Consider the following 114952-nt stretch of genomic DNA (forward strand, 5'->3'; position numbering starts at 1 on the left):
ACGGATGGACATGGCTAGACTCCCTCGAAGAACTCGATTTTGTCGCCCTCGGCGAGGGTGACGTAGGCCTTCTTGAATCCTGCGACCTTGCCGATGGTCCGCCCGTGGCGGAGCCGACGAGAAGGACGCCTGCGGACGATGTTCACAGCCTCGACATGAACGCCGAAGGCGGCCTCAACGGCACGCTTGACCTCGATCTTGTTGGCGCCAGGGGCGACCACAAAGGAGACCTGGTTGAGGTACTCCTTGGCGAGGTTGGCCTTCTCGGTGATGACGGGCCGAATGATGATTTTGGTGTAGTCCATACTACTTCAACCTCTCCTGAACGGAAACGGCCGCGTTCTCAAGCATGACCAGCTTGGGATAGAGCAACACATCGTAGGCGTTGATCTTATCAGCCGGGAGGAGCTTGATTCCGGGCACGTTACGCGCTGAAAGAAGCAGGTTATTATCTGCTTCCTTGAAAACAATCAAGGCCTTTTCCAAGCCAAGGTTCTTGACGATCTCGGCGAACGACTTGGTCTTGATCTCCGGCATGTCGATGCCCTTGAGGACCATGAGGTTGTCCTCAAGCAGCCTGGAGGTCAGCGCCATTTTGAGCGCCAGACGCCGGACCTTCCGGTTCACCTTGAACTCGTAGCTGCGGGGCTGGGGGCCGAAGATGATCGCGCCGCCGCGCCACACAGGGGAGCGGTTGGAGCCAGCCCGGGCGTGGCCGGTGCCCTTCTGCTTCCAGGGCTTCTTGCCGCCGCCGGAGACAAAGGCACGGGTCTTGACCGAGTGGGTCCCGGCACGCTTGGCGGCCAGCTGAGCACGCACAACGAAGTGCAGGATCTCGGGGCGGACCTCCACCTCAAAGATCTCCGGGGACAGTTCGAGGCTGCCCACTTCCTTCTTCATCTGGTCGAATATGGTGACAGTTGCCATAATTTGTTCCCTCTACCCGGCCTTGCGGATCATCACCAAGCCGTTTTTGCAGCCGGGCACCTGGCCCTTGACCACGATGATGTTCTCCTCGGGGCGGACATCAACGATCTCGACGCTGGGCAGGGTGACGCGCTCGTCCCCCATGTGTCCGGCCATCTTCTTGCCCTTGAACACGCGCGAGGGTTCGGTGTTGGTGCCAACGGAACCTGCGGAGCGGTGAACCTTCTCCGCGCCGTGGGTGGCCTTCAGACCGCGGAAATTGTACCGCTTCATGACGCCCTGAAAGCCCTTGCCCTTGGAGGTGCCGGTGACCTTGACCTTCTCGCCGGGCTGAAAGATGTCCACAGTGATGTCCTGGCCGACTTCGTAGCCGTCCACGGCGTCAAGGGGGAATTCCTTCAGGTGGCGGTAGAAGCCCTTGCCGGCCTTGGACTGGTGGCCCTTTTCCGGCTTGTTCACCTTGCGTTCGGGGATGGCGTCGAAACCGACCTGCAGGGCGTTGTACCCTTCCTTGTCCGAGGTCTTGACCTGGAGCACAGGGCAGGGACCGGCGGAAATGAGGGTGACGGGCACAACCGTGCCGTCATCCGCGAAAATCCTGGTCATGCCAAGTTTGCGTCCGAGGAGTCCGAGAGTTTTTGCCATGTCTCGCACCTCCCTACAGCTTGATCTCAACGTCAACACCGGCAGGCAAGGAAAGCTTGCCAAGGGCGTCGACGGTCTGCTGGGTGGGCTCCAGGATATCGAGCAGGCGCTTGTGGATGCGCATCTCGAACTGCTCGCGGGACTTCTTGTCCACGTGAACGGAACGCTGGACTGTGGTCTTGTGGAAGTTGGTGGGCAAAGGCACAGGACCAGCGATGGCCGCTCCGGTGTTCCGGGCGGTATCGACGATTTCCGTCACCGCCTTGTCCAGGATGCGGTAATCGTAGGCCTTGAGCTTGATCCGAATACGGTCGCTCGTCATCGCAGCCATAAACTCTCCTTCGTTTCCGGGGGCTTGTAGGCCCCTCGCCAGTGGCGCCCATGCGCCCTCGGCTCTGCGGAAATGCTGGGGGTTAACTGGTTCTCGACATATGGGCCCGGGGACAGCCCCCGGAAATTTTTCTTGACGCGGAACGTTGCCATACGCGCTCCGCTTCTCGCCTGTCAAGGGGAAAAGCGGAGCGCGGCACGGAACACGCTATTTCTTCTTCATGATCTCTTCGGCAATGCTGCCCGGCACCTGCTCGTAGTGGTCGAACTGCATGGTGAAGGTGGCGCGGCCCTGGGTGCGCGAACGCAGGTCCGTGGCGTAGCCGAACATGTTGGACAGGGGCACCTGGGAGCGGATGACCTGGGAGGAGACGCGCGCCTCCAGGTTGCTCACGCGGCCACGACGGCCGTTCAAGTCGCCCATGACATCGCCGAGGTACTCCTCGGGAGTGACGACCTCGACGCTCATGATGGGCTCAAGCAGAACGGGGCCGGCCTTCTGGCAGGCTTCCTTGATGGCCATGGAACCGGCGACGTAGAAGGCCTGCTCGCTGGAGTCCACCTCATGGTAGGAGCCGAACACGAGCCGGACCTTGATGTCCACGGCGGGGAATCCGGCCTGGATGCCATTCTTGAGGGCGTCCTGGATGCCGCGGTCAACAGGGGCGATGTATTCCTTGGGGATCACGCCGCCCTTGATCTCGTCCTCGAACACGTAGCCGCCAGCCGGATTCGGCTCGATCTCGATGACGACGTGACCATACTGGCCACGGCCGCCGGTCTGCTTGGCGTGCTTCATGTCAGCCTTGGCAGGCTTGGTGATGGTTTCGCGGTAGGCCACGCGGGGAGCGCCAACATTGGCGTTCACGTTGAACTCGCGCAGCAGGCGGTCAACGATGATTTCAAGGTGCAGTTCGCCCATGCCCGCGATAAGGGTCTGGCCGGTTTCCTCGTCGCCCTTGACGCGGAAGGAGGGGTCCTCCTTGGTCAGCTTGGCGAGGCTCTGGGAGAGCAGGTCGCGGTCGGCCTTGGTCTTGGGCTCGATGGCGACCTCGATGACCGGCTCGGGAACATCCAGGGACTCAAGGACCACGGGGGCCTTGAGGTCGGCCAGGGTGTCGCCGGTGGAGACGCTCTTCAAGCCGACGGCGGCGACGATGTCTCCGGCGAGGGCTTCCTTGATTTCCTCACGCTTGTTGGCGTGCATCTTCAAGAGGCGGCCGATGCGCTCCTTCTTGCCATTGCCCGCGTTCACAACGGTGGCGCCGGACTCGATGCGGCCGGAATACACGCGCAGGAAGGTCAAGTGGCCGACAAAGGGGTCGGTCATGAGCTTGAAGGCCAGTGCGGCCAGGGGCTTGCCCGCGTCGCAGGGGCACTCGATCTTCTCTTCCTCGTTGTCGGGATTGGCGCCGACCATGGGAGGAATGTCGATGGGCGAAGGCAGGTAGTCCACAACGGCGTCCAGCAGGGGCTGCACACCCTTGTTGCGGAAGGCGGTGCCGCACAGCACCGGGCATATCTTCATGGCGATGGTGGCGCTGCGGATGCCCTGGATGATCTCGTCGACGGAGAGTTCATCCCCGGCGAGGTACTTCTCCATCAGGGCCTCGTCTTCCTCGACCACGGCCTCCAGCATCACCTGACGCAGTTCGTCGTACTTGTCCTTGAGATCGGCGGGAACCTCAACAATGTCGAAGCTCGCCCCCTTATCGGTGTTGTCGCCATAGACGATGGCGTTGCCGCGCACCAAGTCCACCATGCCGGTGTACTGGTCCTCGCTGCCGATGGGGATGTGCAGCGGAACGGGCTTGGCGCCCAGGCGATCGCGGATCATGTCCACGCAGCGGAAGTAGTTCGCGCCCACGCGGTCCATCTTGTTCACGAAGGCGATGCGAGGCACCCGGTAGCGGTCGGCCTGGCGCCACACGGTCTCGGACTGGGGCTCCACGCCGGCCACGGCGTCGAACACGGCCACGGCGCCGTCGAGCACGCGGAGGCTGCGCTCGACTTCCATGGTGAAGTCGACGTGGCCCGGGGTATCGATGATGTTGACGCGGTGCTCGCGCCAGAAGCAGGTGGTGGCGGCGCTGGTGATGGTGATGCCGCGCTCCTGCTCCTGCACCATCCAGTCCATGGTGGCCTGGCCGTCATGGACTTCGCCGATCTTGTGGGACACGCCGGTATAATAGAGGATGCGCTCGGTGGTCGTGGTCTTTCCGGCGTCAATGTGGGCCATGATGCCGATGTTGCGCTGCCTCTCGCTGGGGACGACTTTGGACACGTGTGCTCTCCGTGACTACCAGCGGTAGTGGGCGAAGGCTTTGTTGGCCTCGGCCATCTTGTGGGTTTCTTCCTTCTTCTTCACGGCGCCGCCGCGATTGTTGAAGGCGTCCAGCAGCTCGCCGGACAGACGGTCGACCATGCCCTTCTCGCCGCGGGAGCGGGAGTAGCTGATGACCCAGCGAATGGCCAGGGCGCTCTGGCGGTCGGGACGCACCTCCATGGGCACCTGGTAGGTGGCGCCGCCAACGCGGCGGCTCTTCACCTCGGTGTGGGGGCGCACATTGTCCAGCGCCTTTTCAAAGGCGCGGATGGGATCTTCCTTGCTCTTCTCGCCAAGCATTTCGAGGGCGCTGTAGAAGATGCGCTCAGCGGTGCTCTTCTTGCCGTCGTACATGAGGCGGTTGATGAACTTGGCGGCCATGCGGCTGCCGTAGACCGGATCAGGCAGGACCTGACGCTTGGTGACGGGACCTTTGCGGGGCATGTTCTCTCTCCTTCCCTGGCGTTACTTCGGGCGCTTGGCGCCGTACTTGGAACGGCCCTGGCGACGATCGGACACGCCGGCGGTGTCGAGCGTGCCGCGGATGATGTGGTAACGGACACCGGGAAGGTCCTTCACGCGGCCGCCGCGGATGAGCACAACCGAGTGCTCCTGAAGGTTGTGACCCTCGCCGGGAATGTACGCGGTGACCTCGATGCCGTTGGTCAGGCGCACGCGGGCGACCTTACGCAAGGCCGAGTTCGGCTTCTTGGGCGTGGTGGTGTACACGCGGGTGCACACGCCGCGGCGCTGCGGACATTCCAGCAGTGCCGGGGTCTTCTTGCGCTTGCCGATCTGTTTGCGCGACTTGCGGATCAACTGGCTGATAGTAGGCATGAACCCTCCGAAAAATTGCTTAAATACAATGCAAGAGGACCGCTCTTATTCCGGAAGCGGCCCGTTGTCAAGCCCCTCGCCACTTCCCCGGGGGCGGGAAGATGGGCGGGCGCCTGTGCAAGGGCCCGCCCTTTCTGTCGTTCTACGCCTGATCGCCAGGCGTCCTAAATCGGTTCAATGAGCAGCGGGTCGTCTTCCAAGTCCTCAAGGAACTTGTCGGGACGCTCCGGCTGGTCGGGCACGGTGATCTCGGCGTCGGCGTACTGGCGATAGCCGGTGCCGGCCGGAATCAACCGTCCCACGATGACGTTCTCCTTCAGGCCGCGCAAGGCGTCGCTTTTTCCGGAAAGAGAGGCCTCGGTAAGCACCTTGGTCGTCTCCTGGAAGCTTGCGGCGGAGATGAAGGAATCCGTGGACAACGACGCCTGGGTAATGCCCAGCACAAGCGTTTCCGCAGTCGCGGGAGCGCCGCCCTTGGCGATGACGGCGCTGTTCTCTTCCATGAAGCGCACCTTGTCAACCTGCTCGCCGATGAGGAAGCTGGTATCGCCCGGATCAAGAATGCTCACCTTCTTGAGCATCTGCCGCACGATGATCTCGATGTGCTTGTCGTTGATGTTAACGCTCTGCACGCGGTAGACGTTCTGCACTTCCTCCACAAGATAGCGGGCCAGATACTTCTCGCCCTTGATCTTGAGAATGTCGTGCAGTTCGGGATAGCCTTCGGTCAAGAGGTCGCCCGCCTCCACGAAGTCGCCTTCCTGGACGGTGATGTGCTTGCCCTTGGGGATCAGGTATTCCTTGCTCTCGCCCGTTTCGGGAATGACCACGATCTTGCGCTTGCCCTTGCTTTCGGCCCCGTAGGTCACGATGCCGTCGATCTCGCTGACGATGGCCTGGTCCTTGGGCTTGCGAACCTCGAAGAGCTCGGCGACGCGCGGCAGACCGCCGACGATGTCCTTGGTCTTGGAGGACTCGCGCGGGCGGCGGGCGACGATGTCGCCGGCCTTGATTTCGTCGCCGTCCTTGATCATGAGGATGGCGCCCACCGGCATGGGGAACTCGGCCTTGAGCTGGCTGCCGGGCCGGGTGACCACGTTGCCCTTCTCGTCCGTGATGGAGAGCATGGGCTTGAAGTTGGTGGTGCGGTACTCGATGATGGTATAGGTGGCGCGCTGGGTCATGTCGTCAACGCGCTCCTGATAGGTCTTGCCTTCGATGATGTCGCGGAAGTGCACGATGCCTTCGACGTCCGCGATGAACGGCTCGTTGAAGGGGTCCCATTCCGCGATCTGCTGGCCCTTCTTGATGGGCTCGCCCTCGGTGACGAGCAGACGCGCGCCGGAGGGCAGCGTGTACTTCTCCCTCTCGCGGCCCTGGTCGTCCACCACGCCCACCTGGCAGCTCTTGCCCAGCACCATCACCTGCCCTTCGGAGTTGGTGACGTTGCGCATACGCGAGAAGACCACGCGGCCGTTGTGCTGCGCCTCGACGCTGGACTGCTCGATTTCACGGCTCGCCGTGCCGCCGATGTGGAAGGTGCGCATGGTGAGCTGGGTGCCGGGTTCGCCGATGCTCTGCGCGGCGATGATGCCCACGGTTTCTCCAACGTTCACCAGATGGCCCCGCGCCAAATCTCGGCCGTAGCACATGGCGCACACGCCCTGCGGGCTCTTGCAGGTAAGGCCGGAGCGAATGGTGATGGAGTTGATGCCGCTCTTGTCGATCTTCTCGGCGATGGTCTCGTCGATGAGCGTGCAGGCGTCCACAATGAGCTCGCCGGTGTCTTCATCGTACACGGGGAACATGGTGGTGCGGCCAAGCACGCGCTCGGCCAGGCGCTGCTTGATCTCGCCGTCCTTGATGTAGTGCGTGAGCTCCAGCCCGTCCACGGTGCCGCAGTCGATCTCGCACACGGTGACGTCCTGGACCACGTCCACCAGGCGGCGGGTAAGGTAGCCGGAGTTCGCCGTCTTGAGCGCGGTGTCGGCAAGACCTTTGCGTGCGCCGTGGGTGGAGTTGAAGTACTGGAGCACCGAGAGGCCCTCGCGGAAGCTCGCGGTGATGGGGGTCTCGATGATTTCGCCCGACGGCTTGGCCATGAGGCCGCGCATACCGGCCAACTGGCGCATCTGGTCCTGGTTGCCTCGGGCGCCGGAGGTGGCCATCATGTAGATGGGGTTGAAGCTCGCGTTGACTTCGGCCTCGCCGGTCTTGGCGTCGATGACCGTGTCGCGCGAAATCTCCTCCATCATCTGCAGGGAGACCTCGTTGGTGGTCTTGGTCCACACGTCCACGACCTTGTTGTACTTCTCCGTGCGGGTGATGATGCCCTCGCGGTACTGGCCCTCGATGTCCTCGACCTCCTGCTGGGCGGCCTGGATGAGGGCGGGCTTCTTGTCCGGAATCTTGAGGTCCTTCACGCCGATGGTGATGCCGGCGCGGGTGGCGTATTCGTAGCCCAGGCTTTTCAGCTTGTCGCAGAGGATGACCGTGGCCTTGGTCCCGGCGGTGCGGTAGGCCATGGTCACCAGACGGCCGATATTCTTCTTGTTCAACACAAGGTTGACGTTCTCGAAGCCCAGCTTCTCGGGCAGAAGCTCACCCACGATGATGCGGCCGCAGGTGGTTTCGGTGAGCACGCCGTGCACACGGCATTTGATGCGGGCGTGCAGGCCCAGGTGCCCGGCGTGGTGGGCGGCGGTGACCTCCCAGGGATCGGTGAAGACCATGCCCTCGCCCTTCTCAAAGCTGCGGGCGGTGGTCAAGTAATACAAGCCAAGAACGATGTCCTGGCTGGGGTTGATGACCGGGCTGCCGTTGGCCGGCGAGAGGATGTTGTTGGAGCTCATCATGAGCACGCGGCACTCGATCTGCGCCTCAACGGAGAGCGGAACGTGCACGGCCATCTGGTCGCCGTCAAAGTCCGCGTTGTACGCGGCGCACACCAGCGGGTGCAGCTGGATGGCCTTGCCTTCCACCAGCTGCGGCTCAAAGGCCTGGATGCCGAGGCGGTGCAGGGTGGGCGCGCGGTTCAGCAGAATGGGGTACTCGCGCACAACGTCTTCCAGAATGTCCCAGACAACAAGGTCCTCGCGCTCCACCATCTTCTTGGCGCTCTTGATGGTGGTGGCGATCTCGCGCTTCTCAAGCTCGGAGTAGATGAAGGGCTTGAAGAGTTCGAGCGCCATCTTCTTTGGCAGGCCGCACTGGTGCAGCTTGAGGCTCGGGCCCACCACGATGACCGAACGGCCGGAGTAGTCCACGCGCTTGCCCAGCAGGTTCTGGCGGAAGCGGCCCTGCTTGCCCTTGATCATGTCGGACAGGGACTTCAGCGGGCGGCCGTTGGTGCCGGTGATGGCGCGGCCGCGGCGGCCGTTGTCGAACAAAGCGTCAACGGCTTCCTGCAACATACGCTTTTCATTGCGGATGATGATGTCCGGCGCGCCGAGCTCCAAAAGCCGCTTCAGGCGGTTGTTGCGGTTGATGACGCGGCGGTACAGATCGTTCAGGTCGGAGGTGGCGAAACGGCCGCCGTCCAGGGGCACCAGGGGGCGCAGCTCGGGCGGGATGACCGGGACGACCTCCATGACCATCCACTCCGGCTTGTTGCCGGAATCGATGAAGGCCTCAACAATCTTGAGGCGCTTGGTGAGCTTCTTCTTTTTGGTCTGGGAGCGGGTGGTGGCGCTCTCCTCGCGCAGGCTGGCGCGCAGTTCCTCAAGGTTGATGGCCTCGAGCAGCTTGCGTACGGTCTCGGCGCCCATGCCAACCTTCACCACGTCCTCGCCATAGTGGTCGATGACCTGGAGATACTGGTCCTCGCCAAGCACCTGCAAGCGTTTCAGGCTGGTGTCGCCCGGATCGAGCACGATATACGAGTCGAAGTACAGCACCTTCTCCAGATCGGCCATGGTGATGTCGAGCAGGGTGCCGATCTTGGAAGGCAGGGTCTTCAAGAACCAGATGTGCGCCACCGGAGCGGCCAGTTCGATGTGGCCCATGCGCTCGCGGCGGACCTTGGAGGCGATGACCTCGACGCCGCACTTTTCGCACACGATGCCGCGGTGCTTCATGCGCTTGTACTTGCCGCAATTGCACTCGTAGTCCTTCACGGGTCCGAAGATCTTGGCGCAGAACAGGCCATCGCGCTCCGGCTTGAAGGTGCGGTAGTTGATGGTCTCCGGCTTCTTCACCTCGCCGAAGCTCCATTCACGGATCTTTTCGGGAGAGGCGATGGATATCTGAATAGCCTTGAGATTGCGTCCGGCAATGCCAAGGCTCGGCGCTCCACGCTGGGTGAACAATTCGTCCAAGGTCATGAAGTTCCCTCGTAAGTTTGAGAGTTCCCTTTATGGGCCCGCAAGCGGGCCACCCGAATCAGGCGGCGGGTCGGGCAAGGGGGCCGGGGAAGCCCCCGCCCTGCCCTACTGCGGCCGTCTCACGGGCTTTTTCTTCTCGTCCTGGATGAGGTTCACATCCAGGCCCAGCGACATAAGCTCCTTGATGAGCACGTTGAAGCTTTCGGGCAGCCCGGCCTCAAGGAAGTTGTCGCCCTTGACGATCTTCTCGTACATCTTCACGCGGCCGGAGACGTCGTCGCTCTTGACGGTGAGGAACTCCTGCAAGAGGTACGCTGCGCCGTAGGCCTCCAGCGCCCACACTTCCATTTCGCCCAGACGCTGGCCGCCGAACTGGGCCTTGCCGCCAAGCGGCTGCTGGGTCACCAGGCTGTATGGGCCGGTGGAACGGGCGTGGATCTTCTCGTCGACCAAGTGATGCAATTTAAGCATATACATCACACCCACGGTGACGCGGTTGTGGAAGGGCTCGCCGGTGCGGCCGTCGTAGAGGGTGATCTTGCCGTCGTCGGGCAGGCCGGCGTGCTTAAGCCAGCCCCAGATCTCCTCTTCCTCCGCGCCGTCGAACACCGGGGTCTTGGTGATGATGCCCTTGGCCACGGTCTTGGCAGCGGCCTTGAGCTCCTCGTCGTCCATGCCCTGGATGAGCGCGTCGATCTCCTTGGAGCCGAACACGGCGGAGATGTCCTTGCGCACCTGGTCCATGGCCTGGCCGCTCTCCACCATCTGGGCGATCTGAGCGCCCAGTTCGCGGGCGGCCCAGCCGAGGTGGGTCTCCATGATCTGGCCGATGTTCATGCGCGAGGGCACGCCCAGCGGGTTCAGCACGATGTCCATGGGCGTGCCGTCGGCGAAGAAGGGCATGTCCTCCTCGGGCAGGATGCAGGACACGACGCCCTTGTTGCCGTGACGGCCGGCCATCTTGTCGCCCACGGAGAGCTTGCGCTTCACGGCGACGTAGACCTTGACCATCTTGATGACGCCCGGGGGCAGGTCATCGCCCTCGGTGACCTTTTCGCGCTTGTTGTCGTACACGGCCTTGATGAACTTCACCTGGCGCTCGTAGTCGGCCAGGATGCCGCGGATGGCGTCGTTCACGTCCTTGGAGGAGAACATGCCGGACAGCTTCTTGAGGGGCAGGTCGTCGAGCACTTCGCGGGTGAGGGGATGCCCGGCGTCCAGAAGCACCTCGCCCTTCTTCTTGCCCATGATGGGCTGGGCGATCTGCTTGTTCTCGGCCACGGACCACACGCGCTCGCGCACGTTGTCGGTCAGGGCGGCCACGTGCTTCAGCTCCTTCATGTCGAAGTCGGAAAGCGCGTTCTGCTCAATCTGGATGGTGCGGTCATCCTTCTCGCCGCTGCGGCGGTTGAAGACCTTCACATCCACCACCGTGCCCTCGATTCCGGGCGGAACCTTGAGGGAAGTGTTCTTCACGTCGCGCGCCTTGTCGCCGAAGATGGCGCGCAGGAGTTTTTCTTCCGGGGTAAGCTGGGTCTCGCCCTTGGGGGTGATCTTGCCCACCAGAATGTCGTCGGGCACCACCTTGGCGCCCAGGCGGATGATGCCGCAGTCGTCAAGATTGCGGAGCATCTCCTCGGAGACGTTGGGAATGTCGCGGGTGATCTCTTCGGGTCCGAGCTTGGTGTCGCGGGCGACCACCTCGAACTCCTCGATATGTACGGAGGTGTACACGTCCTCCTTCACCACGCGTTCGCTGATGAGGATGGAGTCTTCGTAGTTGTAGCCGCACCAGGGGGTGAAGGCCACCAGCAGGTTCTTGCCCAAGGCAAGCTCGCCGTCGCGGATGCCGGGGCCGTCGGCCATGACCTCGCCCTTCTTCACGCGCTGGCCCACGTGCACACAGGGACGCTGTCCGAAGCAGGAGTTCTGGTTCGACTTGTGCCATTTCTGCAGCTCGTAGTGGATGGCGCCACCGGTGTTCGGGGCCACGGCCTCGTCATAGTTCACGATGAGCCGTTCGGCGTCGGCGAAATGGACCACGCCGTCACCCTTGGCCAGGATGCAGGCGCCGGAATCGCGGGCCACCACGCCTTCCATGCCGGTGCCCACAAGCGGCACCTCGCACTTGAGCAGCGGCACGGCCTGGCGCTGCATGTTGGAGCCCATGAGCGCGCGGTTGGCGTCGTCATGCTCAAGGAAGGGGATCAGCGCGGCGGAGATCGAAACGATCTGGCTGGGGCTGATGTCCATGAGCGTGACTTGCTCCTTGGGCACGAAGTTGGGGTCGCCGGCCTGGCGCGCCTGCACCAGCGCGGGCAGAATCTCGTTGTTCTCGTCAAGCGGCAGGCTGGCCTGGGCCACGGCCTCGCCAGCCTCGCGGCTGGCGTCCATCCAGACGATCTCGTCGCCTGCCCGACCGTCCTGCACCACGCGGAAGGGGGTCTCAATGAAGCCGTAGTCGTTCACGCGGGCATACGTGGTGAGCGACACGATGAGGCCGATGTTCGGTCCTTCGGGCGTTTCAATGGGGCAAATGCGGCCATAGTGGGAGGTGTGCACGTCGCGCACCTCGAAGCCCGCGCGCTCGCGGGTCAGGCCGCCAGGGCCCAGGGCCGAAAGGCGGCGCTTGTGCGTCACCTCGGACAGGGCGTTGGTCTGGTCCATGAACTGCGAGAGCTGGCTGGTTCCGAAGAACTCCTTCAGCACCGCGGCCACCGGCTTGGGATTGATGAGATCGTGAGGCATGAGCGTGGACACTTCCTGCAGGCTCATGCGCTCCTTGATGGCGCGCTCCATGCGCACCAGTCCGATGCGGTACTGGTTCTCCACCAATTCGCCCACGGGGCGCACGCGGCGGTTGCCCAGGTGGTCGATGTCGTCGGCCGGGCCATGGGAGTCTTTCAAGCGCACGAGAAGCTTGACGGCCTTGAGGATGTCCTCGTTGGTCAGGGTGCGCAGCTCCAGGCTCTCGGTTATGTCCAGCCGGATGTTGAGCTTGTAGCGTCCCACGGTGGACAGGTCATAGTAGTCCGCGTTGCGGAAGAGATTCTCGAAGAAGCTCGCGGCGATTTCAGCGGTGGGCGGCGAGCTGGGGCGCAGGCGGCGGTAGATCTCGATCTGCGCGCTGGCCATGTCCGTGGTCTTGTCTGCGGCGAGGGTGTCGCGCATGGACGAGGACACGTCCATGCCCCTGGTGAAAAGCACACTGATTTCGTTGACGTTCTGGCCGCGAACGCGCTCAATGAGGTCGGCGGAGATCTCCTGCGCGGCCTCGGCCACAACCTCGCCGGTGTCGGCGTCAACGATGTCGTGAGCCAGGTACTGGCCAATCAAGGTGTCCGGGGCGACCTCGATGGCCGACAAACCGTCCTTGATCATTTTGCGCCAGTTGGCCTTGGTGATGGGCCGCCCGCGCTTGACCAGCACCTTGCCGTCGGAGAGCTCGATGTCGACGTAGGCGTCTTCCTTGCGGTACTGATCCTCGCGGATCTTGCGCAGCACGCGCTCGCCGTTGAAGATGTACTCTTCGTGGTCATAGAAGTAGTCGAGGATGTCCGTCTTGGTCATGCCCATGGCCTTGAACAGGATGGTGGCGGGCATTTTCCTGCGGCGGTCGATGCGGACGTACAGAATGTCCTTGTGGTCGAAGTCGAAGTCCAGCCAGGAACCGCGCATGGGGATGATGCGGCAGGAATACAGCACCTTGCGGCTGGAGTGGGTCTTGCCGGAATCGTGCTCGAAAATGATGCCGGGCGAGCGCTGGAGCTGATTGACGATGACGCGCTCGGTCCCGTTGATGATGAAGGTGCCCTTGTCGGTCATCAACGGCAGGGTGCCGAAATAAATGTCCTGCTCCTTGATGTCGCGGATGGTGCGGGAGCCGGACTCCTCGTCCACATCGAAGACCACCAGGCGCACGATGAGGCGCAGGGGCGTTTCGTAGGTGAGTCCCTTGGCCAGGCACTCGTCCTCGTCGTACTTGGGTTCCTGGATGACGTAGCTCACGTACTCCAGGCTGGCGGTGCGGTTGAAGTCCTCAATGGGGAACACGGAGCGGAACACGGCCTCCAGCCCGAAATCGGCGCGGCTGGCCGGCGGTTCGTCCCGCTGCAGAAATTTGAGGTAGGAGTCCACCTGCAGCTCCAGCAGATGCGGGATGGGCAGGCTGTTGGCGATCTTGCCGAAGTGTTTCGTGAGTTGGGCCATTGTCACCTCATCGAGCGAGTCGGTTGGTGTTCTCGGTAACGAAATATGCCAGGGCGCACTAATCCCTTGGTCGTATCTCAGAGTCAAAATGGTTGCTGCGGGTCACGTTGCGTCACGTCTCGTTCGTCCCCAAATGGAATCAGATCTCCGGAGGGGGGTGGGAAAAATTTCAATGGGCGTCGCGCCTTGCGGCTGCGGTTGCCCTGCTGCCGGTGCTCCTGCGCAGCACAACCCGCACCGCCTGTGGCGGCAACGGGTTCTGGAAAAAAGCAAGTCCAGGCGGAAGACGCTCCCCGTTCAGGGGTGCGCCCTCCGCCCGGTATATCTCAATGTGTGGGCAAAAAGCTACTTCACCTCGACGGTGGCGCCGGCTTCGGTGAGCTGCTTCTTGGCGTCCTCGGCATCGGCCTTGCTCACGCCTTCCTTGATGGTCTGCGGAGCGCCGTCGACCTTGTCCTTGGCTTCCTTCAGGCCCAGGCCGGTGAGAGCGCGCACGACCTTGATGACGCCGATCTTGTTGGCGCCGGCTTCCTTCAGGATGACGTCGAACTCGGTCTTCTCCTCGGCGGCCTCGGCCGGGGCGGCGGCGGCGCCGGGCATGGCGGCGAAGGCTGCCACGGGAGCGGCAGCGGAAACGCCGAACTTCTCTTCAAGTTCCTTGATGAAGTCGGCCAGCTCAAGAACGGTCATGTTGGAGATGAACTCGACAACCTGCTCTTTGGTCACGGACATGGTATATTCCTCCTGGGAAAGTTTGGGTGCTTTGAAGTTGACCTGTGGGTAAGGGGCCTTGGCCTAAGCCTCGGCAGCCGGGGCGGCTCCGCCTTCCTTCTGCTCCTTGATGGCATTCAAGGCGTAGAGGAAGTTGCGCAGCACCGCCGCGAACACATTGACGAAGTTGGTCGGCACCGCGTTCATGGTGCCAAGCATCTTGGCCAGGAGTTCGGGCTTGCTGGGCAGCGTTGCGAGCTGCTTCACGCCCTCCTCGTCAAGGAACTTCCCTTCAAGGCTTCCGTAACGCAAGGCAAGCTTCTTGCTTCCCTTGACGAAATCGGAAAGGGCCTTGGCCAGGGCTACGGGATCCTCGTAGCCCAAAGCGACCGCGCAGTTTTCTTTCAGGCGATCATTGAGGACGCTGTGCGACGTCTCATTGAGCGCCAACCGGGCCAGGGTGTTCTTGACGACTTGGTAATCGACTCCGACTTCGCGCAGCTTGGCGCGGAGGATGGTCATCTCCTCCACTTCCATGCCCTTGAAGTCGGTGACGACGGCGATGCTCGCCCGCGCAGCCTTCTCGTGCAGCTGCTCGATGATCTGGGCTTTTTCTTGCCTGTTCACCGTGTCTCGCTCCTCGTCGTTCTTTGGCCCGGAAAGCAAAGTCCGTCTCGGCAGGAAATTAAGGGGTCGCCCCCGCCTGCTTTCATCGACTTAAACTTCCCGTGCTATCTATTCATTCCAGCGCTGACGGCCAACCCGTCCGCACCGGGTCTAGCCTTCCAGAAACTTCCGGATGCTCAGAGTGTCCACCTTGACGCCAGGCCCCATGGTGGTGGCCACGGCCATGGTCTTGAGGTACGTGCCCTTGGAGGTGGACGGCTTGAGGCGGTTCACGGCCTCAAGCAGGGCGGAGAGATTCTGACAGAGCTTCTCCGCTCCAAAGGACTTCTTGCCGATGGGGGCGTGCAGGATGCCCGCCTTGTCGACCTTGAACTCAACGCGGCCGGCCTTGAGCTCACGCACGGCCTCACCAACGTTGAAGGTGACTGTGCCCGTCTTAGCGTTGGGCATAAGGCCACGGGGGCCAAGCAGGCGGCCGATCTGACCGACCTTGGCCATCATGTCCGGGGTTGCGACGGCGTTGTCGAAATCGAGCCAGCCGCCCTTGATCTTCTCCACCAGTTCATCGCCGCCGCATTCGTCCGCGCCGGCCTCCCTGGCCTCAGCTTCCTTGTCCGGCTTGCAGAAGACCACCACGCGGGCGGTCTTGCCCAGGCCGTTGGGCAACGGAACCGCGCCACGGACCATCTGGTCGGAGTACTTGGGATCAACGCCAAGGTTGATGGCCACATCGACGGTCTCGTCGAACTTGGCAAACGAACTCTCCAGAGCGAACTTGACGGCATCGGCAACGGCATAGCGCTGCGTGGCGTCAAAACTCTCGGAGGCCTTGTTGTAGTTTTTTCCGTGCTTCGGCATGACTGTACCCTCTACCCTTTCACTTCAAGGCCCATGCTGCGGGCAGTGCCGATGATGCAGTTCTTGGCGGTCTCGATGGACTTGGCCGTAAGATCCGGGGCCTTCAACTTGGCGATTTCCTCAACCTGGGCCATGGTCACGGAACCGACCTTGGTCTTGTTGGGTTCGCCGGATCCCTTCTCGATCTTGGCGGCCTTGAGCAGGAGCACCGGAGCGGGCGGAGTCTTGGTGATGAAGGAGAAGGTCCGGTCGGCGTAAACGGTGATGATCACCGGGATGATCATGCCCTTCTGGTCCTGGGTCTTCGCATTGAAGGCCTTGCAGAACTCCATGATGTTCACGCCATGCTGGCCCAGCGCCGGTCCCACCGGGGGGGACGGATTCGCCACGCCAGCAGGGATCTGCAGCTTGACTTTACCTGTGATTTTCTTGGCCATTTTAGTATATCCTCGCAGGCGGTCTCCCGCCGCAGTCGGTCAAGGGTCCGTCTAGCCCTTCGTCACCTGGACGAAGTCGAGCTCCACCGGGGTCTGACGACCAAAAATGGAGACCGCGACGCGGAGTTTGCCCTTGTCGTAATTCACATCCTCGACGACACCGTTGAACCCGCTGAAGGGGCCGTCGATAACCCGAACCTCGTCGCCTCTTTCGAAGTTGAACTTGGGACGGGGCTGTTCCTGCCTGCTCTCCATCATGGAGAGGATGGTCTGGGCCTCGCTGTCGCGCATGGGCGTGGGACGGTTCTTGCCCCCCACAAACCCCGTAACGCGCGGTATGGACTGGATGAGGTGCCAGGAATCGTCCGTGAGCACCATCTTCACCATCACATACCCCGGATAGAACTTCCGGGTGCTCGTCCGGCGCTCGCCCTTGACCATTTCCACCACTTTCTCAGTGGGCACCACAACTTCGAGCACCTGGCCATGATCCTGGCCCGTGCGCATCATCTCGGTGATGGTCTGCTGCACACGCTGCTCGAATCCCGAGTAGGTGTGGACGATGTACCAGCGGGCCGGTCTCTCCCCGCCAACGGCGCTTTCTTCAATCACTTGCGCTCACCTTGCCAGGGATTTTAGGACAGCACGATCTCGACGGCCTTGGACAAACCAAGATCCACGAGGCCGAGGAACAGCGACATGACCGCAACAAGTATCATCACCGCCGCGCAAGTGGTGACGGTCTCCTTTCGGGAGGGCCAGGTGACTTTCTTGAGCTCGACCTGGGCCTCTTCGAAGAAGACCTTCAATTCCTGCGCCTTGGAGGCAACGCCCGAAGTTGTCTCGGGAGTCTCGCCGCCCTGCTGGCCGCCGGAGCCTTTCGCTGTATTTTTCGCCATTTCTCTCCCCAGTTGGGGGTGGTTGGCAGGCCAGGAGGGATTCGAACCCCCAGCATCCGGTTTTGGAGACCGGCGCTCTACCGTTAGAGCTACTGGCCTGCGCTTATGAAAACTACTTGGTCTCGCGGTGCACTGTGTGCTTCTTGTCGAAGGGACAGTACTTCTTCACCTCAAGACGGCCAGTAGTATTCTTCTTGTTCTTTTCCGTCGCGTAATTGCGCCGCTTGCACTCGGTGCAGGCGAGCTGGATGTTGACGCGCATGGATTACTCCAGGATTTCGGTGACCACGCCGGCGCCAACAGTGCGGCCGCCTTCGCGAATGGCGAAGCGCAGACCCTGCTCCATGGCGATGGGGTGGATCATGTCGACAATGAAGGTGGCGTTGTCGCCGGGCATAACCATCTCGACGCCCTCTTCCAGGGTCACCACGCCGGTGATGTCGGTGGTGCGGAAGTAGAACTGCGGACGATAGCCGGAGAAGAACGGAGTGTGACGGCCGCCCTCATCCTTGGAGAGCACGACCACCTCGGCCTTGAACTTGCGGTGGGGGGTGATGCTCTTGGGCTTGGCGAGGACCTGGCCGCGCTCGACATCCTCACGCTTGACACCGCGCAGCAGCACGCCAACGTTGTCGCCGGCGGTGCCCTGGTCGAGGATCTTGCGGAACATTTCGACGCCGGTGCAGGTGCTCTTCACGGTGTCCTTGATGCCCACGATTTCGACTTCGTCACCCACGGTGATGACGCCGCGCTCAACACGACCGGTCACAACGGTGCCGCGGCCGGAGATGGAGAACACGTCCTCGATGGGCATGAGGAAGGGCTTGTCGATGTCGCGCTGCGGCTCAGGAATGTAGGTGTCGCAGGCGTTCAGGAGCTCAAGGATGCACTTGCAGTCGTCGCTCTTGGGGTCGTCGCTCTCAAGGGCCTTCAGGGCGGAACCCTTGATGACCGGGATCTCGTCGCCGGGGAAGCCGTACTTGGAGAGCAGCTCGCGCACTTCCAGCTCGACCAGCTCCAGCAGCTCGGCGTCGTCGACCATGTCGCACTTGTTCATGAAGACGACCATGTGGGGCACGCCGACCTGACGGGCAAGCAGGATGTGCTCACGGGTCTGGGGCATGGGGCCGTCGGTGGCGGCCACAACCAGGATCGCGCCGTCCATCTGCGCCGCGCCGGTGATCATGTTCTTGATGTAGTCGGCGTGGCCGGGGCAGTCCACGTGGGCGTAGTGGCGGGTGTCCGTCTCGTACTCCACGTGCGCGGTGGCGATGGTGATGCCGCGCTCTTTCTCTTCCGGGGCCTTGTCGATCTGGTCGAAGGCCACGTAGGTGCCCTTGCCCATCAGGGACGCGGTCTTGGTAATGGCCGCGGTGAGGGTGGTCTTGCCGTGGTCGATGTGACCGATGGTGCCGATGTTGACGTGAGGCTTCTTGCGCTCAAATTTGGCCTTGCCCATGTCTAACCCCCTGGTGTCTTCTCTCGGTTGTCTGGAAAGATGTTGTGGAGCCCATGAACGGAATTGAACCGTTGACCTCTTCCTTACCAAGGAAGTGCTCTACCGACTGAGCTACATGGGCTTAAGCGTCGCTTTAGGAGGCCCCGTTGGCGCGATTTGGAGCGGGAAACGGGACTCGAACCCGCAACCCTCAGCTTGGAAGGCTGATGCTCTAGCCAATTGAGCTATTCCCGCGTGCAGAATCCGTAGTCCCTGCGGCCAGGGACACGCCCTGCCTCCTACAGCGTTGCTTGCCGCGCAAAAAGTGGTGGTGGGGGGTGGATTTGAACCACCGAAGGCTGACGCCGACAGATTTACAGTCTGTTCCCTTTGGCCACTCGGGAACCCCACCATTCACTGGAGCTGGCGATGGGACTTGAACCCGCAACCTGCTGATTACAAGTCAGCTGCTCTGCCATTGAGCTACGCCAGCGCGTGAACGAAGATGCTTACGCTTTTCGTCCACGGATTGCAAGGACTTTGTTCTCCCGGTTGGCGCCGGGCCATCCGCAATCCCTCGTTTCCGAGGCCGCTCTGACTATTTTGTTTTGCCCCTTGTTGTCAACATGTTTTCGCGTGGAACGGAATAAAAAATTGCAATCCCCTTCGTTTCCCGTTTGACGAACGGACGGATGCCCCCTATTTCACCCCTGCCATGACAGCGAATCATCCTTCATTGCCCTTCAGCCCGGACGCCCCCTGGCTCGCCCCCCTGGCGGGGTACTCGGACCTGCCCTTCCGCACCCTGTGCCGCATTTACGGCGCGGCCTGCTCCGAAACCGAGATGGTCAGCACCAAGGGGCTGGTGTTCGGCGGGTACGGAACGGAGCGGCTTTTGGCCACCACGGCCGCGGACACGCCCCTTGTGGTGCAGCTTTTCGGCGCGGAGCCGGAAATTTACGAACAGGCCATGCCCTTGCTGCTGGAGCGGGGATTCCGGCATTTCGACCTGAACGCAGGCTGCTCGGTGCGCAAGGTGAACAAGAGCGGCTCCGGCTCGGCCCTCATGTCCCGCCCTGAACTTTTGCGGCGCATCGTCGCGGTCATGGTTCGGGCGGCAGGGCCGGGCAACGTGGGCGTCAAGCTGCGTCTGGGCTTCACCCCCGGCGAGGAGAACTATCTCGACCTTGGCCGCGCGCTGCAGGACCAGGGGGTCGGCTGGCTGACGCTGCATCCGCGTACGGCAAAGCAGCTTTTCACCGGCCAGGCGCGCTGGAGCGCCATCAGGGAGCTGGCCGAGGCGGTTTCCATACCGGTTCTGGCCAGCGGCGACCTGTTCACCGCCGAGGACGCGGCCCGCTGTCTCGCCGAAACAGGCTGCGCCGGGGTGATGTTCGCTCGCGGCGCACTCACCGACCCCATGATCTTCCGCCGCCTGCGCGACATCCTTGCCGGTTGCGGGTCGGCCCCACGCACGGCCGACGAACTGGCGGAGGCGGCGCTGACCCACATCCGCCTGGTGCGCGAGTTGGACGCCACCCCGCGCGCCTTCCGCGCCCTGCGCGCCTTTCTTCCCCGCTACGCCAAGGGCTTCACGGGCATCCGCGCGCTCCGGCACGCCCTGCTCTGCTGCGAGGACTGGGAGACGCTGACCAGAACGGCGGCGGACATCTCCCAGCTTACAGCCGATGCCGCGCCCCTGGACCTTTCGGACCTCGCCCAGGGCTGCGGCGCATAGCCGCTGTTGACTGCCGCCGCCCCCCTGGCGCATACCGTGGAATCCAATCGACGCACAGGAGACTCGCATGGAAGTGATCCGCGCCCGCCTTGCGGGCTTTTGCATGGGCGTGGGCCTGGCGCTCAAGAAGCTCGACGCCCTGCTTGAAGAAGACGATGCGGGAGCGGCACAGCCCACCTTCATGCTCGGCCCCATCATCCACAACCCGCAAGTGCTGAAGCATTACGCCGCTCGCGGCGTGGGTTTGGCAAACAACGCCACGGACCTTCCTCCAGGCAGCCGGGTGGTCATCCGCGCCCACGGCATTCCCCGGCACGAGGAGCAATCGCTTATGGCGCGCGGGGTGGACGTTGTGGACGCCACCTGCCCCAAGGTCAAGCGGGCGCAACTGCTCATCCAGGCCGAGGCGCTGGCTGGGCGGTCGCTCCTGCTCTTCGGAGAGGACGACCATCCCGAGGTGCGCGGGCTGTTGAGCTACGCGTGCGGCGATGCGTTTGTCTTCGAATCGCGCGAGGAGTTGGCCGCCCACGCCCTTGACCCGGACCGGTCGTACTGCCTCGCCGCCCAGACCACCCAGGACCGGCAGGCCTTCGAGTGCATACGCCAGGATCTCGAGGAGCGCCTGCCCGGCGGCCTGGCCGTGCTGGAGACCATCTGCGACGCCACGCGGCTGCGCCAGGACGAAGCCATCGGGCTTGCCGGGCAATGCGACTGCGTCGTGGTGGCCGGAGGCAAGGCCAGCGGCAACACGCGGCGTCTGGCGCAAGTCGTCGAAGCGGCAGGCACCCCGGCCCTGCTTGTGGAAACCGTTGACGATCTCCACCCGAATGCCGTAATACAATATAAGCGAGTGGGCTTAACTGCGGGGGCTTCCACGCCGAAAAGCATCATTGACCGCATTGAAACGTTTCTTCTTGGCCTGTAGCCTGGACAATCGCCATATGGAGCCGCCATGAGCACGAACATGACCAACATCCTCCTTGAGGCAGGCACCAACGAACTCGAGATCGTCGAATTCTACCTGGAGGAGCCAAACCCCGGCGGGGGCGAGCCATACCGCGGCTATTACGGCGTCAACGTGGCCAAGGTGCTGGAAATCATCCGCCTGCCGCGCATCACCGAGATGCCGCAGGTTTCGCACCCCTCCGTGCTTGGCGCCTTCAACCTGCGTTCGCAGATCATCCCCCTTGTGGATTTGAGCCTGTGGCTCAAAAAAGAGCGTAGCGAATCCGAACCTCCCAAGGTCATCGTCTGCGAGTTCAACAACGTCACCACGGCGTTTCTCGTCTCCGGAGTGAACCGCATCCACCGCATTAGCTGGGAGGAGGTGGAAGCCCCGAACAAGTACATGTCCTCGCTCGCCTCCAACTCCATCACCGGCGTGGTGCGGCTGGAAGGCCGCATCATCTTCCTGCTCGACCTGGAAAAGATCGTGGCCGAGCTGAATCCGGAGCTTGGCCTGCGCTTCGACGAGAACGTCGTCTGGGAATCCGGGGTGCAGTACCGCGCCCTCATCGCCGACGACTCCACTCTCATCCGCGAGATGATCGGCGACCTGCTGCACAAGGCAAACTTCCTGGTGGAAAAGACCAACCATGGCGGAGAATGCTGGGACCGTCTTGTGCACATCAAGCAGATCGCCGAGAGCGAGAACCGCCCCGTCACCGACTACGTGCAGGTGGTCATCTCCGACATCGAGATGCCCAACATGGACGGCCACAACCTCACCAAGCGCATCAAGGAAGACCCGGTGCTCAAGCAACTGCCCGTGGTCCTCTTCTCCTCCATCATCACCGACAAGCTCCGCCACAAGGGCGAGGCTGTGGGCGCGGACGACCAGATCAGCAAGCCGGAAATCACCCAGGTGGCCCGCCGCGCGGCCGACCTCATCAAAAACCGCATCGCCGAGGCGGCCAACGCCTAGCTCTGCACGGCTTCAACAGCAAACGCCCGGCCCTCTTCACGGAGGTCCGGGCGTTTGCTGTTCCTCGGGGAAACATCTGCGCCAGCCTCTGGCGGCAGAATTGCAGCGGGGAAAAAACAGGCAACGCCGATTGCCCTGGCGGGGCCGAGAAACAGCGAGGCGCGCTGCCGCGTCGCACCGCGTCAACGCGGCTTACGCGCCCATAAGCGCGGCGATGAAGCCGGGGCGCACAATGTCGGCGGTCATGACCAGGGTGAGGCCGAGCACGATGGCCACCGTGGCCCAGGCGATGGCGTTGAACACCGGGCCATTGGCGTACTCGCCCATGAGCCGCCTGTCGTTGATGAGCAGAAGCATGAAGATGAGCACAAAGGGCAGCACCACGCCGTTGACCACCTGCGACACGTACATGATGGCGATGAGCGGGGCCTCGGGCCAGAGGATGGCGCACGCGGATACGGCGATGATCAGGGTGAAGAGCCAGAAGAACTGCGGGGCCTCGCGAAAGTCCTTGTCCACGCCGAGCTCCCAGCCCATGCCCTCGCAGATGTAGTAGGCGGTGGACAGCGGCAGCACGCAGGCCGCGAAGATGGAGGCGTTGAACAAGCCGATGGCGAAAAGCCCGGTGGCGTATTCGCCCACCAGCGGGGTCAGGGCCTGCGCCGCATCTGCCGCGGTTTCGATGGGCACCCCGGCCTTGAAGATGGTCGCCGCGCAGGCCACCACGATGAAGAAGGCCACCACGATGGCCATGATGCAGCCCACCACGACATCAAGCCGGGAAAAGGCGTAGTCCTCACGCGTTATGCCCTTCTCCACCACGCTGGCCTGCTGGTAGAACTGCATCCAGGGCGCGATGGTGGTGCCGATGACGCCGATCATCATGGTCACCGAGGCCGGCGTGACCACGATGTCGCTGGGGCGCGGGGCAAGCGTGGCGCGCAGCACCTCGCCCCAGTCCGGTCCGGACATGAAGGCCGCCACGGGATAGGCGAGGTACACCACGCAGGCCAGCAAAAACACCTTCTCAACAATGCGGTAGGAGCCCTTGACGATGAGCAGCCACACGGCCACGGCGGCCAGCGGCACGGACACATACTTGCTGACGCCGAAAAGCTCCATGCTGGCGGCGATGCCCGCGAACTCGCTCACGGTGTTGCCCATGTTGGTCAAAAGCAGGGCGATCATGACGTAAAAGGTGATCTTGACCCCGAAACGCTCGCGAATGAGGTCGGAGAGCCCCTTGCCCGTCACCGCGCCCATGCGTGCGCACATTTCCTGCACCACCACCAGCGCCACGGTGGTGGGCAACATCATCCACAAAAGCGACATGCCGAACTGCGCGCCAGCCAGGGAATAGGTGGTGATGCCGCCGGCGTCGTTGTCCACGTTGGCGGTGATGATGCCCGGCCCCAGCAAAGCCAGAAAGAGCAGGACATTCTTCCTGTTCAGCCTGCGCAAGGGCGAAAAAATGGAGGAAAACGTCATGTGCCGGGCCGCCTGCGGGCTAGAAGTTGCGCGTGGCCTTGTACTGTTTCCAGCGCAGGGCGAAAGGCAGGAAATGTTCCATGATGTCGTCGGCCGTGACGATGCCCGCCATCTTGCCGTCCTCGTCCAGCACGGGCACGGCGGCCAGCTTGTATTGCACCACCAGTTCCAGCACGTCCTCCAATGGGGAGTCCACGCGCACGGTCTTGGGGTTGCGGCTCATGACCTCGGTGACAGGATCGTCTCCCTCGGCCAGCAGCAGCCGCTTCAGGCTCACAACGCCAAGCGGGCGCTCCTCGGGATCCAGAACGTACATGTAATAGATGGAGTCCGTCTCCGCGCCGAGCAGGCGCACCTGCCGCAGGGCATCGTCCACAGCGGCGTCCGGGGTCACGAAAAGAAACTCGTTGTTCATGAGGCCGCCAGCGGTGTCGTCCTCGTGCTCAAGGAGCTCCTGCACCTTCTCCGCATCCTCGGGGTCCATCTGGGCCAGCAGTTCCTGGGCCTTGTCGTCCGGCAGTTCGGCCAGCACGTCCGCGGCCTCGTCCGGCGGCATTTCTTCCAGCACATCGGCTGCGTGCGCGCTTTCCATCTGGGAGAGCAGACGGCTGGAGTCCTCGGGCTCCATTTCGCCCATGGCCTCGCCTGCGGCCTCGGCGTCAAGCGAGCTGAGAACGGCGCCCACGTTGCTGTGCGGCAGTTGCGCCAATATGTTGGCCAGGTCGGCCGGGTGCAGATCGGAAAGCTTGTCGCGCGTCACGGTGAGGGTGAGCCTGGAGAGGTTGGTCTCAAGCGGCTGCACCAGCAGCCAGTCGATCTCCTTGGGGGCCAGCCTGCGCTTGAGCACGCCGCCAAGGAAGTCCCAGGCCCTCAAGTATCCCAGCCGCCGCAGGATGCCACGAAAGCCCACATCCACAGCGGCAAGGCAGACCCCGCCCCGCTCCATGGCCAGCTTCAGGTCGTTCACGCGCACCACGCGCGCGCCATCCACGTCCACGATCTGCTTGTCCAGAATATCGCGGCGCATAAGCACTTCGTCCTGGGATTCCGGCAGGTCGGGCAAGTTTTCTGGCTCGCCCGTGAGCGAAACCACCACGTCGTTGAACATGGACAGGTCCGCAAAGGCAACGCGCCGGGTGCCGCGGCCATGGCGCACCAGCACATGGTGCACCACGGGCAAGGGGTCTCCGGGGCTCATGGCCACGTCATGAAGCCGCCCCACCTCGCGGCCGGAACGGCTGATGACCGGGCGGTCGAGTACGGCCGAGAGGAACAGATCCTTTGCGTGCTGGGACATGGCGGCCTCCCTTGAGCAACAGGCGCGCTGGCGACGATCGGAAAACACAAAAAACCGGCAGCCCGCAAAAAAGCGGGCTCCGGTGGCCTGCGTGCCGCCGAGCGAAACGGCCGGTCACGCGGGGGAACCGGCCATGGCGCGGCGGCGCGCTACTTTCGTGTATCCGTACTCTGGGTGGGCTGGGAAGGCTGTGCGGGCTGGTCAGGGGTTCCGTCAAGCCCCTTGCGGAGCTCGCGAATGCCCTTGCCGATGCTGGCGCCGAGCTGCGGGAGCTTGCTTGGGCCGAACACAAGCAGGGCGATGACGACAATCAAGAGCAGATGCGTAGGCTGCAAAAGCTGTCCGAACATGGCGGTTCCTCCGTGTTCCCGTGGAGCGGGCGGCCCGAAGTCGCATCCAGGTCCAGGGGAGGTGTTGCGCCGCTTGGCGGCGTCATCCGGTTCGGGACTTCATTCGAAAAAACGAACGCGTGTACCGAGTCTAAGGCCACAGCCGGGACAGGAATTCGGCCCGTCCCAGTCCATGCGCTTGTCTACAGGGAACCGTCGCCGGCGTCAAGCCGCATTTTGAGATGCTGGTAGGCCTTGGCCGTGGCCACCCGTCCGCGCGGCGTGCGTTTGATGAAGCCGCACTGGATGAGAAACGGTTCGTAAATATCCTCAATGGTGCGCGATTCTTCTGAGCAGGCCACGGCGATGGTCTTGACGCCCACCGGTCCGCCGCCGAACTGGTTGACGATGAGCGACAGGATCTTGCGGTCCATCTGGTCCAGGCCATGCGGGTCCACGTCCAGCTTGTCCAGCGACTCCTCGGCCAAGCGCTTGTCCACAACGCCGCTGCCCTGCACCACGGCGTAGTCGCGGATGCGCCGCAAAAGACGCCCGGCGATGCGCGGGGTGCCGCGCGACCTGCGGCCAATGGCCCAGGCCCCCTCTTCCGTCACGGTGACGCCCAGGATGCCGGCAGCACGCAGCACAATGCGCGAAAGCTCCTCCGGCGAGTAGAACTCCAAACGGAACACGCAGCCGAAACGGTCGCGCAGTGGCGAAGTCAAGAGGCCGATGCGCGTGGTGGCGCCCACCAGGGTGAAGGGCTCCAAATCAATTTTGACCGTTCGCGCGCCCGGCCCCTGGCCGATGATGAGGTCGATCTTGTAGTCCTCCATGGCGGGATACAAAATTTCCTCAACCGTGGCGGGCATACGGTGGATCTCATCGATGAACAGGATGTCGTGGCGGGAGAGGTTGGTCAGGATGGCGGCCAGGTCGCCCACGCGCTCCAGCACTGGGCCGCTGGTGGAGACCATGTTCACGCCCAGTTCACTGGCCATGATCTGCGCGAGGGTGGTCTTGCCCAAGCCGGGGTTGCCGGAAAACAGCGTATGGTCCAGGGCCTTGCCACGTTCCCGCGCCGCCTGGATGAACACGCCCAGGTTCGAACGCACGTCGCCCTGGCCGATGAAGTCGGCCAGGCGCTGCGGGCGGATGCTGTCGTCCGCCTGGGGCCGCTTGGCCGCGTCCTCCGTGGGTGCGCTCACAAAAACCTCCGGGCCGCCATCGGGTTAGGACCGCGCCGCCGCGATCTTTTTCAGGGCCACGCGGATGGCCGAGCTGGCGTCGATGTCCGGCTCGGCCTCGAAAATCTCCTTGATCATGGGCCGGGCCTCGTCCTCGGTGTAGCCGAGCGCCTTCATGCCCGCCACGGCATCGAAATACTCGCCCTGCGGCGCGTTTTGCGGGGTTGCGGCAAGGGTCGGCCCGGTCTTGATGCCGGTGACTTTGTCCTTGAGCTTCCACATGATCTCCCGCGCGCTCTTGGGGCCGATGCCGGGCACCGTGGCCAGCATGTCGGCGTCCTCGCGCAGCACCAGCTCGCGCAGGTGTTCGGGCCGGAAGTGGGAGAGGATGCCCAGGGCCTTCTTCGGCCCCAGCTTGTCGATGCCGATGAGCAGACGGAACAGGTCGCGCTCGTCGCTGGTGATGAACCCGTAGAGGTCCAGCGCGTCCTCCCGCACGACCATGTGGGTGTAGAGGTGCGCCTCCCCGCCCTTCTGCGGCAGCAGGACAAGGGCCGAGGACGGCAGCGAGACTTCGTACCCCACGCCGCCTGGGGTCACAAGCACGCAGCCCTTTGCGGTCAGGTCAAGCAGGCGTCCTTCCAGATAGGCGATCATGGCGTCCCCGTCAGCTTGCGCAGCCTGCGCTCGTTCAGGTGGCAGATGGCCACGGCCAGGGCGTCGCTGGCGTCCAGCGGCCAGCCGGGATTCCGTACGCCCAGGATCTGCGCCACCATGAAGGCCACTTGCTCCTTCTCCGCCCGGCCCGCGCCCACCAGGCTTTTTTTGACCAGGGTGGGCGGGTAGCCGGAGACCGGGAGACCGGCCACGGCGCAGGCGGCCATGGCCGCGCCGCGCGCCTGGCCAAGCTTCAGGGCCGAGGCCGTGTTCTTGGACACAAAGACGGATTCGATGGCCGCCTCGGCCGGACCGTGTTCGCGGATGACCTCGGCCACGCGGGAATAGATGATTCCCAGGCGCTCGGCCATGTCCCCGCCGGAGGGCGTGCGGATGGCGCCCACGGCCACCAGCTCGGCCCGGCCGGACTGCTCGCGCACGACCCCGTAACCGGTGACCCGGCTTCCGGGGTCGAGCCCGAGCACGGCCAGGGGAGCGCCCATGCTATCCCAGCTCTTCCATGATTTCGTCGGTGAAGTCGGCCGTGACGTAGACGTTGGAAACGTCCTCGTTTTCCTCAAGGTTCTCCATGAGGTTCATGACCTTGCGGGCCGTTGCCGCGTCCACCGGGGTAAGGTTCTTGGGCAGCATGGTAAGCTCGGAACTCTCCACGGCGATGCCCGCGTCCTCGAAGGCCTTTTCCACTGCGGAGTAGTTCTCCGGGGCCACGCGCACCTCAAGGGTGCCCTCTTCGGCCACCACGTCGTCGGCTCCGGCCTCCAAAGCCACCTCCATGACCTGGTCCTCGGTGTACTTGGCCGGGTCAAAGGAGAGCACGCCGCGCTTGTCGAACATCCAGGCCACGCTGCCGGGCTCGCCCATGTTGCCGCCGCCCTTGCCGATGATGTGGCGCACCTCGGCAATGGTGCGATTCTTGTTGTCGGTGGCGACCTCGACCAGGATGGCCACGCCGCCGGGAGCGTAGCCCTCGTACATCATCTCGAAGATTTCGCCGCCCGCCAGCTCGCCGGTGCCCTTCTTGACGGCCTGATCGATCTTGTCGTTGGGCATGTTGGCGGACTTGGCCTTGGCGATGACCGCGCGCAGCCGCGCGTTCATGTTCGGATCGCCGCCGCCCTTGGCCGCAAGGATGATGTCCTTGGTGATCTTGGTGAAGACCTGGCCTTTCTTGGCGTCGGTCTTGGCCTTGGCGCGCTTGATGGTTGCCCATTTGCTGTGTCCGGACATGAACCCTCCAAAGAAATGTATGATGTGGAGCCTGCTGCTCCGAAACAGATGACTTTACTTCAAATCGCCTCCGTTGCCAAGCGCCGCGCCGCCGGGGTCCTCGGGCGGCCCGCCGCGGAAGCCGAGGCCGGCCATGAAGATCTCCTTGCTTTCCGCGCGCGAGCTCTTGGGCTTGAACACCCGCACAGCCTCGAACAGGGGCCGCAACGACTCCTTGAAGCCCTTGGCGTCCGGGCCTTCAAAGATCTTGACCACAAGAAAGCCGCCGGGCTTGAGGCGCCGGGCGGCCACGTCCCGGGCGCGCTCGCACAGCTCCAGGCTGCGGGCCTGGTCCGTGAACTTGTGGCCGGTGGTCTTGGGGGCCATGTCGCTCATGACGAAATCGAAGGGGAGAAGCGGCTCCATAAGGGCAAGCAGCTCCGGCGAGTCCTCGAAGGCGTCGTGCACCAGAAAGCGCACGTTGGCCGGGAACTGCTGCTCGGTATCCTGAATGTCCAGCGCAAGCACAAAGCCGCGCTCGCCGACCTTTTTGGCCGCGAAAAGCGTCCAGGAGCCGGGCGCGGCTCCAAGGTCCAGCACCTTCATGCCGGGCTTGAGCAGCCCGAACTTCGAGTCCAGCTCCTGCAGCTTGTACACGCTGCGCGCGGGGTAGTGTTCCGCCTTGGCGCGCTTGAAATAATGGTCGCGGTATTGTTTCATGGGGCTCGCTTGCGTTGCGGGGATAGGGCATCCCTAGCGCAAAGCGCCCGGCTTGCCAAGAACGGGCTTGCCAAGACCGCCCCCCGCGCCACATAACGGTGTTCATGCGCACACCATCTTCCGGAGCACAGGCCAGCCGCCCCAGCCGACCCCGCGTGCTGGACGCCCTGGGCCGGACCAAAACGCTCTCCTGCGCGGCCGCGGACTTCCAGCTTGTCGCCCCTGGCGGCCCGGACACCCTGCTTCTTGGCCTGGGGCCGGAGCCGGAGCGCCTGCCGGAGTTGTCGCCCGTCCTGAATACTGCTGGACGCGTGCGCTTTGTGGAATGCCCGGAACTCGCCGCGCAATATGGCGAGTCCTGGCCGGAACGCATCCCGGCGGACTTTGGACCCGCGCCCCCGGACCAGGCTCCGTCCCTGGCCCGTGGTTCGGCGGTGCTGCTGTACCGCCCTGGTGCGCGCCTGTTCCCAGACTTCTGGGGGCCGCTGCTGGCCGAGGTGTCGCGCGCGCTCATGCCCTCGCCCCCTGCTGCGCGAAGCCGCCTGGTCTGGCTGCCCGGCGGCGCGTCCGACCTGCTGCGGCTGGAACTCTGCGAGGCGTTCGAGGCTTTGGGCTTTGCCGTGCGGCTGCTTTCCGCCCAGGACTCCCCCCGGGGGCTTCTTGCTCAAGGCGAATGCCCGGCTCTCGTTTTCAGCGTGAACTTCTCCGGCTTGGACCAGCTCGGCGAGACCGCGCACCTGCTCTCGGCCATGGGGGCGCGCGTGGCCGTGTGGTGCGTGGACAATCCCCTGCACCTGCTCTCCGGTCTGAAGAGCCGCTTCTGGACGCGGCTACCCCTTTTCGTCACCGACGACTGGTTCCCGCCCGTACTGCGCGGCCTGGGAGCGCAGGAGGTTCACCACCTGCCCCTGGCGGCCCGCGCGGCGGACCTGGACGGCCCCATGCGCAGGCCCGCCCCGGCCCTGGCCCACCTTGCCGGGCGGCTTGTCTTTGCTGGCCGCAGCGCCTTTCCTGGCAAGGCGGGCTTCTTCGCGGGCTGCGCGCTGCCGCCGGGCACCACGGGCGCCTGGTCCGAGGCCCAGGCCATGCTGGCGCGGGGGGACAGGCCGCACTTCGGCTGGTGGGTGGATCGTCTGGGGGTTGAACGACTCTGGCCGGGAACGGATGCCCGGCGCGCGGGCTTCTGCGCCGAGGAGACGGGCCGGGCCTGGCGCGCGGCCTGCCTAAACGCCGCGCACGCGGGCCTGGGCGGCGGGCTTACGGTCCACGGCGACGAGGACTGGCGGAACCTGCTGCCCGCCAACGCGGACCTGCGCCCGCCCGTGGACTATTACGCCGCCCTGCCGGACATCTGCGCCAGCGCAGGGGCCTGCCTGAACTGCACCAGCCCGCTTCTGCCGCACGGGCTTACCCAGCGGCACTTCGACGTGTGGGCCTGGGACGGCCTGCTCGTCACCGACGCCACGCCCGGCCTGGCGCTGTTTCCGAACGAGCTGACGCGGCCGGTCACGTTCCGCGCGCCCGGAGACATCGCGCCCCTGTTGCGCGCGCTCTGGTCTTCGGCCTCCGGAGCCGACGGGCTCAAGGCCGCGTGGCGGGAGGAGCTGAGGACGCGGCACACGTACACGCACCGTGTCCGGTCCGTGCTGGAAGCCGTGGGCCTGGGCTGAAACCGGGCTATTTCGACGACGGGGACAGCAGCAGCGGGGCCAGCAGCGGGGCCAGAAAACCGGCCAACACCGCCGCGCCTTTGGCGCTGGGATGCACACCGTCGGCCTGAAAACAGCCGGGCTGGCCGTCCAACGGATCCAGTATGTGCGGCATGAACGGCAGGCCGAACTTCGCGGCCAGTTCCCCGTGCAGGGCATTGGAACGCTTGACGTACCCGTTGTTGAACTCCGGCGGGGCTATGGGCGTCAGGCCCGCCAAGTCCGGATCGTCGGAACACGGCGAGAACATGTCGGCGCGTGTGCGCCAGCCCGCCAGAAAAATGCCCGCGCCAGCGCCCAGCAGAGCGGCGATCATCCGCTCCAGGGCGGCGCGCGTCTCCTTGACGGGAATGCCCTGGTAGCAGTCGTTGGCCCCGAACTCCAGCAGCACGGCGCGGGGGCGCGCGGCCAGCACCGCGTCCAGGCGCTCCAGCCCGTCCAGGGAGGTGTCGCCGGACACGCCGAAGTCCAGCACGCGCACGCCGGGAACATGGCAGGGGCCGGAGGCGGCAAGCTCGGCCTCCAGGCGCGGCACAAGGCCGTCGCGCTGCGCAAGGCCCCAGCCCGCCACAAGGCTGTCGCCGTAGGCCGCCAGGACCACTCTGGATTCGTTCTCCTGCATCGCGTTCATGCTAGCCCTTGGCGATCCACACGCCCATGGACTTCACCTCGTCCGCCCACTTCTGGGGGGAGAGGCGCAAGGAAAGAAACTCGCGGTACACGCCGTCCAGCAGCTCCAGGCACTGCTCCACCAAAAACATTTTTTCCAGCACGCGGGCGTCCGGGTCGTCGTCCTCGCGGTCCTTGGTCTCGATCTTGGGCGTCTTGAGGCCGGAAAGCGAAAAATCCGTGTCCTTCAAGGTCACCTGCCAGGCCTCGGGGTCGCGGTCGAAGCGCAACTGCGCGCGGTTGACCTTCTTGCCCGTGCGCAGGCCGCTGCGCGCCTCGGTTAGCTCGCCGCTGGGGCTCTTGACCGAGGCCGACTCCAGGCCTTCGCCGTCGCCGCCCTGGACGCTCAGGCGTTCCTCCATGCGCAGGTTGAAGGGGCGGCCGTCCTTGTCCTGGAACAGGCCGCCGCGCGCCTCTGTGGCGTGCCACAGCCAGGTAAGAAAATCCTGGCCAAGGATGGTGCTCTCGCGTTCGGTGAGGGTGCGGTCCATGAGGCGGCTCCTACACGAAGGCCGTGGGTTCGATGTTCTCCAGACGGGATACCGCCGCTTCGCCGAGCATTTCCGCAGCCAGGGCGAAGGGGGTCAGGGCCTCCAACTCCAGGCCGAAGGTCTTTTCGAAATGCTCCTCGAACATGGCCTTGACCTTGGAATTGGTGGTGAGCAGCAGCACGCGGCCGTTCTGCGTGTTCCACACCACGTCGAACACGGCCGGGATGGGCAGGCTGCGGGCGCGCAGGCGCAGCATCACCTGGTCCTTGATCTCGCGACGGCGGTCCTTGGAGATGAAGGCCTTGCCCTCGGCCTTGGCCTGGGCCAGCTCCTGGGTAAGGGCGATGAGGCAATGCTTCTTGAACACGGCGGGCGGAATGCGCCGGGTGTCCAGCCGAAGGCTGAAGCACAGGTAATGTCCCTTTTCCGGCGGCGACTCGGCCCAGTCCAGGTCGAGCATGTTGTCCAGGTTGCACCAGCCGAAGGAACGCTCCTCCACGCTGGCGTCGATGTCCCGGAACACCACGTCGCCGCCCTTCAGCCGTTCCGGGGCCTCGCGCCAGAGCGAGTCGGGGATGTCGCCCACCACGCGGTAGCGGGTGATGCCGAGACTTGCGGAGAGTATGGGCACGGTCGCCTCCTTGAAAGGGTTCCTTACGCTGTGCGGGGCCAAGGGGTACCGGGAAAGACGCGTTCTGTCCAGAGCGGCCCGGAATCCTGCCGCGCCGGGCCTTGCCAGCGTGCCCCGGCGCGACTATGCTTGCGAACATGGGGTGGGCAACGCCCGCAAGGAGGATATCCATGAGTCGCGCCGCATCAGCCAGTCCGACCGCCGCGCTGGCGGACTACCTTGACGAGAAGGCCCGCGCGGTTCGGGCCCTGGAGGCCGAGGCCGACACGGCCATCCACGGCCAGAACGACCAGGCCGGATACGAGGCGCTTATGCGCCGCAAGGCCCAGCTTTTGGCCGACCTGGCGGCGGACGCCGCGCCCCTGGTCTCGGCCCTGGGCACGGGGATGCTGTCGGCCGCCTCCGAGCGGCTGGCCGGATTCTCGCGCAACGCCCAGAACGCCCTGCGCATCGGCAGCGTGTTCTACATGTCCGCCCTGCTCTACCCGGACGACTACAAGCCCGGCGAGCCCAACAACCTGGAACTGCTCGCGGCGGAGGTCCGCGGCTGGGCCTAGGCCCCGGCGCGTCCCCCCATGCGCATCCGCCTCAGCCCGCCGACCCTGCGCCTGCTGGCCCAGGGAGGCTTCGCCGCGTTCCTCGCCTGGACCTGCCTGCGGTTTCTGGACCATGTGCGCTGGGCCATGGGCCAAAGCGACATGTGGGTTCCCAAACCGCCCGCGGTGGAAGGCTTTCTGCCCATCAGCGCGCTGATGGCGGCCAAGCGCCTGGCCCTCACCGGGGAATTCGACCCCATCCACCCGGCCGGGCTGACCATTTTTTTGGCCATCATCGCCATGAGCCTGCTCTTCCGCAAGGCCTTCTGCGGGCAGCTCTGCCCGGTGGGCCTCGCCTCCAACCTGCTGGAGCGCCTGGGCGGCACGCTCGGCGTCGTCTGGCGGCCCGGCCCGATCGCACGCAGAATCATCGCCGCGCCCAAATACTTGCTGCTGGCGGGGTTCCTCTACGTCGCCCTGGGCATGGGCGTGGAGGACATCGAAGGCTTCCTGCGCACGCCCTACAACATGGTTGCCGACACCAAGATGCTGCTTTTCTTCCAGAATCCGAACGCGCTGACGCTGGGCGTGCTGGGCGTGCTTGCGGCGGCGTCCGTGGTGATTCCGGCCTTCTGGTGCCGGGCGCTGTGCCCCTATGGCGCGCTTTTGGGCCTGTTCTCCTGGCTTTCGCCCACGGCGGTGACGCGCGACGCCGGGGCGTGCGTAGCCTGCGGGCGCTGCGCCAAAGCCTGCCCGGCCGGATTGCCGGTGGACGGCTCCTTGCGCGTTTCCTCGCCGGAGTGCCAGGGCTGCGCGGAGTGCCTGAACGCCTGCCCGGTTGCGGGCTGCCTGACCCTGCGCCTTGCCGGACGCGCGATTCCCTGGTGGACGCTGGCGGCCGGAAGTCTGGCCGTCATTGTCGGGGCATCCGTGCTGGCCGATGCTCTGGGCCTTTGGCAGTCCCCCATCCCCGCACCCATGGTGCGGCGTATGCACATGCTGATGCTGGGCAGACTTCCGGGGTTCTAAGCCGAGCAGCCATTCCGCGCATCCGGGCCACGCGAAACCGCAAAGCGCCGCCGGGGAAAGCCTCCAGGCGGCGCTTCGCTCCTGCGCAGAGGTTGGCTCAAGACTAATAGTCGAGCAGGTCCAGGCGCGCGCGCTTCAGGTGGTCGTCGGCCTTGCGGGTGAAGCGGGCGGTGCCGTGGCCGAAGCTCGGCAGGAACTGGAAGCTCCAATCGCCGCCGGTGCCGAAGCCGTTGATGATCTCAGTCTCTATGCCGGCGCGGACGAGCACGTCCGCCTGCTCGCCGGGCACGGTCTTCAAGGCGTCGATGATGGCGGGCACCAGCCCACACACCACGTGACGCAAATCAATGGTCTGGATGCCGTTCGCATCGTCCATGCAGCAGTGCTCCTACAGCCCCCTGCCCGGGCGGATGACCCGACACAGGAAGCCCTTGAGGTATTCAGTCTCCGGCATTGCCGGATGGATGGGGTGGTCCGCGTCCTGGTGGCACTGGCGCACAAGGGCCAGGCGCACCCCGGCGTCGCGCGCGGCCCCGGCAAGGACCTTGCGCAGGTCGTCGCGCCCCACGTGCTGCGAACAGGAGCAGGCGAGCAGAAACCCGCCGTCCTCCACCAGTTCAAGCGCCAGTCGATTGGCCGTGCGATAGGCGGCCAGTCCCTTGTCCAGATCCTTCCGGCGCTTGACAAAGGCCGGAGGGTCCACGCTCACCAGCCCGAAACGGCGTCCTGCGGCGCGCAGTTCCTTCAAGCCCGCAAAGGCGTCGGCCGCCAAGGTCTCCACATGGTCGGCCACACCGGAAAGGGCGGCGCTCCTCGCCGCGTGCTCCAGCGCCTGGCCCGAGGCGTCCAGGCACAGGGCGCTCTCGGCCCCGGCGCGCGCGCAGGCCACGCCCAGGCCTCCGGCGTAGGAGAACACGTCGAGCACGGCGCGCCCGCGCGAAAGCCCCGCCGCCATGGCCCTGGCTGCACGCATGTCGTAGAACCAGCCGGTCTTCTGCCCACCCGCCAGGGGGAACACAAAGCGGCAGCCGTTCTCCTCGATTTCCGCCTCGTCGGGCACTGTCCCGGCGGCCACCTCCACCGTGCGCGCCAACCCCTCCAGCTCGCGGCCGGGCAGGTCGTTCTTGAACAGGATGCCCGTCGGCTCCACAAGCTCCGTCAACGCATCCACGATCTCGCCGCGCAGGCGCTCCATGCCCGCCGTGCCGATCTGCACGGCCAGCACCGGGCCGAAACGGTCCACCACAAGGCCGGGCAGCATGTCGGCCTCGCCGAAGGCCAGGCGGTAGAAGGGGGCGTCGAAAAGCGCCTCGCGCAGGGCCAGGGCCTGGCCCAACCGCGCCCGCACAAGTTCGCCGTCCAGGGGGCGCGTGGCGTCCTGGCAGTACACGCGCCCGGCGATGAGCGCGGCCGGATTCACATAGGCGCAGCCAAGGGGGCGGCCCTGGGGCGACTCAACGCGGGCGCACTCTCCCGGTGCAAAGCCGGTGAGCGGCGTCTTCGCGACGTCGATCTCGTTGCTGAAGATCCACAGGTGCCCGGCGGCCAGGCGGCGGTCCTCGCCCTTGCGCAGGGCCAGGGTGCGCATGGCCACGGCATTCGAGGCGGGCGCGGCGCTCACAGGGGACAGCTCCCGCGCAGGGTCAACAAACGCTGGCCGTAGGCGGCCTGGCCAAGGGAGATGCAGCCGTCGTTGGGGGGGAGCTGCTTGTGCGTCAAGGGCAGAAGTCCTCTCTCGGCAAGGGCGGCGGGCAGTTCCTGGGCAAAGGTGAGGTTCTGCATCACCCCGCCGGAGAGCGCCACATGCGCCACGCCGTGTTTTTTGGAAAAACGCAGGGCCATGTCGGCCAGACCGGTGATGAGGCTGGCGTGAAAACGCCGGGCGATGACCGCGGCGGGCGTTCCAGCCGCCATGTCGTCCAGCAGCGCCCGGAACAGGGAATAGGTGTCCAACTGGCGCGGGACCAGATTGGTCTCCAGCCGCGCAGTGGCGTCGGTCTTGATGAGGCCGCAAGGGTACATGGCCGCCTCGGCCAGGGGGATGGACAGGTCCTGGGCGCGCTCCAGTAGAATGGCGGCCTGGCCCTCGTAGGTCATGCGCAGGCACAGGCCCAGCATGGCCGAGACCGCGTCGAATAGCCGCCCGCAACTGGAGGTAAGCGGACAGTTGAGGTTCTTGCGCAAAATCTGCGGCAAGAAGGCGCTGGCCTGCTCGAACTCCGGAAGCCAAGGCCAGGGAGGGCTGCCGTTCTGGCCGCTGCGCTCGATGTCCAGCTCCCAGAGCATGGACTGGGCCAGCCGCCAGGGCTCGCGCACGGCGGCCTCGCCTCCGGGCAAATTGAACTCCGCGAAATGCGCCAGGCGCTCGTGGCGCAGGGTGTCCGTGTCCACCAGCAGGCACTCCCCGCCCCAAATGGACCAGTTGGCGCCCAGGCCCATGCCCACGCTGGGCTGGGTGGTGCCGAAGCCGGTGCCGTCCAGCGCCAGGCACAGGGCCGGTCCTTGATGCCGGTTCTCGGCCAGCACGGCGTGGGCATGGGCGAAGTGGTGCTGCAGGGCGCAAATGGCCACGTTCGAGGTGCGGGCCATCTCCTGCGCCACGCTGGTGGTCAGGTAGTTGGGGTGCAGGTCGCGCACCACCAGCTCCGGCTGCACCTCAAGGATGTCTTGAAAATGCTCGGCGATCTCATGGTGGAAGCCCAGGGTCTCGATGTTCTCCATGTCGCCCAGGTGCTGACTCACAAAGGCCTGGTCGCCCTTGGTGAGGGTGAGGGTGCATTTGAGCTCCGGCCCGAGGCCCATGACGCAGGGGCCGCTCGCGGCCAGAAACACGGGCTGCGGCACAAAGCCCCGCGCCCGGCGGAGAAACTGGGTTTCGCCCGTCTGCGGCAGCACTCGCAGCACGGAGTCGTCCACGCGGATGAGGATGTCGCGGTTGTGGAACAAAAAGATGTCCGCAGCCTCGTTGAGGCGCGAAAGGGCCTCGCGGTTGCCCAGGCAGATGGGTTCGTCGCTCAGGTTGCCGGAAGTCATGACCAGGGCGGCGGGCATGTTCTGGCGCTCCTGGGCGAGCAGGCGCCCGAAACGTTGAAACAGCACATGGTGCAGAGGCGTGTAGGGCAGCATCAGCCCCACGTGGTCCACGTCCGGAGCCACGGATTCGGCCAGAGGCGCGCCGCGCACCTTGCCGCACAGCACTATGGGCCGAACCATGCCGGAGAGCCACGGCTCCTCCTCCTTGGTGACGCGGGCCAGGGCGCGGGCGGTGTCCAGGTTGGGCACCATGACGGCCAGCGGCTTGTGCGGACGGCGCTTGCGGCGGCGCAATTCGCGCACGGCCTCCTGATTGGTGGCGTCGCACACCAGATGGAAGCCGCCCAGGCCCTTCACCGCGGCAATGCCCCCCTGCATGAGGATGGCGGCCAGTTTGCGCATGGCCTCGTCGCGCCGGGCCACCACCGTGCCGGAACGGTCCGAGAGCCAGACCTTGGGCCCGCACACGGGGCAGGCGTTTGGCTGGGCGTGGAAACGCCGGTCGCGCGGGTTCTCATACTCGCGCTGGCAGTCCGGGCAGAGCGGAAAGCAGCCCATGGAGGTGTTGGGGCGGTCGTAGGGCAGTCCACGGGTGATGGTGTAGCGTGGCCCGCAGTTGGTGCAGTTGGTGAAGGGGTACAAAAAGCGGCGGTTGGTCTTGTCGAAGAGCTCGGCCAGGCACTCCGGGCAGGTGGCCACGTCCGGGCTGATGAGCACCTGATGCCCGGCGCCGCCGGAACTCTTGCGGATGCTGAAGCATTCTTCGCCCGAAATGGCTGCGATGTCCTGCACGCCCACGCGCAGGATGCGCGCCAGGGGCGGCTGCTCGGCCTCCAGGCGCTTGGCGAACTGGTCCAGGGCCCTGGGCTGGCCCTGCACCTCTATGACCACGCCTTCAGGCGCGTTGTGCACGGCGCCGCAAAGCCCCAGTTCATCCGCCAGGCGAAAGACAAAAGGCCGGAACCCCACGCCCTGAACCTGGCCATTGACGGTAAGACGGCGGCGGATATCGGCGCTTGCCATGGTCGCTCCTTGCCCTCCAGACGTTTTGTGGTGATAGCCAAGGCGGCCCGCCGATGCAAGGGCCGAGGCGGTCAAACACGCCTTTCGGCGAAAACAGAACTCCCGCCTAGGCCAGCCGGTGCAGCAGGCTCTTCATGCGCCCCCGCACGAAACGCAGGGGCTCGAAGCGCATGGGATCCAACTGGCTGGCGGTGACGAAGCCCGCAGCGTCGAAATGTTCTGGCCGCGCCAAGGGAAACGCGGCGTCGCGCGGCACGGCTCCGGGCAAAGCGCGGCGCTGCGCCTCGGCCCACAGGGGCACGTCCCCCGGAACGAGGCCCAGCAGGGAGAACAGAGCCGCGTCCAGGGCCATGGGCGCTTGCGAGGCTCCGAGGAGCCCCAGGGGGAACGCCTCGCCGTGCACCGGTCCGCCCCGATGCATGGCCACCACCCCATCGGCCATGCCCACGACCGGCGGCAGGGCCGCGAACACGTCCAGCACCATGGACTCCATGTCCCCAGGCCGCTCGCCCAGGCGCATGTGGGCCAGCGCCTTGCGGCAGCCGCACACGCAGCCGAACAGGTTCTTGACGCTGGCCGTGGCCCGGAACTGCCCGTGCGCCTTCACCTTGGCCAGGCTCACAATGCGGTCGGCCTCAAGGGCCGCGCGCGAGACCCCGATGCTTCCCCCGCGCGTGAGCGCCACCGGCGCGGGTCGGTCCAGGGTCCGCACCCGCAGGCCAAGGGGAAGCAGGGCCTCGGCCAAGCCACAGGCGCGGGCCACGCGCTCCGCGCTGCCAAAGGCCGGGGAATCGGCCACCAGCACCTGCGCGCCGCGATCCAGCAAAACGCCGCACAGGGCCGCCGCAACAGCCGGATGCGTGCAGGACAGGCCCGCGTTGGCCCGGGACACCAGGTTCGGCTTCACCAGCACCATCTGGCCAGGGGAAAAGCGCGCCCCGCAAGCGTCGAGCAGGCGCTCCATGGCCTCGCGCAGGGAGGCGGGCGCATAGTTGTCCTGCCGCAGCAACGCCACAGGGACGGGGAGAAGCTTGGGGGCTTGATCCGGCATGGCCCAAGGGGTAGCCCGAAGCCGCCGCGCTGGCAAGGCCGCCCCTTGCGCCTTGGCCCCGCGCTGGGCATGATGCGCCCCGGCACGGCAAAAGGACGGGAACCATGCACGAATCGGACGACTGCGGCGCGCCCCTGGCGCGCCTGGACGGGGTCGGCGTCACGCGCGGCGGCGCTGACCTGCTCCGCGACATCGGCTTCAGCCTGCGGGCGGGCGAACGCTGGGCGCTTCTGGGCGAAAACGGCGCGGGCAAGACCACCTTTCTGCGCGTGCTGCGCGGCGACCTCCCGCCCACACACGGCACGCGGACATACGATCTGCCCGGCGCAGGCGGAGCGCAAAACTCCCCGCTGGGCCTGCGCCAGCGCCTGGCGCTGGTCTCCGGGGACATGCAGGACCTCTACGCCGTGCACGACTGGGCCGCCACGGGTCTTGAGGTCGTGCAGAGCGGCTTCTTCGACTCCGCCCTGCTCTACTGCGCCCCCACAGCCGACCAGCGCGACGCGGCGCTCGCCGTCATGGAGCGCCTGGAGCTCTTGGAACTTGCGGGGAAGCGCATGTCCCGCCTGTCCTCCGGGCAGGCGCGCGCGGTGCTGTTGGCCCGGGCCCTGGCCTGCCGCCCGAACGTCCTGCTGCTGGACGAATGCCTGGAAGGCCTGGACGCGCCAGCGCGCGCGGCCTTTCTGGCCGCCCTGGATCGCGCCGCCGCCGCCGACCCGCGCCTGGCCATGGTTTTTTCCAGCCACCGCGCCGCCGAGGCGGACGGACTGCCCGCCTGCCTGCGCCTGGCCCTTGTGCTCACCGGCGGTCGCATGGCGGACAGCGGCCCCCTGCCGGAGGTTCTGCAGCGCTTGGGTTGCCAACACCAGCCTGCCCGAACAAACCATATGAGTCAGCCCGTCCAGTGGGACCGTGCCGCTTCGGGCTGCTCTGCAAACCACGCGTTCGCCCCGGAAGGGAACGCACCGCCCTTTCCGGCGCTGTGCCCGCCCCCTCGGGCCGTGTCCGGCCCGTTCCTGGCGCGCATCAACGGGGCGGATGTGGTGGTGGACGGACGGACGCTGCTCTCCAGCATCCACTGGACCATTAGGCCCGGCGAACACTGGGCCGTGCTGGGCGCCAACGGTGCGGGCAAAAGCACCTTGCTGGCGCTCCTGGCCGGGGACATCTGGCCTTCCGCCGTGGACGGCCCGCCGGGACAGGTGGCGTACGGCTTCGGCCAACCCGGCGAGAACCTGGACGAGACGCGCAGGCGCATTGGCCGGGTGGGCGCGGCAATCGACCGCGACTACGGCTGGGACCTGCGCGTGGACGAGGCGGTGTGGTCCGGCGCGTTCGGCAGCATCGGCCTGTACGCCGAGGCCGGGCCGGAACTCCAGGAACGCTCACGCGCGCTGCTGGAATTCTTCGGGCTTGCGGCCCTGGCCGCGCGGCGCATCCGCACCCTTTCGCGCGGGCAACTGCGGCGCGTGATGCTGGCCCGCGCCCTGGCGGGTAATCCGTCGCTGCTGCTTCTGGACGAGCCCATGTCGGGACTGGATGCGCCCGCCCGGCGCGATGTGCGGGAACTGTTCTCGCGACTGGCGCGCGCGGGCGTGCCGTTGGTGATGGTGACGCACCACACGCGCGATCTGCCGGACGAGGTGGGCAAGGTGTTGCGCCTCAAGGGTGGCCGCATCGTGTTCAGCGGGGACCGGCGAGAATACGAAACAACGCGGACGGTCCGCCAAGGCTGACCATCCGCGTTGTGGACACGTTCCAGATTCGCCCGTAGGGGCTAGCTGTTCTGGCTGATGAAGCGGCTCTGGATGCGTGGCGTGGGCCGGGCGGCCCGGCCATATCCGGCATGGCGCTTCTGCTCCTGCCCTGCGCGGCGGAGTTCATCGCCCACCTCGCGCTTGAGCCGACTGGCTTCGTCGATGATCCGGGCCTGCAGTTCCTTGAGCTCGTTGAGCCTCGCCAAAAGGCCATCGAGGTTTTCATCGCGGGATTCCGCTAGCCCCTTGTCCGCAAGGGCCTTGTCGATGACGCCCTCCCGGCCCGAAGCCACGGCCTCGGCCTTGTCCAGATCGCCCGCCACCAGATGCGCCAGTTCCTGGCGGCCCAGCTCTATGGCCTGGTCCAGCAACATGAAGGCGGCATGCATGGCTAGGCCCTTCCGGAAGTGCGGACGTCCTCGCGCAGGAGGGCCACCACCTTCTTCCAGCGGTTCACGGCGGGCATGAACTCGTATTCCAGCAGGTCGGCCAGCAGAATCCAGTCCTCGTTGCCCAGCACATCGGTCATCTCGGTGAACAGGCTGGACAGCTGGTCGCTGGCCTCCAGAAATTCCTTGTGGTCCTTCAGGGCGAACTCGCCGCGCAGCACGCTGACCATGCCGATGAAGTCGCGGGTCACGTCCAGCAGGTCCTGATAGGTCTCCAGGGCCTCGGCGTCGTCGGCCTGGCGGAACAGTTCGGCCACGCGGGTGGCGCCCTCGCCCATGAGGGTGACGACCTTGTACAGCTCGCGGGTGATCTCCACAGCCACCTCGCCCACGCCCAGGGTGCGGATGTCCACGCTCCGCACGTCCTTCAGGTCGATGTCCTCGGCCTGGTGCGGGTAGATCTCGGAAAACGGCTTCTCGTTCACGAAAACATCGGTGACCACCCGGTTCTCCAGGGCGCCTTTCTCCATGACCTTGACAAAGATCTGGTCGAGATTCTGAAGGCCGGTCACATCCAGGTCCTGCTTGCGTCCATCGATGAGAATCATATGCGTCCCCCTCCTTGGGTGGTATGTATACGGCGGATACTGCAGCCCACGGCCGCTGTCGATTCGTTATGCAATACCCGTGCCAGCAATTGAGTCATTGAACCGCCGGAGCAGGTGGGCAAACCGCGACGCGAGGGCCAGAATGCCCGGCAAGTCGAGCCCCGGCCGCTCGGCCTCGAAGGTCCACAAGGCGGCGAGCTGGGCCAGGCGCTCGCAATTTTCCAGGCTTGCGCGCACCCGCTGCCAGGTGCCCAAAAATTTGGTCTTCATGGACGCGATGGGGTCGCGCAGCAGGAGTTCGCCCTGCCGCTCAAGCAGCACAAGCAGGCTCAAGGCCTCGTTCAGCGCGGCGGAAAGCTCCTGGGCCGCCACAGGGGAAAGGGCCGTCTCGCGCCGCGCCTCGGGCAAAGCATCGCCGTCAAGATATGGACGCAGCAGCGCGCGCTGCACGCGAATGAGCCGGGCGCGGTCGCTTGCCTCGTGCCCGGAGATGCTTTCCAGGTCCAGCAGGCCATCCGGTCCCATGACCGTGCGCCAGACGCGTGTTCCCTGCGTGCGCAGGGCTTCAAAAGGCCGCAGCCCGAGCATGGCCTCGGCCAGGGCGAGCACGCCGTCCGGGTCCATGGCGTGACGACAGGCATGGCCGTTCGGGCAATCACGCCCAAAGGAGCAGGGATGGCAATCCACATCCGGCTCCAGGCACAGGCAGCCAGGCAGATAGGGCCCTGTGTCCCAGGGCTGGGCCGTGCACAAAAACGCCGCCAGGCAGGGCACGCCCAGGCCCGCCGCCAAATGCATCGTCCCGGTGTCGTTGGTGATGAGCAGGGAGCATTCGGCCAGCACCGCAGCCAGCTCGCGCAGGCCCGTTGCGCCGACGAGGTCCCCTGCGGGCGCGGCGCACTTGGCCATGAAACGCTCCGCCAGGGGCCGCTCCACGGCCGTTCCCAGCAGCACGGGCGCAAACCCTTGCCGTGCAAGCCCTTGCGCAACATGTACAAAAGACTCCACCGGCCAACGCCTGCGGTCCTCGCTTGCGCCCAGTTGCACGGCCACGAAGCCCCGTTCCGGAGCGCTGGGCAGCCCTGCGAGCAGTCGCTCGCGCGCCTTCTCGCGCTCCACGGCCTCCGGCCCGCGCAGCCCGGAGGAAACCGGGCCGCCGACCGCTTCCGGCCCGGCGATGCGCCGGAACATGTCCACAATATTGAACGGACTGGCCCCCCGCGTGGTGCCCGCCAGTTGCAAAAAGGCCGCCCAAAGGCTGGTATCAGCGTTGAAGCCGTACTCGTCCAGGGCGAAGCCTGCAATGCGCGGCGCGCCGAACCCCCGCGCCAGCAGCCGCGCTGGCTGCGAAGGCGTCAAGTTGATGACGAGATCTGGCACGAAGTCGCGGCGCACCGTGTCCACAAACTCGCGGTGCACGGCAAGCGCCTGCCGCCAGTCTGAATCCAGGCGGGCCAGCAGCCGCGCGCCGCGCAAGGGGTACACCCGCGCCACGTCACGCATCAGCCCGGCGGCCTCTGCAAAATTTTCCAAGCAAACGAGCCCGATGCGGTGCCCGTTGGCCGCAAGCGCGCTCACGGCGGGCTGCGACTGCAACAGGTCGCCCAGGCGGGTCAGGTTCAGCACAAGGACGTTCATGCCTGCTCCGATGGGTGCGTCATGCCTGCTCGGATAGCAAGAATCCTGCCGCTGGCCACGCGCACTGCGGCCATTCCCGCCGCTCGCCTGCGGTGAACGGCGGAAAAACGCGGGCGAGTGTTCAACCGCCACATACGCGTACTCACCGCCGCAAACCCGCCGTTTGGCGAAATGGGCTGGTGTCGGCGACACAACATGGTATCTGTTGGGCTCGGTGGCGGAGCCAAGGCCGCGGATGCGCCGTCGGCAAGGCGACCGCCCAAACGAGCAACAGGAGGGACCAGCATGAAACGCGATGCGCAAGCCATCATCGACTCGCCCGAATTCAAGCACCTTGTGGCCACAAAGGGCACGGTCTCGGCAATCCTGACCATCGTCATGCTGGGAGCCTACTTCGGATTCATCCTGGTCCTGGCCTTCAACAAGGCGCTGCTGTCCACACTTATGGCCGACGGCCTGTCCGTGGGCATTCCCGTGGGCCTCTTCGTCATCCTGCTCGCCTGGGGCCTTACCGGGGTCTACGTGTTCTGGGCCAACGACAAATACGACGGCAGGGTGAACGCGATCCGCCAGGCCCTCAAAAGGAGCGAATAATGGACACCTTCACCACGACGATCGGCGAGCCCAACCTCGTCAGCATCCTGTTCTTTTTCGTGTTCATTTCGGTGACCTTGGGCATTACCTACTACGCGGCCAAGCGCACCAAAACCACGGCCGAGTTCTACACCGCCGGCGGCGGCATTTCCGGGTTCCAGAACGGGCTGGCGCTTGCGGGCGACTACATGAGCGCGGCCTCGTTTCTGGGCATCGCCGGGCTCGTGTCGCTCAAGGGGTACGACGGCCTCATCTATTCCATCGGCTTCTTGGTGGGCTGGCCGCTCATCATGTTCCTCATCGCCGAACCCCTGCGCAACCTCGGCAAGTACACTTTTGCTGACGTGGTGGCCTACCGCCTGAGCCAGAAGCCCATCCGCATCGCGGCCTCGGTGGGCTCGCTGATGACCGTGTGTTTCTACCTCATCGCCCAGATGGTGGGCTCGGGCTCGCTCATCAAGATGATGTTCGGCCTGCCCTACGAAGTGGCCATCGTGTTCGTGGGCGCGGTGATGATCGCCTACGTGCTCTTCGGCGGGATGCTCGCCACCACATGGGTGCAAATCATCAAGGCCGTGCTGCTTCTTGGCGGGGCCACCGTGCTCGTGCTCATGGTGCTGGCCAAGTTCGGCATGAATCCGGTGAACCTCTTCGCCGCGGCCCAGGCCAAGTACGGCGCCCAGGTGCTGGCCCCTGGCGGGCTGGTGTCCAACCCGTGGGACGCCGTGTCCCTCGGCCTGGCCCTCATGTTCGGCACCGCGGGGCTGCCGCACATCCTCATGCGCTTCTACACCGTGCCCGACGCCAAGGCCGCACGCAAAAGCGTGTTCGTGGCCACCGGCTTCATCGCCTTCTTCTACATCCTCACCTTCATCATCGGCTTTGGAGCCATGGTGCTGGTGGGCCAGGACGTGATCTCCGGCGTGGACAAGGGCGGCAACATGGCGGCCCTGCTCTTGGCCGAGGTGAGCGGCGGCACCATGTTCCTCGGCTTCATCGCGGCCGTGGCCTTCGCCACGATCCTGGCCGTGGTGGCGGGCTTGACCCTGGCCGGGGCGACCACCCTTTCCCACGACCTGTACGTGAACGTGTTCCGCAGCGGGCGCGCCAACGAGCAGGAGGAGGTGCGCGTGGCCAAGGCGGCGACCCTGGGCCTTGGCGTTCTCGCGGTGGCCTTGGGCCTGGCCTTCAAGGGCCAGAACGTGGCCTTCATGGTTGGACTCGCCTTCGCCATCGCCGCCAGCGCCAACTTTCCGGCCCTGCTGCTGTCCATCACTTGGCGCAAGTTCAGCACTTTCGGCGCGGTGTGCTCCATCGTCACTGGAACCACGCTCGCCGTGGTGCTCATCATCTTCAGCCCCACCGTGTGGGTGGATATCCTCAAAAACCCGGCGGCCGTGTTCCCACTCAAGAATCCGGCCCTCATCTCCATCACCGGCGCCTTCCTGGCGGGCTGGATCGGCTCGCTCATGAAGGCTGACCCGGCGGCCGAAGCGCGCTATGCGGAACAAAAGGTGCGCAACTACCTCGGCGTGAGCGTGGACTAGCCCCGCGTCGCGCCATTGACCATCCCCCCGCCCCGGCGTCCTCAGTGTGCAGACGCCGGGGCGGGGCTCCGCGCACTAGGGAGCACAAATGAGCCAGGACGCCCAGCATCTGCCCGACCCCTTCCTGCGGCTTACCGCCGCCGATGTTTCCTGCGCCGCCCCGGTGTTCGTCCAGGCCGACGACAGCGTGGCCGACGCAGCCAGAGCCATGGCGCGCGCCGGGGCGACGGCCGCGCTGGTGCGGCCGCACGGGCGCGGGGACGACGACGCCCGTCCGGAACGCCTGGGCATCCTCACCGAGCGCGACGTGCTGGCCCGAGTCGTGGCCGCCGGGCTCGACCCCGCCGCGACCGCCGTGGCCCAGGTCATGACCTCGCGGCTCATCACCGTGCGGCCAACCGACCCGCTCATCGAGGCGTTTTCGCGGATGCTCAAGGGCGGGGTGCGCAGGCTGGTTATCCTGGACGCCGCAGGCGCGGCCGCGGGCATTCTGGGCGAAGGCGACATGCTCGCCGCACGCGGGGAAAGCCCCCTGGCACTGGCTGCGGAAATCAACGCCGCCGAAGATGAAGCGGCTCTGGCGAGGGCCTTTCTCCGGCTCTCGCGCCTGGCGGCCCGCTCCGTGGCCGAAGGCATCGACGCCCAGGCCGTGGGTCGGCTCATCAGCCACATGCACGACCGCATCATGACCCAGGCATGGGACTTGGCCCTGCTGGAAACACTGCCCGCGCACGGCCCGGCCCCGGCACGGCACGCCGTGTGCGTACTGGGCAGCCAGGCCCGGCGCGAGCAGTACCTCGCCACGGACCAGGACCTTGCCCTGGTCTGGGAGCGCCCGGAGGCGGCCCCGGAGCACGCTGGCGCGTGGTTCGGCGATCTTGGCGCCCGGCTTACGCGGATTCTGCTCGCCGTCGGCTTTCCGCCCTGCCCCCGGCGCATCATGCTGGACAATCCAGACTGGCGGCGCAGCGTCGATTCCTGGCTGGATCTCGCGGACGGCATCGCCGCCAAGCCCGAGGGCGAGGGCGTGGTCACGGCTTCGCTGCTGGCCGACCTGCGCCCCCTGGACGCGCCCGCGCTGTCAGATGCGAAGTGCTGCCTCCCGGAGCTGGGAACAGCGCTGCGCCGCGAGTTGGACCGCCGCTTCCGTGACAGCGCCCTGCTCCTCAAATGCATGGCCCGCGAGGCCGTGCGCTTCAGCCCGCCGCTGGGTCTGTTCCGGGGCTTCAGCCCGGACAAGGATGGCCGCCTGGACCTGAAGCGGGGCGGCGTGTTTCCCGTCACCCAGGGGGCCAAGGCCCTTGGCCTGCAGCACGGGCTGGAGCAGACCGGCACCTTGGAGCGCCTGGAGGCCCTCGGACGGGCCGGGACGCTTTCCCGATCCCTGGCGCGCGGGCTATGCGAAGGCTGCGCCCTGCTGCAAACCTTGCGGATGCGCGCGCAGGCCGAATCCCTGGCGCAAGGGGAGACGCCCGGCAATACCATTCGTCCTGATGAACTGGGAAAAATCGAAGCCGAACGCCTGCGGGCGGCCTTCAAGCTGGTGGGAGAGCTGCAAGACCTGCTCTCGGCCTCCTTCGCCCTGCACCTCATGGCCTGAGGCGAACGGGAGAAGCACACACAGGCCTTGCCATTTCCGCCGCCATTGCCTACCTGTCGCCCATGGACCCGCGTGAAGCCCTGCCCATCATGTTCTGCGCCAACCCCAAGGCCAAGCTTATGGCCTATCTGCTCACGCTCGTTCTCGTCACCCTGTTCGCAGGAGGGTTTTCCGGCTTCCTTTTCCTGCTCATCCCCTTCGGCCTTGATGTCTATGGAGCCTTTTTAGTGAAGGACAACCACAAGGCCTTCCGGGAGGATGTGCTGGAGAACCTGGAAACCGAATGCCTGCGTGCCTGCGGCATCGACACCACCCAACCGCATTACGCCTTTTCCGAGGTGGGCGGGGGCATCGGCCACTGGCTGCTCAAAGACTATGCGGATGGCGTGCGCTATACCATGATGGCTCCCAAGGAGGATTTCGTGGTCATCGCCAGCCGCACGGGCCGCATCTTCCCGCTCAAGGGGTACTTTCCCGTGGCCTACGCCACCCAGGACGCCGGGGCCCGCGATGTATTCTATGCCGACATCAGCGCGGTGGAGCTTTCCGGCGCGGTGCTCACCATGACCACGGCCTCGGGTGAGGCGGTCTCCTACACAGGCCAGGGCGACAAGGCCGCCCAGGCCGCGGAGCACATCCGCGAACGCCTGCGCGCGTTCAAGTCCCGTCCTCCTGCGCCGCTGGTCCAAGGCTGACCGCATTCCCCGCCGTGCGCGGGCCATAGACCTTCCGCAACGCCCTGTTCCGCACCTTGCGCTCATGAACTGGAACTGATATACAAAACATGTATCTTCATATCCGACAAAGGGGTGCTCGGCCGTGGACGCGCGCAAGAATCTCCTGCCGCTGCGCCTGAAGGGCCTGGGAGTGGTCGGACTGTTGCGGCTGTACAGCGCGCTTTTGCTGCTGCTGCCGCTGCTGCCGCAGTCGATCTACTGGCTATCCCTGTATCTGGGCGAGCTTCCCGTCAACATGGGCGTGCTGCTGCTGCTCTGCCTGGTTCTGGCCGTCTGCGTCTCGGCCTGGCTTGGGCACGCCATCGCCCGCACCATCCTCGACCCCTTGCGCCTGCTGGTGCAGGGCGCGCAAAAAATACAGGACGGCGAATACGGCCACGTCATCGACCCGGAGGCCACGCGCGACGCCCCCACGGAGTTCAAGCAGCTGGTGCGCGCCTTCAACCGCATGTCCACAACGCTGCTCGAACACATCGAGACCATCCAGACCACCTCGCGCACGGACCAGCTCACCGGCATGTTCAACCGCCGCCACCTCATGGCCGAGGGGTACCGCATCCTCGGCGTGGCCCTGCGGGCGGGCAGCCCCTGCTCCTGCCTCATGCTCGACATCGACCACTTCAAGAACGTCAACGACACCCACGGCCACCCCGTGGGCGACAAGTTCCTCATCCACATCGCCGGACGCATCCAGGCCACCATCCGCGCCTCGGACATGGCCGCGCGCTACGGGGGCGAAGAGTTCGTGGTCATCGCCCCCAACGCCAGCCTGTCCGAAGCCTCGCTCATGGCCGAGCGCCTGCGCGAAGACGTGGCCGCCAATCCTTTGCGCCTGGGCAACTTCGTTCTGGACAACACGGTCAGCATCGGCGTGGCCGAATACGACCCCGAACCGACCTTCGGCTCCAATCTGCTGGAGGATATGATCGAAAAGGCCGACAAGGCCCTGTACCGCGCCAAGCAATGCGGCAGAAACCGCGTGGAGACTTGGCCCTTTCCCGACTCGCCCGACCGCTGCCCCTGATTTCCCCGCCGGTCCGCTTGTGCACGCCCCCGGCTTGGCCTACAGTCCCTCGGGCGGCATATAATCAGTCCAAGAAAGTATGCATTCATCCGCCGCCCTTTGGAGCCCCCATGCGCTATGAACTCCGCCTCATGGACACCGTCTCGGGCGTCGGCTGCTTTGCCGCGCACCCCGGCCCGAACCTCAGCTTCAACGAAATGCTGGACCACCTGCGGGCGCAGCCCCTGGATGACTTCATGCACCAGCACCTGCTCGCCAAGCTGGGCGAGCACCGCACCAAAAAGGTCGAAAAACTCATGGACGAGGCCTGCCGGGACGGCGTGGTTACGGACCCGGTGCTGGCGGCGCTTCTGTACGAGGCCTGCCTGGGGCACGAGCGCTTGGCCCACCTGCTGCCGCGCATGGCGCGGTGCGACGCGGAGGCGCTCTCCGCCCACACTCCGGCCCTGCACCTGCGCTCCCATATTCTGCCCGACCAGCCCCTGCACAACGCGTGGACCATGCTCATGCAGCGCAACATCGTGGGGCACGAGCCCCTGCCCGCGCCGGAGACCCTGGACCTGGCCGAACCCTATGCGCGCGAGTCCCTGCCCGGACCCGCCATCACCGCCGCCGAAATCCGCGCCCGCCTGGCCCCTGGCCTGCCAGAGCCCAAGCCCCGCCGCCCGGCCGCCGAGACCTGCGCCCACGCCCTGGAGCGGCTGACGGCCAAGAACGTCTTCCTGGGGCCGGAGATGGCGCACAAGGCTTGCCTGAGCCCCAAGGCACTGTTGCGGCACTGGATGGTGGACGTGTCGATCAAGAGCGGCCGCATGGCCTACACCCTCTCGGGGCTGCAAACCAGCTACGGCCGGGGGCTTGACCTGGACTCCGCGCGCGCATCCTATGCCATGGAGGTGGCCGAGCGCGTGTCCTCTTACGCCAGCCTGGGCCAACGCGCCATTAGCGGCTTGGCCTTCGAGTGCCCCGTGACGCGCGGCGCCCAGGCGGAACTGGCCGGCCAGAACGCCCTTGACCTTTCGCGCCTGCGGCTGGAGGCCCCCTACCGAGGCCAAACGCTTCATTGGATGCCCGCGCAGGAGCGCACGGCAACCGGAATCGCGCCTGCGCTGATCCCGGTGCAACTGGTATACCTCTTCGCCAACCTGGACGAGCAGAGCCTGGTCAGCGCCCTGGGATCCACTGGGCTGGCTTCGGGCAACACGCTGGAGGAAGCCAAAGTCCACGCCCTGTGCGAAGTCATTGAGCGCGACGCCGAGGCGGTGACGCCCTTCGCCCTGTCGCGCTGCTTCCGCCTGGAGGCCGCTGACGAGCGCGTGGCCAAGCTTTTGGCCGATATCGAGGCCTGCGGCATGAGCGTGTGGTTCATGGACTGCACGCCAGAATTCGGGGTGCCCTGCTACAAGGCCATCCTCACCGGTCGCCACGGCGACGTGAACAAGGGCATGGGCGCCGGACTCTGCGGGCCGCGCGCGCTGGTTTCGGCGCTCACCGAAATTCCCTACCCGTACCCCGGCCCGGCCTCCGCCCCCGCTCCGGAGGGGCTGCCCGTGCGCAGGCTGGAGGATTTGCCCGATTTTTCCACCGGCAGCGCCGAGGGCGATCTGCTGGTGCTGGAGGAAACCCTGCTGGCCAACGGCCTCAAGCCCGTGTACGCGGAGCTCACCCGGCGCGACCTGGGCATTCCGGTTGTGCGGGCCCTGGTGCCTGGGCTGGAGATGCTGGGCGACTTCGACCGCTTCTCGCGCCTGCCGCCCCGGCTGTACGCCAACTATCTGCGTCATTTCGGGCGCTCGTAGGCCCGATTCATTGACTCCCGGCCCTGCGAGCATGTAGGAGAGTGCCCGGTTGCCCGGGTGGCGAAACTGGTAGACGCAAGGGACTTAAAATCCCTCACCCTTCGGGGTATGCGGGTTCGACCCCCGCCCTGGGCACCAAGAAAATCTACAGATTAAAGGACGACGGGAGGACCGCCGTCCTTTTTCATTGCCGTCTTGCTCCAATTTTGCTCCACTCGCTCCAAGAAGTGGAGCAAGGAGGAGCCAACCTTGGCCGGGTCGTGGTCGTCCGCCTCCAGGCTCTTGGCCAGGGCGGCAAGGTAGCCTGCTATCTCTGTGGTGACGCGGGCGGCGCGGCGCGAGGGGTCGAGCGAAAGCGGGTCTGCCCAAAGGGCCTGAAAGAAGGCTTGCACCTCCGGCTTGGCCAGGCCTTCAAGCGTGATCCGGCTGCGCGCCTGATCTGGGAAAGGAATGTACACGCCACCCGTGCAGAAGAATTCGGCGTAGATGTCGAAGCAGCAGCCCACGTCCGCCACGACGATGAAGGGCGGGCGGCCCTCATTCGCGGGCAGAGCGCGCACGTAGCCTTCGGCCTGGCGCTTGGCGCGGGCCATAAGGTCTTCCCAGGCGCGGGAGCCGCGTTTGACCGCGCTGGACTTGGTGAGGCCCTGAAGGGGCAGCGTAAGCGAGGTCTTGAGGGCGACTTCCTGGCCTTGCTTGGACTCCAGCACGAAGCAGCCGCGCTTGTACAGGTCCAGGCGCTTCATTTCCGTCTTGCCGCCGCCGATTGGAACGAAAACCTTTCACTCGAAGCAATAGGCGTTGGTTTCGTTGGCGGCGGTGGCCGGATCAGGCGGAGGGAAGCCGAAAAGCGCGCAGAACTCACCGAAGAAAAGCTGCGAGTTGGCCAGCTCGTTGCCGCCAGACGCGGACCAGCGTTTGATGAAGGCGGCAACGGCGTTGGAATCAGGCATGGCGCGGCAATCCCCTTAGTTGGCGGGACTGTACAGAAAGAGGCACTGGAAGGCTAGAGGGGGAAGCGCTTGGGACACAACGTGGCACACAGCGCGCATCCTGCATCTTCTGCCAAAGTCGTCCCATGGTAGCCGATATCGTATTCAGCCACCTGATTTTACAACTGTTCCTTCTCTTTCTCCAGGTGCTGCGTTTGCGGCCAAGGCTCCTGCTCATTCCTTGGTGACAACTGCGCATGATCCGTCCCGACAATCTTCAAGAAGTCGTCTCTCTATAATACGGATTTCGCCATCGCCCTGTTTGATCAGCCCACTTTTCGTCATCTTCGTCAGCGTCCGCGAAAGGGCTTCCGGGGTGACGCCTATGATCTTGGAAAATTCGCGGTGCGTAATTCCGAGACGGATCGATTCGCCCTGCGCGTGCGTGAGAAGGTAGGCGGCAATGCGGGACGGGATTTGTTTCAGGGATAGCGCGTCGATCATCTCCATGGCTTCCTTGAGTCGTCTCGACACAATCCTCAACAGGGCAAGCAGTATGGCCGGGTCTTTTTGAGACAGCCGTTCGAACGGTTGCGGCGCCAGGACAAGCACCCGGCTTGATTCAAGAGCCGTCAAATTGGCTGGAAGCTGGCCGTCGGAAAATTCCGAGCACAGGCAAAACGGCTCCCCAGGCCCGAAGATGTAGATGGTTTGCTCCTTGCCGTCCTCCGCAACCTTGAAAAGCTTCACCCTTCCCGAAAGAAGGATATGGAATCCGGTTGAGGCTGTTCGTTCGCTGAAATATAGGCCCCCGACCGCAATGGACTCCACGGACGCCTCTTGAGCGATGCGCTCCCGTTGGGCTTCGCTAAGCGATGCGAAAAGCGGAATGGCCTCCAATTCGTCGGCCGATACCGTGGTTCGACCGTGTCCTCCATTTTTTCCCATTATTATCCCTCCGTTGATCGCGATCAATGTCCGCGCGACGCGTATGGGGCATAGTGAGGTCGAACCGTGAGGAGGTCTTCGACCATGACACATATGATCTTATGCCCCTATTGCCATAAAAATCAAGCCGTTGTCCACCAGGGCGGCTATGAGCCAATCTCTGTCGGCTGTGAGTCTTGCGGCAAGCGTTTTGTCCTGGCGCCGGAACGATATGGCGTCGCCGTTTACAGGATCGAGGATGCGCCGCCCTGTTTCACCCCCGATTGCCTTGGTGCCGAACGTGCCGGATCGGAAAACGGCGAGGAGCAACGCGGCGCGCCCGGCAGGGAGGCGCAGCCCGTTTGAATGTTGACGGGCAACGGTTCACAGGCCTCATCGCGCATAACAACGCGCCGATCTTCAACATGATAAGCATATTATGGAGAGATGCCGCATGACGCGCTTACTGCAAAAAATTACCAAAAATCTCATTCTGGCCATCCCGGCCACAATGCTGTTGGGTTTTCTTTTCGGTCTCACCGCCGATGTCCATTGGTTGCGTAATCTGATTATCCCGTTCACGTTTCTCATGGTGTATCCCATGATGGTGACGCTCAAGGTGCAACAGGTTTTCCAGGGAGGCGACACCAAGGCGCAGGTCCTTGCCCAGACCGTGAACTTTGTCGTCATCCCCTTTCTTGCCTGGGCCATCGGCCAGGTGTTTTTCGAGCACAGGCCTTTTATGGCGCTTGGCCTGCTGCTGGCTGGGCTCTTGCCAACCAGCGGCATGACCATTTCATGGACGGGATTTGCCAAGGGAAATGTCGCAGCCGCTGTAAAGATGACGGTTGTCGGCCTTGTCGTGGGCTCGCTGGCGACGCCGATTTATGTCCAAGCGCTGATGGGGACGGCCATTGAGGTTAATGTCGCGGCGGTTTTCAAGCAGATATGCGTCATTGTCTTCCTTCCCATGGCTTTGGGGTATGCGACCCAGCGTATGCTGGTAAAGAGGTATGGCCAGGAAACATTTCAGACACAATTCGGTCCGCGTTTTCCTCCGCTTTCCACGCTTGGCGTCCTTGGCGTCGTATTTGTGGCCTTGGCGCTCAAGGCCAGGACAATTATGAACTCTCCGGAAGTGTTGCTGGCCATTCTCGCGCCATTGGCGCTCCTGTACGCCATCAATTTCACCTTGAGCACAATTGTGGGCAAGAGATTCCTGTCTCGGAACGACGCCATCGCCATGGTTTACGGTTCCGTTATGCGCAACCTCTCCATCGCGTTGGCCATCGCCATGAATGCATTTGGAGAGCAGGGAGCTGACGCTGCGCTCGTTGTGGCTGCGGCCTACATCATCCAGGTGCAGTCTGCGGCTTGGTATGTACGTTTGACCGGTCGCCTGTTCGGCGTGTCCTCCGAAAAGTCTGTGACCGCCTGAAGCATAATCCATATGGAGGGAGCCATGCTGCCGCAATACAGAAAAATATTATACGCGACGGATTTGTCCGCAACGGCTCGTCAGGCGTTGCGCCATGTGGCTGCGTTAGAAGAGCGTTTTGACGCCGTCGTGACCGTGTTGCATGTCCTCCCTGACCCGCTGGAACTATTCAGCGAGCAGGCGGGGATAGACCTTGAGCAGGCCTTTGGCGAGGACGGCGCTCATTGGATCAGCCAAGGAGAGTACGTCAACGTAGACAAGGCCATGCGGCAGCGGCTGGAGGCGATGGCCGCCGAAGATTTTTCATCCGAGCGCTCGGCGCGCCATTTTGCCGAAGCCGAAATCAAGATCATCACCGGGAACCCGGCGGAGCAGATTCTCCAAGAAGCTGAGAAGGGCGGATACGACCTCCTCGTCATGGGAACGCATGGCCATGGCCGACTGCTCGGCCTAGTGCTTGGCAGCGTCGCCCAACAGACGATCAAGAACACGAAGATCCCGGTACTCGTGGTCCCTTTGCCTGAGTTACCGTAGCTGGCGGTTTGAAGGCGACAAGGGCGTATCGTTTGGGTCCGCCCTTGTTGATTTCAGCAGTAATCCACGAACGCCTCGGTAAATCTCGGGAAGGTCGTTTGGATATTTCTGGTGGGATGGTGGAGTTGCCCCCGTTTGGGCCGGACACCCCGCCATGGGCACAAAATTATATCAATATGTAAAAAGGACGACGGGACGACCGCCGTCCTTTTTCATTGCCTTGCCGCCTGGACCATGCCGCGCGCGCTGCGGCCGTTGACGCGGCACACCAAGCGCGCCACAAGCGGTCCGGCAAGCACCACTGCGAACAGTCGCAGGGTTTGCAGGGCCAACACGAACCCAACGTCGCAGCCGCTGCCCACGGCGATGACCGCCACGGAGTCCAGCCCCCCCGGGCTGGTGGCCAGATATGCGCTCAACGCGTCCACCCCGGCCCAGGCGTGGAGCATCCATGCCGCACCGCCGCACAGGGCCATGAGACTGAAGGTGGCCAACAACAGTTGGGGCACGGCGCGCAGGGCGTAGGCCACGGTCTGCCGCGTGAACTTGAGGCCGATGTACCAGCCGAGGCTTGCGTAGGCGCACCACAACAGCCACGGCGGCAGCGTGATGCTTATGATCCCCTGGGAGTTGAGACCCGCCCCGGCCAGCATGGGCACCAAAAGCGCCCCGGCGGGCATGCGCCTGCAACGCGCCGCCAGCACACCCGCCCCCACCAGGGCCAGGGTCTGGGCAAGCGGAAGCAGCGGGGCGTCGAACCCCGGCGACCAGGAACGCGCGGGCGGCGCGGCCGCGTGGCCGAGCAACAGCCAGGACACCGCCGATGCGGTAAGAATGACGATGAACACGCGCAGGTACTGCATGAAGGCCACCATGCGGATGTCCGCGCCAAAAGACTCGGCCATGGCGGTCATGGCGGCCGCGCCGCCGGGCGAGGTTCCCCAGGCCGCGGTGTTCCCCGGCAAGCTGCCGAACCGCATGAGCGCCATGCCCACCGCCGCCCCGAAAACGATCACCAGCGCGATGACGAGCAGCATCAGCGGCCAATCCCGCGCAAGGGCCACCAGGGTGGCGGGGGAAAAGGTCAGCGCCACCAGGCAGCCGATCACGGCCTGGGCGCCGATGAAGGCCTGGCGGGGCACGGAAAGGCTGGCCCCGCGCAAGGCGAAGGCCACGCCCGCCAGCATGGGGCCCAGGAGCATGGCCGCAGGAAACGAGGCCCACTCAAGCGCGGCCGCAAGCAGAACGGAAAGAATGACAAGAGCGGCCCATTGTATGGCCGCGGAGATATCGGACATGCACGCTCCGGGCGGCCGGAACCGCCATGTGGTGTTCCCGGCCAACGGCGCCGGGGCGGGCTGGAATCCTATGCCGCCCCCGTGCGCTTGTACAGGCCCGAGGGCCTCACTCCCCCTGGAACGCCCGACCCTGGTAGCGAGGATGCAGGCTGGCCGGCACCTCGCCCTCGGGTTCTCCAGCGGAGACCACGCTGGCCCCGCCCATGGCCGCTTCATACCCCGCGCCCCAGTCCCGCATGGCCAGCAGGATGGGGAACAGGCCAAGGCCTTGCGGCGTCAGGCTGTACTCCACCCTGGGCGGCACCTGCCGGAACACCTCGCGCAGGACCAGTCCGTCGGCCTCCAGTTCTCGCAATTGTCGGGTCAGCATCCGGTCGGTGACCTCGGGCAGTTGGCGCTTAAGCTCGCTGTAGCGCCGCACCCCCTCCTGGCCCAGATGGTACAGCACGATGGGCTTCCACTTGCCGCCCATGACCGAAAGAGCCAGTTCGAAATAACACCGGTACGTCCGGCCTTGCAGTTGCTTTGTGGCGCACTGGCCCGTCATGTGCCCTCCCCAGGCTTAGCTATACAAACTGATAGTACCTGACAAAAAATACCGTACTTGCACTTTTTGCAGGCGCTGGCTATCCACTAACCGTCCCAAATCTGGGCGTCAACCAAGAACACGGAGGAAGACAATGAAAGCGGTGGCCATCAACGGAAGCCCGCGCAAGGGCGGCAACACGGAGCACCTGCTCAAGGCGGTGCTGGAACCCCTGGCCCTGGCAGGGTGGGAGACGGAGCTGGTGCAACTGGGCGGCAGGACCATCCAGGGCTGCCGGGCCTGCTTCAAGTGCTGGGAAAAGAAGGATAAGCGCTGCGTCTTCGGCAAGGACGTCTTCAACGAGGTCTTCGAGAAAGCGCTTGAGGCCGACGCTATCGTGCTCGGCTCTCCCACCTATTTCGCGGACGTCAGCGCGGAGATGAAGGCGTTCATGGACCGGGCCGGGTTCGTGGCCATGGCCAACGGCTGCCTGCTGGCGGGCAAGATCGGGTCGGCCGTGGTGGCGGTGCGCCGGGGCGGGGCCACACACGTGTTCGACTCCATGAACCATCTGTTTCAGATCTCGCAGATGGTGCTGCCAGGATCGACCTACTGGAACATGGGCTACGGCCTGGAGCCGGGCAAGGTGGCGGCGGACGCCGAGGGCCTGGCCAACATGCGCCATCTGGGCCAAGCCATAGACTGGCTGGGCAGGGCCATCAAGAACGCCCCGCCCTACCCCGTGCGCGCCAGCCGAGAGGGCTGACGCTCCGCCCCCCGGCGCGGCACGTGCCCCGTGCATGGTCGCCGCGCCGGGCGGCTTCACCCGGCATACTGCTCCTGCCCGGTTTGCCGCGCATAGGCCATGATGCGCGCGTCCTCTCCCTCCACATGGCGCGCAAGCCAGTCGGACAAAAAGACCGCGAGCTCACTGTAATCGAGCCGTCCGTCCAGGCAGGCATCGGCCAAGTCGTGCGTGCGCTCCAGGAACTCCCTGTGCCGGGCGGCGTGCCCCACGCGCTCCGGGTAGCCCAGGCGCTCCATGAGCCACTCTTCGTCGAAAAAGTGCGCCTTGGCGTACAGATACATGTCGGTCAGGGCGTGCATGAGCCCCAACTCGGCATCGGGCTGGCCGCATATCCCCTGGACCTTGGCGATAAGGGCTTCCAGGGCCTTGTGCTCCTGGTCGATCACCCCCCGCAGCGTGCCGCATTCGTCCTTCTGTCCATTGCCGTCCATGCCGCCCTCTGGGTGTGTGTGGCTTCGCCTGAGCGCTAGTCCAGACGCGTGATGACCACGCGGCGGTTCTTGGCGCGCCCGGCCTCGGTTCCGTTGTCGGCCAGGGGCTGGGATTCCCCGTAGCCGCGCGCCGCCACGGATTCGGGCTTCAGGCCGTAGCTTTCGATGAGCCGCGTGCGCACGGCCTGGGCGCGCCGCTCGGAAAGCGACTGGTTGGCTTCATCCGACCCAATGGAATCGGTATGCCCGCCGATCTCGAAATGGGCTCCAGGCAAGGCGGCCAGGGCCTTGCCGACGGCGGCCAGCTGCCGCGCGGAAAACTCGTCCGCCAGTTCTGCCGAGCCGGACTTGAAGTACAGATACACCGTGGCCTGCGGCTTGGCCGCCGGGGTGGCCGGGGCGGCGGCATCGCGGGTGGGCGGCTGGGCCTGCTGGCCCGCTTGCCCGGCAGGTTGGCCAAAGGATTGCCCGGCAGGTTGGGCTGCGCTTTCCGGCGTGGTGCTGATGCGCACGCCCCGGAAGCTACGGCTGGCCCCGCCCGGAGGCTGGGGCTTTTTCTCAAGCTGGCGCACAATGTCGTCGCTTGTCACCATGTCTTGCGCCAAAGCCTGCGGCACGGACAGGATGATAAGGGCGATGGCCAAGACGGCTCGACACAGGATGGGAGACAGCATGGAGATCCTCCTTGGGCCGTGGCGCGGGGAGGAACAGGCCCTGTCGCTACGTAGCATCAATACGGAGCGGCTGCCAAGGGGGAAGGAGGACAAGGCGGCGTTCCGGGCGCCCGGCCCGGTCGTTCAGACGTGTCAGGAGCCCCGGCGGAAGCCGATCTCCACGCCGTCCTTGCGCACAATGACCGGCACGCGGCGCACTCCGCCAGAAAGGCGGAGCATCTCCTCCAGGGAGGCGGGATCGGCCAGCACATCCACAAAACGGGCGCGCGGCAAGGCGGCCCTGGCCCGACTGGTGTGCGGGCAGCCCTCCTTGCCGTAGATGCGCGCGCCGATTCCCAGGTCGGCCTCCTGCGATGCAGCGCCCTTGCCGATGGTGCAACTGGCTCCCTGGGGATACTCCACTTTGTCCGTTGGCTTCATGCCTGCTAGATTGTCGCAAGCAGGCGCGAAGTCAAGTCGGTGATGGAACCGGTGCCACCGTTCTTATAGTATTTCTGGATGGAGCTGTCCTGGCTGGCGAGCACGCTGTTCAGCTCGGACTTGGAAATCTTGCCGTCGCCGTTGGCGTCGATCTCGCTGAACACCGAGGCGTCGAGGGAAACCTCCTCGCTCGAAAGCACGCCATCGCCGTCCTTGTCTTTTTCCTTCAGATACCGGCTGGCCGCCAGGGTGGAATACGTGCCCGACGTGCTGGTGCTGGTGTTCGAGCCAGAGAGCAGAGACGAGGTGATGTCCGTGGTGTTGGAGCCGCCGTTCTTGTAGTATTGGAAAATGGCGTCATCCTGGCCTGCCAGTGACTTCTTCATCTCGTCCAGAGTCACCTTGCCGTCGCTGTCGGCATCGAGCTTGGCATAGGCCGCGGCGGAAATTTTGACCTCGTCGGCGGAGAGGCACTTGTCGCCGTCCTTGTCGTTGTCCTTGATGTATTTGGCTGCGGCCAGCGTGGTGTAAGTTCCGGTGGGCAGGCAGGAACTCTCCTCATTTCCGGAGTTCAGGTACATCTGGTTGGCGATGCGGGGGTTGATGCGCATGACTTTATTTCCTCCTGCCCGCCGATATGCATCATCCAGGCCAGGGCGAAACGGGATATTCTTGCCCACCCCGGCGAGACGGGGTACGCTTCACCTGCCCCCTACCACCTCCAAACCCGGGAGCCCCACATGAAACGTTTTGCCGCCATCGCCCTGTGTCTTGCCGCCGCGGTCTTCATCCCGCGGCATTCCCACGCCGGCTGGTCCGATGTGCTCGACGCCGTGCAGCAGCAGACCACGCAAACCAGCCAGCCCGCAGCGACGAAATCCTCCGCCACAGGGCTTGCCGCCGGACTCTCCGATGCCGATGTGACCAAGGGCCTCAAGGAGGCGCTGGCCAAGGGCGTCACCACCTCCATAACCAGCCTGGGCAAGACCGACGGCTACTTCGGCAACCAGGCCGTGCGCATCCTGCTGCCGGAGCAGTTGCAGAAACTGGAGACCCCGCTGCGCCTGGCCGGGCAGGGCAAGCTCCTCGACGACCTGGTGCTGGCCATGAACCGGGCGGCCGAAAAGGCCGTGCCCCAGGCTGCGGGAATCCTCGGCGACGCGGTGAAAAGCATGACCGTCAGCGACGCCAAATCCATCCTCACCGGCCCCGACGACGCCGCCACCCAGTATTTCCGCAAGTCCAGCGGGGACAAGATCGGCACGCTCATGCAGCCCATCATCTCCAAGGCGACCGATTCCGTCGGCGTGGCCAAGGCCTACAAGAGGCTCACGGCCAATCCGCTGGCCGCAAACCTCGCCCAGTCCTACGGCCTGGATCTGGACGCCTACGTGAACGCCAAGGCCCAGGATGGCCTGTTCACCATGATCGCAAAGGAGGAAAAGGACATCCGCACCAACCCGGCGGAGCGCACCACCGCCCTGCTCAAGAAGGTTTTCGGCGCAAAATAGCGCGGATGCGGCACGGCCCCTTGCCACGGGGCGCGGCCTTCGTGTAGTCGGTATGCGCCGCCGCGTCCCGACCGGGACGGACAGCTTCCGGGCGGCCTGGAGGTCCAAGATGTCCCGTTCCCTCATGGCGGCCTGGCTTGTATGCGTGGCGGCGCTGTGGGCCTGTGCGCCCCAGGCCAACGTTCCCCGCGTGGATGACCTGTGCGCCGATGCCGAGGCCAGGACACAGCAACGCCTGGTGCTGCAGGACCGCGTGGACAAGCTGGACCAGCTCTCGCGCGTGGCCTGGAACGTGCGCGCGAAAAACGCCGAACTCTGCGGCAACCAGGTAGTCTACGCGGTGGGGCTGACCTTCCTGGAACTGGACGATTACAAAAAAGAGCAGCGCGACATGGCCGCCGAGGTCATGGGAGTCGCCTGGCGGCCCACGGCGTTCCAGATACCGCCCGACTCCCCTGCGGCCAGGGCCGGGTTGCGCCGCGGCGACATCGTGCTCTCCATCGCCGGACGCACGCCGGAAAACAAAAAGCAGGCCCGCGAATTCCTGCACGAGGCGATCAAGGGCGGGCGAGAGGTTTCCCTGGAGGTGGAGCGCCAGGGCCAACGCATCGCCGCGACCCTCACACCCGAGCGACTGTGCGACTATCCCGCGATTCTGGGCAACAACGCCGAGGTGAACGCCTACGCCGACGGCGACAACATCATCGTACAGATGGGCATGATGCGCTTCGTGCGCTCCGATGACGAACTTGCGGCCATCATCGGCCATGAAATGGCCCACAATACCGGCGGGCATCTCATCGCCATGCAGCGAAACGCCGTGCTCGGCCGTTTTCTGGTGGACCTGCCCGTGGCCGTGCTCACCGGCAGGAATCCCAATGTGGGCGGGACCATCGGCAGGCAGATGTACAGCGTGGACTTCGAATTCGAGGCCGACTACGTGGGCCTCTACTACACCGCCCGCGCAGGATACGACATCCGGCAGGTGGCCCCCATCTGGCGGCGCATGGCCCTTGATTGTCCCCAAGCCATAACCATGGACAGCAGCCACCCCAGCACCAGCAAGCGCTTTGTGGCTCTGGAGGCAGGCGCGGCGGAAATTGAACACAAGCGCACAACCGGCCAGCCATTGCGACCGGAGTTCAAGGGCAACGCGCAATCGAATCCTCCCGCCAAGGCCACGCCCGAAGAACCGCCAGCCGCCACGACCATCGCCATCCCGGCGGAGCAGGTCGAGTAGCGGCCGATCTCAGAAACAGGAATCCACCATGCCCAGCATCGGCAGCCGACTGTACCCGCTCCTGCTCGCAGCCCTGCTTGCGTCCTTTGCCATGCCGGGAAACGGTCTCGCCGCAGACATGCTCAACGAGACGGGACTCCTCGGCCTGTGGACGCCAGCGAAGCTTGCCGGGACCGACGCCGACCGTGTCGTCGGCCCTGTGGGCGAGCCAGACGCCACAGCTCCCGAGCCCCTGTCCCCCCTGCCCCCGCGGCCCGCCCCAACGCCGCGGCACATGCGCGGATGCATCCGCCGCGTGGCGCTTCCGGCGGAAAAGAAGCTCGTGGCCCTCACCTTCGACCTCTGCGAGCGGGCCAACAATATCGCAGGGTTTGAAAACCGCATCGTGGCATTGCTGCGCCGCGAAAACGCCCGCGCCACATTCTTCGCGGGCGGCAAATGGATGCGCTCGCACCCGGAAGCGGCAATGCAGCTCATGGCCGACCCGCGCTTCGAAATAGGCAACCACGCCTGGACTCACGGCAACCTGGCCCTCATGACGCGGGAGGAGATCGGCAAGCAGATGTTGCTTACCGAACAGCAGCACGCCAACCTCCTGGCGGAACTCGGCGGCAAGGCCGTGACCGCTGGGCTTGCCGACCGCATGGCCCGCGTGCCGCAGTCCCTCACGCTCATGCGCCTGCCCTATGGCCGCAGCTCGGAGCTTGCGCTGAACACCCTCGCGGACATGGGCTATGCGGTCATCCAGTGGGACGTGGAGGGCGAACGCGACGAGGAACGGCATTCCCCCCGCGAACTGGCGGACAGGATCCTCACGCTGGCGCGGCCGGGGTCCATCGTTCTGCTGCACGCCAACGCCGTGCCGCACAAGACTTACGAGCTGCTGAAGCTGCTCCTGCCCGGCCTGCGCAACAAGGGCTTCAGCACTGCCACGGTAGGCGAGCTGCTGGCCTTGGGCCGCCCCGAGGCCGTGCGCGATGGCTATTTCACTGTTCCCGGCGACAACAGCAAATACGACGCCATGTTCCCTGGCAAGGGCACCCTCAAGCCGGATCCGGCGCGCCCCTTCGTCCATGCGCCCGTTCCATGACGGACGCGGGCTGGGGCGCGGGCTCACGCGGAATTCTCTGCGCTCCGCCAGGTCTGCGGATGACTTTCCCCCGGCCACGCGCTACACTCATTCCATGAGGATCGTCGTCAACGCCCTGCCCCTGGTCAACGTGCGCACAGGCATCGGGCGCTATGTGGACATGCTCTACCGCGAACTCGCCCAGCGGCCGGGTATCGAGATCGCCTATTTCGACGGTGCGCGGGTCACGCGGGTTATTCCCGCCTCTCCAGCCTCCACTGCGGGTTGGTCGCTGCTCACCAAAGCCTTCTGGCTTCTGCCAAGCCCTGTGGCCGTGCTTATCCGGGCCATGCTGCACCATCTGCGTGAACGCAGGTTCCTGCGCCTTTGCAAAGGGTTCGACATCTACCACGAAACCGCGCTGCTGCCCTTCCGCACGCCGCCAGGCACCAAGACCGTGCTCACCGTGCACGACCTGGGGCTGCTGCGCCATCCGCAGTGGCATCCGGCAGAGCGCGCCCGCTTCTTCGACAGGTTTTTCGTCAAGCGCCTGCCACAGGTGGACGGCTTCCTTGCCGTATCTGAGTTCACGCGCCGCGAGATGGGCGAGTTGCTGGGCATCGATCCGGGGCGGGTTGCAGTGAGCCGACTTGGCATTGACCTGAACAGCTTCAGCCGTCCAGCCCCTGACCAGATCCGGAGCGTACGGGAGCGATACTCGCTGCCGGAGCGCTATTTCCTGTTCGTGGGCTCCGGCGACCCGAGGAAAAATGTGCATCTGGTGCGCCAGGCCTTGAAGCTCGCGCCGGAACTGCCGCCATTGGCCATTGCGGGATGGTCCGGCTGGGACAACGCGCCACCAGCCGACGGGAGGGAGTTGCGCCTGGGCTATGTGGACGATGCCGACCTGCCAGCCCTGTACGCAGGGGCCCTGGCGTTTGTGTATCCCAGCCTCTACGAGGGCTTTGGCCTCCCCATCCTGGAGGCCATGGCCTGCGGCTGCCCTGTGGTCACGACAGGCTTGGCCAGCTTGCCGGAGGTGGCGGGCGACGCGGCCCTGTATCTGGACGATCCGACGAACCCGGCCGCACTTGCCTCCTTGCTGCGGCGCCTAGACGCGGACCCGGACCTGCGCCAGGGGCTGGGAGAGGCAGGACTGGCGCAGGTGAGCAAATTCCCCTGGCGTGGCACTGCCGACGCAACGATGCGGCTGTTCAACTCGACAATGGACCGGCGCAAGGCCGAGCCTTCGGGCCAGGGGGGCGGAGTCTCATGCATGACGCGATCGAGCGCCTGAAGGAATACCTGCTGCGCTTCGCGCCGGTGCGCCGCGCCGTGCGCGACAGGGTGCTCCGTTCCGGCCACACGGATTGGGGAACGCTGCTTGCCCCGGACGCAGCATACTGGCAAAAGGCCCTGTGCGAGGCCCAGGACGGCCCACATGTACTCATCCCCACCAGCGTGGGATCTAACATGGCCGCCACCACCCTGGAGGGTACGCTAGCCGCTGCCCTCACCCTGCGCGGCTGCCGCGTGTCGCTGCTGCTATGCGATGGGGTGCTCGATGCCTGCATGGCCTGCCAGCGGGAGTGGTACAGCGCGTCCTTTTCCACATCCCGGCCGCTTTCGCGTGGTTCCTGCCGCGCCTGCCTCGCACCGGCCTTGGCCAGCTACCAGGGGCTCGGCCTGTCCGTGTTGCGCTACGGAGAATTCCTTAAAACCAAAGACATAATCCGGGCCAGGGATTTGGCGCGGGACACTCCCCTTGGAGACATCGCCTCGCTCCACGTAAACGGCGTTGCAGTAGGCGAACACGCCCTGGCCGGGACCCTGCGCTTCTTCGCCCGTGGCGACCTGAACGGCGAGCCTGGCGGCGAGCCCGTGCTCCGGCAGTTCCTGCAGTCGGCCCTGACCACCTCGGCAGCCATGGAGCGCCTGCTCGTCCGTGAGCGTATTGACGCCGCCGTCTTCAACCACGGCATCTACGTCCCCCAGGGCATCGTTGGCGAAGCGCTGCGCGCACACGGCGTACCTCAGGTGAACTGGACAGCCACCTACAGACGCCAAACCTTCGTCTTCAGCCACGGCGACACCTACCACCGCACCATGCTCACGGACCCTCCATCGCAGTGGCGGAACATGCCCTGGACCGAGACCCGTCAGCGACGGCTCCTGGACTACCTGGAAAGCAGACGGCACGGCACCGGCGACTGGATATGGTTCTTCGACAGGCCAAACTTCGCGGCGGCCGAGGCCCTGCGCCAGTTAGGCGCAAATCCCGCCCTGCCCTGCGATGGGCTTCTGACAAGCGTGGTCTGGGATGCCGTGCTGCATTACGAGTCCAACGCATTCCCCAACATGCTGGAGTGGATCGTGGCCACGGTGCACCATTATGCAGAGCATCCCGATCGCCAACTGGTGATCCGCGTGCACCCGGCCGAAATTCGCGGAACCCTGCCCTCGCGGCAGCGGGTGGATGTGGAGCTGGCACAACGCCACGGCCCCTTGCCACAAAACGTCATTCTTGTGCCGCCGGAGCATCCGGTAAGCACCTACGCCCTGCTGGAGCAGTGCCGCCGCATCCTCATCTACAACACCAAAATGGGCGTGGAACTTTCGGCCATGGGCAAACAGGTGGTGGTAGCGGGAGAGGCCTGGATACGCGGCAAGGGCTTCTCCATTGATGTGGACAGCCCAAAAAGCTACGCCAAAGCGCTCTTGGACGATGCGGTGGACGCGCCCCTGGACGAGGCGCGGCTGCTCCTGGCGCGAAAGTACGCCTACCACTTCTTTTTTGAGCGCATGGTTGAACTGCCCATGCTCCGCCCAACCGGAGGCGATCCGCAATTCCGGCTGGACATCGATTCCGTGCGGCGGCTGGCCCCCGGCCAGAACGCCAACCTGGATCTGGTCTGCCAGGGCATAGTGGAAGGCACGCCCATCCTCGCCGCCCCGGACGAATAGGGCCGGACTCGGTCCCCCCCCTTCCTCAGCGCGTTTCTGGCCGCAGTTCATATTCGTCGATAAATGGCCGCCCCGTGGCGATGCCCTCGCAAATGCAATCCAGCCCCGGCCAGCGGCCCGGCAGCAAATCCGTCAGGCTCTCCAGCTCCACAGAAAAGGTAAACTTCTGCGGAGAGCCGATGAACGGCAGTTCCAGCATTCTGCGGAAAAAGAAATGGAATGCATATCGTTTTGCCCTGGCCGTCTTTTCCGGGGAGAGGCGGACGCCAAGGGGCAGACTGGCGAGAATGCGGTCGTAATCCTGCGGGGAACTTGCATCCTGGGAAAAGCCCTTGCCGCGTATCCAGGCCTCTCCGGCCACGACCACGGGAATGCCAGCGGCCGAGAGTTCGATGCCGGTCTTGGTGTTGAAGATGATGACGCTGTCGCAGCGATCCATGAGCGCATAGGTGCTGGCTTGATGCTCCGGCGGCACAACGAAGACGTTGGGTGGCAGTTGGGGCGTCATGCGGCGGATCTCCTCGGCCATCTTCTGGCGTGAAGGCACCATGCCGCGCACCTCCGCCGGGTGGATGCGGATGAGCAGTTGCAGATCCGGGCGGCTGCGAAAAGCCTCCACCGTGTGCCGTACCCAGGCAAGCATACAGGGAAAAGCATTGGCTTTGTAATGTAACTGGGCGTCCCACATGACGCTGGTGAGCAGGCCGACAACCGGCCGCGACCAATCAAGTCCGAACTCCCTGGCGAAGGCATCCATGTCGTTTTCCGGCCGCTCATGGAACCAAATCCAGTCGGCGCTGCCGCACCGCCTGCTGTCCAGGTAGTCCATAGTCAGACGCTCAAGGCGCTCCGTCCAGGGGATGGCGTCCCAGGCTTCAGCAGGCTCGCTGACCATGGTGTGGTGGTAGGTGTCGCCGTGGCTGAAGATGAATGTGTTTTTCCGGTACGAGGGGTTCCAGTTCACCACCCGCAATCCCCTGGTGCGGCAGGATTCGCCGATGACCCCTTGCGGCGAATAGATTCCATGGTGGAATATGGCCGCGTCATAGGATTCTTTGTCCAGCAGGTCGTCCATGACTGCGGCCACGCGCAGGGAGGACTCCAGAAAGCGGCGCAGAATAGCCTCGCCACAGGGTTCGCCGGACAAGTCGCCACGGCCATAGTAGCGCAGCGCCCCGGCCAGGGCGTGCTCACCTATGGCCAGCTCACCTGGACAATACCCGGGAATGTCTTCCACCGGAAGCGTATTCGCCACGGACGCCGCCCGCGCCCTGGCCGCATCGGAAAGGTGCTGGCCGAACCAGCGTACCGGCAGGCCCAAAGGCTCGAACAGGCGCTTGCCCTCCTGCACGCAGGACGGGCAGCGCAGGGTGGCGGGCATGGCCAGAAGCGCCTCTGGCTCGCAGCCGTGCAGCTTGGTCATCTGGCAGCACGGCAGAGCCGCGTCGCAGAGCAAAAACTCCACCCGCGCGCCCCGGAGGGTCAAAGCCACGGCCAGGGAGCGTTCCACCACGCAGGCGTGGTTGTAGTTGGACATGCTGGTGGCGATGAGGTAGCGCGGCCCGCTTGCCGTGCGCAGAGCCTTTGCCCAGAGGTCCATGTCTCTGGCGAGAACCTGCAGGAGTGAATCGTGCGTATTGGCAGGGATTCGGCAAGGCTTCCGGAAGCGCCTCAGGATCGATTCAATCACATGCACTCCTTGCCCATGCAGTGTGGTCGCAGGGGCCAACGCCCGACAAAGCAGGCCGGGCGGGTTCGCCGGGCAGGGCCTGTCGCGTCATTTCCGCCCCAGGGAGGTCAGCGTTCCGATGAAGCTCTGCACGATGCACTGCACAATGTTCGGATTGATGTGGTGCGTATTCCCATCGCCGCCAAAGGTGGGGGCGGTGTTGGCTGCCAGCCACTTGGCGATCTCGAAGGAGGGCCAATAGTGCAGATTCGGCAGGCCGAGCTTCGCTATCTCGTGGCAGGCCACGCGCAGAACGGACTTGGACACGCAGTCCTCCACAACGGCCGAGGGGGAGCCAAAGGAGGCCGTGAGCGGCACCGGGGAAAGCGTGTACACAATAGTCAGCTCCGGCTTGGCGCGCTGGAGCATCTCTACGATGTCCACAAAGTTGCGGACGTTCTCCTCCACGCTGCTCATGCGGGAAGAGAGCTCCCCGCTGCGGATGCCCTGAAGCAGGGCCTTGCCTCTGCGAAGCGTGGGGAGGTCCGTATCCTTCTCGAATACGCCGGGCGCGACGCCAAGGGTGTAGACCACGCAGCCCGCTTCCCGGATGAGCTGCCGGAACCGTTCGAATTGAACGTTGTATGCATGGACGATTTGCTCGCCGAATCCCGAATCCGGCATCTCCAGCAGAAAACGCATCACATGCCTGTTCATCAGTGTCGTGTTGATGTCCTCGGAGAACGACAGCCACTCGGAGCGAACCCCCAGCTCGGCAAGGGCGGCGCACACGCTGCGCGCAAAGCAGGATCCCAGGGTGACGACCTTCGTGTTCTTGTGGATGAAGGGCGTGATCTTCTCATACCCAGGCAGCACATACTCCCTGACCAGGGATGGCAGATCCTCGAACATGGACTGGTAGCGCGGGTAGCGGGCAACGGATTGGCCAAGGCCGCCCTTTGCAAGAAGCGACTTGTCCACACGTTTCTCAAGCTCGCGCATTTCATCGTTGCCCGTTACATTCAAGGAATACAGGCGCGCCAAGAGATTCCTTACCTCTGCCTCCTTGCCCTGCTCCGCAAGATTCAGCACCAGATTCTTCATTGTGACCACATCTTCGGGCTCGAGGGAAAGAGCCATCCGGAGGTGGCGTTCGCCTTCAACCAGCTTGCCGAACCGGGTCATGAGCAGCCCGGCGCCCTGGTGCGCCTTGCGATTCTTCGGCGCAATGTCCAAGCATTCCAGATAAACGCCGAGCGCCTCTTGCCCCCTGTTCTGTCGACGGAGCAGCCGGGCATAATGGATGAGCAGCGGAAGGGATTTGGGATCTTTCTCCAAGGCTCCGACAATTGTCTCAAGGGTGTGGTCCGTCACCGTGTTGATCTTGGGCGTAGCGGGCGGAGGCGGCGCGACAGTCGTTTCCTGGTCCGGCCTTGGAGCTTTCGCCTGCGGTCGGGCCTTGACACGGTAGGTCCAGCCATAGCGCTCCATCAGGGCGTTGAGCTCGGCAGGGTCCTGCTTCGAGTACGGAGTGCTGGACCAGCCGGTCTCGAAATGCAGGGTAACCCCAAGGCGTTGGGCGTACTCGGAGGCTGCCTCAATCTCCGCCATGGTATTGTTGTGTTCAAAAAGTATATATTTCCAGACGATGGAGATGCCGCTGCCTGCGGCTTTCTTGGCCGCAACCAGGCGCTCCATGAACTTGAAGGCGTTCTGGATGTCGCCTCCCTTGCGGTACCGGGAATACGACTCCTGGCAGGACCCATCGATGCCGAGCCGGATGATGTCCAGACCCGATGCCACGAGGGCTTCGGCATCGGCCTTGGGGTACACGGCATTGGTGTCGATCTTGAGCAGAGAGTCGGGAAACACCGACTTCGTGTAGGAGATCATCCGCGACAAGTCAGGATTCATCAACGGCTCTCCGAGGCCGACCAGAATGACGGTCTGAAGCCTGATCCCCTTCTCCTTGAGGCCATCCACAAGGGCGATGTATTCATTATACGGATAATAGAGCCGCTCCGGCTTCGGAATGATCCACTTCCCTGTGCGCCAGGCCGTGCCCGGGCAGGTTTCGCACTTGAGGTTGCAGGCGGCCGATGGCTCAAGATGCAGGACCACCGAATCGGGGTACAAGGAGATCGGCTTCTCAATCTTCCTCCACAGCTTGCCGCACTTCTGGCACTCAGGCCAGGGCAAAACCCCCTTCGCCATCTCGGAGCGTATCCTGACGAACGCATCCGAATGGTACAAGGAAGCGAAATCCGCCCCGTTGGTCTTGCCGAAAATCCGCGTCAACCCGCCGGAACACCAGCAATGCAGGTTCCCCGTTGCCGAGATGTATGCTCCGGACATCATTGGGCAGTGCATCTTCCACCTCAGGTTTTATCGCGGGCAAGAAGTTCAGGCCTGTACGCCGTGATCCAACACCCCAGCGGCGTGGTCTCTGTCCTGTAATGCTTGATGATCGCAAATCCAGCCTTCATAAGCAGCCTATCCATATCCCACAAGGGCAGCATCAAGTAGCCCAACGTCCGTTTGTCATACGAGCGCAGTGTCATTTGCGGCACCATGGGCGGCAGCCCCGCCACGGCCCGCAGACGAAGCTCCAGGGTGTAATGGCGTGAGGCCGTGCTCCAGAATAAATTGGCGCAGCGAGAGCGCAGGGAATTCTCCTCCCAGGGCCAGGGGATGAAGAAGAAGCGAAACGCCCCCCCCGGGCGCAGCACCCGAAACGCTTCGGAGAGGACGCTTCCCAATTCGTCCAGGGTGGCGAGGCCGCACACTTCCTGCTCGGAGAAGACCAAATCCGCCCAGCCGGAATCGCATGAAATCTCGCCATGGCCGCCCATGGCGCGGAACTCTGCCGCAGGGCCGAAGGCCTGGCTGGCGATCCGCAAAAAGGTCTGGGAGCGTTCCACGCCCATGACCCGCCATCCGGCCTGGGCCGCCGCATAAACAACCCCGCCAAGGCCGCAGCCATAGTGGATCATGCGGCGCTCCCCTGGCTGCCCGTTAAAACGCCGGGTCGCAGGCTCCACAAAGACCTCCCAGGCGCGCTGTCCGTCCGCCACAATCTGGGTCAGGTACGGCGGCAGATCCCCAGACGCGCCCTTGTCCTCCGGCTCGAACAGGGGGCTGGCCGTTGCGCCATCCATCACGGCAACAGAAGCAACCCGGCCAAGGGGCAGGGCTTCGGCAAAAACGCCATCCATGGCTCGAAAGGCCTCGGCCCGGAGTTCCTCGTTCGCGCGCGAGGCCGGGGGCGGGGTCCTGGCCGCCTTGAGCGCGGCGCGAAAAGCCCCGGAGTCATCGGCCGCAACCACCAGACAGTGCGGCAGCACCGCTTCAGGCAACCGCCTGGCCACATCGGGCGTCACCATCACCCAGCATCCGGCTTCAACGGCTTCAAGTATCTTGGTCTTGAAGCCCATGCCCAGGTCGGAGAGGATGGACACTATGCGGGCCTGTGCCAGGATGGGCATGGGGCTTGGAAGCCTGCCTGTAGAAACGACACGATTAAGGCGTCCCAGGATATTTTTAGGCCTGAGGACCCCGGTGACACAGAAAACCCATGAATCGGCCTCGTGATCCGGCAGGGATTCGACCAGTTCGATGGTGTTGCGCGCCGAATCGTACAGCAAGGGCGTTATGAGGCCGCCGGTGCCCATGAAGCAGACGAAAAGGTCGGACTTTGCCTGTCGAGGCAGTTGGCTGCCGAACTTCTCGGGCAGGTAGTAGGGTACGCAGACCGCCGGGCAAGCCCCCTGGAGCCGGGACCAGTAGTGCGTGGCCTCCCATTGGCAGATGGGCAGCATGACATCCGCCAGCTGGGTGCAGCGCACATCCAGCTGATAGCGTCGCAGGGCCTCGCCGCAGCCCGGGAACCTTTCTGGAGCCATAGAATTAGGTTTGTCGCGAAGAATGCGTCCCATGCCCCGGTAGTAGTCGACAAAATGCGGGAGGTTTGCGTTGTGCGCCCGGACCACGCGCCGGATGTGCGGGTGCTCCTCCTTCAGGTAGGCCAGACTCTCCACAAAGGTCTCGTACTCGAACACCACATACTTGCAGCGGCTCAAATCCGCGCCCTTCAGATGCTCAAGGGCGTCGGCATCCGCCCAGCGCCTGCACAGGTACTCCGAAACCTTGATGCCGCGCGAGGCAAAGAACTCCGTCCGGCAGGCCACGTCCTTGGTGCTGCCCACATAGGCCTTGCCCGCGTTGGACACGCTGTCCGGGACGATGTGGATGATGGTGCTCATTGCGCGCTCATTTCAATGTGACGTAGCAGGGGCCGATGGCCAGGGCATCGACCCAGCCGTTCAGGAGGTGCTCGACCGCATCGGCGGGGGACCCCACGATGGGGAGTCCATGCCTGTTGAAGGAAGTGTTGATGAGCACCCCAACCCCGGTGAGCTGACGGAATCCCGAGAGCACGGCATGGAGCCAAGGGTTCGTGGTCTCGTTCACGACCTGCGGGCGCATGGTGCCGTCCACATGCACGACGCCCGGCACGGTCTGCTTGGCGTATTCGCTGGCCTCCACGGCAAAGGTCATGTGGCGGTAGTCCACGGAGCCGGACCAGTACTTGTGGGCCTCGTCCTCCAGCACGATGGGCGCGAAGGGGACGAACCACTCCCGGCCTTTCAGGATGGCGTTGATGCGGTCCTTGACCGTGTTCGTGCGCGGGTCGGCTATGACCGAGCGGTTGCCCAAGGCCCGCGGCCCCATCTCAAGCCGCCCCTGGAAGGTGCCGATGACCTTGCCCTTTCGCAGTTCCTTGGCTGTACGCATGGGCAGCCAAGGGCCGGCCTCCTCTACTGCCAGCCGGTCATGCCGGGCGAGTTCCTCCATGACCTCCGCATCGGTATAGCTGGTGCCAAGGTAGAGGGAGGGCAGCGAGGCACGAACAGGCGTCCCGCAGACATGCAGTGCCTCCAGGGCGGCCCCAAGGGAAAGGCCCGAGTCTGCGGAATCGGGCAGGACAAAGTACGACTGCGGCGAGATTTCGTCGCGAATGCGGCTATTGGCCTTGACATTGAGCATGACCCCACCCGCCACGGCCAGATTCCTTGTGCCGGTGATGTCCATGGACTGCCGCGCCAGCTCCACCATCGTGTCCTCAAGGTGCTCCTGGGCGAAGTAGGCCAATTGCGTCGGCTCCATCCGCTCAAGATATTTTGTGAAGTCCACAGACTGCGCCACTGAGCTCAAAGGATTGGGGACGCGCCGCGAGGGGTTGGCCTCGTTGAAGGAGCGGAAGGACCACCGGGTCCTGCTCCTGGTCATGCCATCGTAGGCGGAGATCATGCCGTCGAAGGGATTGGCGAGGCCAGCCTTGCCCAAGGCGGCGAGCCCCATGGTCTTGTACTCGCCGTCCACGGGGATGAAGCCCAGGGCCTCGGTCACGGCCTGATAGAACGAGCCCAGGCTCTCCTCGGCCGGGGTGGAGCGCACAAGCTCAAGCCGCCCGTCCTCGTGCCCAATGCCGAGCGTGCCGCTCAGGCCATCCCCCTTGCCGTCAAGGGTCATGACGCAAACACGCCTTCCGTGCATTCCGCACAACCTGAATGCCCCGGCGGCGTGCGCCCTGTGATGCGACACGTAGACATAGCGTGTCCCCTCGCCCAAGAGCCCAAGCTGGCCCAAGGTCTGCTGCGCCCAGGACCAGTGCCTGTCCTCGAATCCTTCCCAGGAAGTGCCGACAAAGGACTTCTTGGGCTTGGCCTCGCCCATGCGCTGCGGCCCGGCCTTGGACGCCCCTGGCCTCCAATCCTTGAACAGCTTCAGCGCCGGGCCGGAGACTGAGCCGTCCGCCTCTACGCAGAGATGATTCTTGTGCTGGGGGAAAAGAGGTTTGCGCGTGGATATGGCGACAATATCTATGTCACTCCCGGTGAGCCCGAGAAAGCGCAATGCGCATTGTATGCTCTGGACTGGAAATCCGTAGTGGTGCTTGATCCTGGTGATGCGTTCCTCGGCAATGGAGAAAAGGCACTCCTCGCCATTGCAGACAGATACCGACGCATCGTGCGCCCAATGGATTCCAAGAGCCAATAGGCCATTGCCTTTCACATCACCCACATGCACCTCGCTACCGTCTGTGTTCCCTTCGGATCGTCTTCAACATCGCCGTGAAACAGTCATCAAGCTCCAAATCAGAAGCGTCCAGCAGCGGCCTGTGCGTGGTCACCACATTCACCCCCTTGATCGTCCGTATTGGATCGCTCGTTGCCGGGTACAGGCCCGGCTCAGCAGGTGCGGCATGGCGCAACACCTCCAACACCACCGGGAGGGCCATGCAGGGGGCGAGAATGGGCCTCCTGGCGCGGTGGAAGGCCTTGATCACCGAAGAGACCTCCGGTGTCACGAGCCGATCGGCCTTGGGGCGCATGGCAAGATAGCGCAACACCTCCACGCCTCCAGGCACAAAAAGCCCGGCATAGGCGCGAGGTCGCAGACTCGGCGTCAGGCCCGTCTCCACCGCGTACCCCGAGTCCGCCAGCGAGGAAAGCGCAGCAGACGTCTGGGCAGAACCGCTCGCTCCGGGACCCACGAGGCAAAAAAACGGCTGTGCCCTCCCTGTCGGGGAGCAGCGGCCAGGAAGCGCACCGACCCAGGCCCTGCGCAAAAGCTCCGCAATCTTGCCCACCTGCAACGCCGCAGCCTGAAGAACAAGCACCGGATGCGGCTTGGCATCCCTGCCCTTGAATACCGCTTTGGGCAGACGCCAGAACAGATTCTTCGCACACTCAAGAACGTACCCTGGCGCGGAGCCAAGACGCTCGTTCTTAAGATTCACCAGGGAGACGCCACTGAAAAAGCCCCTCTTGATGAAGTAGGCAAGCCGCATCTTCTCGGACGGTACGTGATGATACACGACAAGGTCCAGACTGTAAAAGACCTTCTGTTCGCTCGAGGACGTCGACGCCCTGTAGGCCAGCAGCACGGCCTTTTCCTCTCCCAGGCGGGTTTTCTTGCCCACCATCCCGAATTTCGGGGAAAAACCGCCCAGGGATTCCAGCAGGGGCTTGCGGATGATGAAATTCGATCCCGAAATGGAACACTTGCGAGAAAAACCGCTTTTCCTTGCACTTTGCCGAATTTCAAACTCGTCGCGGAACCACGATGGCCGCTTCGTGGTATAATAGGGATATACCGGTCCCCCCATGAGGTCTGGCGCACGCTTACCCAGTAAGTGCAACAAGAGACGCACGTAATTCTTCCCAGGCTTGCCGTCGTCGTCGATGTAGCAGAGGTATTCCCCCCTGGCCTCGGCTGCGCCCCGGTTACGGGCGTTGGAGAGCCCCTGCTTGGGCTCATGCACATAGCGAAGCCACGGATGCTGCGCAGCAAAATCCCGAACAAACGCCTCGGTGCCGTCGGCGCTGTTGTTGTCTACAACAATCACCTCAACCCGGTCTTCGAAGCCATCCATCTGCAGGGCGAAATCCCTCAAGCACAGCTTCAAAAGATAGCGTCTGTTGAACGTGCAGACAATGATCGACACTCTGTGCATCAAGAAACCTCTTGTAAAAATATGTTTCTCCGGTTTTTTCAGCACAAAAACCAGCCCCGCCGTTCGACCAAAGAGAAAACCTTACGCTCCGCGTGCTGTCGTTTCAATCGCCCCCATTCCGCCCTGTGGCGCAGGCCCTCGCCCCCGCAATCCCTTCCCTCCTGACCAATTTGTACCGCGCCGCCATGTACAATGCTCACCTGGTTCCAGGCCACCATGACAGGGAGTCGGCTCCAGCCGTGGAAATTCATTCTGTGCACGCAGCCTTTCGCTTCGCTCGTTCACGCTCATGGACTTATTCAAAGCGCAACACAATATGTTCGTTCCAAGCAGAATACACCATATATACTAATCATGATTTGCACGCAGACTTTCATGCTTTTCACGCAAAAGATCATGTTTTGTACGCAATTTTTCGTGCTTTACGCGTAAATTTTCATGCTTTGCACGAAGGCTATTATGCTTTACGCGCAAGTTTTCATACTTTTCACGCACATTATCATGCTGCACATGCAAATTATCATAATCTTCATGCAGTCTTTCATACTTTTCACGTATTCTTTCGTGCTTTCTATGGAGACTGGCGCACCTTTCGTACAATTTCTCAAGCTTGACCTGGCACAGCCGCAACACGGTCAGGTCTTCCAGAAACGCCTCGACCAACGCCAGTGCGCGGCCGCTGCAAAACTCCTCGGCGGACGCCTGCCCCATTGCCTCAAGCTCACGCCTTATCTCTTCGCTGTACTTCGCAACCATACGCTTCAGATACAGCACGGCATGGGCGACCCTGCCTGCGGCATCCTCTTCACCAACAGGAAGCGAACCCACGCCCAAGGCACGAAAAAAGAACATTGCGTGGGAAATGTGGGGCGCTGACAGCGGCTCGGCCTCGTCGGCAAAGAGGGTGCGCAGTTGCCGTGCCACCACTTTTTCATGGCCGCCGCTCATCTTGAAGACGCGCCGAAAGCGTCTGGCACCGCCCACGTGCCGCACAATTCCAGCCTGGGCCACGCGCGAAACCAGGAGCGTGTCTGGCTGAATTTCCTGCGGCAGAAACCCTGCCTCGCGCAGGGCCTGGTACCGGAACAAGCCGTAGACCGCGTCACCCGCGCCAAAGGTCTCCAGGGTCACCTGACGCAGCGCCCGGGCCGGGCTGGAGGCGGAAGTGTCCAGGCAGGGCGGCGGCGTCTCGATCCTGCGTCCATCCCGGCCTATATGAACGGTGCCCGCGTGGGCCAGCACGGTTCCAGGATCGCTCTCCAGCGCCGCCACAAGCTGTTCCAGCCAGTCCTTGGCCACCCAGTCATGGTCGGAGTACCAAGCGAAGTAACGCGGCGGCTCGGGATCGGCGGCCAATTCAGCCACGGTGTTCCAGGCCTGAATTAACCCCGCGCGCTTGGAGTTTCTATGCAATAAGATGCGCGGATCGGCGGCAGCGTAGGCTAAAAGTTGGTTGTAGGTTCCATCGCTTGAGCCGTCGTCAAGGACGACAACCCGAAAGTCTCGGTAGGTCTGCCCCAAGAGGGCGTCCAGGGCCTGGCGCAGATGCGCCGCACCGTTGTATGCGGGAAGCCCGATGCAGACCGTGGCCGCAACAAGTGAAGAACGCATACCCGACTATCCGTCCTTTGTGCCGAAGTAGACCTGGGCTCTCGGCTTCTTGTCGTTGAATGGAACCACTCTATCAACAGCCACTCCGCCCTGGCGCAGCAAGGCACAGAGCCTGTCATGGCCAATGTACACGCCGCTCCAAGTGCTGTTCCTGTGCACGGAGCCTCTGGATGAACCAGGGGGGTAGTGCACCGAGTGGTCTTCATGGTTCTCCGTACGCCCCAGGACACCCCCTGCCGCAAGGGTGTAATCCTCACAGTTGACCTGCAGCACAAGTATTCCGCCGGGGGCCAACAGCCGACACATCTCGGACACGGCCTTGTCGAAGGCGGAGAGCCTGTCGATATGCTGCACCACAGCATAGGAATACACAATCCTTGCACAGCCGTCCTCCAGTACTGCATCGCCTACAGGTGAGAGGCAGGCCAGCCGTGCGACCCCCGGCACCAGTCTGCGGCAATGCTCCAGCATGGTCTGCGAAATGTCTATGCCCCCGCAGGCGATGCCCCGGTCCACTAGCGCCTTGAGAATGCGTCCGGCCCCGCAGCCGTACTCCAGCACCAGGCCCTTTTCAGGCGCATGGGCAAGGGAGGGCAGGACCCACTTCTCCGCAAGCTTGCGCCCCTTTTCAAAAAACAGGGCCAGGTGCTGCTCGGAAAAATTATCCGGCCCGGCATCCGCCATTTCCTCCATGGTCATGACGGCATAGAGCGGATTCTCCCTGGCCTTCTCCTCCCAGGAATTTACAGACCAATGCTTTGGAACCTTCACCTTGTGCCCCGCCCCCTTGCCGCCGTTGGCGGCCTTTGCGTCCTTGCCTTCACCAGCCTGACCAGCCCCCTTGCGTCGTAATACAAGGACGCCTGCGGTGGCCTGATCCATAGGAGACCGACCGGCTCGTGTGGCGAACGCCTCGTTGCCCAAAACCTCGAATTCGCCGCAGGCAAGAAAATGCCGACGGATGTCGGCCACGTTCCGGATGGCGTTGCGCACCCCGGCAAAGCCGGGCTGGCCCAAGACGGACAGGTCGAAATCGAGGCAGGCGAAGGACAGGGCGAAGATTCCACCAGGCTTGAGGCAGTGCGCCACCCCGGCCAGGAGACTGTGCTTCGCCGCCACGTCAAGGCGCTCCAGTCCAAAAATCGAGCAGGCGACATCGAAGCCCCCTGCCGGATGGTCAAGGACGGTTTCGTCCTTATGCGCTGCGCGGAGATTCTGCTCCGAAGAGCCCAAAGACTCGGTCACCATCTCCACACCCAGGGCGCCGAAGTGCTTGCGCAATAGCTCGTCGCACTCTCCGAGGGCCAGCAGGCGCGTCCCGGACCGCAACTGCGGCCCCAGCGCGGCGAGCACACTGCACACGGCCCACAAATCCCTGGGCGGGACAGGTTGCGCCCCTGCCGCGCCAACCGAAGCGGCCCGGACCAGGTTCTTGCCAAGCCGTCTCCACAGGCCGCTCAGTGGCGCGGCCTGTGCTTCCTGGCCGCTCTGCGCCCAATGCGCCACGCGATACTCGGCCAGAGGAGGGAACACCGCAGCAAGGCCATCCCAAGACTCGTCCAACAGGTCCTCTGCGCGCATAAGGCGGTTGAATTCAGGCTTGGTGCTGGGCTGCGGCGCATGAGCGCCCGCAAGGCTCCCGCGCCACGCCGCGACCCAACTGTCGACGTCGGAAGGCTGGAACACGTCCGCCTCGTGCGTCTGGGCGTTGAAGAAAATTTTGGTCTCGAGAGGGAGAGGGCCGTGGCCCTTCGGCGAGCCGCGCCGGACGCGGGCCATATCGCGCATCTCCGCAAGCAGCCCGGCCAAGTTGGCTATGGCGTCGCCGCCGGACATGAGCTCCGTTTCGGCCCAGCGGTGCAGCGGGCTCGCACCGCCCTGACCACCGCCCTCCAAACAGGCGGAAACGAACCGTGCCGGGTCGGCGATTTTCGGAGCGAGATCGTACCAGGCGCAGTGAAGCCCGCAGGGGAAAGCAACGGGCTCAAACATGAACAGGTCCTTCCCGGCCACGGCCGCCTCAATAAGACTGGTGCTGTACGACGACACCACCGTGTCTGCGGCCAACACCCATTCCCGCACCGAGCCCTCCTTGATGAAATGCAGCCGAGGAGCGGCAGTGCCCACCTGCTCGGAAAAGAAGTCGAACATGACCTCTGAATTAACGGCGGGCCGTGTGCGGAACACCACCTCCACGTCCGGCCGCCTGGCCAGTTCGTTGCAGCACTCGAGAAGGAGCTTGAGTGAATGGCGCGAAAAGTCGCGCAGTTGGGCGATCTCGTCCGCATCGCCGCCAAGACGCGAAAAAAGCTTCACCTTACCGCCGATAAATGCCCAACGGTAGTTTTCGGGCACGAAGACCCACCGCTTCGCCGGATCCAGGCCGTACAGGGCAGCCAAAGACTCCCGCGTGCGGTAGTGGCGACGGTAGGGATCGCGGTACAGTTGGTAGGCGGGCTGTCCGTTGACGCGGATGTTCTCGGAAGGAACGCCGAAACCGGTCAAATAGTCCTCATAGAAACGGCCCCAGGCGTGATGGACGACCTTTGTTCTGGCGAACTCGTCCGAAGGTCGCTTGATCTGCCAGTGGGCCTTGTAGTGCAGTTGCTCCCAGGCAAGATTGAAGTGCAAGGCATCGGGCCACCTAGCGACATAGTCCTCGACCGCAAGGGCCCCTGCGGCGAAATAGAAGAAGGGATGCGCCACCACCAGCGGGTCAAACTCCCGAAGGGACTGGTGCGCGTGCAAATAGATGTTGCGAATTTCGACGGATAGTCCGTGCCGATCCTCGGCGAGGACCTTCACCGCGCAGGCCACATCCATCTCGCGCGCGGTATGCTCCACAAGGTACAGCACGTCCACCTTTCGCATCTAGAACACCTGCCCCCTCAATGTTATACGGCTATGTCGGCCGCCGCATGCCCGTTCCTCCCGCTCTACTGTCCTACCCAGCACGACCGAAGGGCCAACGCCGAAGAACGTCAAAAAAAGTAACACGCGACAGTCCCCCAGTCCAGACCGGTGAGCATCGCCTCGGCAGTACCGCCCACACCTAAAGCCAAAACGCCGCATCTAATGCGGAAAACGCGCGGGACCGTAACCGAACACCGGGGTCGTCCTCAGGAAAGGGCTCAAGAGCGCGCTTCAAGGCGGCAGCAAAACCTGCCGGGCTGATCTCGTCCAGTACAATGCAGCAGGGACGCAGCTCCAGCGGCAGTTTGCGCGCCAGTGGGGCCGGAACAATGACCCAGGTCCGGCAGGCCACGGCTTCGAGCACCTTGGTCTTGAAGCCGCCTCCCAGTGGGGAAAGCAACGCCATGGCCCGCGCCCGCGCCAGCAATGGATATGGGCTCTCCAGCACCCCGAAGCGCTCAACCCTGGGGGAAACCGGCCCAGCATAGCCTTCCGCATCGCCGCTGGAAGCGAAACACCAGCCAGGGGCGTCCCCCCCCAGACCCTCGATGCAGCGGCTGAAGGCGCCCAGGGCGTGAAACACGAGGGGATTGCCACGTGCCGCGCCCAGATTTACGCACAGCCGTTCTTTATCTGGGACTTCGGGCAGGACCTCGCGCAACTGTTTCGGCAGAAAAAACGGTGCAGCGATGACCTTGTCTGGCCGTGTCAGGCGGCTCCAGTAACCATACGCTTCCCAGTCGCTTATGGGCAGCACTCGGTGCGCGGCGCGTGCCGAGCGCCAGTCGCGAAGAACGTTCACAACCGCGTGTCGCGCCCAGCCAAGGGCGGCAAGCCCAGGGCCGCAGGCGCGCGCCCAATCCAGCCGGTGCGGCAATTCCGCGTTGTGCGGCCTAAGCAGCACACGCACATGCGGGTAGCTCCTGCGCACATGCTCCAACGCACGGGGACAAAAACTGGACTCGAACAGAATCGCCGATTCTCCAGCCGCAGGCCAGGCCCGTGTCGCCTCCATCGTCTCGAAAGCGCGGGCGGGATCGTCCACCAGCACTTGGCGCACGCCCACACCTCGCTCGGCGAAGTACTCCGACCGGCCCTGAATGTCCTTGACCGAACCGTGAAGGCGCAAGGCTGGATCGGCGACGGCCCTGCCGCAGACATGGACGATCTTCATGGCTTGGTGCGCCCCCCCTGCCACCGAAGGCGACCTCAGTCCCCTGCCCTGCCGAGCGGCTGCAGCACTCCAAGCCCGCCCCCAAAAACGGCGGCCTCCCACTGGGCCTCGGACGGCAGGAGCTCCTCATCCAGGGCCGCGAGGAACCAGACTTGGCTGCGATGGAACCAGCGCAGAGGCGCGGCCTTGAGCCCAACCTGCGCGAACATGGCATCCACCTCGGCGCGGTTGTAGAGCACGCAGGACGGATACACCCAGCCCTCTGGCCGTGTGTCTGCCTTCCCAGAAGCGAGCTTAAAGGTCAGGGCCATGCGGCCGCGAGGCGCCAACGCCCGCGCCAACGTGCCAAGCACCTGTAGGGCAAGCTCCGGTCCGCAGTGCGAGAGCACGGACTGGCACAAGACGTAGTCGAAGCCTCCCCCGATGCCTTCGAGGCCGAAGTCGGCATCAGTGCTGATCCTCGGCTGCTTGAGGTGGAAAATATCACGGCCAAGCTCCCGTGTCTGAACATCGCGCACCAGCCAGGCGTTGGGCTCAACCCCGTGGTAGCAGGCGGGGTCCAGGTAGGGGATGAGCAGCCTCCCGGCGCGCAGCGAACCACAACCGAAATCGAGCAGCCGGTGTCCGGAGCGCAGGCCCAGAGCGCACAACAGACGGAACTGCGAAGCCCCCTGCACATCGTACAATTCCGGCGGCCCCACGTAGGCAGTATAATGTTCGTCACCCGCACTCATGGTCCTGGCAGCAGCCTTGGGCAGTCCCCGCGCCGTTGATTCCTCCGGTGCCCGCCGTCCACCCTCGTCCCAGTACGCCAATTCCTGGTCCACCTCGGCGTCCAGCCAGGCCCAAGGCGCGATAGACAGGGACGTGCGGCGCGAGCTGGGGACAAAGCCTTCCACCAACCCGGCAACCGCCCCAGCGTCCCGCGGGAACGGCAAACCAAGAAACCCGGCCAGGCGCTCAAGGACAGCGGCGGGATCAGCCAAAAGGCTCTCATAGCGCAGGGTCAGACTCTGCGGGAAAAGCGGCAGCGCTTGGCCGATGCGCCGCACATAGTCCAGCCAGACCTCGATGTCGGCCTGGAAGCGCGCGCACTCCTGCTCCCCGCTACGCCAGGGACGCCCCTTGTGGCGTCTATCCTCGCGCAGTTTCAAGCTCTGGGCCACTTCGCGGCCGTCGCGCAGCATGTGGATCACCTTGGCCTGTGGAAATATGCGCCGCCAAATGGGGAGCAGGAGCGAGGTCCGGGGATCCTTCCAGCCCCAGCAAAGCGCTGGTCTGGCAAGCAACTCCACCGTGTTCGGTCCAAAATGCTCCACCAAGACGTGGGACTCGAGGGCGGCGACCGCCTGCTTTACGAGAGAGCCGTGCTGCTCGCCCAACTGCTCCACCGTGGACAAATGCTCGACGCAGCGCCAGGACGCGCCCAGCATGTCCAGCAAGGAGCGGTTCAGGTTCTGAAACACCCGCGACTCCCTATTGCCGCTCTGCTCCACGCCCATGTGCAGCCCCAAGGCCTCAAGAAACCGCACCATTATGGTTGTACCGGAGCGTGAGCAGCCCACAAGCAGCACGGGCGAAGCCGCACCCGGCAGGGAAAGCAGGCCCGAAGTTTTGTGCCGGTCGCTCATTTCGCGCCCCCGGCGGCGGGGTGTTCATCGGTCATCGTCCAGGGCAGGCTGGGCCGCACCACGCCCCTGTAGGCGTCGGCAAACAGGCTCTCCGGGTGGAACTCCTGTACGATGTTGAAGCATAAGGAGCTTTCCAGGTAGAAGTGTCGCCACTTTGGCCGCGCCGGGGTGACCACGCCCAGGGTCACGGAGTACTCTCCCCGGTTCAACAGGTCAGCGGGGATGTCCACGCTGGCCGTGCAGGTGGTTCCCACGGTCCAGCGCAGCGCCTCCGCAGGGTGTGAGGTGAGCACATGCACCCCGTCCTTCATAAGGTGGATGACGGGCAGCAAGACGATGTCGTCGCGCAGGGCCAGGAAGCGCAGCGTTATGCGGACGGGCTTCTCGCGGTAGAGCTGCTCTGCGGGCTCGCCGCCCGGCTCGGAAATGAAAGCGCCAAGAAACGCCGCTCCGGGGCCGCCCCGGTCAGCGCCTTTGTCCTCTGGCGCCATCTTGGCGGCCTGCTTGCGCGCCTGCTCCACGCCCACTGCAGCCTGCAGGCTCATCATGCGCCGGGTGTAGTTTTTGGTCACCTCCGCAGCAGGCCCTATTTCAATGATGCGGCCGTCCTCCAGCCACATGACCCGTTCGCACAGGCGCACCACCTCGCTCAGGCTGTGGGATATGAACAACAGGGCGCGCCCGCCCATGGCCTTCTGGTTCATCCGTCCCAGGCACTTCTTCTGGAAGGCCATGTCACCGCCGGAAAGAACTTCGTCGAGCATCAGGATGTCCGGTTCCAAATGGGCCGCCACGGAAAACGCCAAACGCGACACCATGCCCTTGGAATAGTGCCGCACGGGCATGTCGATAAAGTCCTTGAGCCCGGAAAACTCGATGATCTCCGGCAGCTTCTCCGTTACCTCAGCGCGCGTCATCCCGTGCAGGGCTGCGTCCTGGAAGATGTTCTCCCTGCCGGTGAGGCTCGGCTTGAATCCGACCCCGACGCCGAATAGCGCTGTACTGCGTCCGCGCAAAACGGCTGTTCCCTCCGTGGGGTAGGCCAAACGGGACAAAATGCGCATCAACGTGGTCTTGCCCGAACCATTGCGGCCAATGATGCCAAAGCGTTCGCCCGGCTCAACATCGAAACTGATGTCCTTGAGCGCCCAGAAAAGCTTCTCCGGCGAGGGTTTGAGCAACCCGAGCATGATCTGGCCGGGCAGCAACAGAGTATCGCGCAAGCGCATTCGGCCCGCGCTGTGTGCGGCGCTTCCCTTGGAATATTGTTTGGAAAGCCCCCGAACACTGATGATGGGCTTCATGGGGGCCGCCCCTTGGGCGTTACAGCTGGTCAACGAAGTACTCCTCCGCCTTGCGGAACATGCGCGTGCCCACCACCACCATGCACAGGGCGAACCCGGCCGAGTACAGGAACTGCCACAGAGGGAAGGGGTAGTCGGCGAACAGGCAGGACCGGAAAGACAGCAATATCCCGGCCATGGGATTGAGGGCCACAATGAGCTGGGCGCGATCGTTCAGCATGGCCGGAGAATACAGCACAGGGGAGACGAACAGGCCGAGATACAGGCACAGCTGAAAGATCTTCTCAAAATCGCGGCTGATGGCGTTGAGCGCGGCGAAGGCCGTGCCCACCCCATAGGTGAGCAGCAGGCACAGCAAAACGGGCAGTGGCAAAAGCAAAATGCGCAGCCCCGGCCCCACCTGCAGAAAGAGCATCATGACCGCCAGCGGGATGCAGCAAAGAAACAGCGAGTAGACCCCGGACAACGATGCCGCCAGTGGGGGGATGAGCCGGGGGAAGTACACCCGCTTGAGGATGCCCGCTTCCTTGTCGATGGAGCGGGACACATCTCGCGCGCCCTCCGCAAACAGGAACCACAGTATGATTCCGGAGAAGAAGTACAGGGAATATGGAATCTCCAACTGCACGTTCGCCTTGGAATTCTGCTTGATGAACAGAAACACGCCGAGCATAGCCAGAGGCCGGGCCACGGCCCAGAAGAAGCCCAGGCCCAGGTCGTCGTACTGCATGCGGATGTTGCGCCACAGCAGGCTCTTGAGCAGTGCCCGGTAGGACCAGAGCTCCCGCAGACTGTAGGCCGGGGTGCTGGCGTACGGGCGAATGTGCACTTCGACCACTTGGGGGCGTTCGCCCTGGCCCCCGATGCACTGTGCGCCGCCAGAAGGCACTGCCTGCTCTGTCATCCCTGCCGCCTCATGGTTCTGCCTTGCGCCTGCGCCCGAAGCGCAGTCATCCGCGCCCGTCCGCCCTATCCTGCCGCACGGCCCGCCGTCTCCGGGTACATGTGCCGGTACCAGGGGAAGCTCCGCACGGCGGCGACGATCTCCGGCGCAATGGCGTATTCCGCTTTGAAGCGCTCGTAGTCCGGGTTCCCCTCGGCCACGTTGCGGCACACGGGCTGTATGGGAGGCTCGCCGCCCAGGGCGCGGTACACCTCGGCGTACACGCGGTTGAAGTCCTCCAGACGGATAACGGCCACCCTGGCCAGCTCGCCCTCTCCGATGACATACCCGGCCGGTTCTGGGCTTGGAAGAGACAACACGTCAACGCCGAAGACATCCCGTATCTCCCGGTCGAAATAGTTTCGAAACCGCAGGACAAAGCTGCAGGCGAATTGCTCGAAAAAATTGTCGAAGCTCTGCGCAGACAGACTGCCGGCAAAATAGTCCCGCACCTTCTCCCCGTACTTATGGAAAAGTGCGGAGCGCAGCACGGCCAGAGGCTCACGCGTAAGCGTGATGATGACAGGCTTGGCGCTACTGTTGGCGCACGCCATGCGCGTTGCGACAATCTCCTGCAACTTGGACGGGGTTACTTGGACATGAAAGGTCGAAAGCCCGTGGGCATGTCTCACAAGACAGCCGGGAAAGGAACCCTTTGCCGTCCAGTAAGCGGTCTGCGAGCCGCACTTGTGCATGGAGATGACGCCAACAAAAGGGGCGGGCTTGGGCGGCTTGTGTCCAATCTCCCCACGTGCCCGCGCCAGAGACCAGCCCGGCACGGCGGTTGGACCAGCCTTCAAGAAGGCCTCGGCCAGGGACTTGGCGTCCAGGCCATGGGCTTCCAAAGCCTCGGGCGGCGTACCGCAGGCGGGCCAGCCTTCCACCCCGAAAGTGCGCACGGTGACCCCCGCTCCCAGGCCCTTCTTGTGCAGCACGCGGGAAAGGCAATCCCCCAGGCCGCCCACGGGCGAGTGGTCCTCCAGCACGTGCAGAGTGGAGAAGCGACTGATCAAAGAGGCCAGCCAATAGGTTTCAGCGCAGTTCAGCCAGGGCATGTTCACCACCATGAGGCTGAAGCCCTTTTCTGCCAGGATTTCGGCAGCGCCCAGCGCCTCGTGCAGCATCACCGGCCCGTAGGAGATGAGCACGGCATCGGTCCCCTGGCGCAGCACCGTGCCCCAGCCCGGACGAAGGGCATAATCCGGTGGCAACTCTATGCGCCGGGGCGAAGGGCCGATGATGAGCCTGAGCATACTGCTCTTTGGATTCTTGTTCACGCACCAGGAAAGCGCCTGCTCCGTCTCTTCGGAGTTACAGGGCTGGAGCATGGTGATGCCCGGCGTGGCGCCCAGGAGCGAGATATCACGGAGGCTCTGGTGCGACTTGCCCGGCCCGGCGGGAATCAGCCCGGCGTAATGACACACATAGATGATCTTGGTCCGCTCCGAGGCGTTATTGTAGATCTGCTCATTGGGGCGCGAGGCCAGAAACGAGGCGAAGGTGTTGACCACCGGAACCATGCCCGCGCGGGCCAGGCCTCCGGCCATGGAAACCATGTCCATCTCGGCGATGCCGTTCTCCACGAAGCGCTCGGGAAAAGTCTGTTCAAAGAGCCGCACCCGGCAGTCGGCGGCCAGATCTCCGTCCAGCACCACTATCTTCTCGTTGGCGCGGGCAAGCTCCACAAGGGCCTTGCCATAAGCATCGGCCACGTATTCGCGCGTTACCCCGCTTGGGGCCTTGGGCCGGGGCGAAACCTCCTTTGGTGCCACGGGGGCGATGCCCAGCCCCTCAAGCCGGGCGTTCACCCTTGCCAGCAGTTCGCCCCAGGCGCGAGCAAAAGGTTCATCCGCAGGCGCGCCGGAGTGCCACGGGTACAGGGACTGGGCCTCCGGCATTGCGCTGGGGTGCTCCATGAAGCTCACCCCGCGGCCCTTGATGGTGTCGGCAATGAGTATCCGGGGGCCGGCGACCTCGCGCAGGCGGGTCAGAGCGGCGTCGAGCGCAGCCATGCTGTTGCCGTCGCAGCGCTCCACATGCCAGCCGAAGACGCGGAACTTGGCCTCAAGGTCGCCCAGGTCGGTTATCTGGCTTACAAACTTGTCGCTCTGCACCTTGTTGTGGTCCACTATGACCACAAGGTTGCCCGTCTTCTGCTGCGCAGTGGTTTGCAGGGATTCGTATATCTGCCCCTCCTGCAACTCGCCATCGCCTAGAAGCACGTAAACCGTGCCGCCGTGACCCTGCAGGGTTTTGCCCACGGCCATGCCGCGCCCCTTGCCAATGCCCATGCCCAGGGAGCCTGTGTTGGCCTCCACTCCTGGAATCTTCACGTCCGGGTGGCCGTCGAGCCCGCCCAGGCGGCGCAGAAGCAGCAATTTCTCCTCCTTGATGACGCCCATGGCGTACAGGAGGGCGTACAGACCCGGCGCATCGTGCCCCTTGGACGAAAAGTAGACATCGCGATGGGGGCTGCCCACGCCCACCTCAAGGGTGTTCATCACCTCCGTGTACAGCCAGACCACGATGTCCATGGCCGACAGGCTGGAACCAAGATGGCCGGACCCGGCGATCTTGACTGCGGCCAAGGTGTTCAGGCGGCACAGATCGGCGGTAAGTTCGGCGCGGGTGTGGCGGTCGGAGACGGAGGCGCGCACACGGGCGATGTCCTCGCGGGTTATGATGCACGGCGTGGGCATAAGAGATTCCTTCGAGCTTGAGCGTTGTTTGGATCCGAGGGCTATGCCGAGGCAGACGGCATGTGCGGCAATGAGACCTGCCCCTCTGCCAAAAGCCGCTCCGCCCGTTCCCAATCCTCGGGCCTGTTGATGTCGAAGCCTTCATACCCTTGGGTCAAGAAAGGCACAACCGCCTCCCCGGCGATGGTTCCCCCCTCAAGGGGGACACGGCTCCAGGCCATCTCCAGACTGGCGTTCTGCACGTAGACCATGGGCAGCGCCTGATACTGGCAGCTGTGCCAGGGCCGGTCGCTCTCGCCCAGGGGCAGGAGCGGAAGCATTCTGCGGCCACGCAGCACCCACATCTTCCCTGGATGCTGCGCGCAAGGCTCTATGGCCCGCAGGGAATCCGCGCCCTCTTCGGCCACGAACTGCTCCCAGGCCCGTCGGATGGTTTGCGGCGTGCGAAAGGGGCTGGTGGGCCTGAGGATGCTAAAGCAGTCCGGGCACGCGCCCTGTTCGCCCAGGCGAGAGAGCGTGAAGCGCACCCACTCGATGTCCGGAGAGAGGTCTCCAGCGAATTCCACCGGACGCATGAAGGGCACGCTGGCCCCGTACCTCTGTCCCACCTCGGCGTATTCTGCGCTGTCCGTGGAGAGGACGACATCCGAGAATACACCGCTGGCCCGTGCGGCGAGGATGGAGTAGGCCAGCAAAGGGTGGCCGCCGAGCAGACGGATGTTCTTGCCTGGCACCCGCTTGGACCCACCCCGCGCGGGGATGAGGGCCACCACGCCGGGCATGCCCTCAGACCTGTGTCGGGTCTGCGTGGATAAAGACATTTTTCAACTCGGAATAGATGTTAATGGCCTCGGTGCCGGGCTCGCGCGTTCCGTTTCCAGAATCCTTGAATCCGCCGAAAGGCATGTGTGGCTCGCTGCCGTAGGTGGCTCCGTTGATGGACACCACCCCGGCCTGCATGGCGTGCATGAAGCGTATAGCGCGGTTCATGTCGCGGGTATGGATGCAGGCCGTGAGCCCGTATGGCGAATCATTGGCCAGGGCCAGGGCCGCCTCAAAACCGGGGGCCCGGTACAGACAGGCAATGGGTCCGAAGAGCTCCTTGCGCGAAATGGTCCACTGCGGGTCCACGTCTTCCAGGATGGTGGGCGCCACGTAGAAGCCTTGGGCGTGGGCAGGGCCCGTCATCCTGTGCCCACCTTCGAGCACGACCGCTCCCATCAGGCGCGCCTCGTCCACGGTGGCAAGCATGGAGTGCAACTGCCGCTCGTTGATCACCGGGCCAAGATCGTCGTTATCGGCAGTACCGACCTTGAGGTCACGCGTGCGCTCCACAAAACGAGACCGGAACTCCTCGTAGACGGAATCGAAGACGATGAAGCGGCTGGCCGAGGCGCAACGCTGTCCGGCGTTGCTGAAGGCAGAGAGCACAGCGAAGCTAACGGCCCGCTCCAGGTCCGCATCGTCGCAGACCACAAAGGGGTTCTTGCCGCCGAGTTCAAGGGAGACCTTGGCCAACCTCCCGGCGCAGACCTCCGAGATGCTCCGGCCCACTGCCGTGGAGCCCGTGAAGCTGACCACTCCCACGCGGGCGTCCGCAACCAGGGGGGCTCCGGCCTCAAGCCCGGTCCCCTGCACGATGCTCAACACCCCTGCTGGTAGCCCGGTCTGGTGGGCGATGTGCCCGAAGAGCCATGCCGTGCCGGGAGTGTCCTCCGCGGCTTTGAGCACAGCGGCGTTGCCGCAGACCAAGGCCGGAAAAACCTTCCAGGCCACGTTGGCGATGGGCGTATTCGCGGCGATGATGAGCCCGGCCACGCCCACGGGCTGGCGGAGCATGAGGGTGGTGCGGCCGTCCACCGCGCTGGTGCAGGTCTTGCCGTACAGCCGCTGGCCCTCGCTGGCGTAGAACAGGCCAAGGGCGGCGGCGCCGTCAACCTCGCCCAGCGCCTCCTTGCGGGACTTGCCCGTCTCAAGCGCCACCATCTCCGCAAGCTCGTCACGGCGGGAACGCATTCCCAGCACGACTTCATGAAGAATCATGCCGCGCCGCACGGCGGGCAACGCCCCCCAGGCGGGCTGTGCGGCCTCGGCGGCGCAAAGCGCAGCGTCAACGTCCTGCGCAGTGGAGGCGGCACAACGGGACAGCACCCGCCCATCGGTCGGACTGATCTTGTCGAAAAGCTTGCCCAGAATGGCGGGCTGTTCCACCCCACCGATCCAGTTCGGCACCATATGTGGAATGCTCATGAGCGGTCCTTGCTTGTGGTTCCTCGCCCCGTGGTCGGCCAGACGGCCTTGCTTCGTAATGGGGCACAAAGTCTGCCAAAAACTCGCTGCCCAGGCAACCCGAAAGCCCCGAGACCCAAAGCGCCTAGTCTGCCGCCTGCCGCAACCTGCGCCGCTCCCACTCCAGGGTGTCGCGCACGATGTCCTCGATTGCATCGCGCCGGGGCTTCCAGCCTGTGGCCTTCACCAGCTTGGAGCAGTCGGCCACCAGGCTCGGCGGGTCGCCCGGCCTGCGGTCCACATGCTCGACGGGAAAATCAACGCCGCTCACCTTGCGCACGGTTTCCACAATCTGGCGGACACTGAACCCCCGCCCGTACCCGCAATTGAACACCCCACCCCGGCCGCCTTGCTCCAGGTGGCGCAGCATGGCCACATGCACGTCGGCCAAATCGGAAACATGCACATAGTCACGCGTACAGGTGCCATCAGGCGTGGGATAGTCCGTTCCAAAAACCTGTAAGACGGGACGGACCCTCAGCGCAGTCAGGCAGGCCACCTTGATGAGATGCGTCGCGTCTGGCGTGACATTGCCGAGGCGACCTTCGGGATCGGCACCGGCGACGTTGAAGTAGCGGAGGCTTACTGGAACAAATCCCGGATGCGCGAGCGCCGCATCATGGAGGATCCGTTCGCACATGAGCTTGCTGCTGCCATAAGGGGTGATGGGCTCCACAGGGCTCGCCTCGTCCACAGTGCAGCCTTGGGCCGTCCCGTAGACCGCAGCGCTGGAAGAAAACACGAAGTGCGGCACGCGCGCCTCCACCACGGCGAGCGCCAACGAGGCCGTTGTGGACACGTTATTGCAGTAATACTTCAGAGGGGCGGCAACGGATTCGGGAGCCACAATGCTTGCAGCGAAATGGATTACCGCGTCCGGGGCCTCCCTGTGCAGCAGTTCGCGCACAAGGCCTGAATCCGACAGGTCGCCGTGCACAAGACGCGCCGGGGGCAGCACCATCTCCTTGCGACCGGTGGAGAGATTGTCCAGAACGAGCACATCGTAACCGCCTTGCACAAGGGCAAGGCAAGTATGCGATCCAATGTACCCAGCGCCGCCGGTGACCAGAATCTTCGGCATGTCTCTCCCGTCATTTCACTGCTGAGGAGAACGGCCGAGAATCGCCCTTGGTCCCCACCAGCCAGATGCCCTGCTTCTTCTTCAAGGTATGGTAGTAGGTATCGAGCACGCTGACTCCGCCATTGTCCAGGCGGTGCTTCAACCAGTCGTACCCAATGTAAACGCCGCTCCAGGTGGTATAGGCCCTGCGCTGGTAGGGCTTATCCTTGCCCGGCTCAAAGTGCAGACTGTATTCCTCGAAGTTTTCCGTGCGGTGCGGATTGTCGAAGCCCGTGCGCTCGAAGTCCTGGCAGTTGACGTTGAGCATGAGCAGACCGCCGGGCTTGAGCACCCGCAGCATTTCGTCCACAGCGCAGGCGTAAATGGAAAGCCGGTGGATGTGCTTGAGCACAGCGAAGGAAAACACCACATCGGCGCAGGCGTCGTCCAAATCGCAGCGGTTATTCTCGTCCAGCAGGTGCAGAGAGCGCACTCCGGGGACGAGGTCGCGGCAATGCCTGAGCATGGTTGGCGAAATATCGATGCCGGAGCATGGGTGTCCGGCCTCCAGCACGGCCTTCAGGATACGCCCCATGCCGCAGCCGTATTCCACCATGTAAGGTGTGTCTGCTCCGGTCCGCACCAGGGGAATACGCGGAGCGATGTGTTTGGCAAAGACTCGCTGCCCTTTGGCAAAAAAGCTCTCCAGCATCTCGGGACTGAAATTCTCCGCATCCGCCTCAATGAGATCGGGCGTGGTCATGACAGCATACAGCGGATTCTCACGAGCCTTTTCTTCCCAGTCGTTGCTGGTCCAGTGCTCAGGCACCACCTGCCCAGGCTTGATCTTCAGGGCCATAGGCTCTCCTCGCTCTTTTCATTCGCTGCGTTCCATTGGCCGGAACGCTCATCATGAATAAAACAAGCCGCGCAGCGCACAGCTGTTGGTGGCGGTGGCATCGCGTCTTGGCATCGGCAGTCTACCAGGCCGTCCAGCCCCCGTCGATAATCATCGTCGCCCCCGTCATGTAGGACGATGCATCGGACATAAGGAACACCGCCGCACCGTTGTACTCATCCTCGCGAGCCATTCGCCGCATGGGCACGCGCTTGGCATACTCTACCAAGAACCGTTCGTCCTGGTTGTTGAACACGCCCCCGAAGCACAGCGTGTTCACGCGCACCCCGGCCTCGCCCCAATACGTTGCGAGATAGCGCGTCATGTTCAACAAGGCGGACTTGGAGACGCTATACGCCACAGGCTTGAAGAACTCCTCGCCCGCATCGCGGCGGAATTGGTAGAGATCCTGGTTGGGAGACACCAGTCCATATGTGGAGCCGATATTCACCACGGATCCGCGCCCGGCTTTGGCCATGGCCCCGCCAAACACCTGGCAGGCAAGAAACACGCCCGTCACGTTGACCTCCATCACCCTACGGAAGGAGGCATTCGGATAGGATTCGAAAGGGCCGTTCTCCTCTGCCGGAGAGCCCGGCGGAGAATCAAGGGCCGCGTTGTTGATCAGGCCAAAGGGGGCCTCCCAACGCGAGGCGATGCAGGTAAGGGCGGCTTCAAGGCTGCACCGGTCGGTGACGTCCGCGTGCACGTAACAGATGGACTCGCTCTCAGCGAACCAGTCGGGCGGAACCACAGGCAGGTCCACAACGGCGACCCTCGCTCCATGGGCGACCAGAGACGCCATGAACTGGCGTCCGAGTTGTCCCAGACCGCCGGTGATGACAACAACACGGTCACAAAGATCGAACAAGGAAGATTGGAACATGGACAGCTACTTCAACATCTCAAGAGTCAACGCCTCGTCTTCGACCAAGACATGCGTCAGCGTTTTGCCAAGCACAGAGTCGAGCATGTATGGCATCAGGCCGTCTCCAGGACACTTGAGGGCAAGGTCGGCCTCAGTGAGGACTGTCCCCACCGACAGATTTCGAGCGGCCACGATCTTCTTGCGCATCTTGAGCAGAGGCTTCTCCTCCATCGGCAAGCAATGCTTGTCTGCGCTGCCCAGCGCTTGCTCCGCACGCTTCAAATCGCGCACAAGTTTGCGCATCCCGGTCGGCTCGATGGAAAAGGCATGGTCCGTGCCGCGCATGGCACGGTTGAGTGTGAAGTGCTTTTCAAAAACGCGTGCACCCAGCGCGAAAGCAACCATCGCCAAAGAAATGCCATTCTGGTGATCTGATAGGCCGATAACAATGTCCGGGAAGCGTTTCAGATACGTCTCAATCACACGCAGGTTCATATCCTGCGCCTCGCATGGGTAGGCCGCAGTACACTGAAGTATGCAGAAATTGGCATTAAGAGGCATTATTGTGTCGTAGGCCCGCACAACATCATCTAGTGAACAGCCGCCAGTGGAGACCACCATGGGCTTGCCCATCCTGGCCACATGGCGCAATAGTGGCGTGTTCACCAAATCACAGGAGGCAATTTTGATGACCGAGGTCCCCACCATGCCGAGAAAATCCGCACTGGGTACATCGAATGCGGTACAGGCGAAATCCAAACCAAGTTCCGCCGCGTAAGGGACAAGGACATTAAACTCTGACTCGCCAAACTCAAGAGCCTCACGATGCTCACCATATGTTGCACCGTATGCATTCTCACTATTATAAGGTGCATTATATAGTGATTTACAAAACAAAGTTTGATTGTCGCGCTTCTGCAGCTTAACAGCGTCAACGCCGCAATCTTTCGCGCACAGGAACATATCTCGCGCAGTATCGAGATTGCCTTGGTGATTGTGACCAATTTCGGCGATAACATAGGCGGTACTCTCATCGGCCACAACTGAATCGTTTACAACGAATTTGCGCATAGTGCTAACGCCCTCTTACAGTTTCTCGCTTTTCACACAAGTAACAAAACACATTCCATACGTAAGCCGCCCGCAATTCCGTGTTGCTCAAATCTTCTGTCACGGAACCCTGCAGAATTGCAAGGCCACTCCGACTGGTTCCGGCGGTCAAGCGGCAATTCGATTATCCCTCTTCTGAAATCAAATACACCAGCCTGCGCCCAATGGCAACACGTAGCGTTCTCGCGAGAACAACGACTTGGATTACTTGCGCCTGGAGTCAAAGGGAGACGATCACACGGTCAAAATCTAACACAAGGGATCGACGAAAGTCCGATCGTCGAAACGGTGACGAATAATGCTGCCTCAGTACCTTAAAGAGGCTGCCTGTCATTTTTCGTAAACTAGGGGGACAAAGCAATTGCCTTCGGTACTTCTGCAATCGGCATGGCACAAGCAATGCGCACATGAAAAATAAAAAAAATGTCAAGATGCCGTGCAGCCTAGCCCCTTTTGCTCTCCTCTTGCATTTCACTATCAGAATTGGCGCAAAATAAAAAAAGGGAGGGGGAACACTCCCCCTCCCTTATGAATCGCGTTGTGCTTCGACTTAGAAGTCGTAGCGTACGTTCAGGAGACCGCCGGCCTTGGTCAGGTCGTCGCGGACGCCGTAGGTGCCGGTGAGGCCGATGACCCAGCCGTCAGCAGGCATGTAGTTGAAGCCAAGGTCGAAGTCCGTGCCCCACATGTCGACATCGTCGCTGCCGGACTTCATGAAGTCCTGCATGTAGGTGGCGCCGACAAAGGGCTTGAAGGCGCCCATGTCGTACTGGGCGCGAAGGCCCAAGGTGCCGGACCAGGAGTAGATGCCAGACTTGCTGTAGTCGGTGGCGTTCAGTCGGTAGCTGCCCTGGTGCTCGTTCAAGTACAGGGTGCCAAGGCGGGCGCTGAACAGGAACTTGTCCCAATCCAGGTAGCCAGTCACGCCAGCGGAGGTCACCATGCGGTTGGCGTCCATGCTGTCGCTGTACTTCACGCCGACCTGGGTGTCCTTCATGGTGTAGTCAAGCCACGTGTAGCTGAAGGACGCGTCAAGGACGATATCCTTGGTGATGGAGTAGCTCACGTACGGCACAACGGACCAGCCGTCATACTCCATGTTGCCGGAGTTGTACTTGGTGGTCAGGTCGAGGTTCTCGTAGCCGACCGCAACACCCACGAGCAGATCGCCCAACTGCTTGTCGGCGCCGATCATGCCGGTGAAGAGAGAGCCATCATATTTGGCCCCGGACTTCGTGTTGTCCAGATAGCTCCCGCTGCCAAGGGCCCACACGCCGATTCCCATGGGGCCGTTGCCGGAAGAGTTGCCCTGTCCGCCGGGGCTGGTCATGGCGGTAATCCGGGTGGCGATCATCCCCACATTGGCGGTAGCTGCGGCCTTGGCCACTTCCGAGGTGATCTGAGACTGGTTCTTCTCGTTGGTCGCGTTGCTGCTGGCGAACGCAGACCCCACGCCAAGCGTGAGCATCGCGATAAGGCACGTCGCGGCAGCCATCAGTTTGTTAGTTTTCATAGCCCTCCTTCCTTCTTTCCTTCTTTGCGGTTAAAAATTCCTGGGTTGACGTATACGCAATCAGATAAGCCTTGTCTAGGCTTGTGAGGAACAAATCAATAAAAAAAATTGTACTCAAGCTAAATAGTTAGATGTGGTCCTCAAAAAAAGTTCGTACACCTCACAAAAACAGCGCCGACAAGGCCGTGTTCCTGGCCTATTTGGACACACCCGCTCCAGAGCCATTTCCGCCCAAAGGCCTCTCGTTCAAGCTCCGGGCTTCCCCCGCAGCAGCATCCCGGCGTGTGTGCGGCTTCTCTTCGTCCCGGTGCGTGTGGGCACTCTCCGTGATCTCGGCGTCGTGCCGCGCCCTGGACTGCATTCCTTCGTAGACCTGCGCGGCCTGAATGCGCGCAGCGGTGATCGACACTTCCCGCCCGGTGCCCGAACCGGCGCGCGCTGCGATGGGCATCGCAAGCGCCAGGACGACAAACAGCACGAAATTCCGTACGATCATGCTCTTCTCTTGAGGCTTGTGCATTTTTTGTTTACGAGAAGATACCTGATTCACGCTGAAGCACAAGCTTTTCAAGCCAAGCGGCGCCCGGAGGCCATCTTGCCAATATCGCCTTTGAAAGCCAACACATCGACACTCCGTTCCGTCATGACGGGTGCCCTGGCCGCTGGTGGCAGCGCGGCGCTGGGATACGCTCTTGCCTCGGCCATCCGCCTGCACCGCATTTCGGACAGTTTTCACGTTTCCTATAGTGACTCGAAACTGCCCATGCTCGTGGAATCTGACGGCTACTTCCATCTTTGGCGCGCCAAGGCGCTCCTGGCCAGCCAGGCGCTCTGGACCTCAGAACCGCCGGTAAGCGTTCTCGCGGCGTTCATGAGCGCCTTGACCGATTCCCCCGTCGAACTCGTGGCCTACTGGATCCCGGCGTTCTTCGGCATCGCGGCCGGAATCTGGTGCTGGGCCTGGGGACGGCTCTTGGGAGCCCCCAAACGCTATTGCGCGCTGGCGGCCCTGGCCGGAGCCCTGGTTCCCGCATGGTTCGACCGCTGCTGTCCCGGCTGGTTCGACACCGATCCCGGCATCGCCTTCTTCTGGCTGGGCGGCCTGTTCGCCACCGCCCGCATGTCCTTGGCTCCAGGTCGCCCCGCCGCTGCACACACGCTGCTCATGGCCGTTTGCAGCGCCCTGCTGGCCTGGTGGTGGAAGCCTGGCCTAGCCATGGTCTCGTTTTTCCTCATCCTTTGGGGGGCCACCTTCCCACTGGCCCACGAAAACACTTGGCGCAACATCCGAATCGCCACCGCTCTCGGCGTTCTCGCCATCCCGACCGCCCTTTTGCTGCTTCCCAACACTGCACTGCCCGAAGGATTGGGCGCGTACCGCGATTACATGCTCGTGCACGCCAAGATGGTCCTTGGCCGCACCAACGATGCCGCCCTGCTCTCCATCGACGAACTGGCGCCCCTGACGCCCTTGGAACTGCTGCGCGAACTGGGCGGCAACGCGGTCTCCGGCGCATGTTCCCTGGCTGCGGCAGGGCTGCTGTTCCTGCGTTCACCCCGCCCGGCGTTGTTCCTGCTGCCCGCACTGGGAGCGGCGGCGCTTGCCCTGATCGCCCAACGCTTCGTGTTCCTCGCGGCCCTTCCCGCAGCCCTCGGCATTGGCCTGCTGCCCTGGCTGGTCGCTGAAGGACTGCGCTCGCGCCGCTTCCAGGCACTCTTCGCCAAGCCCCGTCTTGTTGTGGGCCTGGCCTGGGGCGCAAGCGCGGCCATGGTCGCAAGCCTCGTCTACGCGCAGACCACGAACGAACTGCGCTTCTCCTTTCAGGAGCCCCAGGACCGCATCGCCCTGACGCTCAAGCGCATCGCCCCCCCTGACGCCCGTCTTTGGAACTGGTGGGACGATGGGTACTTCCTGGCCGCCCGCAGCGGCCTCACGCCCCTGTTCCACGGCGGCAGCCAGACCGCGCGCATGGGGTACATCGCCGCGCGGCCGCTGGTCTCGGACAACCCGCTGCTGGCCCGGCGCTGGATCCGCCTCTTCGCCCTGCGCGGAGAGCAGACCCTGGCCCCGCTCGCAGCCGCCTGGGGCGGAGAAGAGGCCGCATGGGACGGCCTTGAAAAGGTTCTCTCCAATCCGGACATGGCCGCGGCCCTCTCCGAAATGCCCCGACTGGCGCAAGGCATCGACTGGTTCATCCCGCAGGGACGCGTGTTTTTGTACTTGCCGCAGCGCTTCCTGCGCCTGTCCATGTGGTGGATCGGCATGGGCAAATCGCGTCATCACGATGTGGCGGCGTTCAAGCCGCACATCGACAGCTTCCGCCGTTCGAGCTTCCGCTTCGACCCGCTCCGCAAGCGGGTGGAACTGCCGCCGGAGGTGCTGGCCAAAGGCTACACGGACTTCGGCGGCGTATTCGTCACCTCGCGCGCTCCGCTGGTCGAGCCCTTTGGCGGTGGCGTGCCCGGTCCCTACATCGTCACCTCGGAACTTTCGCCCTGGCTGTACATTGTGGACGAAAGCGCCATCCGCTCCATCGGCTTCCGCCTGCTTGCGCCAAGCGGCGCGCCGCTGCCCGGCTTTGCCCCGGTGGTGGCGAACCACGCCTACGGCGGCCTTTGGGAGGTGCTGCCATGACGCCTGGCGCGCCACTCCGTCCGGGAGCGCCCCCGCAGACCATGGTCATCATCCCGGCCTTGGACGAGCAGGCCACCATCGCCACCATCGTCTCCGCGGTTCTCGCCCAGGGACTCCCGGTCGTTGTGGTGAACGATGCAAGCACGGACCGCACCGCGGAAGCCGCGCGCGCCGCCGGGGCCGTGGTGCTGGACCTGCCCTGCCGCCTCGGAGCCTGGGGGGCCGCACAGGCGGGAATGCTCCACGCGTTGCGCTCGGGCTGCCGCCATGTGGTCACCATCGATGGCGACGGCCAGCACCCCCCCGACGACATACGTTCGCTGCTCGCCCCGATCCTTTCAAACGAGGCGGACATCGTCATCGGGTCATGCACTGCGCGGGCCAGCGCCGCCAGGCGTCTGGCCTGGAGGCTTTTCCAGCTTCTTTCGGGCCTTTCCTTGAACGACATCACCTCCGGATTCCGGGCCTACAACCTCCCCGCCACGCGGGCCATGCTCTCGGCCGAGGCCACCCTGGCCGACTACCAGGACCTGGGAATCCTGCTCCTGGCGCGCCGACGCCACTATCGCATCCGCGAGTCGCCCGTGGCCATGTGCGCCCGCGCGGTCGGCAAATCCCACATCTTTTCGTCGTGGTTGAAAGTGGCCCGGTACATGGTGTACACCGTAACCATAGCATGTACGCGCCGCTGAAGGATCCGCCTGTTTCCCCCTCTTCCGAGGCGCGACCGTCCGGACGATGCCGCGCCCCAAACAGACAAGGAATGCAATGACGCAGCAATTGACGGGAATATACTGGCTCACCGGGCTTTCCGGCGCGGGCAAGACCACGCTGACTCTTGGCGCGGCGGACCTGCTGCGCGCGCAGGGACACCCCTGCCTTGTGCTGGACGGCGACATCATGCGCGCAGGCCTGAGTTCCGACCTCGGCTTCAGCCCGGAGGACCGGCGGGAGAACCTGCGCCGGGCCGGCGAGGTGGCCAGGCTGGTGGCCCAGCAGGGCCAGGTGTGCCTGTGCGCCTTCATCACGCCCTATCAGGCCACGCGCAACGCCCTGCGCCAGCGGCTGGGCCCGCTGTACCGCGAAATATTCGTCAGCTGCCCGCTGGAGTCCTGCGTTAGCCGCGACCCGAAAGGCAATTACGCCAGGGCGCGCCGGGAGGGCCGCACGGACTACACCGGCATCGGGGCCCCGTACGAAACCCCGGACGCGCCGGACGTGCGGGTTGAAACCAACACGAGCGGCATCGACGACTGCGTGCGGACAATCGTCCAATTCATATACGATTCGCAACCGCCGCGCCAGGGAGACCGATAAGGTGTTCGTCAGCTACCGCATCACCGCCTGCGTCATCGCGCTCTTCACCGGGGCGGTGATCTTCCGTCTGGTGCGGCGCAACCTGCTGCACGGCAGCTATGCCGCGTGGTGGCTGGCAGCCGGACTGTTCGCCGTGCTGGTCGGCGTCTTCCCCTCCGGCTTCGACAGACTCGGCCACGCCTTGGGCGTGAACTATCCGCCCATCCTGTTCATCGTGCTGGCGCTCGCCGCCTTCGCCGTGCGGATGCTCATCTCCGACATGGAGCGCACCCGCATGGAATTGACCCAGCGCAGGCTGGTGCAGCGCTATGCCCACATATCCCTGCGCCTGCGCGCCATTGAACGGGAACTGCTTGCACACGGCATGAGCCTGCCCCGGCATTGCCGCGACACAGCGGACGACGCCCCGGTGGACGACGCTCCCGGGCCGGACGGACAGGCCGGGCCGCCCTCCTCTTAAAGGCGGCACGGCGGATGCGCATCCTCCACCTCGGCAAGTTCCACCCGCCCCACACCGGCGGCATGGAGCGTTTCCTGGGGCAACTGGCCCAGGCGCAGGCGAAGGAAGGCGACGAAGTCCTGGTGCTCGCCCACGGATCGGAGCACGGCGGCGAGAGCCCCTGCGTCCAGGTCCACCGCGCGCGCGTGGCCTTCTCGGTCGGAGGCTACGCCCCCGTCGCTCCTGCTCTGCCGTTTCTGTATGTCCAGGCCCTGCGGCGATTCCGGCCCCATGTGGTCCATGTGCACGCGCCCAACGGCGCGGCCCTGTGGCCCGCGCTCCTGCGGGGCGGGGGCGGCCCGCCTGTGGTGTTGCACTGGCACGCGGACGTAGCCTTCCCCCCGGACCACGAGCCCTCCCCATTGATCATGGCCTGCTGGCGCAGGCTGGAGGCCCTGGCCCTGCGCCGCGCCCACGCCGTCATCGCCACTTCGCGCGCCTATCTGGACGCCAGCCCGCAGCTCGCCGCACTTGGCGGCGCCTGCCGCGTGGTTCCCCTGGGCCTAGAGGAACCCGCGCCCGCGAAAACGCTCCTCCCGGACCACCCCGCCACGCGTTTTCTGGACTCCTGCACCGGCCTGCGCGTGCTGGCCGTTGGCCGTCTGGCCCACTACAAGGGCTTCAATGTGCTGCTTGAGGCCCTGCGCGCGGTTCCGGACGCCCGCCTCTGCCTTGTGGGCAACGGCGAGGAGCGCTCCAGGCTCACGGCCTTGGCGAATCTGCCGGAACTGCGCGATCGGGCGCTGCTCGCCGGAGCCGTGTCGGACGATGTCCTCGACGCCTGCTACCGGGCCAGCCATGTCCTCTGTCTGCCCTCGCTCTCCCGCAGCGAGGCCTTCGGCATGGTGCTGCTTGAGGCCATGGCGCGCCAAGTGGCCTGCCTGGCTGCGCAGGTTCCGGGAAGCGGCATGGCCGAGGTGCTGGACCAGGGCCGCGCCGGGCTGCTGGTTGGGCCGGGCTCCGTTTCCGAACTCGCCCATGCGCTGCGCCAGTTGGCCGAAAACGAACCATTGCGGCTGCGGCTGGCGCGGGCAGGACGCGAACGCTTTGCCGCGCGTTACGCCATGGGTCGCATCGCGGCTCAGCTGCGCACCCTGTACGAAGAGCTCTTGGCCGCGGAACGATGAACACAACGGAGGTTCCATGACTGGCGCCCCATGGCGCGCGTTGAGCGCCCTTGCCGCAATCCTGTGCCTCGGCCTGCTGGTCGGCGCCTGCTCCAGCCGCCACCAGCAAGCCGACGAGCTGGCCCGCTCCGGAAAATTCCAACCGCGTCGCTTCGACACCACAAATTTCGTGCTCATGGGCTGGGAGCGCCAGGGGCAGGGCGACACGCTCTGCGTCTACATCGAGGGCGACGGCCTGGCATGGCGGCGACGCAACCGGCCGTCCATGGACCCCACGCCCAGCAATCCCGTGGGCCTGCGCCTGGCCATGGCCGATGCCACCACCGCCCCGGTGCTGTACCTGGGCCGCCCCTGCCAGTACACCCAGGACGCCGACCGCCGTGGCTGCTCGGTGGAGCTGTGGACCAGCGACCGCTTTTCCGAACGCGCCGTGGAGGCCCTGGACGCAGCCGTGACCCAGGCGAAACGCCGCCATGGGGCCACGTCCATCGCCCTGCACGGATACTCCGGCGGCGGAGCCATGGCCGCGCTGCTGGCCGAACGGCGGCAGGACGTGACCTTTCTGGCCACGGTCGCGGGTAACCTTGACCCCGACCTGTGGACCCGCCTGCATGGCGACTCGCCCCTCACCGGCTCCCTGAACCCCGTGGACAAGGCCCAGGCCACCAGAAACATCCCGCAACTGCATGTCATCGGCGGCATGGACACGGTGATCCAGCCGGTCATCCTGGACTCCTGGTCGGAACGCACCCACGGCGCGCGCATCACGCGCATCCGCGTGCAGGAGGCCGGGCACGAAGGCCCCTGGGAAGCCCTCTGGCCCGGCTTCGTCAAAAAGGCGCGGGGCTTCTAGGCCACCAGGGCGAGAGCGGCAAACCGTCTTTCCCCGCAGAGCGACAAGCCCGCCCAATGCGGCGGGGCGAGGCTGAGGTCCGCTGGGCGATGCGGGCTCGCTTCCCGCACGGGCGGCCCGCTCCCCGTTTCCACCCGCCGCATTCCGGGCCGGTGCGCCTTAAGGCTACCGCCCCTCCCCCCTGCTGCGGATTCCTCCCGCCTGCTCCTCATCCTATCACGTCAATTTTTCGTCCTCCCCGGTTAGACCGGCCGCCCCGGCTCCTCCTACTGTGCCCCATCGCGGTTTCGACCGCCCCCCCCGACGCACAGGAGAAGCACATGCGCGACACCACACAACACCCCTTCGCGGCTGCCGCCCTGGCCGCGTGCCTTGCCCTCGCGACCGGAAGCGCCCAGGCGGGCGAACCTCAGCCCTTCACCATAGAGACCGTGAAGGTCACTGCGGAGAAATGCGAGCAGGACACCCAGAAGATCCCGGCCAGCGTCACCGCCTACACGGCAGAACAGGCTGCGGACCTGGGAATAGGAGACACCCAAAGCCTTTTCGCCGCCACCCCGAACCTGTTCATGGCCAAGTCCGGCCCCAAGGCTTCCCTCGGCAGCTACGGCTCCATCCGGGGCGTGGGCTTCATGCACGGCACCTCGCCGTCCTTCGGCTTCTACGTGGATGACGTGTATTACTCCAACTTCGACGTTGCCCTTTTCGACCTGGAGCGCGTCGAAGTGCTCAAAGGCCCCCAGGGCACCCTGTACGGGCGCAATGCGGAGGCCGGGGTCATCAACGTGGTCACCAGGAAGCCCGGTCCGGACTGGGAATCCCGGCTGGAGGCCGGATATGCAAGCAACGCCGCGCGCAGCCTCTCCGGCGCGCTGGGCGGCGCGGTGATCAAGGACGTGCTCACCATGCGCCTGTCCGGACGCTACGAAGCCTCGGACGGATACTTCAACAACGTCCACACGGGCAACTCCGACGCCAACCGCAACGAGGACTTCGACGGACGGCTGAGCATAGACTGGCAGCCCGATTCGCCCTGGCGCGTGCAATGGGTGGCGGAAGGCCAAAGCTACGAAGACAACTACGCCGAGTTCGCGCCCATGAGCTGGATCAAGGACAATCCGCACAAAGTCAGCTTGGACCACGACGGACGGGCGCGCAAGCACGCGGGAGGCGTGTCCATGCGGGCGGAGCGCGCCCTGGACGGAATGCGCCTGGTCTCCGTAAGCGCCCTGCGCGACGAGTCCACCCGCATGGTCCAGGACGGCGATTTCACCCCGGTGGACATCGCCTACAAGTATGCGGAGAAGGACGTGCTGCTGCTCAGCGAGGAGCTGCGCCTCTCCTCCGACGCCCCGGGGCCCTTCAAGTGGTTGGCCGGGCTTTACGCCTTCCACGAACAGGACGACCTGTCCACCTGGATGGAGCGGCACATGGGCGTGACCGGGACCTTCCACCAGCAAGGCGACACCGAGACCCTGGGCGCGGCGGCCTTCGGCCAGGGCAGCTACACCCTGTGGGACACACTCACCTTCACCCTGGGCCTGCGCTACGACCACGAGCGCAAGGAGTATGACTACCTGTGGCGCGGCGGGGCCTTCATGGGCATCGCCGACAGAAGCGGCGACACGGACAAGGCCTTCAACTCCTGGTCGCCCAAGCTGGCCGTGGACTACCGCCTCACCGACGACGTGCTCGCCTATGCCGGGGTCTCGCGCGGGTTCAAGAGCGGCGGCTTCAACCTCAAGGCCGACCCCGGCTCGGCCTACGACGCCGAATACAGCTGGAACTACGAAACCGGCATCAAGAGCGACTGGCTGGACAAGCGCCTGCAGGCCAATCTGGCCCTGTTCATCATCAAGCGCAGCGACCAGCAGGTGGAGATCCCCAGCTACCCGAACTTCACCATCGTCAACGCGGCCTCGTCCACCAGCAAGGGCGTGGAACTGGAACTCAAGGCCAGGCCTCTGCCCGGACTCGACATCACCGGCGGCTTCGGCTGGGTGCACGCCACCTTCGACAGCTTCAACTATGCTGGCGCGGATTACTCCGGCAAACGCAACCCCAGCGTGCCCGGCTACACGGCCATGCTCGCGGCCACCTGGCGCTTCCAGAACGGTTTGCTTCTTGGCGCGGACTACCGGCGCACAGGCCGACAGTACTTCGACCTCGCCAACACCCGCGCCCAGGGCGAATACCAGACCGTTGGCGCGCGCGTCGGCTACGAGGCCGAGGGCTACGAGGCCACGCTCTGGGTGCGCAACCTCTTCAACGCCAACTACGCCACCCGCGCCTTCCAGAGCGGCAACGCCTGGTACGCCCGCGCGGGCGAGCCGCTCACCTGCGGCCTCACCGTAGGACTGCGCTTCTAGCGGCGGCCAAGGAGACACGCAATGGACATGAGTCTTGGACTGGATATCGGGGCCTATGCCGTCAAACTGTGCGTTCTGGACCAAAACGGCGCGGCGCGCATGGAACGCTACGCCCCCCATCACGGGCGGCTGACCGAAACCACGGCGCTCTTGGCGCGCCAGGCCCTGGAAGCCTTCGGCGCCGAGGCGCTGGCCCGGGGCGCGCTGACCGGCGCGGGAGCACAGACGTTGAAGGACTGCGCGCCTTGGGTGGACGACATGGCCGCCCTGGCCGAGGGCGCGGCGCGTCTGGCCCCGCAGTGCTCCTGCGTGGCGGCCATCGGCGCGCAAAGCGCCGTGTTCCTCACGGGCGTGGACCAGCGGAACCGTTCTCGGCTGCGCTTCTCGTTGAATTCCTCCTGCGCGGCCGGAACCGGCTCGTTCCTGGACGAGCAGGCCTCGCGCATCGGCATCGCCATTGAGGACTACGGCGAGCGCGCCATGGCGGCGCGCAGCTTCCCCCGCATCGCCGGGCGGTGCAGCGTCTTCGCCAAGACGGACATCACCCACCACCAGCAGGAAGGAACCCCCGTGGAAGAGGTGCTGTTGGGACTGGCCCACGCCGTGGCGCGGAACTACCGCACCTCGGTGCTGCGCAAACTGCCCATGGAGGCTCCGCTGTTCTTCTCCGGCGGGGTGGCCCGCAACCGGGCCGTGGCCCACGCCCTGCGCGAGCAACTGGGCCTCGCGCAGGAAGACTTCGTCACCGGGCCCCGCGCGCCGCTGGCCAGCGCCCTGGGCGCGGCCGCCCTCGCCCAGAAGCGGAGGCTGTCCCTGGACATGCGCAAGCTGCTGGAGGCCCTGCGGGAGCAGCGGGAAACGCGGGCCTCGGACGGCGCGGTCCTGCCGCCCCTGGCCGATTTCGGCCAAGGCGACGCCGACGGTCGCCACGAAATTCACGCTCGCGACGGATTCACGCCGCTCAAGGCCTACCTTGGCGTGGACGTGGGCAGCACCAGCACCAACCTGGTGCTGCTCGATGCGACGGGCGCGGTGCTCGACCTGCGCTACCTGCGCACCCTGGGCGACCCGGAACGCGCCGTGCGCACGGGCCTGGCCCAGTTCGAGGCCGCGCACCCGGTCGGCATCGAGGTGCTGGGCGTGGGCGTCACCGGCTCCGGGCGCATCCTCATTGGCCGCCTGCTCGGCGCGGACGTGGTCCGCGACGAGATCACCGCACAGGCGCGGGCGGCAAGCGCCCTGGCCCCCGGCGTGGACACCGTGTTCGAGATCGGCGGGCAGGACTCCAAGTTCATCGCCCTGGACCAGGGCCGCGTGTCCGACTTCCAGATGAACAAGGTCTGCGCCGCGGGAACGGGCTCGTTCCTGGAGGAGCAAGCCAAGAAGCTGGGCATCGGCCTGGAGGACCTGGCCGGACTGGCGCTGGCCTCCAGAACCCCGGAGGACCTGGGCGAACGCTGCACGGTGTTCATGGAGGCGCGCGTGGCCAGCCGACGCTCACAGGGGGCGCGGCTGGAGGACATCGCGGCCGGGCTGTGCTACGCCGTGGCGCGGAACTACCTGAACCGCGTCGCCGCTGGGCGGGGCGGCGAGGGACCGGCGTTGCTGCAGGGTGGCCTGGCCTACAACCAGGGGGTGGTGAACGCCTTCCGCGCCCTCACGGGCCGCAAGGTCGTGGTGCCGCACTACTTCAGCGTTTCCGGGGCGCTGGGCGCCGCCATGCTGGCCCGGGAGGAAATGGCCCCGGGACCCTCGCTGTTCCGGGGCTTCCGGCCCGCCGCAAGCGGTCAGGGCCAGGCGGAAAACAGCGCCTCCGGCCATGCCGACGCCTTCACCCGCGACATCGCGGAGCTGGTCTTCGGCACGGAGCGGCCGCGCCCACGGGCCGGCGCCTTCACCGTGGGCGTGCCCCGCGCCCTGTTCGCCTTCGGCATGTTTCCCATGTTTTCAGGCTTCTTCGAGGAACTCGGCTGCGCGCTGCGGCTCTCGGAGCCAAGCTCCGAACGCACCGTGGCCCTGGCCCAGGAATACGCGCTGGACGAGACATGCTACCCGGTGAAGCTGGTCAACGGCCATGCCGCGGAATTGCTGGAAAGCGGGGTCGACGCCCTGTTCTTCCCGGACCTGCACAGCGTCCATCATCCCGGCGCAAGCGCACGCCGGAGCTTCGGCTGCGCATACATGCAGCAGGCCTTCCGCATGGTGGAGCAGGCCATGTCCCTGCGGCGGCGCGGGGTGCGCCTGCTGGCTCCGCGCATCGCCTTCAGCCTGGGAGGAGGCTTCCTGCGCTCGGAGTTCATCACCATGGGCCGACAGCTTGGCTTCGAAGACGGACGCGCCGCACAGGCGCTCGGCGCGGCCATGGCCGCCCATGAGGACTTCCAGGTCCGCATGGCCAAACGCCGTGACGACGTGCTTGCCGGACTGGACCCAGGTCGGCGCACTTTTGTTCTTATTTCGAAAATTTACGGCGTCGCCGACCCACTGCTCAACCTCGGAATACCTGCCCTGCTCGCCGAGGCCGGAGAGCAGGTGCTGCCCTTCCACATGCTTCCCGGCGCCGACATGGCTGCCGCCCACCCGAACATGTACTGGCCCTTTGGCCAGCACATCCTGGAGGCCGCCGCGACCTGCGCGCGCCGACCCGACCTCCACGCCGTGCTGCTCACTCACCACGGTTGCGGCCCGGACTCCATCCTCGGACGCTATGTGCGCGCCATCATGGGCGACAAGCCCTATCTGGCCGTGGAGGTGGACGAGCACCGCTCCGTCGTCGGCGTGCAGACACGGGTGGAGGCCTTCCTGAACAGCGTGCGCACACGGCCAGCTGCGGCAATCCGGGCCGTTTCGACCAATAGGCCGCACCACGCGGACCTTCCGCCGCTCATGCCGCGCGCTTTGGCCGACCTGCCATCCGGCGCGGAGTTGCTGCTTCCAAACCTGCCGCCTTACTCCCGCATCGGGCAGGCCCTGCTGACCGCAAAGGGCCGCGCCTGCCGCCTGCTGCCGGAGACCGATGCCCGAAGCCTGTCCAGGGGGCGCGCCCACACCGTCACCAACGAATCGCCCGCCCTGGCCGCCCTGCTGGGCGACGTGCTCTGCGCCTTGAACGAACGCCCGCGAGGCGCGGACGGAGCCGCCGTGCTGTTCCCCCAATGCGAGGGCGCGGAGACCGACGGCCAGTTCAGCCGCTTCCTGCGCATCGCGCTCGACGCCGAAGGAATGGACGCAGTCGCGGTGTTCTCACCGTATCTGGAGGACCTGGCCTTTCCCTCTGCGCAAGCGGCGCTGGAGCTCTTCCTGTGCCTGCTGGCCGGAGATCTGGTGCTCGCGGCCCCTCCCGCACGGCGCGAAGCCTTCCTGGAACGCATCTGCGCAGCAGCGGAAAGCGGCCGACTGGATGAGGGGCTGCTCCTGGCTCTATCCGGCGAGATCGCCAAAACCCAGAGTGGAGAACCCGAACTGACGCTCTTCGCCGTCGGCGAGCCGCTGGCGCTATTCAACGGCCGCCTGCATGACGACATCCTGGCCCGCGCGGAAGCCGCTGGCGCGCGCGTGTTGCGCGCACCGCTCAGCGAGGCGCTCTGGTCGTTCTGGACCCAAGCCATGGGCATGGAAGGACGGCAGGACGCGCCGCTGGAGGTGCTGGACGAGATGCGGCGCATCCACGCCGCCGTGGCCGCCCCCTTTGGTGACGCAGGGCCGTTCCTGAAGGACCTGGACGCCCTGCCCGCCGTGGAGGACGCCGAAATCGGGTTGTACTCCGGCGCATTCGGCCGCTACCGCGCCGCGCGCGCGGCCCTTCCCGGCGCCGCGGCCCAGGCCGTCGTGGCCGTGTCCAGCATGTACGAAAACACCGGGATGACGCTGGACATCCTCGGAAGGGGCGAAGGCGGCCAGGACCGTCCGCCGGTGCTGCATCTGGCCTTCGACGGCCAGGGCGATGCGGCCGCGAACCTCAAGCTCTCCGCATTTCTCAACACCATCGTCGCAGGGAGATCCAGCACATGAGCACACAGACGCACTGCCGCAACAATTCCAAGACCCCTGGCAGAGGACCCACCAGTTTCTGGCTGCAAGACCCGGAGCATCTCTTTGCGGAGCTCGACCTCCGGCCCGGACAAACCGTCCTCGACCTCGGCTGCGGGGCTGGCGAATATGCCTTGCGCGCCGCCCTTCTTGTGGGCCCGGCCGGGCGCGTTCTGGCGGCGGACCTCCACCGCCCCTACGCCGAGGACGTGGCGGCACGGGCGCTGGAGCAGGGCCTCGCCAACGTGGAGCCCCTGGCCTGCGACATGGCCCGCGACGCGCTCCCTGTGCCCGATGGCTGCGTGGACCTTTGCCTGGTGTCCACGGTGCTGCACGGCCTGACCCTGGGACGCTCGGCGCTGGCCTTCGCCGAGGTGCGGCGCGTGCTCGCCCCCGGCGGAAGGCTGGCCGTGCTGGAGATGCAGAAGCGGGAGATGCCCTTCGGTCCTCCCGTGGAACGGCGCATCGCCCCCGAGGAACTGCGCGCGCACGCGGAATCGCTGGATTTTTCCTGTGTGGGCGTACGGGATTTCGAATACAGCTACCTCATGGTCTTGCGCCCGGCTGTCACGCCGCTTCACCGGCAGGACGCCGACCACGAGGAATAGACGAGGCGGCGGCGCAAGACGCGCAGGGGCGAAGCAGACAACACGGCTTCGGCGGCGGACGAAACCAGTCCGCGCCGCGTCACGAATGCCCCGCCCGCTCCTGTGCGGGGCCTGGTCCGGAGAGCAGGGCCAGGCCTTTGCGCCGCGCCGCCGCATGAAGCGCCTCCGCAAGGCGCCAGCCGACCACCATGAAGAGCCCCAGCACGCCGTACAAGGCGGCGAACCCCACACGATCGCCAAGCCCCCCGACAAACGGCCCCAGGACAATGGGCGGCAGGATGAACAGGCTGCCCAGAATGGCGACGCCGGTTCCGGAGCGACCGCCCTGGCACAGGCGCATGATCAGCGTATAGCCCCAGACGTTTGCGGCTCCCAGCAGGGCGTTGTCGCAGGCCAGCAGCCAGGCGGCCTGCACTGGCGAAGCCCGGCCGCCAAGGGCCAGCCATGCCGAGGCCGCGGTCAGGACAAGGCCGACGGCGCACAAAACGCGCATCAGGACGAGGCTGCCGCACCGCCGCAAGAACCAGCCCGCGGCAAAGGTGCAGCACAGTCCGGCCGGGTAGGCCCACTGCATGAGCACGCCGCCCATGACGGCGCTGCCGAGGCCCAGGTCGGACATGAGCGGCAGGCGCATCTGAAATCCGCTGAAGAGGAAGGCCGTTGGCAAAATGAGCACGGGCATGGCCCAGCGGACCTTGGGCAGCCGGAGCACGTCCGCCAGGCCGCAGACGTCCTCGCCCTGGGGCCGCTCCTGCGCGGCGCACACCGGCGGAATCTCCGGGGTCAGCAGCACGGGCAGGCTCAGCGCCAGCGTCACCACGGCCAGAAGCGCGCACACCGGCCCCCAGCCAAGACGAACATATAGGGTCAGCAGCAGCCCTCCCCCCAGCATCATGCCCACAAAACGCCCGGAAGCCTGGAGCGCAGCGCCCCAGCGCAGCTCTTCCGGCTTCAGGATGTCCGTGGCGTAGCCGTCCACGGCGATGTCGCCCGTGGCCATGGCCAGGTTGTAGGCCAACAGCAAAAGGAAGATTCCGGCGAATCCGGCCACGGGGTCAAGCCGCGCCGCGCAGGCCAGGGCAAGGGCCGCCAGCCACTGCATCGGCGCGATCCAGGACTTGCGGCGGCCCAGGGGGCCGGGCCGCAGCGATTCAAGGCGCGCGGCGTAAAACAGCTTGAGCACCCACGGCAGGTGCAGCAGGAACAGCAGCCCTATTTGCCTGAGCGATGCGCCCTGCTGCCGCAGCACCACCGGCATGGCGCCGAAGACGAAGCCCATGGGAATGGCCTGGGCAAGGTACAGCGACCCGATGAGCGCCAACCTGGCGATCAGGCGCGGCTGCCCGCCCAGGGCCTGGACCGGGGCGTCATGGAGATCCGGTGCGCTGACGGAAGAACGGTGCATGATGAAAACGCCTCCCCGCCCAGAGTTGAAGCGCGCCGCCATGCCTGGCGGGGCGATCCGGGGCGATAGGCAGTATACATGCCCTGCCGGACGAGACGATTCTGCCCAGGGAGGAAGGGATTTTGCTCCCGGAGCGTGGGCGGGAGATCAGCTGGCCACTGCCTGGGCAAGGACCTGGCCGGATGCCGCGGACGAGCGCCAGCCTCGCTGCTGGGCGCGGGAGTATTGCTTGGGCAGCACGCCGAAACGGCGACGGAACGCCGCGCTGAAATGGCTCAGATTGGTATAGCCGATCTCCCAGGCCACCTCGCTCACATTCATGCCGCCGGAATCGAAGAGCATCCTGGCCTTTTGCAGGCGGCACTCCTTGAGATACCCGTACAGGGTGGTCCCATAGAGCTGCTGGAACCCGGCCTGCAGCTTCTGCAGCCCAAGCCCCACTTGGCGGGAAAGTTCCGGAAGGCTCGGAGTATGCGCCACATCCGACACGAGGATGTCCCGCGCCTCGCGCACGGCGCGCAGATCACGGTGCCCAAGCGGGGCGCCCCGTCCCGGCGCGGCTCCGCCGCTCAGGCTGTTCAGCTGCATGGCCAAAAGCTCAAGGGCCTTGCCCTCCAGCATGAGACACGAGGCGCGGCCGCAACCGCCATGGCAAAACATCTGGTGCGCGGCGCCCAGCACGGCCGGATCCATAGGTGCGGTGCGCAGCAGGTCGCCGCAAGCCCCGCCTTCGAGCACGGGCCGAAGCTCCACCGGAACGGCCGAAAGGTCTCCGCGCAGGAGCGCGTGCAGGGCCTCTGGCGAAACGTGCAGGTGCAACAGGCGCAGACGCTCCCCGCGCGCTATCTCCGCCACGGCGCAATGAGGGCCCAGGTGCTTCAGGCCGCCTATCCCCGGCGCGGACCGGGCCAGCGCGAAGCCTGGACGCGCGCCTTTGAAGCGGGCCTCGAAACTGCCGGAAAGCACGAACCCGAAGTCGATGCGGTCGCTCGCGAACTCATGTTCGACGCGCATGTCCGCTCCGGTCTCGCACTCAAGCAGGCTGCACCACAACCCCGGCCGAAGCTCGATCTCCTCTGGCCGGGCCGCACGAGACTGTGCTCCTCCCGCCTTCTGCGCCCCACTGGGATTCGCCGCATCCTGTCGCATAGCCGCTCCAAACGAAATCAACATTCATTATCAATACAAGGCGTGTCATGCGCCCCTAACGGCCGCTTTGTCAAGCCGTCACCCTCTCGCTCTTCAGCGTCACGGTCGGCGTGGGAGGTTCCTCCGGGCGCGCAGAGGAAGGATGGCGCGCCCGGAGGACGGGAGGCATCAGACCCGGAACGCCTCCAGGGAGGCAAGCACTCCACTGGTGCGGTTGCGCACATCGTCCAGGTCGCGGTCGTCGGGACGGTTGCGGATATCGCCCAGACGGCCCGCCAGGTTGAGATCCTCCCGGTGGGCAAGCGCACCGGGCACGTGCCAGGGTTCAAGGGGCAGGTAGCCCAAGTGGCCAAGGAAGGAATCGAGCCATGCCGTGGCGGGCACGGCCTCGCGCACGCCGATGTGCGGACCGCCGTAGGTGCAGAAAGACAGGCCGAAGCGCCCGGGGGTCACGGGGGACGAGGGCAGAATCCCGCCTGCCGTGTTCACGCCCTTGAGGAATGCATGGACCCAATCCATGAGGCGCTTGGTGGGCAGCCAGTCGATGACCGGAGACCCCACGAAGATGAGCCCGTAGCCGAACAGGTCCAGGTCCTTGGCCTCGGACGCCTTGGCAAGATCCGCGCGGCCCCAGCGTTCCAGCACCACCTCGTGGATGGCTTGCGCCACCTTGCGCGTGTTGCCGCCGAGGGAATCATACAGAATGAGCGTGTTCACGAATGCCTCCGTGTCTGTGGTTGACCGGCCGCGCATGGCATCAGAAGCTGTAGCGCAGGCCGGTGTAAATGTTGCTGTCCTTCTTGTGCTGACCGAAACTGGTCCAGGAGTTGTCGCCGGAAAACAGGTTGGCCCCGGCCTCCACGCTCAGCCTGTCCGTGAAGCGGTAGCGCGCCTTGGGCCGCAGGTAGGCGTCGTGGTCCGAAGGCGACCAGCAGGCCTGAAGCGAGAGCTCAAGATCCTGGCCAAGCAGCAGTTGCGTCAATTGCACGGTGAGCACATGGCGAAACTCGTCGCGCGGGCGGCCGGAGGACAGGCTCTCCCGGTATCTGCCGTAGTCGAGCATCTGCTCCACATAGTACTGCACGCTGGCGTTCAGCTCGCGGGCCAGTTCCCAGGCATAGCCCACAAGGGTGCGCAATTCGGAATTGGCGACCGCCGGATCCCTGCCGCTTTCGTCCTGCGTGGACTGATACCAGGCGGTTTCCAGGTTCAGGATACCCGGCCCGAACGGTCCGCGCAGGCTGCCGCCGTAGACGTTGAGCCGGGGAAATATCTGGCGACCGGCCGTGTCCTGGCCGGAGGGCGTTTTCCAGAACCCCCAGTAGCCATAGAGCGCCAATTCCGCGGCGCCCCAGGTGCCGTGCAGCCGCGCCGCGGTCTCCCCATCGTCGAAGGCCCGGTTCGGCGCGCGAGAGTCCATGCGCGAAGCGTTGCCGCCCAGCGAACCCGTGGCGTCGTTCCAGTAGGACAGCCGTTCGCCGGTGACGAAGCGGTCCGGTGTGAACAACGGGGCATACGCCAAATCAAGGTTCCCCGCATCGCTGTACGCGCTCACCTTGACCCCGTCCGTGGGAGCCTTGAGGTACTCCGAATCCCGGCCGGTGTAGAAGGCAACCCAGTCCTTGGCGAACAGGTCGTTCAGGAACACCAGGTCGCCGGTGCCCCAGCTGAGCACTTGCCGACCGGCCTTCACGTCCAGGCGCTCCGAGACCCGCAAAGAGGCCCAGGCCTCGCGCAGGTCGCCCTCCACCCGATCGGTGACGCCGTCGTACCAGACATCGCCCTTGAGCTTGAACTGCGCGTGGTCCCCGTAAACGGCGGCCTCGCCCTGGACGCGCGTCTCGCTGATGGAGCTGCGGCGCTCCTGCGGGTTCCTCTGCAGCCGCGCACCCACGCGTTCCTCTACAAAGCCATGAAGCTCCACAAGGTCCAGCACCCCCGGAGCCGGGGGCGGAGCCTCCCCGAGGGAAGACTCCGCCGACACGGCGGCCAGGCTTGGGTTCTCGCAACGCGCGTCCGCAGGCCAAAGGGCAAGGACCAGCAGCACAGGCGTCACGCGGGCCGCGGCCCAGATGGCGTGCCCAAGGCGTTTCACCGCAAGAACTCGCTTGGTGCGCGGCGCAGGCACCGCTCGGTGAACAGGTCGTCCGACGGCTTCTGGTTGTACCGCACGCGGCTGATGACCATCTCGGTGCTGCCGCCGCTGTCCAGGTCGTTGACGCGCGAGCGCACCGCAGTGGCGTAGGTCGGCTGCCCGGCCTCCCCGGAGGGGATCTTCTCCACGGCCAGGGTCTCGGCCACGCGGTACACCCTGCCCGCGCGATGGTATTCCAGCTTCATGGGCAGGAAGGTCTCCTTGTCGATGTGGGCGACGTAGTGGCTGAATTCCACCGAACGGGGGTTCTTGGGCGTGTTCTTGACGATGTAGTGGCGGTCCGTGGCGCCCACCAACTCATGAATGTCCTCGTCGATGTTCCTGCCGGAGATGTCCTCGTAGAGGAAATCCGAGCCGACGAAGCTGGTGCGCTTGTCGCTGGCGGCGATGCGCTTCACGAGGTCCAGGCTGGGCAAATACATCCAGCGGTCGTCGTCCTGCGCGCCCGGACCGTGCTTGTGGACCATGAACACCATGCGCCGCACATCCGCAGGCTCCAGAAAGCACACGAAGTACTTCTGGGCCTGGTCCTTGGCGTCGCCGTTCTTGCGGATCATGTTGAAACGACGGGTGCGCACGCGCCCCTGCTTGTCCGTTATGGTCATGGTCACCGCGCCGCGCATGTCCGCGCCCTGGTACAGCGCGGCATGGTTCGACCGCGCGACGATGCCCTGGACATCGAGGGAAGACTTGGCCTCCCCGCAAAAGCCCGTTGCGACCAGCAGTCCGAAAAGGACCAGGAAAAGCCCCGCTATGGTCTTCATTTGTCGTCTCCTTGCGCGGAGTCGGCCGCGCGCTGTTCGGAATGCCGGAGCGCAGTCTCCCCCGCTGGTGCGGCGGAGGGGAACAGCCTGCGCTCCCCAAGGGTGATGATGGCCGGGAGCACCACAAGCGTGGACAGGCCGGAAAGCACGAGAATGGAGAACATGAGCAGGCCCGTTGTCTTGTAGGGCACCAGACGGGCCACAAGCATGGGCAGGAAGCCGAAGGCCACGATGACCACGTTGCGGCCGATGGCCCGGGCCGGTTCGGCGAACATGGCCGGGGCCGTGGCCCGCCAGGAGCCCGTTTCGCGGGTGAGCTGCCGCGCGCGCTCCAGGAAGTGGATGGCGAAGTCCACGGCTATGCCCAGGGAAATGGCCCCGAGCACCGCGACGGGCATGTCGTAGTCCAGGCCCAGCACCCCCAGCGCTCCATAGATGGCCAGAATGGTCAGGCTCAAGGGCACGAGGCTGAGCAGCCCCCAGCTCACCGAGCGGAACAGGACCACCATGAGCCCCAGCACCAGGGCGAAGCTGCCCGCGAGCGACCACAACATGCCGTGGAACATCTTGTCCTGGAACACGCTGTTCACGTAATGCAGCCCCGCCCACTGGGCCGAAAGCGGCACCGGGGGAGGAGTGACGCGCATGTAGTCCGAAACGGCGCGCACGGCCGCCTCGGTGCGCAGGCTGTCGCCGCTGGTGAACTGCATGATGACGTTGGCGGAGTCGAATTCCGGCGTCACATAGTGCCAGATGTCGCCCGGCCTGTGCCCCTGCTGGTACTGCATGACGCATTCGCCCACGGCCTGCGCGCTGTCGGGCACGCGGCGGCTTTCCTCGCGTCCGTCCACCAGCTCCTGGCGCACCTTGGCGACGATGTCGGCCAGGGACGTGCTTTTGCCGATGAGCCCTTCGCGCTCCAGATGGCGCTGCATGGCCTCCATGTAGCGCAGCACCTCGGGACGCTTGAAGGCCCGCGAGGTCTCCCGCTCCAGGTCGATGGCGGCCCGAAGCTCGTCATAGGCCACCGCGGCCTGTCCGGAAGCCGCCGCGCCCAGCGCCTCGGCCTCG

General features: G+C 64.7%; 102 protein-coding genes and 6 tRNA genes (2 of these 108 only partly in view). 32 read left to right on the top strand and 76 right to left on the bottom strand.

The window, feature by feature from the left end; genetic code table 11:
- From rplB to CHB73_RS02400, 23 genes are all read right to left on the bottom strand, one after another.
- Window positions 1–12 carry the 5' portion of a 50S ribosomal protein L2 gene (gene rplB / locus CHB73_RS02290; protein ID WP_089271652.1) on the bottom strand. It extends 819 nt beyond the left edge of the window, so 12 of the gene's 831 nt are visible here — the first part of the coding sequence; it begins with the start codon at window positions 10–12; its stop codon lies beyond the left edge, outside the window.
- 2 nt (window positions 13–14) lie between these two features.
- A complete protein-coding gene (gene rplW, locus CHB73_RS02295) occupies window positions 15–305 on the bottom strand; it encodes a 50S ribosomal protein L23 (RefSeq protein ID WP_089271654.1) in 291 nt (96 codons plus the stop codon).
- Window position 306: 1 nt separating this feature from the next.
- Complete coding sequence (rplD, locus tag CHB73_RS02300) at window positions 307–927, bottom strand: 50S ribosomal protein L4 (RefSeq protein ID WP_089271656.1); 621 nt, start codon at window positions 925–927, stop codon at window positions 307–309.
- Window positions 928–939: 12 nt separating this feature from the next.
- On the bottom strand, window positions 940–1572 hold the full coding sequence (gene rplC / locus CHB73_RS02305; RefSeq protein ID WP_089271658.1) for a 50S ribosomal protein L3: 633 nt from the start codon (window positions 1570–1572) through the stop codon (window positions 940–942).
- 13 nt (window positions 1573–1585) lie between these two features.
- The gene (rpsJ, locus tag CHB73_RS02310) at window positions 1586–1903 is read right to left on the bottom strand and encodes a 30S ribosomal protein S10 (protein WP_089271660.1); all 318 of its coding nucleotides are present in this window, start codon (window positions 1901–1903) and stop codon (window positions 1586–1588) included.
- A gap of 207 nt (window positions 1904–2110) precedes the next feature.
- Complete coding sequence (gene fusA / locus CHB73_RS02315) at window positions 2111–4186, bottom strand: elongation factor G (RefSeq protein WP_089271662.1); 2076 nt, start codon at window positions 4184–4186, stop codon at window positions 2111–2113.
- Window positions 4187–4201: 15 nt separating this feature from the next.
- Entirely contained in the window at window positions 4202–4672 is a 471-nt protein-coding gene (rpsG, locus tag CHB73_RS02320) for a 30S ribosomal protein S7 (protein WP_089271664.1), read from the bottom strand.
- A gap of 21 nt (window positions 4673–4693) precedes the next feature.
- On the bottom strand, window positions 4694–5065 hold the full coding sequence (gene rpsL, locus CHB73_RS02325; protein ID WP_089271667.1) for a 30S ribosomal protein S12: 372 nt from the start codon (window positions 5063–5065) through the stop codon (window positions 4694–4696).
- A 164-nt stretch (window positions 5066–5229) separates the two neighbouring features.
- Entirely contained in the window at window positions 5230–9387 is a 4158-nt protein-coding gene (rpoC, locus tag CHB73_RS02330) for a DNA-directed RNA polymerase subunit beta' (RefSeq protein ID WP_089271669.1), read from the bottom strand.
- Between the two features lie 105 nt (window positions 9388–9492).
- Window positions 9493–13596 carry a DNA-directed RNA polymerase subunit beta gene (gene rpoB, locus CHB73_RS02335; RefSeq protein WP_089271671.1) on the bottom strand — a complete coding sequence of 1368 codons (4104 nt, stop codon included), beginning with the start codon at window positions 13594–13596 and terminating at the stop codon, window positions 9493–9495.
- Between the two features lie 345 nt (window positions 13597–13941).
- The gene (gene rplL, locus CHB73_RS02340) at window positions 13942–14328 is read right to left on the bottom strand and encodes a 50S ribosomal protein L7/L12 (protein ID WP_089271673.1); all 387 of its coding nucleotides are present in this window, start codon (window positions 14326–14328) and stop codon (window positions 13942–13944) included.
- A 63-nt stretch (window positions 14329–14391) separates the two neighbouring features.
- Window positions 14392–14934: a 50S ribosomal protein L10 gene (gene rplJ / locus CHB73_RS02345; protein WP_089271675.1), complete on the bottom strand. Its 543-nt coding sequence runs from the start codon at window positions 14932–14934 to the stop codon at window positions 14392–14394.
- A gap of 150 nt (window positions 14935–15084) precedes the next feature.
- Complete coding sequence (gene rplA, locus CHB73_RS02350; protein ID WP_089271677.1) at window positions 15085–15792, bottom strand: 50S ribosomal protein L1; 708 nt, start codon at window positions 15790–15792, stop codon at window positions 15085–15087.
- Window positions 15793–15803: 11 nt separating this feature from the next.
- Window positions 15804–16229, bottom strand: a complete 426-nt coding sequence (gene rplK / locus CHB73_RS02355) for a 50S ribosomal protein L11 (protein WP_089271679.1) — start codon at window positions 16227–16229, stop codon at window positions 15804–15806.
- Window positions 16230–16280: 51 nt separating this feature from the next.
- The gene (nusG, locus tag CHB73_RS02360) at window positions 16281–16838 is read right to left on the bottom strand and encodes a transcription termination/antitermination protein NusG (RefSeq protein ID WP_089272245.1); all 558 of its coding nucleotides are present in this window, start codon (window positions 16836–16838) and stop codon (window positions 16281–16283) included.
- A 26-nt stretch (window positions 16839–16864) separates the two neighbouring features.
- Window positions 16865–17128 carry a preprotein translocase subunit SecE gene (gene secE / locus CHB73_RS02365; RefSeq protein ID WP_089271681.1) on the bottom strand — a complete coding sequence of 88 codons (264 nt, stop codon included), beginning with the start codon at window positions 17126–17128 and terminating at the stop codon, window positions 16865–16867.
- 23 nt (window positions 17129–17151) lie between these two features.
- Window positions 17152–17227 (bottom strand) — tRNA-Trp (locus tag CHB73_RS02370).
- A gap of 13 nt (window positions 17228–17240) precedes the next feature.
- Window positions 17241–17390, bottom strand: a complete 150-nt coding sequence (gene rpmG, locus CHB73_RS02375; RefSeq protein WP_089271683.1) for a 50S ribosomal protein L33 — start codon at window positions 17388–17390, stop codon at window positions 17241–17243.
- 3 nt (window positions 17391–17393) lie between these two features.
- A complete protein-coding gene (gene tuf / locus CHB73_RS02380) occupies window positions 17394–18587 on the bottom strand; it encodes an elongation factor Tu (RefSeq protein ID WP_089271685.1) in 1194 nt (397 codons plus the stop codon).
- A gap of 45 nt (window positions 18588–18632) precedes the next feature.
- Window positions 18633–18708: transfer RNA gene (locus CHB73_RS02385), tRNA-Thr, on the bottom strand.
- Between the two features lie 36 nt (window positions 18709–18744).
- Window positions 18745–18821, bottom strand: a tRNA-Gly gene (locus CHB73_RS02390).
- Window positions 18822–18892: 71 nt separating this feature from the next.
- Window positions 18893–18978, bottom strand: a tRNA-Tyr gene (locus CHB73_RS02395).
- 6 nt (window positions 18979–18984) lie between these two features.
- A tRNA-Thr gene (locus CHB73_RS02400) sits at window positions 18985–19059 on the bottom strand.
- Window positions 19060–19281: 222 nt separating this feature from the next.
- Between CHB73_RS02400 and CHB73_RS02405 the strand changes: the two genes are divergently transcribed.
- The 3 genes from CHB73_RS02405 to CHB73_RS02415 all read left to right on the top strand — a co-directional run bounded on the left by CHB73_RS02405 (window position 19282) and on the right by CHB73_RS02415 (window position 22228).
- Window positions 19282–20304, top strand: coding sequence for a tRNA dihydrouridine synthase (locus CHB73_RS02405; RefSeq protein WP_089271687.1), 1023 nt, complete (start codon window positions 19282–19284; stop codon window positions 20302–20304).
- 67 nt (window positions 20305–20371) lie between these two features.
- Entirely contained in the window at window positions 20372–21229 is an 858-nt protein-coding gene (gene ispH / locus CHB73_RS02410) for a 4-hydroxy-3-methylbut-2-enyl diphosphate reductase (protein ID WP_089271689.1), read from the top strand.
- Between the two features lie 27 nt (window positions 21230–21256).
- Window positions 21257–22228 carry a chemotaxis protein gene (locus CHB73_RS02415; protein ID WP_089271691.1) on the top strand — a complete coding sequence of 324 codons (972 nt, stop codon included), beginning with the start codon at window positions 21257–21259 and terminating at the stop codon, window positions 22226–22228.
- Between the two features lie 192 nt (window positions 22229–22420).
- Here CHB73_RS02415 and CHB73_RS02420 read toward each other — a convergent pair whose 3' ends face one another.
- From CHB73_RS02420 to CHB73_RS02455, 8 genes are all read right to left on the bottom strand, one after another.
- Complete coding sequence (locus CHB73_RS02420) at window positions 22421–23716, bottom strand: Nramp family divalent metal transporter (RefSeq protein ID WP_089271693.1); 1296 nt, start codon at window positions 23714–23716, stop codon at window positions 22421–22423.
- Window positions 23717–23735: 19 nt separating this feature from the next.
- Window positions 23736–25013, bottom strand: coding sequence for a magnesium transporter MgtE N-terminal domain-containing protein (locus CHB73_RS02425; RefSeq protein ID WP_089271695.1), 1278 nt, complete (start codon window positions 25011–25013; stop codon window positions 23736–23738).
- A gap of 149 nt (window positions 25014–25162) precedes the next feature.
- Entirely contained in the window at window positions 25163–25363 is a 201-nt protein-coding gene (tatA, locus tag CHB73_RS02430) for a twin-arginine translocase TatA/TatE family subunit (protein ID WP_089271697.1), read from the bottom strand.
- A gap of 182 nt (window positions 25364–25545) precedes the next feature.
- Window positions 25546–26550: a Holliday junction branch migration DNA helicase RuvB gene (gene ruvB, locus CHB73_RS02435; protein ID WP_089271699.1), complete on the bottom strand. Its 1005-nt coding sequence runs from the start codon at window positions 26548–26550 to the stop codon at window positions 25546–25548.
- A gap of 24 nt (window positions 26551–26574) precedes the next feature.
- The gene (gene ruvA / locus CHB73_RS02440) at window positions 26575–27186 is read right to left on the bottom strand and encodes a Holliday junction branch migration protein RuvA (protein WP_089271702.1); all 612 of its coding nucleotides are present in this window, start codon (window positions 27184–27186) and stop codon (window positions 26575–26577) included.
- Window positions 27183–27689, bottom strand: a complete 507-nt coding sequence (gene ruvC, locus CHB73_RS02445; RefSeq protein ID WP_089271704.1) for a crossover junction endodeoxyribonuclease RuvC — start codon at window positions 27687–27689, stop codon at window positions 27183–27185. Before ruvC ends, ruvA begins: the two co-directional genes overlap by 4 nt.
- A 1-nt stretch (window position 27690) precedes the next feature.
- The gene (locus tag CHB73_RS02450; protein ID WP_089271706.1) at window positions 27691–28434 is read right to left on the bottom strand and encodes a YebC/PmpR family DNA-binding transcriptional regulator; all 744 of its coding nucleotides are present in this window, start codon (window positions 28432–28434) and stop codon (window positions 27691–27693) included.
- A 54-nt stretch (window positions 28435–28488) separates the two neighbouring features.
- Window positions 28489–29133, bottom strand: coding sequence for an RlmE family RNA methyltransferase (locus CHB73_RS02455; protein WP_089271708.1), 645 nt, complete (start codon window positions 29131–29133; stop codon window positions 28489–28491).
- A 104-nt stretch (window positions 29134–29237) separates the two neighbouring features.
- Here CHB73_RS02455 and CHB73_RS02460 point away from each other — a divergent pair, with 104 nt between their 5' ends.
- Entirely contained in the window at window positions 29238–30803 is a 1566-nt protein-coding gene (locus CHB73_RS02460) for a glycosyltransferase family protein (RefSeq protein WP_089271710.1), read from the top strand.
- Between the two features lie 7 nt (window positions 30804–30810).
- Here the strand turns inward: CHB73_RS02460 and CHB73_RS02465 are convergent, their stop codons facing one another.
- From CHB73_RS02465 to CHB73_RS02475, 3 genes are read right to left on the bottom strand one after another with little or no spacing between them, the layout of a single operon-like run.
- Window positions 30811–31473 (bottom strand): GDSL-type esterase/lipase family protein, encoded by a 663-nt coding sequence (locus tag CHB73_RS02465; RefSeq protein WP_089271712.1) that lies wholly within the window; start codon window positions 31471–31473, stop codon window positions 30811–30813.
- Between the two features lies 1 nt (window position 31474).
- Window positions 31475–32002, bottom strand: a complete 528-nt coding sequence (locus CHB73_RS02470; protein ID WP_089271714.1) for a hypothetical protein — start codon at window positions 32000–32002, stop codon at window positions 31475–31477.
- Window positions 32003–32012: 10 nt separating this feature from the next.
- Window positions 32013–32633, bottom strand: coding sequence for a recombination-associated protein RdgC (locus tag CHB73_RS02475; protein ID WP_089271716.1), 621 nt, complete (start codon window positions 32631–32633; stop codon window positions 32013–32015).
- A gap of 170 nt (window positions 32634–32803) precedes the next feature.
- Between CHB73_RS02475 and CHB73_RS02480 the strand changes: the two genes are divergently transcribed.
- On the top strand, window positions 32804–33190 hold the full coding sequence (locus CHB73_RS02480; RefSeq protein ID WP_089271718.1) for a hypothetical protein: 387 nt from the start codon (window positions 32804–32806) through the stop codon (window positions 33188–33190).
- A gap of 18 nt (window positions 33191–33208) precedes the next feature.
- Window positions 33209–34198 (top strand): 4Fe-4S binding protein, encoded by a 990-nt coding sequence (locus CHB73_RS02485; protein ID WP_089271720.1) that lies wholly within the window; start codon window positions 33209–33211, stop codon window positions 34196–34198.
- A 103-nt stretch (window positions 34199–34301) separates the two neighbouring features.
- On the opposite strand, the gene CHB73_RS02490 is transcribed toward CHB73_RS02485, so the two are convergent.
- From CHB73_RS02490 to CHB73_RS02505, 4 genes are all read right to left on the bottom strand, one after another.
- Window positions 34302–34574 carry a hypothetical protein gene (locus CHB73_RS02490; protein WP_089271722.1) on the bottom strand — a complete coding sequence of 91 codons (273 nt, stop codon included), beginning with the start codon at window positions 34572–34574 and terminating at the stop codon, window positions 34302–34304.
- Between the two features lie 12 nt (window positions 34575–34586).
- Window positions 34587–35819: a class I SAM-dependent rRNA methyltransferase gene (locus CHB73_RS02495; protein ID WP_327438358.1), complete on the bottom strand. Its 1233-nt coding sequence runs from the start codon at window positions 35817–35819 to the stop codon at window positions 34587–34589.
- Window positions 35816–38254 carry a carbamoyltransferase HypF gene (gene hypF / locus CHB73_RS02500; protein WP_089271724.1) on the bottom strand — a complete coding sequence of 813 codons (2439 nt, stop codon included), beginning with the start codon at window positions 38252–38254 and terminating at the stop codon, window positions 35816–35818. The genes CHB73_RS02495 and hypF overlap by 4 nt, the downstream gene beginning before the upstream one ends.
- Window positions 38255–38360: 106 nt before the next feature.
- Window positions 38361–39305, bottom strand: coding sequence for a DUF362 domain-containing protein (locus CHB73_RS02505; protein WP_089271726.1), 945 nt, complete (start codon window positions 39303–39305; stop codon window positions 38361–38363).
- 104 nt (window positions 39306–39409) lie between these two features.
- Between CHB73_RS02505 and CHB73_RS02510 the strand changes: the two genes are divergently transcribed.
- Complete coding sequence (locus CHB73_RS02510) at window positions 39410–41041, top strand: ATP-binding cassette domain-containing protein (RefSeq protein ID WP_089271728.1); 1632 nt, start codon at window positions 39410–39412, stop codon at window positions 41039–41041.
- A 41-nt stretch (window positions 41042–41082) separates the two neighbouring features.
- Here the strand turns inward: CHB73_RS02510 and CHB73_RS02515 are convergent, their stop codons facing one another.
- The 3 genes from CHB73_RS02515 to CHB73_RS02525 all read right to left on the bottom strand — a co-directional run bounded on the left by CHB73_RS02515 (window position 41083) and on the right by CHB73_RS02525 (window position 43697).
- Entirely contained in the window at window positions 41083–41451 is a 369-nt protein-coding gene (locus CHB73_RS02515) for a hypothetical protein (protein ID WP_089271730.1), read from the bottom strand.
- Window positions 41452–41453: 2 nt separating this feature from the next.
- The gene (locus tag CHB73_RS02520) at window positions 41454–42059 is read right to left on the bottom strand and encodes a hypothetical protein (RefSeq protein WP_089271732.1); all 606 of its coding nucleotides are present in this window, start codon (window positions 42057–42059) and stop codon (window positions 41454–41456) included.
- A gap of 66 nt (window positions 42060–42125) precedes the next feature.
- Window positions 42126–43697, bottom strand: a complete 1572-nt coding sequence (locus CHB73_RS02525; RefSeq protein WP_089271734.1) for a glycosyltransferase family 9 protein — start codon at window positions 43695–43697, stop codon at window positions 42126–42128.
- A gap of 285 nt (window positions 43698–43982) precedes the next feature.
- Here CHB73_RS02525 and CHB73_RS02530 point away from each other — a divergent pair, with 285 nt between their 5' ends.
- The 7 genes from CHB73_RS02530 (at window position 43983) to CHB73_RS02560 (ending at window position 51136) form a co-directional block, all read left to right on the top strand.
- A complete protein-coding gene (locus CHB73_RS02530; RefSeq protein ID WP_089271736.1) occupies window positions 43983–44291 on the top strand; it encodes a DUF485 domain-containing protein in 309 nt (102 codons plus the stop codon).
- A complete protein-coding gene (locus CHB73_RS02535) occupies window positions 44291–45838 on the top strand; it encodes a sodium:solute symporter family transporter (protein WP_089271738.1) in 1548 nt (515 codons plus the stop codon). The genes CHB73_RS02530 and CHB73_RS02535 overlap by 1 nt, the downstream gene beginning before the upstream one ends.
- Before the next feature lie 88 nt (window positions 45839–45926).
- Window positions 45927–47438, top strand: a complete 1512-nt coding sequence (locus CHB73_RS02540; protein ID WP_089271740.1) for a putative nucleotidyltransferase substrate binding domain-containing protein — start codon at window positions 45927–45929, stop codon at window positions 47436–47438.
- Between the two features lie 62 nt (window positions 47439–47500).
- Complete coding sequence (locus tag CHB73_RS02545; protein WP_143337291.1) at window positions 47501–48133, top strand: hypothetical protein; 633 nt, start codon at window positions 47501–47503, stop codon at window positions 48131–48133.
- Between the two features lie 124 nt (window positions 48134–48257).
- Entirely contained in the window at window positions 48258–49199 is a 942-nt protein-coding gene (locus tag CHB73_RS02550) for a GGDEF domain-containing protein (protein WP_089271744.1), read from the top strand.
- 110 nt (window positions 49200–49309) lie between these two features.
- Complete coding sequence (locus tag CHB73_RS02555; protein WP_089271746.1) at window positions 49310–50998, top strand: YcaO-like family protein; 1689 nt, start codon at window positions 49310–49312, stop codon at window positions 50996–50998.
- Between the two features lie 51 nt (window positions 50999–51049).
- Window positions 51050–51136 (top strand) — tRNA-Leu (locus tag CHB73_RS02560).
- A 14-nt stretch (window positions 51137–51150) separates the two neighbouring features.
- Here CHB73_RS02560 and CHB73_RS02565 read toward each other — a convergent pair.
- The 3 genes from CHB73_RS02565 to CHB73_RS02570 all read right to left on the bottom strand — a co-directional run bounded on the left by CHB73_RS02565 (window position 51151) and on the right by CHB73_RS02570 (window position 52905).
- Window positions 51151–51744, bottom strand: a complete 594-nt coding sequence (locus tag CHB73_RS02565; protein WP_089271748.1) for a type IIL restriction-modification enzyme MmeI — start codon at window positions 51742–51744, stop codon at window positions 51151–51153.
- A gap of 36 nt (window positions 51745–51780) precedes the next feature.
- Window positions 51781–51951: a hypothetical protein gene (locus CHB73_RS16685; protein WP_179216856.1), complete on the bottom strand. Its 171-nt coding sequence runs from the start codon at window positions 51949–51951 to the stop codon at window positions 51781–51783.
- Window positions 51952–52164: 213 nt separating this feature from the next.
- Window positions 52165–52905 carry a Crp/Fnr family transcriptional regulator gene (locus CHB73_RS02570; protein ID WP_235641477.1) on the bottom strand — a complete coding sequence of 247 codons (741 nt, stop codon included), beginning with the start codon at window positions 52903–52905 and terminating at the stop codon, window positions 52165–52167.
- A 57-nt stretch (window positions 52906–52962) separates the two neighbouring features.
- Here CHB73_RS02570 and CHB73_RS02575 point away from each other — a divergent pair, with 57 nt between their 5' ends.
- The 3 genes from CHB73_RS02575 to CHB73_RS02585 all read left to right on the top strand — a co-directional run bounded on the left by CHB73_RS02575 (window position 52963) and on the right by CHB73_RS02585 (window position 54829).
- Window positions 52963–53223 (top strand): hypothetical protein, encoded by a 261-nt coding sequence (locus CHB73_RS02575; protein WP_089271752.1) that lies wholly within the window; start codon window positions 52963–52965, stop codon window positions 53221–53223.
- 88 nt (window positions 53224–53311) lie between these two features.
- Window positions 53312–54295, top strand: coding sequence for an arsenic resistance protein (locus CHB73_RS02580; RefSeq protein WP_089271754.1), 984 nt, complete (start codon window positions 53312–53314; stop codon window positions 54293–54295).
- Between the two features lie 24 nt (window positions 54296–54319).
- Window positions 54320–54829 (top strand): universal stress protein, encoded by a 510-nt coding sequence (locus CHB73_RS02585; RefSeq protein ID WP_089271756.1) that lies wholly within the window; start codon window positions 54320–54322, stop codon window positions 54827–54829.
- A 212-nt stretch (window positions 54830–55041) separates the two neighbouring features.
- On the opposite strand, the gene CHB73_RS02590 is transcribed toward CHB73_RS02585, so the two are convergent.
- Both CHB73_RS02590 and CHB73_RS02595 read right to left on the bottom strand, forming a co-directional pair.
- Entirely contained in the window at window positions 55042–56127 is a 1086-nt protein-coding gene (locus tag CHB73_RS02590; RefSeq protein WP_089271758.1) for an AbrB family transcriptional regulator, read from the bottom strand.
- Window positions 56128–56233: 106 nt separating this feature from the next.
- A complete protein-coding gene (locus CHB73_RS02595) occupies window positions 56234–56674 on the bottom strand; it encodes a winged helix-turn-helix transcriptional regulator (RefSeq protein WP_089271760.1) in 441 nt (146 codons plus the stop codon).
- Window positions 56675–56807: 133 nt separating this feature from the next.
- Between CHB73_RS02595 and CHB73_RS02600 the strand changes: the two genes are divergently transcribed.
- Window positions 56808–57419, top strand: coding sequence for a flavodoxin family protein (locus tag CHB73_RS02600; RefSeq protein ID WP_089271762.1), 612 nt, complete (start codon window positions 56808–56810; stop codon window positions 57417–57419).
- Window positions 57420–57475: 56 nt separating this feature from the next.
- Here CHB73_RS02600 and CHB73_RS02605 read toward each other — a convergent pair whose 3' ends face one another.
- From CHB73_RS02605 to CHB73_RS02620, 4 genes are all read right to left on the bottom strand, one after another.
- Window positions 57476–57892 (bottom strand): bacteriohemerythrin, encoded by a 417-nt coding sequence (locus tag CHB73_RS02605; RefSeq protein ID WP_089271764.1) that lies wholly within the window; start codon window positions 57890–57892, stop codon window positions 57476–57478.
- A 35-nt stretch (window positions 57893–57927) separates the two neighbouring features.
- Window positions 57928–58566 (bottom strand): OmpA family protein, encoded by a 639-nt coding sequence (locus CHB73_RS02610; RefSeq protein WP_327438359.1) that lies wholly within the window; start codon window positions 58564–58566, stop codon window positions 57928–57930.
- A 132-nt stretch (window positions 58567–58698) separates the two neighbouring features.
- A complete protein-coding gene (gene uxx1 / locus CHB73_RS02615; RefSeq protein ID WP_235641499.1) occupies window positions 58699–58899 on the bottom strand; it encodes a UXX-star selenoprotein family 1 in 201 nt (66 codons plus the stop codon).
- Window positions 58900–58991: 92 nt separating this feature from the next.
- Window positions 58992–59597, bottom strand: a complete 606-nt coding sequence (locus CHB73_RS02620) for an EF-hand domain-containing protein (protein ID WP_089271768.1) — start codon at window positions 59595–59597, stop codon at window positions 58992–58994.
- A 129-nt stretch (window positions 59598–59726) separates the two neighbouring features.
- On the opposite strand from CHB73_RS02620, the gene CHB73_RS02625 reads away from it, so the two are divergent.
- The 5 genes from CHB73_RS02625 (at window position 59727) to CHB73_RS02645 (ending at window position 65770) form a co-directional block, all read left to right on the top strand.
- Entirely contained in the window at window positions 59727–60497 is a 771-nt protein-coding gene (locus tag CHB73_RS02625) for a DUF4197 domain-containing protein (RefSeq protein ID WP_089271770.1), read from the top strand.
- A gap of 109 nt (window positions 60498–60606) precedes the next feature.
- Window positions 60607–61737 carry a M48 family metallopeptidase gene (locus tag CHB73_RS02630; protein ID WP_179216857.1) on the top strand — a complete coding sequence of 377 codons (1131 nt, stop codon included), beginning with the start codon at window positions 60607–60609 and terminating at the stop codon, window positions 61735–61737.
- 28 nt (window positions 61738–61765) lie between these two features.
- The gene (locus CHB73_RS02635) at window positions 61766–62827 is read left to right on the top strand and encodes a polysaccharide deacetylase family protein (protein ID WP_089271774.1); all 1062 of its coding nucleotides are present in this window, start codon (window positions 61766–61768) and stop codon (window positions 62825–62827) included.
- Window positions 62828–62921: 94 nt separating this feature from the next.
- Window positions 62922–64103: a glycosyltransferase family 4 protein gene (locus CHB73_RS02640; protein ID WP_089272251.1), complete on the top strand. Its 1182-nt coding sequence runs from the start codon at window positions 62922–62924 to the stop codon at window positions 64101–64103.
- The gene (locus CHB73_RS02645) at window positions 64079–65770 is read left to right on the top strand and encodes a capsular polysaccharide export protein, LipB/KpsS family (protein ID WP_143337292.1); all 1692 of its coding nucleotides are present in this window, start codon (window positions 64079–64081) and stop codon (window positions 65768–65770) included. The genes CHB73_RS02640 and CHB73_RS02645 overlap by 25 nt, the downstream gene beginning before the upstream one ends.
- Before the next feature lie 25 nt (window positions 65771–65795).
- On the opposite strand, the gene CHB73_RS02650 is transcribed toward CHB73_RS02645, so the two are convergent.
- The 20 genes from CHB73_RS02650 to CHB73_RS02745 all read right to left on the bottom strand — a co-directional run bounded on the left by CHB73_RS02650 (window position 65796) and on the right by CHB73_RS02745 (window position 95521).
- The gene (locus CHB73_RS02650; protein WP_218819326.1) at window positions 65796–67370 is read right to left on the bottom strand and encodes a capsular biosynthesis protein; all 1575 of its coding nucleotides are present in this window, start codon (window positions 67368–67370) and stop codon (window positions 65796–65798) included.
- Between the two features lie 177 nt (window positions 67371–67547).
- Window positions 67548–69560: a GSCFA domain-containing protein gene (locus tag CHB73_RS02655; RefSeq protein ID WP_179216858.1), complete on the bottom strand. Its 2013-nt coding sequence runs from the start codon at window positions 69558–69560 to the stop codon at window positions 67548–67550.
- Window positions 69561–69817: 257 nt separating this feature from the next.
- A complete protein-coding gene (locus CHB73_RS02660; RefSeq protein WP_089271780.1) occupies window positions 69818–71701 on the bottom strand; it encodes a methyltransferase domain-containing protein in 1884 nt (627 codons plus the stop codon).
- 7 nt (window positions 71702–71708) lie between these two features.
- Entirely contained in the window at window positions 71709–73529 is a 1821-nt protein-coding gene (locus CHB73_RS02665; RefSeq protein WP_089271782.1) for a carbamoyltransferase C-terminal domain-containing protein, read from the bottom strand.
- Between the two features lie 4 nt (window positions 73530–73533).
- Window positions 73534–74949 carry a glycosyltransferase gene (locus CHB73_RS02670; RefSeq protein WP_179216860.1) on the bottom strand — a complete coding sequence of 472 codons (1416 nt, stop codon included), beginning with the start codon at window positions 74947–74949 and terminating at the stop codon, window positions 73534–73536.
- A 357-nt stretch (window positions 74950–75306) separates the two neighbouring features.
- Window positions 75307–76569 carry a glycosyltransferase gene (locus tag CHB73_RS02675; protein WP_089271786.1) on the bottom strand — a complete coding sequence of 421 codons (1263 nt, stop codon included), beginning with the start codon at window positions 76567–76569 and terminating at the stop codon, window positions 75307–75309.
- A gap of 6 nt (window positions 76570–76575) precedes the next feature.
- Complete coding sequence (locus tag CHB73_RS02680; protein WP_089271788.1) at window positions 76576–79440, bottom strand: methyltransferase domain-containing protein; 2865 nt, start codon at window positions 79438–79440, stop codon at window positions 76576–76578.
- Between the two features lie 181 nt (window positions 79441–79621).
- Window positions 79622–80656, bottom strand: a complete 1035-nt coding sequence (locus CHB73_RS02685; protein WP_089271790.1) for a glycosyltransferase — start codon at window positions 80654–80656, stop codon at window positions 79622–79624.
- 35 nt (window positions 80657–80691) lie between these two features.
- Entirely contained in the window at window positions 80692–82287 is a 1596-nt protein-coding gene (locus CHB73_RS02690) for a sulfotransferase (RefSeq protein WP_089271792.1), read from the bottom strand.
- Window positions 82284–83591: an ABC transporter ATP-binding protein gene (locus CHB73_RS02695; protein WP_089271794.1), complete on the bottom strand. Its 1308-nt coding sequence runs from the start codon at window positions 83589–83591 to the stop codon at window positions 82284–82286. The genes CHB73_RS02690 and CHB73_RS02695 overlap by 4 nt, the downstream gene beginning before the upstream one ends.
- A 19-nt stretch (window positions 83592–83610) precedes the next feature.
- Window positions 83611–84495 (bottom strand): ABC transporter permease, encoded by an 885-nt coding sequence (locus tag CHB73_RS02700; protein WP_089271796.1) that lies wholly within the window; start codon window positions 84493–84495, stop codon window positions 83611–83613.
- Window positions 84496–84560: 65 nt separating this feature from the next.
- Window positions 84561–87233 carry a transketolase C-terminal domain-containing protein gene (locus CHB73_RS02705; protein ID WP_089271798.1) on the bottom strand — a complete coding sequence of 891 codons (2673 nt, stop codon included), beginning with the start codon at window positions 87231–87233 and terminating at the stop codon, window positions 84561–84563.
- Window positions 87234–87274: 41 nt separating this feature from the next.
- A complete protein-coding gene (locus CHB73_RS02710) occupies window positions 87275–88015 on the bottom strand; it encodes an acylneuraminate cytidylyltransferase family protein (protein WP_089271800.1) in 741 nt (246 codons plus the stop codon).
- Between the two features lie 4 nt (window positions 88016–88019).
- On the bottom strand, window positions 88020–89483 hold the full coding sequence (locus CHB73_RS02715) for an aldehyde dehydrogenase family protein (RefSeq protein ID WP_089271802.1): 1464 nt from the start codon (window positions 89481–89483) through the stop codon (window positions 88020–88022).
- A gap of 124 nt (window positions 89484–89607) precedes the next feature.
- A complete protein-coding gene (galE, locus tag CHB73_RS02720) occupies window positions 89608–90603 on the bottom strand; it encodes a UDP-glucose 4-epimerase GalE (protein WP_089271804.1) in 996 nt (331 codons plus the stop codon).
- Window positions 90604–90613: 10 nt separating this feature from the next.
- Complete coding sequence (locus CHB73_RS02725; RefSeq protein ID WP_089271806.1) at window positions 90614–91441, bottom strand: class I SAM-dependent methyltransferase; 828 nt, start codon at window positions 91439–91441, stop codon at window positions 90614–90616.
- A gap of 121 nt (window positions 91442–91562) precedes the next feature.
- Window positions 91563–92366, bottom strand: a complete 804-nt coding sequence (locus CHB73_RS02730; RefSeq protein ID WP_089271808.1) for an SDR family oxidoreductase — start codon at window positions 92364–92366, stop codon at window positions 91563–91565.
- Between the two features lie 6 nt (window positions 92367–92372).
- The gene (locus CHB73_RS02735; RefSeq protein WP_089271811.1) at window positions 92373–93419 is read right to left on the bottom strand and encodes an N-acetylneuraminate synthase family protein; all 1047 of its coding nucleotides are present in this window, start codon (window positions 93417–93419) and stop codon (window positions 92373–92375) included.
- A gap of 589 nt (window positions 93420–94008) precedes the next feature.
- Window positions 94009–94971, bottom strand: a complete 963-nt coding sequence (locus CHB73_RS02740; protein WP_089271813.1) for an autotransporter outer membrane beta-barrel domain-containing protein — start codon at window positions 94969–94971, stop codon at window positions 94009–94011.
- A gap of 196 nt (window positions 94972–95167) precedes the next feature.
- Window positions 95168–95521, bottom strand: a complete 354-nt coding sequence (locus tag CHB73_RS02745; protein ID WP_143337293.1) for a hypothetical protein — start codon at window positions 95519–95521, stop codon at window positions 95168–95170.
- Between the two features lie 93 nt (window positions 95522–95614).
- On the opposite strand from CHB73_RS02745, the gene CHB73_RS02750 reads away from it, so the two are divergent.
- From CHB73_RS02750 to CHB73_RS02790, 9 genes are all read left to right on the top strand, one after another.
- Complete coding sequence (locus CHB73_RS02750; protein ID WP_089271817.1) at window positions 95615–97606, top strand: hypothetical protein; 1992 nt, start codon at window positions 95615–95617, stop codon at window positions 97604–97606.
- Entirely contained in the window at window positions 97603–98298 is a 696-nt protein-coding gene (locus tag CHB73_RS02755) for a glycosyltransferase family 2 protein (protein ID WP_089271819.1), read from the top strand. Before CHB73_RS02750 ends, CHB73_RS02755 begins: the two co-directional genes overlap by 4 nt.
- A 46-nt stretch (window positions 98299–98344) precedes the next feature.
- Window positions 98345–98923, top strand: a complete 579-nt coding sequence (gene cysC / locus CHB73_RS02760) for an adenylyl-sulfate kinase (RefSeq protein WP_089271821.1) — start codon at window positions 98345–98347, stop codon at window positions 98921–98923.
- Window position 98924: 1 nt separating this feature from the next.
- A complete protein-coding gene (locus CHB73_RS02765; protein WP_179216862.1) occupies window positions 98925–99383 on the top strand; it encodes a DUF2304 domain-containing protein in 459 nt (152 codons plus the stop codon).
- A gap of 14 nt (window positions 99384–99397) precedes the next feature.
- Window positions 99398–100549 (top strand): glycosyltransferase, encoded by a 1152-nt coding sequence (locus CHB73_RS02770; RefSeq protein ID WP_089271825.1) that lies wholly within the window; start codon window positions 99398–99400, stop codon window positions 100547–100549.
- A gap of 16 nt (window positions 100550–100565) precedes the next feature.
- A complete protein-coding gene (locus tag CHB73_RS02775; protein ID WP_089271827.1) occupies window positions 100566–101402 on the top strand; it encodes an alpha/beta fold hydrolase in 837 nt (278 codons plus the stop codon).
- Window positions 101403–101722: 320 nt separating this feature from the next.
- Window positions 101723–103771 carry a TonB-dependent receptor gene (locus CHB73_RS02780; RefSeq protein ID WP_179216863.1) on the top strand — a complete coding sequence of 683 codons (2049 nt, stop codon included), beginning with the start codon at window positions 101723–101725 and terminating at the stop codon, window positions 103769–103771.
- A 21-nt stretch (window positions 103772–103792) separates the two neighbouring features.
- The gene (locus tag CHB73_RS02785) at window positions 103793–107782 is read left to right on the top strand and encodes an acyl-CoA dehydratase activase (RefSeq protein ID WP_089271831.1); all 3990 of its coding nucleotides are present in this window, start codon (window positions 103793–103795) and stop codon (window positions 107780–107782) included.
- Entirely contained in the window at window positions 107779–108408 is a 630-nt protein-coding gene (locus CHB73_RS02790) for a class I SAM-dependent methyltransferase (RefSeq protein WP_089271833.1), read from the top strand. Before CHB73_RS02785 ends, CHB73_RS02790 begins: the two co-directional genes overlap by 4 nt.
- A 79-nt stretch (window positions 108409–108487) precedes the next feature.
- On the opposite strand, the gene CHB73_RS02795 is transcribed toward CHB73_RS02790, so the two are convergent.
- The 6 genes from CHB73_RS02795 to CHB73_RS17045 form a co-directional block, all read right to left on the bottom strand.
- Window positions 108488–109813 (bottom strand): MFS transporter, encoded by a 1326-nt coding sequence (locus CHB73_RS02795; protein WP_179216864.1) that lies wholly within the window; start codon window positions 109811–109813, stop codon window positions 108488–108490.
- Window positions 109814–109960: 147 nt separating this feature from the next.
- Window positions 109961–110962 carry a helix-turn-helix transcriptional regulator gene (locus tag CHB73_RS02800; protein WP_179216865.1) on the bottom strand — a complete coding sequence of 334 codons (1002 nt, stop codon included), beginning with the start codon at window positions 110960–110962 and terminating at the stop codon, window positions 109961–109963.
- 168 nt (window positions 110963–111130) lie between these two features.
- Entirely contained in the window at window positions 111131–111679 is a 549-nt protein-coding gene (locus CHB73_RS02805; RefSeq protein ID WP_089271839.1) for a flavodoxin family protein, read from the bottom strand.
- A 40-nt stretch (window positions 111680–111719) separates the two neighbouring features.
- On the bottom strand, window positions 111720–113057 hold the full coding sequence (locus CHB73_RS02810; protein WP_089271841.1) for a DUF1302 family protein: 1338 nt from the start codon (window positions 113055–113057) through the stop codon (window positions 111720–111722).
- On the bottom strand, window positions 113054–113881 hold the full coding sequence (locus tag CHB73_RS02815) for an outer membrane lipoprotein-sorting protein (RefSeq protein ID WP_089271843.1): 828 nt from the start codon (window positions 113879–113881) through the stop codon (window positions 113054–113056). The genes CHB73_RS02810 and CHB73_RS02815 overlap by 4 nt, the downstream gene beginning before the upstream one ends.
- Window positions 113878–114952, bottom strand: the end of a protein-coding gene (locus CHB73_RS17045; protein ID WP_179216866.1) for an efflux RND transporter permease subunit. It continues 1619 nt past the right edge of the window; only the last 1075 of its 2694 coding nucleotides appear in the window; the start codon falls outside the window, past its right edge; the stop codon is at window positions 113878–113880. The genes CHB73_RS02815 and CHB73_RS17045 overlap by 4 nt, the downstream gene beginning before the upstream one ends.

The organism is Humidesulfovibrio mexicanus (genome assembly GCF_900188225.1).
GTDB classification, from domain to species: domain Bacteria; phylum Desulfobacterota; class Desulfovibrionia; order Desulfovibrionales; family Desulfovibrionaceae; genus Humidesulfovibrio; species Humidesulfovibrio mexicanus.

What these genes read in the sequence shown, in the direction of transcription:
- rplW (WP_089271654.1), bottom strand. Translation starts at nt 305, where the DNA reads ATGGACTACACCAAAATCATCATTCGGCCCGTCATCACCGAGAAGGCC.
- rplD (WP_089271656.1), bottom strand. Translation starts at nt 927, where the DNA reads ATGGCAACTGTCACCATATTCGACCAGATGAAGAAGGAAGTGGGCAGC.
- rplC (WP_089271658.1), bottom strand. Translation starts at nt 1,572, where the DNA reads ATGGCAAAAACTCTCGGACTCCTCGGACGCAAACTTGGCATGACCAGG.
- rpsJ (WP_089271660.1), bottom strand. Translation starts at nt 1,903, where the DNA reads ATGGCTGCGATGACGAGCGACCGTATTCGGATCAAGCTCAAGGCCTAC.
- rpsG (WP_089271664.1), bottom strand. Translation starts at nt 4,672, where the DNA reads ATGCCCCGCAAAGGTCCCGTCACCAAGCGTCAGGTCCTGCCTGATCCG.
- rpsL (WP_089271667.1), bottom strand. Translation starts at nt 5,065, where the DNA reads ATGCCTACTATCAGCCAGTTGATCCGCAAGTCGCGCAAACAGATCGGC.
- rpoC (WP_089271669.1), bottom strand. Translation starts at nt 9,387, where the DNA reads ATGACCTTGGACGAATTGTTCACCCAGCGTGGAGCGCCGAGCCTTGGC.
- rpoB (WP_089271671.1), bottom strand. Translation starts at nt 13,596, where the DNA reads ATGGCCCAACTCACGAAACACTTCGGCAAGATCGCCAACAGCCTGCCC.
- rplL (WP_089271673.1), bottom strand. Translation starts at nt 14,328, where the DNA reads ATGTCCGTGACCAAAGAGCAGGTTGTCGAGTTCATCTCCAACATGACC.
- rplA (WP_089271677.1), bottom strand. Translation starts at nt 15,792, where the DNA reads ATGCCGAAGCACGGAAAAAACTACAACAAGGCCTCCGAGAGTTTTGAC.
- rplK (WP_089271679.1), bottom strand. Translation starts at nt 16,229, where the DNA reads ATGGCCAAGAAAATCACAGGTAAAGTCAAGCTGCAGATCCCTGCTGGC.
- secE (WP_089271681.1), bottom strand. Translation starts at nt 17,128, where the DNA reads ATGGCGAAAAATACAGCGAAAGGCTCCGGCGGCCAGCAGGGCGGCGAG.
- rpmG (WP_089271683.1), bottom strand. Translation starts at nt 17,390, where the DNA reads ATGCGCGTCAACATCCAGCTCGCCTGCACCGAGTGCAAGCGGCGCAAT.
- tuf (WP_089271685.1), bottom strand. Translation starts at nt 18,587, where the DNA reads ATGGGCAAGGCCAAATTTGAGCGCAAGAAGCCTCACGTCAACATCGGC.
- CHB73_RS02405 (WP_089271687.1), top strand. Translation starts at nt 19,282, where the DNA reads ATGACAGCGAATCATCCTTCATTGCCCTTCAGCCCGGACGCCCCCTGG.
- ispH (WP_089271689.1), top strand. Translation starts at nt 20,372, where the DNA reads ATGGAAGTGATCCGCGCCCGCCTTGCGGGCTTTTGCATGGGCGTGGGC.
- CHB73_RS02415 (WP_089271691.1), top strand. Translation starts at nt 21,257, where the DNA reads ATGAGCACGAACATGACCAACATCCTCCTTGAGGCAGGCACCAACGAA.
- CHB73_RS02420 (WP_089271693.1), bottom strand. Translation starts at nt 23,716, where the DNA reads ATGACGTTTTCCTCCATTTTTTCGCCCTTGCGCAGGCTGAACAGGAAG.
- CHB73_RS02425 (WP_089271695.1), bottom strand. Translation starts at nt 25,013, where the DNA reads ATGTCCCAGCACGCAAAGGATCTGTTCCTCTCGGCCGTACTCGACCGC.
- tatA (WP_089271697.1), bottom strand. Translation starts at nt 25,363, where the DNA reads ATGTTCGGACAGCTTTTGCAGCCTACGCATCTGCTCTTGATTGTCGTC.
- ruvA (WP_089271702.1), bottom strand. Translation starts at nt 27,186, where the DNA reads ATGATCGCCTATCTGGAAGGACGCCTGCTTGACCTGACCGCAAAGGGC.
- ruvC (WP_089271704.1), bottom strand. Translation starts at nt 27,689, where the DNA reads ATGGGCGCTCCCCTGGCCGTGCTCGGGCTCGACCCCGGAAGCCGGGTC.
- CHB73_RS02450 (WP_089271706.1), bottom strand. Translation starts at nt 28,434, where the DNA reads ATGTCCGGACACAGCAAATGGGCAACCATCAAGCGCGCCAAGGCCAAG.
- CHB73_RS02455 (WP_089271708.1), bottom strand. Translation starts at nt 29,133, where the DNA reads ATGAAACAATACCGCGACCATTATTTCAAGCGCGCCAAGGCGGAACAC.
- CHB73_RS02460 (WP_089271710.1), top strand. Translation starts at nt 29,238, where the DNA reads ATGCGCACACCATCTTCCGGAGCACAGGCCAGCCGCCCCAGCCGACCC.
- CHB73_RS02465 (WP_089271712.1), bottom strand. Translation starts at nt 31,473, where the DNA reads ATGAACGCGATGCAGGAGAACGAATCCAGAGTGGTCCTGGCGGCCTAC.
- CHB73_RS02470 (WP_089271714.1), bottom strand. Translation starts at nt 32,002, where the DNA reads ATGGACCGCACCCTCACCGAACGCGAGAGCACCATCCTTGGCCAGGAT.
- CHB73_RS02480 (WP_089271718.1), top strand. Translation starts at nt 32,804, where the DNA reads ATGAGTCGCGCCGCATCAGCCAGTCCGACCGCCGCGCTGGCGGACTAC.
- CHB73_RS02485 (WP_089271720.1), top strand. Translation starts at nt 33,209, where the DNA reads ATGCGCATCCGCCTCAGCCCGCCGACCCTGCGCCTGCTGGCCCAGGGA.
- CHB73_RS02490 (WP_089271722.1), bottom strand. Translation starts at nt 34,574, where the DNA reads ATGGACGATGCGAACGGCATCCAGACCATTGATTTGCGTCACGTGGTG.
- hypF (WP_089271724.1), bottom strand. Translation starts at nt 38,254, where the DNA reads ATGGCAAGCGCCGATATCCGCCGCCGTCTTACCGTCAATGGCCAGGTT.
- CHB73_RS02505 (WP_089271726.1), bottom strand. Translation starts at nt 39,305, where the DNA reads ATGCCGGATCAAGCCCCCAAGCTTCTCCCCGTCCCTGTGGCGTTGCTG.
- CHB73_RS02510 (WP_089271728.1), top strand. Translation starts at nt 39,410, where the DNA reads ATGCACGAATCGGACGACTGCGGCGCGCCCCTGGCGCGCCTGGACGGG.
- CHB73_RS02515 (WP_089271730.1), bottom strand. Translation starts at nt 41,451, where the DNA reads ATGCATGCCGCCTTCATGTTGCTGGACCAGGCCATAGAGCTGGGCCGC.
- CHB73_RS02520 (WP_089271732.1), bottom strand. Translation starts at nt 42,059, where the DNA reads ATGATTCTCATCGATGGACGCAAGCAGGACCTGGATGTGACCGGCCTT.
- CHB73_RS02525 (WP_089271734.1), bottom strand. Translation starts at nt 43,697, where the DNA reads ATGAACGTCCTTGTGCTGAACCTGACCCGCCTGGGCGACCTGTTGCAG.
- CHB73_RS02530 (WP_089271736.1), top strand. Translation starts at nt 43,983, where the DNA reads ATGAAACGCGATGCGCAAGCCATCATCGACTCGCCCGAATTCAAGCAC.
- CHB73_RS02535 (WP_089271738.1), top strand. Translation starts at nt 44,291, where the DNA reads ATGGACACCTTCACCACGACGATCGGCGAGCCCAACCTCGTCAGCATC.
- CHB73_RS02540 (WP_089271740.1), top strand. Translation starts at nt 45,927, where the DNA reads ATGAGCCAGGACGCCCAGCATCTGCCCGACCCCTTCCTGCGGCTTACC.
- CHB73_RS02545 (WP_143337291.1), top strand. Translation starts at nt 47,501, where the DNA reads ATGGACCCGCGTGAAGCCCTGCCCATCATGTTCTGCGCCAACCCCAAG.
- CHB73_RS02555 (WP_089271746.1), top strand. Translation starts at nt 49,310, where the DNA reads ATGCGCTATGAACTCCGCCTCATGGACACCGTCTCGGGCGTCGGCTGC.
- CHB73_RS02565 (WP_089271748.1), bottom strand. Translation starts at nt 51,744, where the DNA reads ATGAAGCGCCTGGACCTGTACAAGCGCGGCTGCTTCGTGCTGGAGTCC.
- CHB73_RS16685 (WP_179216856.1), bottom strand. Translation starts at nt 51,951, where the DNA reads ATGCCTGATTCCAACGCCGTTGCCGCCTTCATCAAACGCTGGTCCGCG.
- CHB73_RS02575 (WP_089271752.1), top strand. Translation starts at nt 52,963, where the DNA reads ATGACACATATGATCTTATGCCCCTATTGCCATAAAAATCAAGCCGTT.
- CHB73_RS02580 (WP_089271754.1), top strand. Translation starts at nt 53,312, where the DNA reads ATGACGCGCTTACTGCAAAAAATTACCAAAAATCTCATTCTGGCCATC.
- CHB73_RS02585 (WP_089271756.1), top strand. Translation starts at nt 54,320, where the DNA reads ATGCTGCCGCAATACAGAAAAATATTATACGCGACGGATTTGTCCGCA.
- CHB73_RS02590 (WP_089271758.1), bottom strand. Translation starts at nt 56,127, where the DNA reads ATGTCCGATATCTCCGCGGCCATACAATGGGCCGCTCTTGTCATTCTT.
- CHB73_RS02595 (WP_089271760.1), bottom strand. Translation starts at nt 56,674, where the DNA reads ATGACGGGCCAGTGCGCCACAAAGCAACTGCAAGGCCGGACGTACCGG.
- CHB73_RS02600 (WP_089271762.1), top strand. Translation starts at nt 56,808, where the DNA reads ATGAAAGCGGTGGCCATCAACGGAAGCCCGCGCAAGGGCGGCAACACG.
- CHB73_RS02605 (WP_089271764.1), bottom strand. Translation starts at nt 57,892, where the DNA reads ATGGACGGCAATGGACAGAAGGACGAATGCGGCACGCTGCGGGGGGTG.
- CHB73_RS02610 (WP_327438359.1), bottom strand. Translation starts at nt 58,566, where the DNA reads ATGCTGTCTCCCATCCTGTGTCGAGCCGTCTTGGCCATCGCCCTTATC.
- CHB73_RS02620 (WP_089271768.1), bottom strand. Translation starts at nt 59,597, where the DNA reads ATGCGCATCAACCCCCGCATCGCCAACCAGATGTACCTGAACTCCGGA.
- CHB73_RS02625 (WP_089271770.1), top strand. Translation starts at nt 59,727, where the DNA reads ATGAAACGTTTTGCCGCCATCGCCCTGTGTCTTGCCGCCGCGGTCTTC.
- CHB73_RS02630 (WP_179216857.1), top strand. Translation starts at nt 60,607, where the DNA reads ATGTCCCGTTCCCTCATGGCGGCCTGGCTTGTATGCGTGGCGGCGCTG.
- CHB73_RS02635 (WP_089271774.1), top strand. Translation starts at nt 61,766, where the DNA reads ATGCCCAGCATCGGCAGCCGACTGTACCCGCTCCTGCTCGCAGCCCTG.
- CHB73_RS02640 (WP_089272251.1), top strand. Translation starts at nt 62,922, where the DNA reads ATGAGGATCGTCGTCAACGCCCTGCCCCTGGTCAACGTGCGCACAGGC.
- CHB73_RS02645 (WP_143337292.1), top strand. Translation starts at nt 64,079, where the DNA reads ATGCATGACGCGATCGAGCGCCTGAAGGAATACCTGCTGCGCTTCGCG.
- CHB73_RS02650 (WP_218819326.1), bottom strand. Translation starts at nt 67,370, where the DNA reads ATGGACCTCTGGGCAAAGGCTCTGCGCACGGCAAGCGGGCCGCGCTAC.
- CHB73_RS02660 (WP_089271780.1), bottom strand. Translation starts at nt 71,701, where the DNA reads ATGAGCACCATCATCCACATCGTCCCGGACAGCGTGTCCAACGCGGGC.
- CHB73_RS02675 (WP_089271786.1), bottom strand. Translation starts at nt 76,569, where the DNA reads ATGCGTTCTTCACTTGTTGCGGCCACGGTCTGCATCGGGCTTCCCGCA.
- CHB73_RS02680 (WP_089271788.1), bottom strand. Translation starts at nt 79,440, where the DNA reads ATGCGAAAGGTGGACGTGCTGTACCTTGTGGAGCATACCGCGCGCGAG.
- CHB73_RS02685 (WP_089271790.1), bottom strand. Translation starts at nt 80,656, where the DNA reads ATGAAGATCGTCCATGTCTGCGGCAGGGCCGTCGCCGATCCAGCCTTG.
- CHB73_RS02690 (WP_089271792.1), bottom strand. Translation starts at nt 82,287, where the DNA reads ATGAGCGACCGGCACAAAACTTCGGGCCTGCTTTCCCTGCCGGGTGCG.
- CHB73_RS02695 (WP_089271794.1), bottom strand. Translation starts at nt 83,591, where the DNA reads ATGAAGCCCATCATCAGTGTTCGGGGGCTTTCCAAACAATATTCCAAG.
- CHB73_RS02700 (WP_089271796.1), bottom strand. Translation starts at nt 84,495, where the DNA reads ATGACAGAGCAGGCAGTGCCTTCTGGCGGCGCACAGTGCATCGGGGGC.
- CHB73_RS02705 (WP_089271798.1), bottom strand. Translation starts at nt 87,233, where the DNA reads ATGCCCACGCCGTGCATCATAACCCGCGAGGACATCGCCCGTGTGCGC.
- CHB73_RS02710 (WP_089271800.1), bottom strand. Translation starts at nt 88,015, where the DNA reads ATGCCCGGCGTGGTGGCCCTCATCCCCGCGCGGGGTGGGTCCAAGCGG.
- CHB73_RS02715 (WP_089271802.1), bottom strand. Translation starts at nt 89,483, where the DNA reads ATGAGCATTCCACATATGGTGCCGAACTGGATCGGTGGGGTGGAACAG.
- galE (WP_089271804.1), bottom strand. Translation starts at nt 90,603, where the DNA reads ATGCCGAAGATTCTGGTCACCGGCGGCGCTGGGTACATTGGATCGCAT.
- CHB73_RS02725 (WP_089271806.1), bottom strand. Translation starts at nt 91,441, where the DNA reads ATGGCCCTGAAGATCAAGCCTGGGCAGGTGGTGCCTGAGCACTGGACC.
- CHB73_RS02730 (WP_089271808.1), bottom strand. Translation starts at nt 92,366, where the DNA reads ATGTTCCAATCTTCCTTGTTCGATCTTTGTGACCGTGTTGTTGTCATC.
- CHB73_RS02735 (WP_089271811.1), bottom strand. Translation starts at nt 93,419, where the DNA reads ATGCGCAAATTCGTTGTAAACGATTCAGTTGTGGCCGATGAGAGTACC.
- CHB73_RS02740 (WP_089271813.1), bottom strand. Translation starts at nt 94,971, where the DNA reads ATGAAAACTAACAAACTGATGGCTGCCGCGACGTGCCTTATCGCGATG.
- CHB73_RS02750 (WP_089271817.1), top strand. Translation starts at nt 95,615, where the DNA reads ATGACGGGTGCCCTGGCCGCTGGTGGCAGCGCGGCGCTGGGATACGCT.
- CHB73_RS02755 (WP_089271819.1), top strand. Translation starts at nt 97,603, where the DNA reads ATGACGCCTGGCGCGCCACTCCGTCCGGGAGCGCCCCCGCAGACCATG.
- cysC (WP_089271821.1), top strand. Translation starts at nt 98,345, where the DNA reads ATGCCGCGCCCCAAACAGACAAGGAATGCAATGACGCAGCAATTGACG.
- CHB73_RS02770 (WP_089271825.1), top strand. Translation starts at nt 99,398, where the DNA reads ATGCGCATCCTCCACCTCGGCAAGTTCCACCCGCCCCACACCGGCGGC.
- CHB73_RS02775 (WP_089271827.1), top strand. Translation starts at nt 100,566, where the DNA reads ATGACTGGCGCCCCATGGCGCGCGTTGAGCGCCCTTGCCGCAATCCTG.
- CHB73_RS02780 (WP_179216863.1), top strand. Translation starts at nt 101,723, where the DNA reads ATGCGCGACACCACACAACACCCCTTCGCGGCTGCCGCCCTGGCCGCG.
- CHB73_RS02785 (WP_089271831.1), top strand. Translation starts at nt 103,793, where the DNA reads ATGGACATGAGTCTTGGACTGGATATCGGGGCCTATGCCGTCAAACTG.
- CHB73_RS02790 (WP_089271833.1), top strand. Translation starts at nt 107,779, where the DNA reads ATGAGCACACAGACGCACTGCCGCAACAATTCCAAGACCCCTGGCAGA.
- CHB73_RS02795 (WP_179216864.1), bottom strand. Translation starts at nt 109,813, where the DNA reads ATGCACCGTTCTTCCGTCAGCGCACCGGATCTCCATGACGCCCCGGTC.
- CHB73_RS02800 (WP_179216865.1), bottom strand. Translation starts at nt 110,962, where the DNA reads ATGCGACAGGATGCGGCGAATCCCAGTGGGGCGCAGAAGGCGGGAGGA.
- CHB73_RS02815 (WP_089271843.1), bottom strand. Translation starts at nt 113,881, where the DNA reads ATGAAGACCATAGCGGGGCTTTTCCTGGTCCTTTTCGGACTGCTGGTC.